The sequence below is a fragment of the Streptomyces sp. NBC_01314 genome, assembly GCF_041435215.1.
Taxonomy (GTDB): domain Bacteria; phylum Actinomycetota; class Actinomycetes; order Streptomycetales; family Streptomycetaceae; genus Streptomyces.
This window is the reverse complement of record NZ_CP108394.1, coordinates 1,954,723-2,069,822: the sequence shown is the minus strand read 5'-3', so window position 1 is coordinate 2,069,822 and position 115,100 is coordinate 1,954,723. Positions and strand designations below refer to the sequence as shown.

Genomic DNA, 115,100 nt, shown 5'->3' with positions numbered 1-115,100 from the left:
CGCACCTGACCGTGCTGGAGAACGTGGCCGCGGCCCCGGTGGCGACCGGAAAGCTCGGCAAGGCGCGGGCCGACGAACTCGCCCGCGAACTCCTGGACCGGGTCGGCCTGGCCGACAAGGCGGCCGCCTACCCGCGGCAGTTGTCCGGCGGCCAGCAGCAGCGCGTGGCGATCGCCCGCGCCCTCGCCCTGCGCCCCGGCGTCATCCTCTTCGACGAGCCGACCTCCGCCCTCGATCCCGAACTCGTCGGTGAAGTCCTGGCCGTCATCAAGGACCTGGCGCGAGGCGGCACCACGCTGGTGATCGTCACCCACGAGATCGGCTTCGCCCGGGAGATCGCCGACCGGGTCGTCTTCATCGACGGCGGCCGGATCGTCGAACAGGGCCCGCCCTCGGAGGTCCTGGACAAGCCGCGGCACGAACGGACCAAGGACTTCCTCAGCAAGGTCCTCTGACCGAACCCTTCGAGCTTCCCCGCACCGCCCTCGACACCTCTCGAACGACAAGGACAGTCATGCCCACGCACACCCGGTTCTCCCGGCGCAGCCTGCTGCGCGGCATCACCGCGGCGACCGCCGCCGCCACCCTCGCCACCGGGCTCGCCGCCTGCGGAGGCGACACCGAGGCCGCCACCAGGACCGAGGCCGCCGGCACGGTCACCGTCGGACGGCTCGCCAACGGCGCCGCCAAGGAGACCGAGATCAAGGTCTCCGAGGTGAAGTCCATCAGCGCCAAGCTGCCCGACACCATCAAGAAGAGCGGCAAGCTGGTGATCGGATCGGGCACGCTGCCGTCCGGCAGTCCGCCACTCGGCTTCATCGGCAGCGACCAGAAGACGCTCACGGGCTCCGAGCCCGACCTCGCCAGACTCGTGGCCGCCGTCCTCGGTCTCGAACCCGAGGTGCGCCAGTCGACCTGGGAGAACCTGTTCATCGGCATCGACAGCGGCAAGGTCGACGTCGGCTTCTCCAACATCACCGACACCGAGGAGCGCAAGCAGAAGTACGAGTTCGCCTCCTACCGCAAGGACGACCTGGCCTTCGAGACGAAGAAGGACAGCGACTGGAACTTCGACGGCGACTACGAGAACCTCGCCGGCAGGACGGTCTCCGTCGGCAACGGCACCAACCAGGAGAAGATCCTCCTGGAGTGGAAGGAGAAGCTGGCGAAGGAGGGCAAGAAGCCCCTCACCGTCAAGTACTTCCAGGAGAGCAACAGCATCTACCTGGCGCTGAGCAGCGGAAAGATCGACGCCTACTTCGGTCCCAGCCCCAACCTCGCCTACCACGCGGCCAAGACCGCCGGGACACCCCAGGCGACCCGTATCGCGGGCCAGTTCTCCGGTGCCGGTGAGACCCTCCAGGGTCTGATCGCCGCGACCGCGAAGAAGGGCAGCGGTCTCGCCGAGCCTCTCGCCGAGGCCATCAACCACCTCATCGACAACGGCCAGTACGGCGAATGGCTGAAGGCCTGGAACCTCCCCAACGAGTCCGTGGAGAAGTCCGAGGTCAACCCCCCGGGTCTGCCGCTCACCAACTCCTGAGTGTCCGTCATGTCGCTTGCACAGCATGCCCGTTGACACAGAAAGGGGCTCCGCCTCCGTGGCCCACCAGACCGACCTCCACGGAGGCGGAGTCCCGTCCGCACCCGCTGCCGCGCTCGACATGCCAGTCCCCGACATGCCCGCACTCGACATACCCGTCCTCGACAACGCCGTCTGGGCCTCCTTGGACGGCCCGCACGCCCGCTTCGCCGAACGGGTCGGCGCCGCCGCCCGCTATCCGGCCGACGTCTACGCCTTCGGCGCCCTTGCCGACCCCGAGGACCCGGCCGCCTGGGCCGACCTGCACGGGCTCGTCGGCGCGGGGGCCGTCGTACGGATCAAGCCGGTCCACAACGTGCCGGACGGCTGGGAGGTGATCGGCGGCGGACAGGGTGTCCAGTTGGTGGACACCGCGCTGCGGGCCGAGCCCGCGCCCGAAGCCGTACGGCTCGGGCTCGACGACGTCCCCGAGATCCTGGACCTGGTCGCCCGCACCAGACCGGGCCCCTTCCTGAAGCGGACCGTCGAACTGGGCACGTATCTCGGCATCCGGGACCGGGGGCGGCTGATCGCCATGGCCGGCGAGCGAAGCGAGATGGGGGTCCCCCCGGCCGGAGGCTGGGGGAGGATTCACCCGCCCGGCTGGACGGAGATCAGCGCGGTCTGCACCGATCCGGACCACCGTGGACAGGGCCTCGCCACCCGGCTCGTCCGCGCGGTCGCCGCGGGCATCCGCGAACGCGGCGAGACACCATTCCTGCACGCCGCCGCCGACAACATCACCGCGATCCGGCTCTACGAGTCCATCGGCTTCACCCTGCGCCGCAGCTCCACGATCCTGGCGGTCCGAAGCCCGGGAACGCCCCGCGAGAGGGCCGTACGAACCTCCTAGGAAGGCACCCCACCCGTGTCCCCAGCTGCATCTTTCCCCTCCTCCTCGCCCTCTGCCTCTCCTCCTTCTGCCTCTCCTCCTTCTGCCTCCTCTCCTTTTCCCTCCCCTTCCTCCTCGTCTGCCTCGTCCGCCCTGCACCTCGCCGTCGCCCTCGACGGCACCGGATGGCACCCCGCCTCCTGGCGTGAGCCGGTCGCCCGCCCTCGCGAGGTGTTCACCGCCGGGTACTGGGCCGACCTCGTCGCCGAGGCCGAGCGCGGACTGCTCGACTTCGTGACCATCGAGGACGGTCTCGGCCCGCAGTCCTCGCACTTCCTGGACCCGGACGAGCGCACCGACCAGGTCCGCGGCCGACTGGACGCCGTCCTCGTCGCGGCCCGGATCGCCCCCCTCACCCGGCACATAGGCATCGTGCCGACCGTCGTGGCCACCCACACCGAGCCCTTCCACATCTCCAAGGCGATCGCCACCCTCGACTACGTGAGCTCCGGCCGCGCCGGCCTCCGGGTGCAGATCACCGCCCGGCCGAACGAGGCCGCCCACTTCGGCCGCCGTACGATCCCGCGCATCGAGGCCTACGACAGCCCGGACACACAGGAGGCCGTGACCGAGCTGTTCGACGAGGCCGCCGACTACGTCGAGGTCGTGCGCCGCCTCTGGGACAGCTGGGAGGACGACGCGGAGATCCGGGACGTGGCCACCGGCCGCTTCATCGACCGCGACAAGCTGCACTACATCGACTTCGAGGGCCGCCACTTCAGCGTCAAGGGCCCCTCCATCACGCCACGTCCTCCGCAGGGCCAGCCCATCGTGACCGTCCTCGCCCACGACACCGTCCCGTACCGGCTGGTGGCCCGCCAGGCCGACATCGGCTACGTCACCCCGCACGACACCGACCAGGCGCGCGCGATCGTCGCCGAGATCCGCGCGGAGCAGCGGGCCGCCGGGCGTGCCGACGAGCCGCTGCACGTCTTCGGCGACCTGGTGGTCTTCCTCGACGACGACCCGGCCGAGGCGGTGGCCCGGCGCGAGCGCCTCGACGCGCTGGCGGGTGAGCCGTACACGAGTGACGCCCCGATCTTCACCGGCACACCGAACCAACTTGCGGATCTGCTGCAGGAGTTGGCGGCGGCCGGTCTGACCGGCTTTCGGCTGCGGCCCGGCGTCGTGGGCCACGACCTTCCGGCGATCACCCGCGGCCTGGTGCCCGAACTGCAGCGCCGCGACGCCTTCCGCCGCGCCTACGAGGCCGAAACCCTGCGTGGCCTGCTGGGGCTGCCCCGCCCCGCCAACCGCTACGCCGCCGTAGCGACCGCGACCGTCTGAGCCGTAGGGAGAACCGACCACCATGAGCAAGCCCCTGAAGCAGATCCATTTGGCCGCCCACTTCCCCGGCGTCAACAACACCACCGTATGGAGCGACCCCGAGGCCGGCAGCCACATCGAGTTCAGCTCCTTCGCGCACTTCGCGCGGACCGCCGAGCGCGCCAAGTTCGACTTCCTGTTCCTCGCGGAGGGCCTCCGACTTCGTGAACAGGGCGGCAGAATCTACGACTTGGACGTCGTCGGCCGCCCCGACACCTTCACCGTCCTCGCCGCGCTCGCCGCCGTCACCGAACATCTCGGGCTGACCGGCACCATCAACTCCACCTTCAACGAGCCGTACGAGGTGGCCCGCCAGTTCGCGAGCCTCGACCACCTCTCCGGCGGTCGCGCCGCGTGGAACGTCGTCACCTCCTGGGACGCTTTCACCGGTGAGAACTTCCGCCGGGGCGGCTTCCTGCCGCAGGAGGAGCGCTACTCCCGCGCCAAGGAGTTCCTGGCCACGGCGAACGAACTCTTCGACTCCTGGGACGGGGGCGAGATCGTCGCCGACCAGGAGACGGGCGTCTTCCTGCGGGACGCGAAGGCCGGAGCCTTCGTCCACACCGGGCAGCACTTCGACATCGAGGGCCGGTTCAACGTCCCGCGCTCACCCCAGGGCCGGCCGGTCGTCTTCCAGGCGGGCGACTCCGACGAGGGCCGCGAGTTCGCCGCCGCCGGCGCCGACGCCATCTTCAGCCGGTACGCGAGCCCGGACGCGGGCCGGGCCTTCTACACCGACGTCAAGAACCGTCTCGCCAAGTACGGCCGCCGCGAGGACCAACTGCTCATCCTGCCCGCGGCCAGCTTCATTCTCGGCGATACCGACGAGGAGGCGGAGGAACTCGCCCACGACGTCCGCCGCCAGCAGGTCAGCGGCGCCACCGCCCTCAAGCACCTGGAGTTCGTCTGGAACCGGGACCTGTCCTCCTACGACCCCGACGGCCCGCTCCCCGACATCGACCCGGACATCAGCGACACCCACATCTCCAAGGGCCGCGCCCAGGTCCGCATGTACCGCGACCCGCTCGCCACCGCCCGTGAATGGCGGGAGCTCGCCGCCGCCCGCAACTGGTCCATCCGCGACCTGGTCATCGAGACCGGCAACCGGCAGAACTTCATCGGCTCGCCGGAGACGGTCGCTCGCACCGTCAACGACTACGTCCAGTCCGACGCCGCCGACGGCTTCATCCTCGTCCCCCACATCACCCCCACCGGCCTCGACCCCTTCGCCGACAAGGTCGTCCCCCTGCTCCAGGAACGGGGTGTCTTCCGCACGGACTACGCGGGCACGACCCTCCGCGACCACCTGGGGCTGGAGGCACTGTCCTAGCCACAGCGGCACCCGGCGAGCGCCGGAGAGCGGAACCCACCCCGCCCCGCCCGAGCGCCGGGTAGCCCTTCGCCAACGAGATACCCGAGGTCCGCTACATGACGGGCGGCGGTCAGGCGATCAAGGTCCCGCTCGTCGTCCGCACCGCCGACGGCGGCGGCTTCGGCTTCGGCGCCGAGCACTCCCGGGCCACCACCGAGAACTGGCGTCGGCCGTCCCCGGCCTGAAGATCGCTGCACCGTCGACGCCCGCCGTCCGCAGCGACGTCCCGGTGGTCTTCTGTCCGCCCCCGCCGCCCTGGTACGGGTTCTCCTCGACGGTCACCAGGCGTGAGGTCCGTGCGAGCGAACCACGGCGAGGAGGCCCTTGTGCTCGAACCCCTCGTGTCGGTCGTCGCCGACGAGGGCCTCGGGCTGCTGCTGGACGCGCCCGTCCGGCGGGTGGCGGGGGAGTGCGTGCCGCTGCCGTTCGCCGACACCCTGGAGGAGTCGGTCCTCCCCACCGTCGGCCGGGTCACGAGGACGGTCCGTGATCTCACCGCATACTGACTGCCCGTCAGCTTTCACGCGGACGCACCTCTGGGAGGAACGGCGATGACCAAACGGATGCTCCTGCGCTCGGGCCATGTCGTCTCGATGGATCCGGACATCGGCGACCTGCCCGAGGGCGACATTCTCATCGAGGACGGCACGATCACGGCGGTCGAACGCGATATCGACGCGGACGTGGACGCCGAGGTGCTCGACATGGCCGGCCGCATCGTCATCCCCGGCTTCGTCGACACCCACCGCCACACCTGGGAGGCGTCGATCCGCGGCTGCGCCCCCGACGCCACCCTCGACGACTACTTCGTCGACGTCCTCGACACCTTCGCGCCCGTCTACACCCCGGAGGACGTGTACGCGGGCAACCTGGCCGGCACCCTGGAGTGCCTCAACGCGGGCATCACCACCCTCGTCGACTGGTCGCACATCAACAACACACCCGAGCACCCGGACGCCGCGATCCAGGCTCTGACGGAGACCGGCATCCGCGCCCAGTACGCGTACGGCAGCGCCAACACCTCCCTCGCCGACTACTGGTTCGACAGCGGGATCGCGGTACCCGGCGACGACGTACGCCGTATCCGTGACCGGCACTTCGCCTCCGACGACGGCCTGCTCACCATGGCGCTGGCCACGCGCGGCCCCGGCTTCTGCACCAACGACGTCGTCACCCAGGAATGGGGCCTCGCCCGCGAACTGGGCATCCCGATCACCGTGCACGTCGCCATGGGCCGCCTGGCCGGACGCTTCGGCATGGTCAGGCAGCTGCGCGAGCTGGACCTGCTCGGCCCCGACACGACCTACGTCCACTGCTGCCACCTCAGTGAGGACGAGTGGCGGATGGTGGCCGACAGCGGCGGCACGGTGTCCATCGCCGCCCAGGTGGAGACCCAGATGGGCCACGGCTGGCCGCCCGTGATGCAGGCGATCGAACACGGGTTGCGGCCGTCCCTGAGCATCGACGTCGTCACCACCGTGCCCGGCGACATGTTCACCCAGATCCGGGCCGCCTTCGCCGCCGAACGGGCCCGGGTCAACGCCGACTGCTGGCAGGCGAACCTACCCGTCCCCGCAACGATGTTGACGGCACGTCAGATGTTGGGGATCGCCACGCTCAACGGTGCCCATGTGGCCGGTGTGGAGGACCGTACCGGCTCCCTCACCCCCGGCAAGAGGGCCGACATCGTCGCACTCGACGCCACCGCCCTCAACATGGCGCCCGTGCACGACGTGGCGGCCGCCGTGACCCTCAGCGCCGACGTGTCCAACGTGGACACGGTCATCGTCGACGGCGTGGTCCGCAAGCGCGACGGCAGGCTGCTCGCGGACACCGGCCGGGCCCGCCGTCTGGTCGAGGAGTCACGCGACCGGCTGCTGGCGGCCGTGGCGGCGAGGAAGCCGGACGCATGACGAACAGCGGTCAGTCCTCGCTGTCAGCCCTCGCGCGGCCAGTTCTCGGCCTCGAACATCCAGCGCTGCTTCTCCAGCTCGTACGTGATGGAGAGCAACAGGTCCTGCGTGACCTTGTCGGCCTCCTCGGTGGCCTCGATACGCTCACGCAGCCGTCCGATCGCCGTCTCCAGCGCCGCCACCAGCAGCCGTACGACCTCGGTGTCCCGCAGCCAGCCGTCCTTCGGCCCCTGCAGGTCGAACCGTGCCGCCACGGTCTCGGGCCGGCCGTCCGGGGCGACCCCCAGCGCCGCCGCGCGTTCGGCGACGTCATCGGCGAACGACCGTGCGGTGGACACCACCTCGTCGAGCTGGAGGTGGATCGAACGGAACCTCGGTCCCACGACGTTCCAGTGGGCCTGCTTCCCGATCAGCGAGAGCCCCAGCAGATCGACCAGGCTCTCCTGCAGCGCGTCGCCCGCGATCCGGCGGGCGGGCTCGGGAAGTGTGCTCCTCACCATCGTCATCACGTAGTACTCCTCATCGCATCATGCCGGCGAACGCTTCGTGCCGGGCGGCGTCGGCGCTGCCGGCCCTGCGGAGCAGTTCGGTGCGCTCCTCCTCGTCCATGCCGCCCCACACACCGGCCGTCTGCCCGTTGCCGAGCACCCAGTTGAGGCACTCGCGGCGCACCGGGCAGCCGGCGCAGACACGTTTGGCGGCGGCGACATCGTCGAGTGCCGGCCCTGTGGTGCCCACGGGGAAGAACAGTTCGGGGTCCTCTCCCACGCAGGCCGCTCTCCGCAACCACTCCATGCGGGTCCGGGTGCCCCGGTCGGACACGTGAAAACGCGGTGTGGAGCAGAGGCTCAGAGTCCCAGCGCGCCCTCCACGAACTCCTTGACGTCCGTGAGCACTTCGACCTTGTTCGTCTCGTTGAACACCTCGTGCCGGGCACCCGGGTAGACGCGTTCGGTCCAGTCGGCGCCGCGGAACTCCTCGATCCCCGTACGGCTGCCGGGCAGCGGCACGATCCGGTCGTCGTCGCCGTGCAGCCACAGCAGCGGGAGCGCACCGATGGACCCGCTCTTCGAGACCGTCTCCAGGGAGCGGTCGATGGCCTCCAGCGTCGGCCGCTTGAACGGGCCGTGCCACACCAGCGGATCGTTCGCGTACGCGGCACCGACCGCCATGTCCCGCGAGAGCATCTTCGGGTCGAGAGGCACGTCGGGCACCTCCGGCGGCGCGAGCAGCACCCTCAGCGGCTCCCAGATGCCGATCAGGGGCCCGGACAGCACGACCGCGCCGACCCCCGCGCCGTACCGCTGGGCGTACCGCGCGGCGATCAGACCGCCCATGGAGTGGCCGATCAGCACGACCGGCAACCCCGGATACGCGGCCCGGGCCAGCACTTCCACGGCGCGCACATCGGTGACCACGTCCTCGAAGTCCTCGATCAGCACCCGCTCGCCCGCCGACCTGCCGTGCCCCATGTGATCGGGACCGAACACCGCCGCGCCGTGCCGCACCAGGGCATCGGCCACATGTTCGTACCGGCCGATGTGCTCCCCGTAGCCGTGCACCAGGAGCACGACGTACCGCGCCCCCTCGCACGGCCATTCCCGTGCGGTGACACCGCCCCGCGTACCGGCGAAGCTGTGCTCGCGCGAGTCGGCCATGACTCCTCCAACTACGTCGGTGAAGGTACCCGGGGGATCTTGCCAGCCCGTCGGACGATGGTCCATGGGCCGTCCGGGGCGAAAGCCGAACCGGGCGGCGGCGGGGGCGAGAAAGATCGAACCGGGCACGGTCGGGGCCACCGGAGTCAGGATCGGACGTGGCAGGGCCAACTGGCGAGACGGTCCTGTCGCGTGCCGATGGGCGCGCATAGCATCGGACCCCGCATGAACACGATGACTCTCTGGGACCTGTCCACGGCCGGGTTCGCGGCCCTCGCCTTCGCCGCCGTACTCGTCGGCTTCTCGAAGACCGCCGTGAGCGGTGCCAACACGGTCAGCCTCGCGATCTTCGCGGCGGTCCTGCCCGCCCGCGCCTCGACCGGCGTCCTGCTCCCGATCCTGATCGTCGGGGACGTCCTCGCCGTCCTGACCTACCGCCGGCACGCCCACTGGCCCACGCTGTGGAAGCTCTTTCCCGCGGTCGGCGCCGGTGTCGTCCTCGGCACGCTGTTCCTGGTCCGGGCCGACGACCAGACCGTTCGCACGTCGATCGGCACGATCCTGCTGCTGATGACGGCCGTCACGATCTGGCGCCGGCGCACGGTCGACAAGGACGACGAACCCGACGCGATCACCACCCGCGCGGGCCGCGTCAAGGCCCGCTCGTACGGCGTCCTCGGCGGCTTCACCACCATGGTCGCCAACGCCGGCGGTCCCGTGATGTCCATGTACCTGCTCTCGGCGGGTTTCCGGAAGCTCGGCTTCCTGGGCACGTCGGCCTTCTTCTTCCTCATCGTCAACGTCTCCAAGGTTCCCTTCAGCGTGGGCCTCGGCCTCATCGACGCGCACTCCCTGCTGCTGGACGCCACGCTCGCCCTGTTCGTGGTGCCGGGCGCCTTTCTCGGCAAGTGGGCGGTCAACCGCATCAACCAGAAGGTGTTCGAACAGCTGGTGATCGCGGCGACGATTGTGGGCGGCCTCCAGCTACTGCTCCGCTGAGGCCCCCGACCCCACGCCACCGGCACACCGACCCTGCATGCGGAGCCGATCCGGGAAGGTGCGATGGTTTAGCGCGATATGGGAGCGTACGTTGCGGAGTGCCGGAAGCGCCCCTACGCGGCTACCGCTGTCCGGAACGAGCTGTCGCGTGTCCACCCTGGTCCCCGCGCAGCCGGGGTGCCCAGGCCTCCGCGTCCACGGCGCTTCCTTCGCGCTCCACGACGTCGGCCAGGTCCCTGGCCCAGGCCCCCACCTCCGCCAGGTCGACACCGTAGGGCCGCTGCCGGCCACTCCCGGCCTCCCACTCCTCGACGGCCCCGGCCCCGCGCCGCAGCAGCAGGGCCCCGCCCTTGACGTTCCCGCGTGCCGAGTGGGTGAGGCCCACCGCGAGCTGGGCCAGCCCCCGCCACAGCGCGCGCTCCTCGTCCGGCCCGGACTTCCACGCGTCCTCGAAGACCTCGTGCGCATGGAACGGCATTCCCGCGTCCAGCAGCGCCTGTGCCTCGACGACCGTCTCCTCGGGGGCCCGCACGACCCCCTCGGGCTGCCGTCGCACACCCCGCGCCCCGTACGGCAGAGGGCGCCCCAGTCCGTCCCGGGGCCGCGAGCTCCGCGCCCGCCCCTCCTCGTCCCGGTCCCGTCCCCGCGTCGCCCGGTCGTCCGCCGTACCACTCATGCCTCGATTGTCCCCCGCCTCTCGTCGGCTGCGGGGAGGGGGCCCGACGTACGGTAAAGTTCTCACTGCGCGATCACACGGTTCACCGTGGGCAGCGCACCGGGACGTGGCGCAGCTTGGTAGCGCACTTGACTGGGGGTCAAGGGGTCGCAGGTTCAAATCCTGTCGTCCCGACTCGAAGGAGTCGCAGCTCAGGGGCTGTTTCGGAGCAATCCGAAGCGGCCCCTTCGCCGTACTCGCACGCGCCCCTTCGCCGTACTCCGACGCGACCCTGCGCCCTACACGGGCTGTGGGGCGAAGGGACGCATTTCGTCCTCTCCGGCCCGGACGACGCCGTAGCTGCTCTCGGGGACCTCGTTCCAGGCGCCGGGCAGATCGCCCAGGGGCTCGGAGACGATGAGGCGGGTCTCGTCGGAGACCTCCCGCAGGAACGCCAGATCGGGGTGGAGTGCGCGCATCGTCTCCACCCGGGTGCTGTAGAACAGCGAGCGTGACGTCTTCTGGCTGGAGTAGCGGAAGGCCCACAGCGCCTCGCCGTCCGTCACGGCGACCGTCATCTGCAGGGGGAACTCCACCCCGTGCGCGTGCCCGGTGCGCTCCACCAGGCCCGCCATCCGCGCGACGGCGCCCGGAGGGTCCTCCTCCAGACCGAGCGTGAGCGCCAGGTAGAACATCAGCTCGGAGTCCGTCTGTCCTTCGATGTCGGCGAAGAGCTCCGGGTCGACGGCCAGGGAGAGGTCCCGCCGGATCAGGTGGAAGTCGGTGATCGCGCCGTTGTGCATCCACATCCAGCGGCCGTGGCGGAACGGGTGGCTGTTGGTCTGCTGCACGGCGGTACCGGTCGAGGCCCGGATGTGGGCGAAGAACAGCGGCGAGCGGACATGGTCGGCGATCTCCCGCAGATTGCGGTTGCTCCATGCCGGGCCGATGTCGCGGAAGACCGCGGGGGTCTCCAGGTCCGGCGAGTACCAGCCGATGCCGAACCCGTCACCGTTGGTGGTCTCGACGCCCAGCCGGGAGTGCAGGCTCTGGTCGATCAGGGAGTGCGCGGGCTTGTAGAGGATCGTGTCGAGCAGGACGGGCGTTCCCGAGTAGGCGAGCCACCGGCACATCGGATACCACCTTCCTGGCAAACGGGGCCGTACGGGTGAACCGGCCTTTCCCATGGTCGTGCGGCCGCCCGTTGATCGCCACACGGCGGCCCCCGCGGCCGCATCCGCGCGGGCGCGTACCGGGTCTCGACGCGTACCGGGTCTCGAACGGGTCAGCCCCGATATCCCCGGAGTTTCCGGTACAGCGTGGCGCGGGCGATGCCCAGGGACGCCGCCGTGCGGGCCTTGTTGCCCCCGTTGCGGCGGAGGGCCTCCAGGATGGCGGAGCGTTCGGCGTGCTCCATGGGGCTGAGGCGCCGGGCCGCGGGACCCTCACGGACGGCGTCCGGCAGTTCGGCGCGTCGTACGGGCCCGGACACTCGTCGGTGCTCGGCCAATGCCCTTACGAGGTGGACGAGTTCGGTGGCGTTGCCGGGCCACGGATGCTGTTCCAGGGCGCGCAGGGCGTCCAGTGTCCAGGTGAGCGGGGGCTGCCCGGGGGCCGGCTTCGGAGCCAGGGCCGTCAACAACTCCCTTATGTCCTCCGGCCGTTCACGCAGCGCGGGGAGGGTGACCGAGCGGGCGGCCAGCGTGTCCAGGAGCCGCTGGAGGCAGGGGCCCGGCGGTGTCCCGGGAGTGTAGGTGACCAGCAGGGGCGCGCCCGGATGCGTTTCGAGGAGTGAGTTGAGCGTCGCCGTGTCGGGTTGCGCGAGCCGCTCGGCATGGCGGATGAGGAGCGCGTGGCCCTCCGCCAACTCGTCGAGCAGGGAGACCGGTTCGCCCTCCGCCGCGTCGACGACCAGCAGCTCGGGGGCCAGCTCGTGGGCGAGCGCGGTCTTTCCGGTGCCGCGTTCGCCCACGATCAGCAGCGGCTCGGGCGACCGGGCCAACTCCGTGGCGCGGCCCACCGCGTGCCGCCACGGCACCGAGTGCCCGGCCAGCGCCACGACACCCCGCCCGACCGACACGGCGGCGCCGGCTCCCAGCGGCTCCAGCACGGCCACCACGCCGATGACCGACCCCCGGTGCGCGACCGGGGTGACCGTCGCGGAACACCGCACACCGTCCGGGAGCCGGATACGGTACGGGTCCGCTGCCGCTGCCGCTGCCGCTGCCGCTGCCGCTGCCGCTCCGGTCACGGACCCTTCGGAGACCGCCTCGCGCGCCCCTTCGGACACCGCCCCGGGCGCCACGCCGGGATCAGGCTCCGCCGCCGTACCCCAGACGGCTTCGGCCACCGCTTCCGGCTGCGTCGTACCCGAGAAGCCCTCACCCCTGGGCCTCCCCCCGCCGTTCGCGTCCCGCAGCAGCCCGGCGAAGCCTCGCTCCAGTGCATCCACCCCTTCCGGTGACAACAGGCGCCCCGCGGCCTCGCTCACCAGACGGTTGCGGCCGTCGAGGGCCACGACCGCCCGCCCCTGCTCCCGCGCGGCCCGCAGATACGCGTCCAGCAGGGCCCGCTCGGCCGGCCGCGACCGCGCGAGGAGCTCCGCCTCGACGGCACCGGCCGCGGCCTCGGCGAGGGAGGCCCACGGATGCGGAGCGCACTCGGCGCGGAGCCCGGTGGTGACCGTCACCGTGCCCACCGTCCGCCCGGTCTCCGGCGCGAGCACGGGCACGCTGACCGCGGACACGTTCTGCCACAGATCGAGGAAGTGCTCCGGGCCGTGCACCTCGGCGCGGCGCCGGGTGCGCACGGCGAGCGCCGCGCTGTTGTTGCCGACCACCTGCTCGGAGAGGTCCTCGCAGCAGGGATCGCCCGGCGCGCACCCGGTCGCCCACAGCACCCGCAGCCGCTCGTCGGTCAGCAGGAGCGCCGTCCACCCGGTGCCCATGGCGGGCGCGAGCCGTTCGAGCACCGGCCGGGCCGCGGCCAACAGGGCGGACTCGTCCGGTCGTACGGCGTTCCGCGGTGGGTCGGTGGCCCTGCCGGGGGCCTCGGTCGCGGAGTCCGGCACGTCGTGCCGCAGACCGAAGAACCGGGCACGCCTCCACGCGGCGACGATCTCCTCCGGTACACCGTCCGGCAGTTGACGCCCTTCGAGGAACAACTCACGGGCCCTGCGCAGCGACGCCAGGGCAGGGTGGACGGGGAGGTGCTCCGCGGTGGTCACGACAGCACTCACCGTACCCGGCGAGGTTGAAGAGACAACCATCACCCCGGGCCTTGGGCCCCGGCACCCGGACCCTTGACCCCGCACCCGGCGGGCGGGCGATGAACCCGAACTCACCGGTCCGCGTGAACGAACGTGGGCCCCGCCCCGTACCCCGTACGACTCCCGTACGGCACCCATCCGGCAAACCGTACGCACTGTCTCTTATTGAGACACCCACGCTCCCGCGCAGCCCTCCATGATCTTGAACGGTCAGTGCCTGTTCTCATTCCCTGGAGCGTCTCCCGTGCACACCGTCGAGCCGGATGTCGTGACCGACGTACTGATCGTGGGCAGTGGCCCCGCGGGCGCCTCCGCCGCGCTCGCCCTGAGCACGTACGGCGTCCCGAACATCGTGGTCACCCGCCACGCGCGTCTCGCCGACACGCCCCGGGCGCACATCACCAACCAGCGCACCATGGAGGTGCTGCGCGACCTCGGCGTCGAGGCCGAGGTCGTCGCGAAGGCCACGCCGCAGCACCTGATGGGCGACACGACCTTCTGCACCAGCCTCGCGGGAGAGGAACTGGGCCGGGTCCGCTCGTGGGGCAACGACCCGCTCGTCCAGGCCGCGCACGAGCTGGCCAGCCCCACCCGGATGTGCGACATGCCGCAGCACCTCATGGAGCCCGTGCTCATCGACGCGGCCGTCGCACGCGGTACCAACCTGCGCTTCGGCACGGTCTACACGTCCTTCGTCCAGGACGACGAGGGCGTCACCGCCACCGTCGAGGACCGGCTGCGGGGCGACGAGTACACCATCCGCGCCAAGTACCTCATCGGCGCGGACGGCGGCCGCTCCCGGGTCGCCGAGGACGCCGGGCTGCCGATGGGCGGCCAGATGGGCGTGGCCGGCAGCATCAACATCGTCTTCGACATGGATCTGTCGAAGTACACCGCGCACCGCCCGTCCACCCTCTACTGGGTGCTCGCCCCCGGCGCCACCGTCGGCGGCATCGGCGCGGGCCTGGTGCGGTGCGTGCGGCCGTGGAACGAGTGGATGATCGTCTGGGGGTACGACGTCGACGCGGGCGCCCCCGACCTGACCACCGAGTACGCCGAGTCGATCGTCCGCAGGCTGGTCGGCGACGACGACATCCCGGTGACCATCAAGTCGTCCTCGGCCTGGACCGTCAACGAGATGTACGCGCAGACCTACTCGAACGGGCGGGTCTTCTGCGCCGGCGACGCCACACACCGCCACCCGCCGTCCAACGGCCTCGGCTCCAACACCTCCATCCAGGATGCCTACAACCTGGCCTGGAAGCTCAAGCTCGTCCTCGACGGCACCGCGTCCCCCGGGTTGCTCGACACGTACACCGCCGAACGCGCCCCGATCGGCAGGCAGATCGTCACCCGCGCCAACAAGTCGATCGGCGAGACCGCCCCCGTCTTCGAGGCGCTCGACGGGCTCTCCCCGCAGACCCCCGAACAGCTGTGGGCCAACATCGCCGCCCGGAAGGACGACACCGAGGCGGCCGAGAAGCAGCGGGCGGAGCTCCGCGAGGCGATCGCGTTCAAGGTGTACGAGTTCAACGCGCACGGCGTCGACCTGAACCAGCGGTATCCCGCCGAAAGCTCTTCGGCGATCGTTCCCGACGGTACGGCGGACCCCGGCTTCGACCGCGACCCCGAGCTGTACCACCAGCCGACCTCCCGTCCCGGCGCCAAGCTCCCGCACGCCTGGATCACCTCCGGCACCCGCACCCTGTCCACGCTCGACACCGTCGGCCGGGGCCGCTTCACCCTGCTCACCGGCATCGGCGGCGCCGACTGGATCAGGGCCGCCGGGGCCCAGCACCTGGAGATCGCCACCGCCGTCATCGGCCCCGGCCAGGAGTACGAGGACCCGTACGGCGACTGGGCACGGCTCAGCGAGGTGGCCGACGGGGGAGCCCTCCTCGTACGGCCGGACGGGTACGTCGCCTTCCGTCACGCGACGGCGGCCGCGTCCCCGGAGGACGCCGAGCGGCTGCTGACCGACGCGGTCCGGCGGATTCTCGGGCGTGCCTGACCCGGAGGTTCCCGGGGCGGGCGTCGCGTGCGGGGAAACAGCTGCCGGCTCAGCCGTGGCGGAGCCGCGTGAACAGTCGTAGGAGTGGGGCATGACCACCGAATTCACCACCCGGATCACCGAGGCGGTCGTCGACAGTCTCGACGGCACGGCCGACCCGCGCCTGCGCGAGCTGCTCGCCGCCCTCACCCGCCACCTCCACGCCTTCGTCCGCGAGGCCGAGCCGACGACGCAGGAGTGGGAACAGGCGATCGCCTTCCTCACGGCGACCGGTCAGAGCTGCACGGCCACCCGGCAGGAGTTCGTCCTCCTGTCGGACGTCCTCGGTGTCTCGATGCTGGTCGAGACAATCAACAGCGAAGGGCGTGGTGAGAGGGACGAGAACGGCGAGAGGGGCGAGGAGGCCGAGAGGGATGAGGAGGGCGAGAGGGGCGAGAGCGACGGGCGCGGCGGCGTGACGGAGTCGACGGTCCTCGGCCCGTTCCACATGACCGAGTCCCCGGCCCGGGAACTCGGCGCGGACATCGACCTGGTCGGCGGCGGCGAGCCGTGCGTGATCAGCGGGCGTGTGCTGTCGAAGGACGGCACCCCGCTGCCCGGCGCGGTCCTCGACGTCTGGCAGGCGAACGCCGAGGGGTACTACGACGTCCAGCAGCCCGACGTCCAGCCGCCGGGCAACGGCCGCGGACTGTTCACGGCGGACGCCGAGGGCCGCTTCTGGTTCCGTACCTGCGTGCCGAGCCCGTACCCCATTCCCACGGACGGGCCCGTCGGTGACCTTCTCCGCGCGACGGCCCGGCATCCCTACCGCCCGGCCCACATCCACTTCATCGCCTCGGCCGAGGGGCACACCCCGGTCACCACCCACATCTTCGTGGCCGGCAGCGACTACCTCGACTCGGACGCGGTCTTCGCCGTCAAGGAGAGCCTCGTCCAGGACTTCACGGAGACCGACGACCCGTCCCGGGCCCAGCGGTTCGGCATCCCGAACCCGTTCCGCCACGCCCGCTTCGACCTCGTACTCAATGCCACGAACACTCCCGGCGCGCGCGACTCGGAGCGTGCGTAGTGGAGTTCATGTACGAGGCTCAGCCCATGCGGGTCGTCATGCGCCCCGGCGCGGCGGTGACGGCGGTGGCGGGGGAGGCCGAACGGCTGGGCCTGCGGCGGCTGTTGGTGGTGTGCGGACCGAGAGGTGTCGAAACGGCCCGGGCTGTCGCGGACTCACTCGGTGACGTGAGTGCCGGACTGTTCGCGGAGGCCCGCCAGCACGTACCGGTGGAGGTGGCCGAAAGAGCGGTGCGGGCGGCACGGGCCGCGGACGCGGACGGATGCGTGGCGGTCGGCGGCGGCTCGGCGATCGGACTGGGCAAGGCGATCGCGCTCCGCACCGAACTGCCGCTGATCGCCGTGCCGTCGACCTACTCCGGCTCCGAGATGACCCCGGTCTGGGGCCTGACCGAACACGGCGCCAAGCGCACCGGCCGCGCCCGATCGGTCCTGCCGCGCAGCGTCGTCTACGACCCCGAACTCACGCTCTCCCTCCCGGTGCCCTTCTCCGTGACCAGCGGCATCAACGCGGTCGCCCACGCCGCCGAGGCCCTGTACGCGCCGGATGCCTCGCCGCTGGTGTCGCTGACGGCGGAGGAGGGCGCCCGAGCCATGGTGGGCGCACTTCCCGCGGTGGCGGCCGACCCCGGGGACCCGGAGGCGCGCGGCCGTGCCCTCTACGGCGCGTGGCTCTGCGGCGCCGCGCTCGGCGCGACCACCATGGGCCTGCACCACAAGCTGTGCCACGTCCTCGGCGGCACCTTCGGCCTCCCGCACGCCGAGACCCACACGGTCGTCCTCCCGTACGTCCTCGCCTACAACGCCCCCGCCGCGCCCGACGCCATGACGGCCCTCGGCCGAGCCCTGACCACCGACAACGCCGCCCAGGCCCTGTGGGACCTGTCGGGCAGCCTCGGCGCACCCGGTTCCCTGGCCGAACTCGGTCTCGACGAAGCCGACTTGGCGTCTGCCGCAGCCGAGGTGACGGGACAGGCCTACCCCAACCCACGAAACCTCACGGCGGCGGACGCCATGGAGATCCTGAGGGCGGCGTACGAGGGCGACCGGCCCCGGGCCTGGTCCTGACCGACGCGAACCGAAACCGCTGAGCGAAGTCGCGCGACAAGATCGCGAAGCGAGGACGCGAAGCAAAGACGAGAACCGAAAGGTGAACACCATGCCCCTCGGACTGCTCCGGCGGCGATTCAAGAGTGTCCCCGGAGGCGCCGCGGGCGCCACGTTCCCGATCCCGGACGGCGCGGGTGTCGTCCTCCGCGAGGTACTGGACCCCGTGAACCAACCCATGGGCGCGGCCGATGTGACGGTGACGGAACTGCGCAACCACCGTGTCGCCGCACGCGGCGCCACGGACCCGTACGGCTTCTTCATGGCCGTGCTGCCACCCGGTACCTACAGCTTGCTGATCCTGGCCGAGGGCCTGGAACCGCACCGCGAGACGGTCGAGATCGTCGCGGACGCCGGTGTCTCCCGGGAGCGGGTGTGGTTGCAGTCCGCAAGGGCACTCGCACTCCCGGCCCCCGGCACCTGGCTCTTCGACCCGCCGCACACGTCGATCCGCTTCATCGCCAAGCACGTCGGGATGGCCCATGTGCACGGCCGCTTCGAACGCTTCGAGGGCGGCCTCGTGATCGACCAGGACATGACCCGGTCCCGCGCCCATGTGCGGATCGCCGCGTCCAGCATCACCACGGGCAACAACACCCGTGACACGCACCTGCGTTCCGCCGACTTCCTCGACGTCGACCGCTACCCGTACATCGACTTCACCAGCACCCGCTTCGGCTACCGCGGCGGCAGCAAGTGGACGCTCCAGGGCAGCCTCACCATGCACGGCGTCAGCCGCTCCGTGGCCCTGGACACCACCTACCTCGGCACCGTCAACGGCGGCTACGGCGAGGAACTCCGCTGCGCCGCCTTCGCCAAGTCCGAACTCCACCGAGAGGACTACACCCTCAACTGGCGCTCCATGCTGGCCCGCGGCATCGCGGTCGTCGGCCCCACCATCCAACTGGAACTGGACGTCCAGGCGATGTACCGCACCCACGACACGCCCACCCCGCCGGAGTAGTAAAGCGGGGCCTCCTCTATCCCGGTTCGGTAGTGGTCGTCCGATCAGGTAAAGGCACTCTCCGAGGCAAGAGGCTTTCGGAGATGTTGCGTTCCGCTTGCCGGGTGGTTATGCCACTCGTCGGCGTTACCTCACCGATAAGTCGGAGGTCGGCTGCCTGAATTCGGCCATGGTGGCAAGGAACCGTGGATGAGGGCTGCGGTGTTCTCGGTGCATGCTCGGGTAAATCGGCGCCAACTGTCTTGTGGACGTGCGAAGAGCACTGACAGAGCATGGACAGGGAATGTATCCGGGCGGGGTGACTTTTCCGCACCCATCGGCTCTCAGGGAGGCAGCAAGGCATGGACGCGCCTCGGAACAGCCACAACAGCACGCGACTGGTCGACATCTCCGAAATGTCGCCCGGTCTGCTGGAGGTGGTGGCAGGCAAGGACACGGTGCTGGGTCATGCCGTGCGACGCCATCTCCAGGAGCGGGACAGCTCGTCGAAGACGACCGACGTCGTCTTCGAAAGCGCGCTGTGATGACGGCGGAGACCGGGGCCGGGGACTTGCCCGCGGTCCCCTTTCGGCAGTTTCTGCTGAAAATACACAGCCTATGCAATTTGTCTTGTGACTACTGTTACGTGTATTTTGCGGCCGACCAGAGTTGGCGCAGACGCCCCGGGGTGATGGCCCTCGACACCGTGCGACAGGCGATGGATCGGATAGCCGAACACGCCCGTGAGCACGGACTCCCCATGGTGCGGATCATTCTGCACGGGGGAGAACCGCTGCTCGTCGGAAAGGCGTATCTCGGAGAACTGCTCGCCGTCATCGCCGAGCGTCTCCCCGCCGTGGTGGAGGTCCGCTGCTCGATGCAGTCGAACGGCACACTCCTCGACGAGGAGTTCCTCGCGCTGCTGCGCCGCCACAGGGTCGGCGTCGCGGTCAGCCTGGACGGTTCCCGCGCCGCGCACGACCGGCACCGGCGGTTCGCGAACGGCCGCCCCAGCCATGCACGAGTCGCCTCGGCACTGCGTCTGCTGAACAGCCCCCGTCACAGGGAGCTGTTCGTCGGGTTGTTGTGCACCGTGGATCTGGCCAACGACCCTGTCGAAACATTTGAGGCACTGCTGGAATTCGACGCACCCCGCGTCGATTTCCTTCTGCCGCACGGCACTTGGGAGCATCCACCGCCAGGTCTCGAACACCGCGACGTGCCACCGGCGTGGCCCCCGGCCATCGTCTCGCCGAACGAGCCGACGCCGTACGCCCGCTGGCTCATCACTGCGTTCGACCGCTGGTTCGACGCGCCCCGCAAGGAGACGCGGGTCCGGATGTTCGAGGAAGTCATGTCAGGTGTGCTCGGTGGTGCCGTGAATACCGAGGCGTTCGGGCTCTCTCCGGTGGACCTCGTGGTCGTGGAGGCCGATGGGGCGATCGAGCAGTCCGATTCACTGAAGATAGTGGGCGAAGGTGTTCCCGAGACCGGCCTCGATGTCTTCCGGCACTCATTCTCGGACGCGTTGGCGACCGAGGCGATTCGGCGCAGACAGACAGGGCTCCGCGGCCTCGGACAGGCCTGCCGTGACTGTGCTCTGGTCCACGTCTGTGGCGGCGGCCTCTACGCCCACCGCCATCACCCCGCGACGGGCTTCGACACCCCGTCCGTCTACTGCTATGACCTGTACACCTTCATCACTCACGTCCGCTCCCGGATCCACGCCGAGATGGCACCACTCTTCGAGACGGTCGAGACGGCCGAGGCATCGGTGGAACTCGGCCCGCGACGGCCGTGAGCCGGAGCGTGACTCGGGGCGCACAGGGAACCGCCTCACAGCGCTTTGTGAACAGGCAGTCCCAACGGGCGTTGGACGCGGAGATCGGGGGAAGCATGCTTTCGGGCCCTACCGAGAGGGGCCCGTCGGGCCGGGCGGCGGTATTGTCGTCTGTCTCGGCACGACTCAACCAAGGCCAAGGCTGAGGGGTACCGGTTGGGGGGTGAGGAGGTGTGGGAGGCGACCGAACCGCGTGCACTTCCGCCGGTGTCGGCCACCTTCCGAGGCGCGAGAATCCATCCACCCCACGATAGGAACCCCGCGAACGCGACACGTCGGGGGCTCCTTGGAACCGTATTTCTTCCTGAGCTATGCGCGCAGGCGCGGACCCAGGGTCCTCGTCAAGCGGTTTTACGACGACCTGTGCGCGGAATTACGCCAAGAACTGCGGCGATTACACAAGGGCAATGCCATGCCCTTCGACCGCCCGTTTCTCGACGTACAGTCCATTCAAGTGGGGCAGGACTGGAACGCGGCCCTCGGCGAAGCTCTGGGCCACTGCCGCACCATGCTGGCCCTGTACACCCCCGACTACTTCAGAAGCGACTTCTGCGGTCGGGAGTGGAAGGCGTTCGAGGACCGGCAGCGCAGCCACAGAGAAGTGACGGGAGTGGACGCGAAGGCGCTCATCCCCGTTCTGTGGGAGCCGGTGCAGAACATCCCGTCGGGCGCGTCCCACATTCAGTACGACAACCTCGATCTCGGCGAGAACTACGCGCAATGGGGCCTGCGCCGCATCCTGGTCTCGGACCCGGGCGGCGAGGAGTACCGCCGCATCGTGAACCTCATCGCGCACCAGATCCTCGTCGCCGCCGAGCACTTCCGCATACGGCCCGCCAACGGCCTGGACATCAGCGGTCCGGAATCCGCCGGCCCCTTCCCGTCCGCCACCGAACGCGCGGAACCGGGCAGCCGGGCCCTGCTGTTCGTGGCCGCCCGAACCTCGGCGAACGCCCACCGGAAGTCGACGGACCCGGGCTGCCACGGGGAGAGCCCCACCGACTGGAACCCCTACCACGCCGAATCCCCGGAACCGCTGGTCGAGAGGGCGAGCCTCCTGCTGGAGGAGCGTGGCTTCACGGTACGGACCGAGATCGTCTCGGACATGCTGGGCGCCAGCCTGGACGAGGCTCGTGGGCAGGGGCAGGTCGCGGTCCTCCTGGTGGAGGCCTCGGCCGCCGCGGACGAGCCGTTCGGACGAGCCCTCCGTGCCTACGACCGGAGCAACCATCCGGGCAGCGCGGCCATAATTCCGTGCGAGCAGGAAGAGGCGGGTGACGGCCCCCGGGGCAAGGCCTACTGGGAGGCGGTCCGGGGTGCCCTTCCGTTCAACTGGGCGAAGGGAACCGGGGATCCCCTGCCGCTGCTGCAGTCGGGCATCGGCTCGGACCGGTTCGACGGGGCGCTCCACGCCGTCGTCGCGAAGGCGCAGAACCATCTGGTCTCCTTTCTCGAGACCCTCAAGGTCAACTCCATGGAGATGCCCCGGATCACGTCCGCCTCGCTCCCCGTCCTGAGCACCGTGGCCACTCCGCGCAGCCGTACCGGGCTCGCGCCGCCGATCGCTGCCCGCGCCTCCTCCACACCGATGCCCTTTGAGAAGGAGCAGGAAGATGACCCATGACGACGCCGGCCGGGGCACCATCATCACCTTCTACTCCTTCAAGGGCGGTACGGGCCGCACGATGGCGCTGGTCAACACCGCCTGGATCCTCGCGAGCAACGGCCTGCGCGTACTCGTCGTGGACTGGGACCTGGAGGCCCCCGGACTGCACACCTATCTGCAGCCCCTGCTGGCCGACCCCGAACTCACCGAGAGCGCCGGCGTCATAGAGATGGTCAGCGACTTCGCCCGGCACGCGGTGACGCCACGGGTGGGCTCCGGTGTGGACGGCTCGGGCACGGCCGGCCCGGCCCGGCCGAACGGGGGTGGCCTGCCCGAGGAGCCCGGCCACCGGGAACGGGCACGCGTCGACCGGTACGCCGTCGGCACGGAACTACGGCTGCCACCGGGCGGAAAACTGGACCTGCTGCCCGCCGGCGTGCAGGACCCCGACACCTACGCGGTCACCGTCAGCACCTTCGACTGGGGCACGTTCTACCGCATGGGCGGCTCCGACTTCCTCACCGCGCTCCGCGACGACATGGCCGCGCGGTACGACTACGTACTGATCGACAGCCGGACCGGCCTCAGTGACACCGCGAGCATCTGCACGGTCGTCATGCCGGACATCGTCGTGGACTGCTTCACCCTCAGCCGGCAGGGCGTCAACGGCGCCGCGCACGTCGCCCGTTCGATCCGCCGTATTTCCCACACCCAGCGCGACATCCGTATAGTCCCCGTCCCCATGCGGGTCGAGGATGCCGGCCGCGACCGCCTGGAGGCCGGCCGTTACCAGGCGCGCAGTCTGTTCGCGCCGTTCCTGGACTGGGTTCCGCCCGAGGAGCAGGACCAGTACTGGAGCAGCGTCGAGATCCCGTACAAACCCAGCTACGCCTACGAGGAGATCCCCGCGACCGTCGGCGAACGCCGGCAGGACGGCACCCTGCTCGCCGCGTTCGAACGGCTGACCGCTCGGCTCACCGACAACCGGGTGACACAGCTGAGCAACATGCCGGAGCCGTACCGCCAGACACTGCGTGCGGAGTACGAGCGGACCTCCCCGATCATGCGCAAGGACTACTACGTCAGCTACGCGGCGACCGACCGGCTGTGGGCCGACTGGACCGTCACCGTGCTGCGGGCGGCCGGCTACGAGGCGACGCTCGCCCCGATCGAGGTGGACGAGGTGACGGACGCACCCGTCGCACCCACGGGTCTCGAACGCACGCTGGCCGGCGAAGGACGCATGGTCGTGCTGCTCTCGCCGCAGTACACCGCGCTGCCGCAGGCGCGGGAGATCCGCCGGCGGACCAGCCGCAGGGACCCGTCCGGGCAGATCGGCATGGTCGTCCCCCTCCGGGTCGACGACGCACCGCCCCCCGCGGAGTTCGCGCCCCTTTCGGCGGTCAGCCTTGCGGGTGTCACCGCGGAAGAGGCCGTGGCCCGCCTCCTGACCACCGTCGACCGTGCCGGCTCGGTCGAGCCGGGGTCCCGTCCCGCCGCCGTCGGTCTGGCCGCGGCGGCCCGGCTTCCCGGTACTCCACCGCAGGTCATCGGGGGACGGCCGCAGCGCAATGTCGTCTTCACGGGTCGCCGGGCGCTCATCGAACGACTGCGTGACAGCCTGCTCTCCGGCACGACCGCCGTACTGCCGCAGGCGCTCTACGGACTGGGTGGCGTGGGCAAGACGCAGCTCGCGCTCGAGTACGCGTACCGCTTCGAGTCGGACTACGATCTCGTCTGGTGGATCAACGCCGCGGAGCCGACGCAGATCCGCCAGGACCTGAACACGCTGGCCGGGCATCTCGGTGTGCCCCTTGGTGGCAAGGACTTGACGGCCGTATGCAACGAGGTTCTGGACAAGCTGCGTCGCGGCACCCCCCACGCGCGTTGGCTGCTCGTGTACGACAACGCCGAGAAGCCGGCCGACCTGGACGGTCTGGTTCCGGTCAGTGGGCCCGGTCACCACATCCTCATCACCTCGCGGAATCCCGCCTGGGCCGAACGTGCCGCGCGCATCGAGGTGGACCTCTTCACCCGTGAGGAGAGCGTCGCGCTGCTGCGCCGCTACAACGTGACACTCGAGCCGGTGGAAGCGGCTCGGGTGGCAGAGGAACTCGGGGACTTCCCGCTGGCCGTGAGCCTCGCCGCCGCCTCGCTCCAGGAGTCGGCGATGCCCGTGGACACCTATGTGGAGATGCTCCGTACCCAGATGACCGACATCCTGCGCAGCCAGTCCGCCCCTGACTACCCGACGTCGGCGGCGGCCAGCTGGTCACTCGATCGGCTGAAATCCCGTACGCCCGCCGCGGCCGCGCTGCTCCAACTGTGCGCGTTCTTCGGGCCGGATCCGATCCCGCGGGACATGCTCAGCAGTCGGCCCGCGCTCGCACTGCTCGAACGCCACGACCCGAGCCTCTCCGACCCGCTGCTGATGAGCAGGCTCTACGGAGAGATCGTCCGCAACGGACTCGCCCAGGTCGACCAGCGGACCGACACGCTGACCCTGCACCGCCTGATCCAGCGTGTGCTGCGGGACCAGCTCTCCTCCGACGAGCAGACCGCCATGCGGGAACGGGCCCAGGCCGTACTGGGCCAGGCCAACCCCAAGGACCCCGACGAGTCCGAGAACTGGCGGCGTTACGCCACACTGCTCCCGCACCTCTGGCCCACCCGGGCCCAGGAGAGCGACAACCTCCCGGTACGGCAGTGGATCTGCGACACCGTCCGCCACCTGTGGCGAAGCGGCGACGCCGACACCGCCAACACCACCGCCGAACGGGTCCTCACCAGCTGGCTGCCCCGCTTCGGCGAGGACGACGCGCTCGTCCTGCGGCTGCGCACCGAACTGGGTAACGCGCTGCGCGAGCAGGGCCGTCTGCCCGAGGCGTACGACGTGACACGTGACGTCTACGAGCGGGGCAGCAGGGTCCTGGGAGAGGACCACCCCTACACCCTGGGCGCGGCCATGAGTCTCGGCTCGGACCTTCGCAGTGTCGGCCGGTACGCCGACGCCATGGAGAGCGACAGAGAGACTCTGCGACGGACCAGGCGCCTCCTCGGCGACGGTCACGCGCGTACCCTCGCTGCGGCCGGAAACCTCGCCGTGTCCGAGTTCCTGTCCGGCGACCGGCAGGCCGCCCGTGAGACCAACCGGGAAATCTTGAAACAGCGGCGGGAGATCTTCGGACCCGACCAGCGCGCCACACTCAACTCCGCCACGAACTACGCCCGCGACCTACGCGCCGCCGGGGCACTCCACGAGGCGTTGAAGCTTCTGCAGGACACCCTGAAGCGCAGTCGGCGCGCGCTGGGCCCCGACCACCTGATCACCTTCCGCGCTTCCCTCGGGGTCGCGGTCCTGCACCGTCGGCTCGGCGAGTACGAGGAGGCGTACACGCTGACCAACGACACTTTCGAGCAGGCAAAGAAACAACTGGGCCAGGACCATCACGACACCCTCGCCGTCGCGACGAATCTGAGCGCGGACCTTTACGACCGAGGGGAGTCGGTTCGAGGCCGTGAACTGGCGAAAGAGACCTTCGACCGTTACGGGCGTCGCTTCGGCCCGGACCACGTGTTCACCCTCACCAGCGCCAACAACCTCGCGGTGCTGCTCCGCCTGACCGGACAGCCGGAGGCCGCGCTCGAACTGTCCACCCGCACCGCCGACCGATTCCGCCGACTGCTCGGGCCCCGACACCCCTACACCCTCACGTGCATGCTCAACCACGCGACCGATCTGTCCGAGAGCGGTGACCACGGACGGGCCCTGGCGGTGGGCCGTGAGGCGTACGAGGGTCTCCGGGACGTGCTCGGCCCTGACCACCACCTCGCCATCGCCGGTGCCTCGAACCTGGCGGGCGAACTGCGCCGGGACGAATCGGATGAGCCCGAAGGGTCGCACGAGGAGGCGGGCCGGCTCCACGAGGAGGCGGAGCGGCGTGCGAGGGAGAGCAAGGAGCTCGGTGGTGACCACCCTCTGACCCGGGCAGTCACCCGCTGGCAGCCCATCGACGCGGACATCGAGCCGCCGGTCACATGACGGCCGACCCGGATCCTGCGAGGCCGCGGCAGCATGAGGGGAGCCACGGGCCCTCGTGAGAGCGGCCACGGGGCCTTGCGGGCGATCGGTCCGCAGGGCCCTGCGGCCGTGACACCGGCGGAGGCCGAACGCCTGGCTCAGCGGTGGCGGGGAAGCGCCCCCGTGCCGCGTTGGTGTGGCGCGACACGGGGGCGACCGCATTGCCCGTCCTTCTCTCTGTGTCACGCCCGCCGGACAACCGGGCGGCTTATGCCGGTCGGCTCTGCGATGACCTGTTGCAAAGGCTCGATCCACCAGGCGCGGTAGCGGCCCGGCAGCCTCTTCTTCCGTGACGTCGAGAACCTCATACTGGGGGAAGACTGGCTGCGGGAGCTGATCCGCGTGGTCGGTTCGCGCAGAGTTGTGGTCGCGTGGAGTTCTGATCGCGCCCTACTCGTCGGCGTACTTGGCTTCCCACCCAAGACCTCTCGACAGTCCGGGTCTGCTTCCCCGTCAATGAGGCGGCGAACTCGCCGATCGGGTCCGGGTATTCGTCGCGGCGTGCACCGGGACTGCGCGGGCCGCACGATGGCCCTGGCGAATGTGCATGGACCGTGACCGAGCGCCACGTCCATGCCCGGCCGACCGGCACCTGCCTGCTGCGCACGCTGCCACCTGCTACGCACCCGCCTGCTACGCACCCATGCGACGAAGCCGTTCACGCGTATGGGGAACCGGGCCACAGGAACTGGTCGACTGGCTGGTTCCGTTGAGAGGTGGCCGGGTGAACAGCCCCGCTGTTACCGAGCTGTTGGAGTCGTTCACCTTCTGAACCGGTGTCGTTGAAATAGGATGCGCCTCACTCGGTGGGCGAAGGTTTTCCTTACGGCCCTTCGCGTGCTTTCTTGCCGCTTCCCTTTCGGACCGCCGCTATCCTCCGCTCACGGATATGGACATCTCCCGCTGACGGACGCCCGGTATCAGCTTTTCCCTAAGGAGATCAATGTCACCCTTCCTGCTCTCGCCGAATACACCCGCGGGTTGCGCCCTTTCCGGCGCGGGCCCGGTCGGGTTTGCCGAGCACGGCCCTCGTGTCGTGTCGGAGAACAGCGCTCTCGGACACGTAGTGCGCCGTCTCGTACGGGAGGCCGCGAATCCGAATGTCACGCACCTGGCAGAGTTCGAATCAGCGCTCGACTACGAAGCGCCCAAGTGACTTCGCCCCCGGTCCGGCCAACTCCCGTGTCCCTGCGGCAGTTCGTCCTCAAGGTGCACAGTCGCTGCAACCTGGACTGCGACTACTGCTACGTCTATCACTCCGCCGACACCAGTTGGCGTGACAAGCCGCGCCGCATGGAAGCGGCTGTGGCCGAGCAGACGGCCCTGCGTATCGCCGAGCACGCCGTGGCTCATCGGCTGCCCGACGTCCGGATCGTGCTGCACGGCGGGGAGCCGTTGCTTCTCGGGGCTGGGCGGCTCGACGAACTGCTCGATGTTCTCGGGCGGGGACTGGCGAAGGCGGCGGTGCCCGTCCGTTTCTCGATGCAGACCAATGGTGTGCTGCTCACTCCCGACATCCTGGACGTGCTCCGCCGGCATCGGGTGGGCGTCAGCGTCAGCCTCGACGGCACGCAGGCGGGACACGACCGGCACCGGCGCTTTCCGAAGGGCGAGGGGAGCCACCGGCGGGTGATGGAGGGGCTCGGCCGGCTGGGAGAGTCCGAGTACCGCGCCCTGTACGCGGGCCTTCTGTGCACGATCGACCTGGCCGACGACCCCGTCGACACCTACGAGGCCCTGCTGGCCTCACGCCCGCCCCGCGTCGATCTCCTGCTGCCGCACGGCACTTGGGACACACCGCCACCCGGACTCGCGGATCGGGCGAACCGGGTACCCGCCGCCCCGCCGGTGACCGCCCAGGGAGTGATGGGCGACTCGGGGGAGACCCCGTACGCCGACTGGCTGCGGCGGGTGTTCGACCGTTGGTACGACGCTCCCGTACGGGAAACGGGTGTCCGGCTCTTCGAGGAGCTGATGGCGGGCGTCCTCGGGGGCTCGATGCGTACCGAGTGCGTCGGGCTGGCCCCGGCGACGCTCGCCGTCATCGAGACCGACGGTTCCATCGAGCAGTCCGATTCCCTCAAGGTCGCCTACGAAGGCGCGCCGGAGACGGGCCTCGACGTCTTCCGCGACAGCCTCGACGACGTCCTCGACCAGCCTCGGATCCGTCAACAGCAGTCGGGCGCCGACGGGTTGGGGCCCACCTGTGGGCGCTGTCCACTGCTCGCCGTGTGTGGGGGAGGGCTCTTCGCCCACCGGTACGCCTCCGGGAGCGGTTTCCGCAACCCCTCCGTCTACTGCGCCGACCTGGCCGCGCTGACCCTGCACATCCGGGCCCGGGTGCGGGCCGATCTCGCCGCGCCGCCGCAGGGCCTGCCCGAGCTGGATGTGACAGGTGCGTAGGATAGGGTTCACTTGCGCGTTCACATGAAACTTCGTGGACAGCGCGACGGGACGTGGCGCAGCTTGGTAGCGCACTTGACTGGGGGTCAAGGGGTCGCAGGTTCAAATCCTGTCGTCCCGACTTTACGAAGTCGCAGGTCAGGGGCCGTTTCAGGGGAGACCTGGAACGGCCCCTTGATCATTCTTGGGGACCGGATGCTCGCGCGTGTCGGGGGATCCGTGTCCGTTCCCGGGGTGTTCGAGCCCTATGACGAATCAGGAGGCGGCCTTCAGCCGACTCGCCGAGGCGGACTATCCGCGCTGGTTCACGAACTCCGTCGTCGTCGCGCTCTTCGTCACCGCCGGCCGTGTGTTCTTCGACTCCCTCGCCGGGTACGCGCTGGCCCGGCTCCGCTTCCGCGGCCGGGGCGCCCTGTTCGCCGCCGTCATCGCGGTCATGGCCGTGCCCGGCGTCGTCCTGCTGATCCCGAAATTCCTAGTCCTGAACCAGCTCGGGATATACGACTCCTACGCGGGGATGATCGTCCCGCTTCTCACGGACGCCGCGGGGATCTTCATCATGAAGCAGTTCTTCGAGTCGATCCCCGTCAGCGTCGAGGAAGCGGCCCGCATCGACGGCGCGAGCACCTTCCGGATCTTCTGGTCCGTCGTGCTGCCGATGGCCAAGCCGGCCCTCATCACCCTGACCATCCTGTCGTTCCAGGGATCGTGGAACGAACTGCCGCACTTCATCGTGTCCCGGCAGAGCCCGGAACTGAACACCCTGACCAGCGGAGTCGCCTCACTCGTGTCCGGTCAGCTCGGCGAAGGCAACCAGTATCCGATCAAGCTCGCGGCGGCCCTGCTCATGACCATCCCCGTGGCCCTGGTCTTCTTCGCCTTCCAGCGGCATTTCGTACGAGGCGGCACGGCAGGCGCGACCAAGGGATAGCCAGGCGGGAAACCCGATCCCGGGCGCGCAGATCAAGCGTGCCGGCGCCCTACCCGGGAGACACGCCTCTCCGCATTCCCTCCGACAGGACCGTCCCACCATGAGCAACCCGACCCCCACGAACGACGCGGCGAACGACTCCTGGTGGCGCTCCGCGGTCATCTATCAGGTCTACATACGCAGCTTCGCCGACGGCGACGGCGACGGAACCGGCGACATCGCCGGTCTCCGCTCCCGTCTGCAGTACCTGGCCTACCTCGGCATCGACGCGATCTGGATCAACCCCTGGTACCCGTCCCCGCTGGCCGACGGCGGCTACGACGTCTCCGACTACCGTGACATCCACCCCACCTACGGCACCCTCGACGAGGCCCGGAAACTGATCACCGAGGCCCACGAACTGGGCCTGCGGGTGATCCTGGACATCGTCCCCAACCACACCTCCGACCAACACGCATGGTTCCAGAAGGCACTGGCGGCAGCGCCCGGCTCCCCGGCACGAGACCGGTTCATCTTCCGTGAGGGGAGAGGCGAGGACGGCAGCGAGCCGCCGAACGACTGGCACGCGGCCTTCGGCGGCCCCACCTGGACCCGCACGCCGGACGGCCAGTGGTACCTGCACCTCTTCGCCCCCGAACAGCCCGACCTCAACTGGGACAACGGCGAGGTCCGGGCCGAGTTCGAGTCGATCCTGCGCTTCTGGTTCGACCTGGGCGTCGACGGCTTCCGCATCGACGTCGCACACGGCATGGTCAAGGACCCGGCCCTCCCGGACCTCGGCCTGACGGAGTTCTCCGTCATCGCTCAAGAAGACAACCACTCGCACTGGGACCGCGACGGCGTCCACGACATCTTCCGCGGCTGGCGCGCCATCGCCGACAGCTACCCCGACCCCCGCGTCTTCGTCGCCGAGGCCCACGTCCGCCCCGGCCGCATGCCCGACTACCTCCGCCCCGACGAACTCCACACCGCCTTCAACTTCGACTTCCTCAAATGCCCCATGGAGGCAGACAAACTGCGGGAGGTGATCAGCCGCACGATCACCGATCTGGCGAACGTCGGTGCCCCCGCCACCTGGGTCCTCTCCAACCATGACGAGCCCCGCCACGTCACCCGCTGAGGACTTCCACTGGCTCGACAGTCCCGCCGGCACTCTCCTCCTCGAACGAGGCAACGGCCTGCTGTGCGCGGTCAACCTCACCGACCAGCCGGTCCCGCTCCCCGCCGCCACCAGCCCCCTCATCGCGTCAGCACCGCTGGGCAAGGACGGGCTACTGCCCCCGGACACCACGGTCCTGCTGCACAGAACCTGACCAACGGCGACGGAATCACCCCGTCCGCTCATGTCCGCCTCCCTGCGCCCAGTCGCGCCCACATACGCCAGGGCCTGTCCGGTGTTCCTCCCCGCCGATCGGACAGGCCCTGGCCCACGGTGAGTTCCAGCTGACCCAGCTTGTAGTCCGGGGGTGGGGCAGAAGCCCGCGGACAAGGACTGTGACCGCACACGTGGCGCCTTCCTCCCCCACTGCTACTGCGCTGCGACGACCCCGGCCGTGCCGAGGCACCACCCCGGCTCGCCGGCCACAACTACCGGACGTGCGGCTGACGGCACCCGCCCGCGACCGTCGGCGCGTCGACCGGCGGCCGATCCGCGCATGATCCTCTCCATGGACCGGCATGCGCGATGGTCGTTCGCGCGGGGCTCAGCCGCCGCCGTCGAGGTCAGCGCGTCGGCGCAGTACGCGCAGCTCGTGGCCGTCGAGTCGCATCTCGTAGAGCTTGCCGCGCGCGTTCTCGAAGGGGCGGTGGAGGATCATCATCAGCCGGCCGTCGAAGGTGTGGAACAGCATGCCGTGGCCGCTGTCCTCGCGGACCAGGGGGCGCCGCTGGTCCCACGGCCCCGTGAGGTCGCCGGACCTGGAGACGGCGTAGGTCTGCACATAGCCGCCGCTGACGGTGCCGTCGTCGCCGGCCACGTTCTTCTCGTACGTCGACCACAGCATGAGCAGGGAGTTGTCGGGCGTCCGGTACAGCTGGGGGCCGTCGGTGATGTACGGCGCGAGCTGGTGCGGCACTCCGCCCGGGATCTGCTCGGTGAGCCAGGACGCGTCGGAGGCCTTGAACAGGAAGACCGGGTCCCCGATCGTCCCGGTCAGGTCCGGGGCCAGCCGGATCGCCTCCATGGTTCCGTCGACGGTCTGCAGCCATTCGTGCGCGTACACCATCCAGGGCTGCCCGGCCGGGTCGACGTAGAGGGTGCCGTCGAGGGTCATGAGGTTCTCGGGCGGAGTGGGCCGTGCGGGGTCGACGACGGTGAAGGGGCCCAGCAGCGAGTCGGAAACGGCGGTGATCGTGCCGCGCATGTGGTTCGGGAGCTGGAAGGGAGTGCCCCACCGGTTGGCCGGCGGCACCTTGAGCGGCTTGTCCTGGTCGTGCAGCGTGGTGAACAGGTAGTACTTGCCGTCCCACGCGTGCACCTCCGGCGCCCACCCCCCTTCGGTCGCCCAGATCCCCTGCTGTTCGGCCGTCCGGAAGACCACGACGGGGCGCGTCCAGTCCCGCAGGTCGGTGCTGCGGTAGACCATCGTGCCGGTGCCGTCCACGCCCGAAACGGTCGGATCGTTGGACGTGTAGAGGTGGTACGTACGGGTCTCGTCGTCGGCGACTACGAACGGGTCGTGCAGGGGCATGTCGGGAAGTCGCAGGTCGGGCAGGAGCATCGGTTCGGTCTCGGTCACGTTCGAAGAATAGTGAGCGAGGGGCATTGACTTCGCGTGCGCTCCAAGTTGAAGACTCGCGTTCAGGCCCGACAGCCGGGCGGAACGGGAGGCAACGGTATGAAGTACCGCACGATAGGCAGTGACCCGGGGACCCGTCGCGAGGTGAGCGTGCTCGCGCTCGGCGCCATGCTGTTCGGCTCGCGGACGGACGAGAAGACCTCCTTCGCGGTGCTCGACCGCTACGTCGAAGCGGGTGGGAACTTCATCGACACGTCCGACAACTACGCCTTCTGGATCGACGGAGGGCAGGGCGGGCAGAGCGAGGAACTGCTGGGACGGTGGCGCCGCAGCCGGGACATCGGCGACGAGATCGTCATCGCCACCAAGCTCGGCGCCCGCCCCCTCGCGCCGGGCACCAGCTATGTCGACAACGCGGAAGGGCTGTCGGCGAAGGTGATCCGGGAGTCGGCGGAGCGCAGCCGGGAGCGGCTCGGGGTGGAGCGGCTGGACCTGCTCTACGCGCACATCGAGGACCGCACGGTGTCCGCGCGGGAGACCGTCGAGGGGTTCGCGGAGCTCGTCGCGGAGGGCACGGTCGGGCTGCTCGGCGTCAGCAACCACGCCGTGTGGCGGGTGGAGCGGGCCCGCGCCCTCGCCGCCGCGGCCGGGCTGCCCGGCTACGAGGTGCTCCAGTACCACCACAGCCATCTGCGCCCGCGCACCGACATCCCCAACGACCTCTGGGCGGACGGCAACCTCGGCGCGGCCACCGCCGAACTGCTGAGCTATCTGGAGGCCGAGCCGGACCTCACCCTGGTCGCCTATTCACCGCTGCTCAAGGGCGGCTACGTACGGCCGGACGAGCTGCCGCCGGACTACGACCACCCGGGCACCCCGGTCCGGACGAAGGTGCTGGGCGAGGTGGCGCGCGAGACCGGGGCGACCGTCAACCAGGTCGTGCTCGCCTGGCAGTTGGGCGGACGGTTCCCGATCGTCCCGCTGGCCGGGGTGTCGTCGCTCGCGCAGTTGGAGGAGAACCTGGGCGCGGTGGAGCTGGAACTGACCGAGGAGCAGCGGATCAGGCTGGACGCCGCGCACTGAACCTCGCGCGTCGGGCCCGCCCGCCCCCGGTCACGTCAGCCTTCCGCTCCGGCACGCCCGCCCTCGGTCACGTCCGACCGACGTTCGCGGTGAGCAGCCGCAGCAACCGCTTGGCCATGGTGTGCTGTTCGGGGGTCAGTCCCATGGCTTCGCCGATGTCCACGGGGACGGTCCGGGCCCGCTCCTGGAGCTGGGCGCCGGACCGGGTGAGGCGGATGGCGACCGAGCGTTCGTCGTCCGTACGGCGCTCGCGGCGGAGCAGCCCGCCGGCCTCCAGCCGCTTCAGGAGCGGGGAGAGCGTGCTGGACTCCAGTTGGAGCGCGGCGCCCAGGTCCCGTACGGAGATCGAGTCCTGCTCCCAGAGCACCAGCATGACCAGGTACTGCGGATAGGTCAGCCCCAGCTCGTCGAGCAGCGGCCGGTAGCGGGCGGTGACCGCGCGCGAGGCGGCGTACAGGGCGAAACAGAGCTGGTCGTCCAGGAGCAGACTGCGCCCCGGTCCCGGTCCCGGCCCCGATCCCAGCGCCGAAGCCGGGGCCTCGGCCGTTCCGCTCGCGCTCACGATGTCGCCGACTGTGCTCACGGTGTCGCTCCTCCGTCCTGGGCTCTGCATGACGATCACCCACCCTACCTTCAAGTCTCCCCGATTATATCGAGCGCTACTTAGTTGTGCACGACCTAGTCGCGCGATATGGTTGTTGTGTGCCGCCGGCCGGCGAAACCGCGCCGGTCGAGCCCACCCGTGGCACCGCACCAGAGGAGATCGCCATGTCCGAGAACACCCCCGGCATCGCCGACGCCACCGGCCCCCGTCCCGTCCTGGAGCCCGCCGCCGCGGGCTTCGCGGAGGCGACCGCGAACCCGCCGTACCTCTTCGACCTCAGTCCGCTGGAGGGCCGCAAGACGGTCGACGAGGTGCAGTCGGGCGACATCGAGAAGCCGCCCGTCGACGAGGAATGGGTCACCGTGCCGGGCGGGCCCACCGGCGAGGTCCGGGCTCGTATCGTCCGTCCGGCGGGCGCCGAGGGCACGCTTCCGGTGATCCTCTACATCCATGGCGCCGGCTGGGTCTTCGGCAACGCCCACACCCACGACCGGCTGGTGCGCGAGCTGGCCGTGGGCGCGAACGCCGCCGTGGTCTTCCCCGAGTACGACCTCTCACCCGAGGCCCGCTACCCGGTCGCCATCGAGCAGAACTACGCGGTGGCCCGCTGGATCGTCACCGAGGGCGCCGGCCGCCTTCTCGACGCCACCCGCATCGCCGTGGCCGGTGACTCGGTCGGCGGCAACATGACCGCCGCGCTGACCCTGATGGCCAAGGAGCGCGGTGACGTCCCGCTGGTCCAGCAGGTGCTGTTCTACCCCGTGACCGACGCCGCCTTCGACACCGGCTCCTACCACCAGTTCGCCACCGGCTACTTCCTGCGCCGCGACGGCATGCAGTGGTTCTGGGACCAGTACACGACCGACGAGGCCGAACGCGCCCGGATCACGGCCTCACCGCTGCGCGCCACCCCCGAGCAGCTCAAGGACCTGCCCCCGGCCCTCGTCATCACCGCCGAGGCCGACGTCCTGCGCGACGAGGGCGAGGCGTACGCCAACAAGCTGCGCGAGGCGGGCGTACCGGTCACCGCCGTGCGCTACCAGGGCATCATCCACGACTTCGTCATGCTCGACGCCCTGCGCGGAACGCACGCCGCCGAGGCCGCCATCGGACAGGCGATCGCCACCCTGCGCACGGCCCTGGGCACCGGCTGACGGTCGGCACTCCGCCCCGGTTCCCGGGGCCGCGAGCACAGGGTTGCGGGGTGCGGGCGTCAGGGCGTGCGTGGACGGCGCTACGGACGGACCAGCGGGGCCGGGCGTATGGCGGCCCAGCGCGAGGCCGCCGGGAGAGAAATCTGTTCCACCTTGACGTCCAGGAGTGAGTGGCGGTAGCGGCAGGCCGGGGGAGTGTCGACCAGGAGGAGACAGGTGACGGTCGTGCCGCAGCCGATGAGGCCCGGCCCGATCCTCAGCTCGGAGCCGTGGAGGGTGACGGGCGGGAGCTCGGCCGCGCTGGGCTCCGACTCGGTGGCCACCAGCTCCACATAGGGCACCCCGAGCTCCACCCGGATCGGCTGGCCGCGGTCGAAGGCGCCGCTCGGGATGTCCCGTCGGCCCGGATTGGTGAGGACGATCCGCACCAGGTGGGGGTCGGCCAGCAGCGTGCCGTTGCACCGGATCTCCAGCGCGCCGCCGACCGGCTCGTGGACCAGCGGGGCGTGGGTCGTCGAGTACGTGAGCCGACGTCTGGGATGCGCCGCGCGCAGGGCGGCCCAGACCGCGCCGCAGCCCATGAGCACGGCCACCGCGACACCGGCGGCCGTCCAGAACGTCTGCGACGCGTAGAAGGCGCCGGAGGCGAGGAGCCCGGAGACGGAATCGGACGCGAGATCTGCGCCCTCAGATGTCCCGTACACGGGCGGCTTCCCGTGGACAGGGGCCACCCGGCCACCCCGAACGCACCCCGCCGACGAACCTCCGCCATTCCGCGGGCCGGAACACCGGGCCTGGCCTGTCGGTGTCCTTGGAGTCCCGGACGGCTGTCAGGCTCTCGACGAAGGCCACCTCCACACAGGCGCCGTTGCCCGAGCTGTGGCTGCTCCTGTGCCAGAGCGCGTCCCTCAGGGCGGTCGGCTCGACCTGCGGGACCCGTCGCCCGTTGTCCGTGCTCATCATCCGCTCCGCATCTCCCTAGCGATGTTCTCCAGCGTGGCGGGCGTCTCCTGCGGATCCGGGGCCGCGGCCCGCACCAGGTCGAAGGTCTGGACGAAGGCGCGCACGTCGCGCTCCTTCTCCAGGTACACGTTGCCGGCGATGGAGTTGACGTAGACCACGGTCGGTGCGTGGCCCTCGAACTCCAGCAGCGAGAACATCCCTGCCAGCGCCGCGTGCGCGCCCTTGGCCGTCGGCATGATCTGGATGGTGACGTGGGGCATGGTCGTCGCCTCGGCCAGGTGGGCGAGCTGGGCCGCCATCACCTCCGGGCCGCCGACCGGGCGCCGCAGCGCGCTCTCCTCGACGACGACCCACAGCTCCAGCGGGTCCGGGTCACGGGTCAGCAGCGTCTGGCGCTCCTTGCGGAACCGCACCAGCTGGTCCACCTCGTACGGCTCGTTCGGGCGGGCGGCGGAGATCACGGAACGGGCGTATTCCTCGGTCTGGAGCAGCCCGTGCACAAATGTGGGCTCGTACGAGCGCAGCGCGCGGGCATCGGACTCCAGCCCGGCGTACGTGGCCATGCCGGAGGGCAACACCTCGCCGTAGTGGGCCCACCAGCCCTGCTGTTGCGCGTCCTTGTGGATCTGCAGGACGGTCTCGATCTGCGCCGGGTCGGTGACGCCGTACCACCCCAGCAGGTCCCGTACGTCCCGAGCCTTGATGGGGGCCTGACCCGTCTCCACCCGGCTGATCTTGGACATGGAACATTCGAGGTGGGCCGCCACCTCCTCGATCTTCCGGCCGGCGTGTTCACGCAGTCGCCGCAGCTCCGCCCCCAGCTGCCGTCGCCGTACCGTTGGTCCCCCCGCCATGGCCATCGCTTCTCCCCACGCTGATGCCTTGCCTGACGCACGTGTGCCGACACCTCAACTTGCTTGTCCCCGGCCCGAGTTCAGAATACACATGTGACTGACGCAATTGCGTGGAGGAAGTCTCTTTGGGGGCGGGAGGGGTCGAAAGTGGGCAGAAAGCACACCACCCCGGCCGGAAACGATCCCGGCCGGGGCGGTGCTGTGCGGACCCGAAGGTTCTCGGATCCTCAGTTCCCAGATCCACACAGGGTGGCGTGTGAGGTCAGGCGAAGTTCGCCAGCGCCTCGTTCCAGGTGGTCGACGGGCGCATGACCGCGGTGGCCTTGGCCGGGTCGGGCTGGTAGTAGCCGCCGATGTCGGCCGGCTTGCCCTGGACGGCGATCAGCTCGTCGACGATGGTCTGCTCGTTCGCCGTGAGGGTCTCGGCGAGCGGGGCGAAGGCCTTGGCCAGGTCGGCGTCGTCGGTCTGGGCGGCCAGCTCCTGGGCCCAGTACAGGGACAGGAAGAAGTGGCTGCCGCGGTTGTCGATGCCGCCGACGCGACGCGACGGGGACTTGTCCTCGTTCAGGAAGGTCGCCGTGGCGCGGTCGAGGGTGTCGGCGAGGACCTTGGCGCGGGTGTTGCCGGTGGCCTCGGCGTACTGCTCCAGGGACGGCACCAGGGCGAAGAACTCGCCCAGGGAGTCCCAGCGGAGGTAGTCCTCCTTGACCAGCTGCTGGACGTGCTTCGGGGCGGAGCCGCCGGCGCCCGTCTCGAAGAGGCCGCCGCCCGCCATCAGCGGGACGACCGACAGCATCTTGGCGCTGGTGCCCAGCTCCAGGATCGGGAACAGGTCGGTGAGGTAGTCACGCAGCACGTTGCCGGTCACCGAGATCGTGTTCTCGCCGCGGCGGATGCGCTCCACCGACAGCTTCGTGGCCTCGACCGGGGCGAGGACACGGATGTCCAGGCCCTCGGTGTCGTGCTCCGGCAGGTAGGCGTTGACCTTGGCGATCAGGTTGGCGTCGTGGGCGCGGGTCTCGTCCAGCCAGAACACCGCCGGGTCGCCGCTGGCGCGGGCACGCGTGACGGCCAGCTTCACCCAGTCGCGGATCGGCGCGTCCTTCGTCTGGCAGGCGCGGAAGATGTCACCGGCCGAGACCGCCTGCTCGATCACCACGTTGCCGGCCTGGTCGACGAGGCGGACCGTGCCGGTGGTCGCGATCTCGAAGGTCTTGTCGTGGGAGCCGTACTCCTCGGCCTTCTGCGCCATGAGGCCGACGTTCGGGACCGAGCCCATGGTCGACGGGTCGTAGGCGCCGTTGGCGCGGCAGTCGTCGATCGCGACCTGGTAGACGCCGGCGTAGGAGGAGTCCGGCAGGACCGCGAGGGTGTCGGCCTCCTGGCCGTCCGCGCCCCACATGTGGCCGGAGGTACGGATCATGGCCGGCATCGAGGCGTCGACGATGACGTCGGACGGCACATGCAGGTTGGTGATGCCCTTGTCGGAGTCGACCATCGCCAGCGCCGGGCCCTCGGCCAGCTCGGCGTCGAAGGAGGCCTTGATCTCGGCGCCCTCCGGGAGGGCCTGCAGGCCCTTGTAGATGCCGCCCAGACCGTCGTTCGGGGACAGGCCGGCCGCGGCCAGCGTCTCGCCGTGCTTCGCGAAGGTCTTCGGGAAGAAGGCGCGCACCACGTGACCGAAGACGATCGGGTCGGAGACCTTCATCATCGTGGCCTTGAGGTGCACGGAGAACAGCACGCCCTCGGCCTTGGCCCGGGCGATCTGCGCGGTCAGGAACTCGCGCAGCGCGGCGACGCGCAGCACGGAGGCGTCGACGACCTCGCCCGCCAGGACGGGTACGGACTCGCGGAGCACGGTGGTGGAGCCGTCGTCGCCGACCAGCTCGATCTTCAGCGCACCGGCCTCGGAGATCACCGCGGACTTCTCGGTGGAGCGGAAGTCGTTCTCGCCCATGGTCGCGACGTTCGTCTTCGAGTCGGCGGACCAGGCGCCCATGCGGTGCGGGTGGTTCTTGGCGTAGTTCTTGACCGAGGCGGGGGCGCGGCGGTCGGAGTTGCCCTCACGCAGGACCGGGTTCACGGCGGAACCCTTGATCTTGTCGTAGCGGGCGCGGATCTCGCGCTCCTCGTCGGACTTCGGGTCGTCCGGGTAGTCCGGCAGCGCGTAGCCCTGGCTCTGCAGCTCGGCGACGGCGGCCTTGAGCTGCGGGATCGACGCCGAGACGTTCGGCAGTTTGATGATGTTCGCCGCGGGGGTCTTGGCCAGCTCGCCCAGCTCCGAGAGGGCGTCCGGGATGCGCTGCCCCTCCTCCAGGTACTCCGGGAAGACGGCGATGATGCGGCCGGCCAGCGAGATGTCACGGGTCTCGACGGAGACACCGGCCTGCGAGGCGTACGCCTTGATCACGGGCAGGAACGAGTAGGTCGCCAGGGCGGGCGCCTCGTCAGTGTGCGTGTAGATGATGGTCGAGTCAGTCACCGGGTGCTCCGCTCCACGTCTGCAACATTGCTCGACATCAAGATATCTCGTGCCCGGGCCGGACTCGACAGCGGGCGGGGCGTGGGGTGGGTTGTTCGGCCGTGGGTGGTTCGTGGTCGCTCGCGCAGTTCCCGCGCCCCTTCAAGGGCGCGGGAACTGCGCGAACGGGGTCTGGGGCGCAGCCCCAGGGATGGGACGGGTGGGGGCTGCGGGGTCGAAGACCCTACGGGGCCACCTGGACGGCAGCCTCCCGCTGATGCGGAATCTCCACGCTGCCACCGCCGGTCTGGAGCGTGATCGCCCGCCGGGGCACCGGCACACTGATCCCCTCGGCCCGGTACCGCTTGTGCAGCCGCTTGATGAACTCGTGCTTGATCCGGTACTGGTCGCTGAACTCCCCGACCCCGAGGATCACGGTCATCCCGATGCGGGAGTCGCCGAAGGTGTGGAAGCGGACGGCGGGCTCGTGGTCGGGGACCGCGCCCTCGACCTCCTTCATGGTCTCGGCGATGATCTCGTTGGTGACCCGCTCGACATGCTCCAGGTCGCTGTCGTAGCCGACGCCCACCTGCACGAGCACGGTCATGTCCTGCTCGGGCTGGTTGAAGTTGGTCATGTTCGTGCCGGCGAGCTGGCCGTTGGGGATGATCACCAGGTTGTTGGAGAGCGACTTGATCGTCGTCTGCCGCCAGTTGATGTCGACGACATAGCCCTCCTCGCCGCTGCTCAGCTTGATGTAGTCGCCCGGCTGGACCGTCTTCGAGGCGAGGATGTGGATGCCCGCGAAGAGGTTGGCGAGGGTGTCCTGAAGGGCCAGCGCCACCGCGAGACCGCCGACGCCCAGTGCGGTGACCAGCGGGGCGACCGGGATGCCCAGGGTCTGCAGGATCACCAGGCAGCCGATGGCGAGGACCGTGACCCGGGTGATGTTCACGAAGATCGTGACCGAACCCGCGACCCCGGCCCGGGACTGGGCGAGCGAGCGCACCAGACCGGCGATCACCCTGGCCGACGTGATCGTGGCGACCAGGATGAACAGCACCGTCAGGGACTGGTTCACGTTGTGCTGCACGGTCCTCGTCAGCGGCAGCACCGCCGCCGCTGCGGCCGCGCCGCCGACGAACGCGCTCCAGGGGACCAGGGAGCGCAGTGTGTCGACGATGACATCGTCACCGCCCCAGCGGGTCTTCGTGGCGTGGCCGCCGAGCCAGCGCAGCAGCAGCCGCAGCAGGAACGCGGCCAACAGGCCGGCGGCCAGAGTGATGCCGGCCACGAGGTAGTCGTCGAGGGTGAGGACCCGGGTCATCGGTCGCCTCCCGAGGGACGCGGGGAGCGGCTGAGGGGCCGTATGTCAGGTCCCGTGGGCCGTATGTGATGTGTCGTCACCTTGCCACCTGCTCGAATTCGAGATGCACGATCAGCGCCTGCCCGGACGTGTGTACGGCGTCGGGCGCGACCGCTCATCCTGCCGTATCCGCACGGCTGATCGGCACCGGACCTGCGCGGATCGGCCGACGACCGGCCCCGCGGTCAGGGGAATGTCCGGATGTGCACCGCGGTACGGCCGCCTCCGCCCGCCGGATCGGGCCGCCCGCTCCTCCCGGATCCGCCGGGGCCCTCCTTCCGGCTCCGGCCGACACCTCACCCGGCGTCAGATCACCTTCAGCCGGACCGGCGCGCCGAGCGTCAACGCGCCCGGCAGCAGCGGCAGCCAGACCGTGATGACGCGAAACGCCGGCACCGCCGCGGTCGCCACGGTCACCGGACCGCCGACCGCCACCAGGGCGACCGCGAGCGCGGCCTCCACCGACCCGAGACCGCCCGGAGCCCACGAGGGCGACCGCGACCGTGGCCGCGAGACGGGCGAGCTCATGTGCGGCACAGGGATGTCGAGTCCCAACGCCAGCCCCACGGTGACCAGCACGGCGGCCTGGAGCGCCGGGAACGCGAGCGAGCCGCCCGAAGCGCCGGCACACGCGCCGGCCGCGTGTGCACCGAGCGGGCAACGCGCGGCGGTGCCGAGGCGGCGCGCCCGGCGGCCGCCGTCAGCGCTCTACGCACGAGGTCGAACACCGCTGTACACGGCCGTCGTACGAGGAGGACCACGGCCACGGCGGCCGATGCGATGGCGACGGCCGCCCGCCGTACCGGAACACGCCTGGTGGGTCGTCGGGGGAGTGGTATCGCCGTCACACCGGGAGAGGTTCTCCGTGCCCGGCCGACAGGGGGTTGCGGGCGCGGGGACGGCGGCTGACCGGCGGCGGACTTTCACCGCGCCCCGGCGTACGCTGCCCCGCCCCTTGACCTCAAGCTTGGTCGAGGTCCTAGCGTTCTCCGTATGAGTATGGAGACCACCGCCTGGACCCAGCTGCAGGGCATGATGACCGCCCAGCAGCAGAGCCGTCCCTTCGCCCGCGCGACGCTACGGCGTATCGGCGCCTTCGCCCGTCCACATCGTCGCCGTATCGCATGGTTCGTCGCCCTCAGTGTCGTGACCGCGCTGCTCGCCGTGGCGACGCCGGTGCTCGCGGGGAACGTCGTGGACGTGATCGTGTCGGGCGGGGAGGAGACACGCGTCGTCCGCCTTGCCGTGCTCATCGCCGTCATCGCCCTCGCCGAAGCGGCGCTCGGTCTGCTGGGCCGACGCCTGTCTGCGACGCTCGGCGAGGGACTCATCCTCGATCTGCGAACCGCCGTCTTCGATCATGTGCAGCGCATGCCGGTCGCGTTCTTCACACGTACTCGTACGGGAGCGCTCGTCAGTCGTCTCAACAACGACGTCATCGGCGCCCAACGGGCGTTCAGCAACACCCTGTCCGGAGTGGTGAGCAACCTGGTCACCCTGCTGCTCACCCTCGCCGTCATGCTCACCCTCTCCTGGCAGATCACCCTCCTCTCGCTCGTCATGCTGCCCGTCTTCGTGATCCCCGCCCGACGCATGGGCAGCCGGATGGCCCGGCTCCAGCGGGAGGCCGCCGACCTCAACGCGGCCATGGGCACCCGGATGACCGAGCGCTTCTCGGCGCCCGGCGCCACCCTGGTCAAACTCTTCGGACGGCCCGGCGACGAGTCCGCCGAGTTCGCCGAACGAGCCGCCCGGGTACGGGACATCGGCATCCGTACGGCGATGGCGCAGTCGGCGTTCATCACCGCCCTCACCCTCGTCTCGGCCCTCGCGCTCGCCCTGGTGTACGGCCTCGGCGGCTGGTTCGCGCTGCGCGGCACCCTGGAGGCGGGCGCGATCGTGTCCCTGGCGCTGCTGCTCACCCGGCTGTACGCGCCGCTGACCGCGCTGGCCGGGGCGCGCGTGGAGATCATGAGCGCCCTGGTGAGCTTCGAGCGCGTCTTCGAGGTGCTGGACCTCAAGCCGCTCATCGAGGAGAAGCCGGACGCCCGCGAGGTGCCCGAGGGACCCGTGGCCGTGGAGTTCGACGACGTCCGCTTCGGCTACCCGTCCGCCGACAAGGTCTCCCTCGCCTCCCTGGAGGAAGTGGCCTCCCTCGACACCCGAGGCGGCACCGAGGTCCTCCACGGCGTCTCCTTCCGCGCCGAGCCCGGCCAGACCGTCGCCCTCGTCGGCTCCTCCGGCGCCGGCAAGTCGACCGTCGCCCAACTGCTGCCCCGGCTGTACGACACCGACGCGGGCACCGTCCGCATCGGCGGCGTCGACGTGCGCGACCTCAGCGCCGCGTCGCTGCGCGCCACCCTCGGCATGGTCACCCAGGACGGCCACCTCTTCCACGAGACGGTTCGCGCGAACCTGCTCCTCGCCCGCCCCGACGCCACGGACGACGACCTGTGGGACGTCCTGCGCCGGGCCCGCCTCGACGACCTCGTACGGGCGCTGCCCGACGCCCTCGACACCGTCGTCGGCGAACGCGGCTACCGGCTCTCCGGCGGCGAACGCCAGCGCATGACCATCGCCCGGCTGCTCCTGGCCCGCCAGCGCGTCGTCATCCTCGACGAGGCCACCGCCCACCTCGACAACACCTCGGAGGCCGCCGTCCAGGAGGCCCTCGCGGAGGCGCTGGAGGGCAGGACCGCCGTGGTCATCGCCCACCGCCTGTCGACCGTACGCACCGCCGACCAGATCCTCGTCGTCGAGGCCGGCCGGATCGTGGAACGCGGCCGGCACGAGGAGCTGCTGGCGGCGGGCGGACGGTACGCGGAGCTGTACCGGACGCAGTTCGAGAAGACGGAGTCCGAGTCGGCGCGGCCGGCGAAGCCCGAGGCCGAGACCGACGGCCCGCCGGCGGAAGCACCGGCGGAAGCGCCGGTGGCGGCGGCATAGGAGCCGTGCGGTTCTCCGGGGTCCAGCCCTCGACGCCGGTCGACGCGTGGGCGGACGATTCGACGCCGATGCTGTCCGGGTGCCTGGACTCCGGTGAACCGCGCCGCACCAGCCGGGGCCACGGGCGTGGTGCAGGCGCTACGAACCGTCTGCCCCCGCACCGTGCGCCCGGTCCACCGGCAGGTGGTACACCGCGAAGGCGCGCCGGATGACCGGCTGGGCGACATTGCGCACCCGTACGCCACCGCTGGTGATGCCGTGCTCGGTGCCCAGGTGGGCGTGGCCGTGCACGGCGAGGTCGGCGCCCGCCTCGTCCATCGCCTCGGCCAGCAGATAGCTGCCGAGGAACGGGTAGATCTCCAGCGGCTCACCGACGAGCGTGTCCGGTACGGGCGAGAAGTGGGTGAGCGCGATACGGACCGTGCAGCCGTCCTCCGCCAACTCGTCGAGAGCGCGGCGCAGTCCGTCCGCGAGCCCCCGGGTGTGTCGGACGAAGGCTTTCATCTCGGGTTCGCCGAACTCGCTGCCGCTGCGCCCGGCGAAGCCACCGCCGAACCCCTTCGTCCCGGCGACCCCGACCCGTACCCCGTCGACATGGAGGACGGTTCCCTCGCCCTCCAGTACGGTCACGCCCGCGTCCCGCAGCACGGCCGTCACGTCCTCGGGGCGCTCGGCGTGGTGGTCGTGGTTCCCGAGGACGGCGACCACCGGCACCGGCAGCCCCGCCACCTCGTCGGCGACGACCCGGGCCTCCTCCGGTGTGCCGTGGCGGGTGAGGTCCCCGGCGAGCAGCAGCAGGTCGGCGTGGTCGGGCAGGGTGTCGAAGGCCGGGCGGAGAAGGCCTCGGCCGTCCGGCCCCAGATGGATGTCCCCGACGGCCGCGACCCGGATCACGACAGATCCTCGGGACGGTGGTCGGGCGCGGTGACGTCGGCCAGTGCGATGTCCGCCCGCACGGGTACTCCCGGCAGTTCCTCCGCCGCGATGCGCAGGATCGCCTCGCGATCGGCCGCGGTGGAGGCCGTGCCGGTGATGTGCACGGCGTCGCCGCGTGCCTCGATCCGCGTCCCGAGCTCGGCCAGCTCGCTCCGGGCGAGCCGCTCCTCCAGGTGGGCTATGCGGTACTCGGTGTGTGCCGCCGGGTGCGCGGCACGGTTCCCCGGCCCGTTCACGGGTGGGTGTTCATGTCCTGTCACCATCGCCGGTCTCCTCCGGCTCGATCACGTTGAGGCGTTCCAGTAGATAGAGGAAGGCCGCCGGCATCGGCTCGGCACCGCACTCCTGCCGTACCCGGCTCCAGTCGATCTTCTCGCGCAGGGTGCGGGCGATCGGCAGTACGGCACCGAAGTCGCAGTAGTGCTCGGAGAACGCCAGGAGCCGCCCGACGAGCAGATCCGTCGCCGCGAGGACGGGCATCCACACGGACTGGACCGACAGCATCTCCGCCCGGTCCAGCAGTTCCCGGGTGACCGGCGCCCGGGACGGCCGGAAGATCAGGTCGACCTCCTGGCCCTGGCTACGGGTCTTCAGCAGCCAGTCCTCGGGCGGCTCGACCACGGTCAGCCCCGCGCCCTCCAGCGTGCCGGTGACCGCGTCGATGTCCTGCGGCAGTACACAGAAGTCGACGTCGTGCTGGAGCGTCCCCGGGCCGCCGTGGGCGTACACCGCGACCCCGCCCGCCAGCGCGAAGGAGTGCCCACCGGCCTTGAGCAGCGAAGCGACCTCCTTGGCCGCTTCGAGAATGGCCTGGGTCCGATCGGGAGGAAGCCCGTCGTCGTCCGGGTCGGCGAGATCGCCCATGCCTTCCACGATAGTGCGGCTCCCGTCGATGGCCAGACGTGCGACGCGGCTCACAGTGACCGGCGAGGCGGTCCCCCAGTGGAGTGACAAACAGCCATTGACCTGCAAGAAAGCGGGCTGGGAGCCTAGTTTCCGGGAGTGCCTGACGCCGCGCACGATGTTCTCGCGCGTCGGCTGCTTCGGCCCCCTGCGCGGCTGCACGCCGCCGCCCGACACGGACCGCGACGGCATGCCGGACGCCTGGGGGCGGGGAGGGTCTGAACCCCGGCGACCCGTCCGATGCCGGCCTTACCGACGGCGGCGACGCGGCGGGTACACCAGCGGCGAGAGGTACCTCAACGAGCTCGCGGGAGGGTGACGCCGTATCTCTTCACGACCCTCACTATGGGCCGGATCGGGCCGAGAGAGCGCAGGCGGTCGTGGTTGGTCGCGGACGCCGTACCGATCACGGTGGCACCGCAGGGGCTGGACGGAGCCGTCTGACGCGTTCACCGCGCCGTCCCCGGGAACAGGCGTCTGGCGTCGGCCGTCGTCGGGGAACGTGTACAACAGCACAGGAATGAAGAGCAACCACACCACTTCGAGCGGGAGTCGGGTCTGGCGGACGGCCGGGACAAGGCCGAGAGCGCGCCCACGACGAGCAGCATGACGGGCGGCGCGACGTGGAAGCGCCGGCCCAGGACGTTGCCCGGAAGTACGGTCACGCCCAGGGCGACGACGCGTTCGAGACCGAGCATGGCGCTTACTCCTGAGTGGGCCTGACTGTTCGGCGACTGCGAGGGACAGACGCCGCTGCCGCTCGGCGGTGCCGGCGGTGGTGGGCGCCGCCGGCAGTGCCCACCACCGGGGTCTCTGGTTACGGACGGAGCAGCGTCTTGATGGCGCGGCGTTCGTCCATGGCCTTGTAGCCTTCTGCGGCCTCGTCCAGGGGCAGGGTGAGGTCGAAGACCTTGCCCGGGTTGATGCGGCCGCTGAAGACACGCTCGATGAGGTCGGGAAGGTAGGCCCGGACCGGAGCGGGGCCACCGCGCAGCCCGACGTGGGAGAAGAAGAGCTGCTGGCCGTCGATCTGCACGTCGTGCGGCATACCGACGAAGCCGACGTTGCCGCCCGGGCGCGTGGACTGCAGGGCCTGGTGCATCGACTCCTGGGTGCCGACGCACTCGAGGACCGAGTCCGCGCCGATGCCGTTCGTCAGTTCCTTGACGCGGGCGATGCCTTCCTCGCCGCGTTCGGTGACGATGTCGGTGGCGCCGAACTCCAGGGCCAGCTTCTGCCGGGAGGCGTGCCGGCTCATGGCGATGACGCGTTCGGCGCCCAGTTCCTTCGCGGCGATGACGCCGGACAGGCCCACCGCGCCGTCCCCGACGACCACGGCCGTCGAACCCGGTTTGACCTCGGCCGCCTTGGCGGCGTACCAGCCGGTGCCCATGACGTCGGACAGGGCCAGCAGGTCCGGGATCAGCTCCTCGGCCGGCTGCTCCGGCACGGTGACCAGGGTGCCGTCGGCGAGGGGGATGCGGATGTACTCGGCCTGGCAGCCGTTGGGGAAGTCCCGGTGCAGGCAGTTGGTCTGGTAGCCGGCCCGGCAGTTCGGGCAGGTGTTGTCGGAGGCGATGAAGGAGCCGATGACGAACTGGCCGGGCCTGACGGTCGATACGTCGCTGCCGACCTCCTCGACGATGCCGACGTACTCGTGGCCGATCGGCTGCGCCTCGGTGACCGGGTTGATGCCTCGGTAGCTCCATAGGTCCGAGCCGCACACGCAGGTGGCGACGGTACGGATGACGGCGTCCGTGGGCGCCACGATCTTCGGCTCGGGGGCGTTCTCCACCCGGATGTCCCGGGGGCCGTGAATGATGGTTGCTCGCATGATGGTTTCCCAGGTCCTGTCAGGTGAGTGGTGGCGTCAGGTGCGGGTGCGGGTGCGGGTGCCGACGCGCGGGCCGTGGTACTCGTCGTCCGAAACGTGCTCCAGCCAGGTGACGTCGTCGGTCCCCCAGAGAGCGAGATGGATCATGAACTGGTCGGGCGCGGCCCCGTGCCAGTGCTCCTCACCCGCGGGCGTGTCGATGATGTCGCCGGGATGAGCCTCGATGATGTCTCCGCCACGCGACTGCACCAAGGCGATGCCCTCGACGATGCAGAGGGTCTGTCCCAGGGCGTGGGAGTGCCAGGCGGTGCGGGCGCCGGGAGTGAACCGGACCATGTTGGCCCGCATCCCGGAGGGGGCCTCGCCGCGGCGGATCACGTTGGCGTAGGCGTCGCCGGTGAACCACTCGGCGGGAAGCTTCCTGGGCGGGGGCTGCTTCAGCAGTTCCATGTGTGTTTCCCTTGGTGGTGCTGCCGCCGGACGGTACAGCGGCGGTATGTGGGGGGTGAGCTCGCTTTATTGGGTGCGGGCTGTCCGGAGAGGCCTCGGCCGGACTGGTCGGCCCTGTCCACGACCTCCTTGAGCTGGGTCATCGCGTTCATGGCGTTGGGCCATCCGGCGCAGAAGGCCAGATGCGTGATGGCCTCGACCAGTTCGTCCTTGGTCACGCCGTTCTCCAGTGCCTTGCCGAGGTGGAAGCCGAGCCGGTCGGTTCGGGAAGGTGGCGACAGCGGTGACGGTGACCAGGCTGCGATCGCGCGGGGACAGTCCCGGCCGCTCCCAGATGTCGCTTCCCCAGCCCCAGCCCCGCGGGTGGACGACCACGATCGCGGGCGGCGGGCGATCGGACGGGAGCCGGGACTGCGGAGACGACCGGCAGGTGTCAGACCGTTGCTGAGTAACCTGACATTCGTCCGCACTCTTTCTCGCCTCTTCCGCCTGCCGTATCGAAATACAGAATATCGGTGACGTTCGGAAAACAATGACGACCCGGGCCGGCGACTCGGTCTCTCAGGTGAATGCTCTCCGTGGGTCGGTTCTGTCACCGGCCGCACCATCAACCCTGCCACCCTCATGTGAACCCGCAAAGGGAAGAATTCCATCCTGGGAATGACATATCCAGGGGAGGAATCCTTACCCCCCTCGCGCGGACCGAGCGGTGCGAGACCCGTCATGACCGGCGACGCTTTCGACGGGCACCCTCACCTGCGGCACGGATCCCGATCACGAACTTGTCGTCCGGACTGCGGAGCCCGGACGTCGTCGTACGACCGACCGCGCACTCTCGCCTTGTGGGCCGCCCGTCACCTCGTCGAGTCCGCAGCCGACCGGGCGGTGACCTGATCTGACCGCAATAATCACCAGGAATTCTTGGCCTCGCTCACTCAGGAAAAGCAAACGCGACGGCCCAAAATTGGGAGAAACTTCCCCCCTCGCTTTCCTGTCGAGCGCTGAGAGGCTAGCTGCTGTGTACAGCAAAGCGCATTTGGCCGAAATGGGAGAATTCCTCAGGACGCGCCGGGATGTGGTCGCCAGCTCGTGGGGGTCAGCGCCGACCGCTACGCGCGATGGGAGCAGGGGGTGTCCCCCCGTGCCGGCATCGGTGCTCGCCCCCCTTGTTCGTGTCCTGCATCTCGACGACGGCCAGCGTGACCACCTGTTCGAAGCGGGTGGCAGGCAACCCGTGCGGCATAGGAGGGCACCGGCGGCCAGACCACCGATGCCACCCCCGACGATGGCGATGCGCGGACCCGGCATGGTGGCAGGCACTGATGGACTCCTCTGGCTCGTCGAGGGCCGATGAACCGGCCACGCCAGATCCTGTCCGGTGTCCTGCGCAGCCGTATCCACGCCGATTTCGGACCGTTGGGTTCGATCGGGGTGGCGTTCCGGTGACCGTGAACAATCCGCCGCCCGGCGCATCGCGGCCCGCACCGGGCCAGTGGCCCCTGCCGGCGAACGTGTTCAAAGCGGCGCTGGCCCGAGGCGAGCAGCTGATCGGCGTGTGGTGCTCGCTGGCCGACCCGTATCCGGCAGAGATCGTCGCCGGCGCAGGCTTCGACTGGCTGCTTCTCGACACCGAACACTCGCACGCCGACATCGCGATAGGGCAAGGTTCTTGGCTGGGATACGGGCATGAGGGTGAAGGAACCTTTCCCCTCATACCCATGGGGCGAGATGCGATGCCGCAGGATCATCCAGAGGGCGGAACGGCCAGCGGGCCCCGGCGACCCAGTGCCCACACGACGAGGGCGAAGCCGCTGAGGACCATGCCCGCGATCGTCACTGCCGTCCAGCCGCCCGTCGTCCACAGCACCGAGGCTGCGGCCGAGCCGATGGCGCCGCCGAGGAAGTTGCTCGTGACGAAGGCCGTGTTGAGCCTGCTGCGTGCCTCGTTCGAGACGGCGAACATCCGCGACTGGTTGAGGAGGTTGACGCTTTGGACGGCTATGTCGAGCAGGACGATCACGACCACGACAAGCACCACGGAGCGCCCGGCGAACGCCGCCAGGACGAACGACACCAGAAGCAGGGTCCACGCGATTCCGGTCGCGGGCACCGACAGCCCGCGGTCGTGCAGGCGGCCGGCCCGTTGGGCGGCGAGGGCACCCGCCACGCCGAGGAGCCCGAAGAGTCCGATCCCGGTCACGGAATAGCTGAAGGGCGGGGCGCTGAGCAGGAACGTCAGCGACGTCCAGAACATCGTGAACGCGGCGAACGCCGTCGACCCCAGAACCAGCGTCCAGCGCACGGTGGGCTCACGTCGTACGACCGTCCAGACGGAGGCGATGAGTGCCGGGTAGGGCATGCGGTTCTTCGGCGGGAGTGAAGGGATCGCGCGGTACATCAGCGCCGCGAACAATACGGCGACGGCCGCCGCCACGACGTAGATGGTGCGCCACCCGGCAGCACCGGCGATCAGACCACTGACCGTCCGGGACACCAGGATGCCGATGAGGATGCCCGACACCACGGTCCCGACCACACGGCCGCGGTTGGCGTCGTCGGCCAGGTCGCCGGCGAGCGGAGCGAGCAGTTGCCCGGAGACGGTCGTCACCCCCAGCAGGGTGATGGCGACCAGCAGCATGCCGAACGAGGGTGCCAGCGCGCACAGGAGCAACGCGATCGCTGAGCACAACAGCATCGTGGGGATGAGCCTTCGCCGGTCCCGTACGTCACCGAGCGGCACGAGGAGAAGGATGCCGGCGGCGTAGCCGATCTGAGTGGCCGTGACGAGCCACCCCGCAGCGGCGGTCGAGGCGTTCAGGTCCTCGGCGATGAAGTCGAGCAACGGCTGCGCCCAGTACAGGTTCCCCACGGCGGCGCCGCCCGCCACCGCGAAGAGGAAGGTCAGTCCGCGTGTCATGAACTTCCGTTGCGCGGTGGGTGGCGTGAGGGCTACGGATTCGGTCACAGCCGGCGATCGCGTCGGCTTGTCCGGCGTGGCCATGATGGTCCTTCTCCTCCTTGGAGAAGCGCCTGGCTGCCGAAACCGGGCACTCAGGGCAGTCGATTTCTGAACGGTGATCCGGGGGAGTTCTACGCGACGGTGTCGGACGAGGTCCGTTTGTGGTCTGCGGCCCAGGAGGCCAGGAGGCGTAGTCCGTCGTGGGAGGGGGATCCGGGTTCGGCGTTCCATACGATGATGTGCTGGTCGGGGTCTGTGCCGCAGGTGAGGGTGTTCCAGTCGAGTGTGAGGTCGCCGATCACGGGGTGACGGAGTTTCTTGACGCCTTTGCCGCGCATGGCGACGTCGTGTGCGGTCCACCACTGCCGGAACTGTGCGTCGCGGGTGGAGAGTTCCTCGACCAGGGTGGTGAGGCGCTCGTCGCCGGGGTAGCGTGCGCTTTCCATGCGCAGCTGGGCGATGGCCAGCCGGGTGACTTCTTCCCAGTCGGTGTACAGCTCGCGCATCCAGGGTTCGGTGAACAGCAGCCGGACGAATACGCGTTCCTGTTGCGGGTAGCGTCCGAAATCGGTCCACAGGGCGGCGGCGAGCCGGTTCCAGCCCAGGATGTCGGTGCGCCGGCCGATGACGAAGGCGGGGGAGGCGGTGAGGTCGTCCAGCATGCGCTGCAGCTGTGTGTCCACCTGCTGACGGTCGCCCGAGGTGGGTGGGCGCGGCGTCCCTTTCGCCGCGAGGTCGAAGAGGTAGGTGCGCTGGTCGTCGTTGAGGCGGAGTGCCTGGGCGATCTCGTTCAAAAGGGGTGCCGATGCCTGGAGGCGGCCCTGTTCGATCCGTGTGTAGTACTCGGTGCTGATCGCGGCGAGCAGGGCTACTTCCTCGCGGCGCAGACCGCTCACCCGCCGCCGTTGCCCCTCGCGGAGTCCGACCTGGGAAGGGCTGACCTCGGCGCGGCGGGCCTTGAGGAACTCACCCAGCTCGTTCAGATGAGGATTGCGGTTCATGACTTGCAGCCTCGCACAGAAGCCCGGGGTTGTGAGGGGGGAGGGATTCCACCCATGGTGGCCTGGCTCAGGTACGCATTTTCATCGTGGTGGACTCGGCGGCCCGGGGTGCGTGCCGGGCCGCCGAGGGATCACACGGCTGTGGTGTCAGCCCGCCAGTGCCCTGACGAGCTCGTGGGCCAGCGGGACCGCGGAGCCCGGGTTCTGGCCGGTGTACAGGGTGCGGTCGGTCTCGACGTGCGGGGCGAACGGCTCGCTCTCACGGTAGTCGGCGCCGAGTTCGTCGACGAGGCGGTCCTGCAGCAGCCACTTCGCGCGGTCCGCGAGACCGTTGAGTTTCTCCTCGGCGTTGGACAGGCCGGTCATCCGGTAGCCGGCGAACGGCGACGTGCCGTCCGCACCGATGGTGGCCAGCAGCGCCGCGGGGCCGTGGCACACCAGGGACACCGGCTTGCCCGAGGCGAGCCACTGGGTGAGCAGCCGGCCGGAGGCGGCGTCGTCGGGCAGGTCCTCCATCGGGCCCCAGCCGCCGGGGTAGAACACCGCCGCGTAGTCGTCGATGTTCACGTCCTCGATGCGCATCGGGTGCGCGAGCTCGCTCGCCTCGCGCAGGGCGGTGCGCATGCGCTGCGCGCCTTCCTCGCCGCCGTTGAACTCCGCGGTGAGGCTGAGCGCGTCCGCCGTGGGCGGCACGCCGCCGGGTGTCGCCGCCGCGATCTGGTATCCGGCTTCCCTGAAGACCTGGTAGGGGCCGATTGCTTCCTCGGCCCAGAAGCCGGCCGGCTGCCGGGTTGCGTCGGCCAGCGTCCAGTGGTCGGACGCGGTGATCACGAAGAGGATCTTCGCCATGGTCTGCTCCTGATGAAATGGGTGGGGGGCTTCAGCCCTTGAGGGCTTCCTGCAGGACGTGGCTGTCGGCGGCCTGGCGCATGCTGACGGCCCTGCCGTCGCGGACGGTCCACAGGTGGATGAAGCGGACGTCGGCCTTGTTCCCGGTCTTCGTCTGGGCGTGGTAGTGCCCCAACACGAAGACATGGCCTTCGTCGTCGGCGTAGAACTCCTCCGCCACCGCCCCGAAGGACTCGTAGTTCGGCATCGTCCTGCCGAAGAAGTCCTTCGCCGCGCTGTCCCAGCCGTGGTAGACGCCGCTGTTGGGGAAGCCGGGGGTGATGTCCCACACGAGGTCCGGCGCCATGACCTCGGCGGTGACTTCCGGGGCCATTCCGGATTCGTAGAGCCGGCGGATGAGGGCGAGGTTCGGGGAGTCGGACATGGGTGGCTCCTTGCGGAAGGTGGGGGGTGGATCGGAATCGGATACGGGGAGGAAAGGCCTGGTGATCAGGCGGCGAGAGCGGCCCGTCCCGCGCGGAAGACCGCGGCCCGGCACGCGACCCGAGCACCCAGGAAGAAGCCCAGCCGGCTGATGTCGCCCTCACTGCCCGTGGTGGAGTCCCGGCCGGAATCGGACATGGTGAGGGGCTCCTCGAAATGTCTTGGTCGGTGTGCGACCAAGCTTTGCATCGGAAGAGCGCGCTGTGAGGGGTAAGAAAATCTCCCCTCCCTGGCATTCTCCGGGTAGGCGATTCCTCCCCCCTTTGGGCCGGCGGGAAGGTGCGATTGCGCAATTCGACCTTCGTGCCGGCGGCAGGGACGGGCACGGCGGCGGGAGCACGGCGACATGAATGAACCCGCCCCACTGCCCGCCACGGTCGGCGGAGACGAAATCGGCACGCAGGACGCCTGCCCGGTGCGCGCCTCCCACGAGATCGTCGAAGGCGGCACACAGATGACCGGCCGGCCACGGTGCTGGAGACGTACACGATCCGGCCGTGTCCCCGAGCGCCCATGACGACCGGGTGTCCGACCTGACTCTCGCATCGGTCCGTGGCGTCGTCCCTCGGCGGAACGCAGGTGCCCAGCCTGTCGGTCCGGCCGTAGGCGTTTCGGCAACGCCGTTTCGGCAAGCACGACCTGCTGCGCGACCTTGGGAGCGGTCCCGATCGCGTACGGGCCGGGTCTGGCAGACCGGGTACACGCGGCATCGCCGGAGGGCGTCCGCGCGGCGGCCGACCTGGTGGGCGCCGACGAGGCGGTGGACGTCTCGGTGGAACTCGTGGCGGACCGTTCCCGTATCGCCACCATCGCGGGCTTCGCGCGCGGCGCCCAGGCCGGTATCAAGCTCCTCGGCGGCGGGCCCGGCCCGGATCCGGGCACGGACGTCCGTGCCGCCGCCCGCCTGCGGCTCACCGAGGCCGCGGAGGCCGCGCGACTGCGCGTCCTGATCGCCGGCAGCTACCCGCTCGGCGAAGCCGCCGCCGCCCATCGCCAGGTCATGAGCGGTCACACCGGCGGAAAAATCGTCCTGGCACCATCTCGCAGGCTTCCGGGATGCCCGGCACCGTCGTGCCGCCGTCGCCATGGGCCAGGAACGGTTCCACCGAGTCGGCCAACAGAGGCCGGCTCGCCACTCCCACAGAACGAGCCATCTGTCTCTCGCCAAGACCCCTTCCTCGCCGTCAGGCCGGTTCCGCTCGCTGTCTACACTCAGTTGTGACGAGCCGAACACATCAGAGGAGCCCGGGATGCCGCGGAACCGCCAACAGATTCCCCGTGAAGAACGGGCGGGTGATCTGCTGGCCGCGGCCACCGAGCTTTTCCTGGCCAAGGGCTACGCCAAGACCACGATGGCCGACATCAGTGCCGCCGCCGGTGTGGCCAGGGGCAATGTCTACTGGTACTTCGCCTCGAAGGACGACATCTTCGCCGCGGTGATGGACCGGATGCTCAGCCGGGAGATCCGCACCCTCAGCGCGGAGCAGGCGGGCGCCGACCCGCTGAGCCGGCTGGTGCGCGGGCTGTCCGACATGCGCTATTCCCGGCCGCTGCACCAGGCCATGCACGACCGACTTCCGCATTCGGAGGCGGTTCGGGCCGCCCACAACACCTTCCTGGGCTGGATCGTCGGACTGGTCGACGAGGTCATGGCCGAGCGCGGCCTCGACGGCGACCCGGACATCGATGCCGCGCTCCTCCGCGATACCGTGGTCGCCGTGTTCGAAGGCGCGAACGTGCCCAACGACCGGAACAGACCGGCACACGAGATGATCCGCCTCCTGATGGAGTCCGTCCTGGCGGGGCGTTCACCGGTCAAGAGGGCGTGACGGCTGGACCGCGGCGGGTCGGAGTCGGCGAGTACCGACTTCCGCCGCGGCCGCCCGTGTCACCGTGAGTGAACCCGCGGCCGGATTTCCGACCTCTGCCCGCGCAGCCGGTCGAACACCGCGACGGAGTCGGCGGGGGCCCGCTCGCCCCGCCACCCGACGTGCCCGTCGGGGCGGACCAGGACCAGCGGCCGCTCGTAGAGCCTCGCCGCGGCCGGATCGGCCAGGCGCAGCAAGGTCAACGGCACGCCACGCTGCGCCGCGGCCTTCACCAGCGCGGACGGGTCCGCCGACCCCGAGATCACCAGCACGAAGCCGCGGCCGAAGTGGTCGAGCACCGAGCTGCCGTCGGGCATCCACAGGTGCGGTGCGCGGCAACCGGGCCACGTCGACGGGACGTAGTCGTCCGGCTCGTCGGGCGGCTCCGGGGTGCCGTCCGGCACGCAGATCGGGGAGCCGCTGTAGCGGTACCCGAGCTGGACGCCCGTGCAGCGGAACTCCTTGCCCCTCGACCGGCGGATCAGCTCGCCCATCTCATCGCGGGCCCGTTCGCCCTCCGCGTCCGCGCGGTAGAGCACGGCATCGGGTGTGAGCCGGGAGTCGGACGTCCAGTTGCTCGACGCTTCCGTGACGTTGCGGACGGCGATCGGCCGCCGCTCCGGTTCGTAGCTGTCGAGCAGCCCGGGGCCGCCCCAGCCCTGGAGGACCGCGGCGAGTTTCCAGCCGAGGTCCACGGCGTCGCCGATCCCGGTGTTGGCGCCGAAGCCCCCCTTGGGCCACAGCAGATGCGCCGCGTCGCCTGCGAGGAACACCCGGCCCGCACGGTAGCTGCGGGCCACGACGCAGTGCCCGCTCCAGGGCTGCGCGGTGAGGATCTCCACGTCGATGGGCGCCCCGACGGCTTCGTGCACCCAGGCGACCGCGTCCCCGGGCTCGGGCTCCTCGTCCAGGTAGACGGAGAGCCGCCACTCGTCCACGCCGTTGACCACCGTGATGTACGGCCTGCGCGGCGACGACAGCGTGTGGATCTGCACCGCCGGGCCGCCCGACCGCTCCTTGAGCAGGTCCAGCAGTTGCGGCGCACGGAAATGCACCGCGAAGTTCTGGCCCTGCGCGAACATGCCCTCGAACTCGATGCCCAGCGTTCGCCGGACGGCGCTACGGCCACCGTCACAGGCCACGAGGTACGCGCCGGCCAGGGTCTCGGAGGCGCCGCTCTCCAGGTCACGCACCACGGCGAGGACACCGTCGGAGTCCTGCTCGAACGTCTCCAGGCGCGTCCCGAACCTGATCTCGACGCCGGGCAGGCTTCGCGCCGTCCGTTCGAGCAGCGGCAGGAACGAGAACTTGGACAGGAACGCGGGCCCCTCCGGCGTCAGCGGGCCGTAGACGCCGGGGGATCGGTTCGTGACCCCGTGATCGAATTCGGCGAGTACGTGTCCCGTCACTGATGTGGCGAACACCGTACGGTGCGGGTAGTCCGTGGGCGGTGCCGACTCCGCGCGCGCTTCCTCCGCACGGCCCCAGCGCCGAAGGTGTTCCATGGTGCGGGAGAAGATCGCCTCGCCCGCCGGGAAGGGCACGCGGCCGTCGCCTTGATCGATCACTGTCACCGGTACACCGCGCCCCCCCAGCTCGATCGCGAGCGAGAGACCCACAGGCCCCGCCCCCACGACTAGGACACGCCGAGATCCGGCTGTTTCGCTCCGGTCAGACACAGGGGTCCCTTCCTCCAGTACGGGCTTGGGTCAGCAGGACCCAATCTCTTGAACTCAAGTCAGAGTCGCATGCGCGAGTCGTTCTGTGGAAGTCCTGGCGAAACACGCGCCTATCGTTGAAAGGGGTGCGGCGCTACGCTTGACCCCTGTTCAAGAGATGGGAGATCGTCGTGATGTCTCCGACCGATCGAAGCGATGCTGTGGGCACCTGCCGAGCCCTGTCGTCAGCTATCACCGGGACATCGACAGCGGTCGCGCCACCTCCGGGATCGGTGCCTTCGCCGATGACGCCGAGTTCGAGGCACACGGGCCGGGTCTTCCGGGGGCGTGACGAGATACTCGGCTTCCTGAAGGCGCGGGAGGCCGACACCGGACGCCAGACCGTCCATGTGCTCGCCAACGAGGTCGTCACCGGTCAGGACGACGGAAGCGACGCCAAGGGCATCGAGTTGCGGGCCATGGTTCTGCTGCACGTCCGGCAGCCCGACGGCGCCTACATCCTGGACCGCGTCCTCAACACCGTTCACCGGCTCCGCTACGCCGGCGGGGAATGGCGGATCACTCACCGTGCGTCGAGGCCGTTGCACCCCACCGTCTGACGGGCAAGGAGACCCCCACAATGACGACAACCCCCCGGAGCACGGCCGCCCCCGCGGCCACCAGGACACAAGCAGTCGCGCTGCAGCTGTCGGAGTTGGTCCTCAAGACCGGGCGCTACGACGACATGTGCGCCTACTACACCCACGTACTGGGACACGGCCCGGTCTACCAGCGGACCCCGGACCCCGGACCCCGAGGCCCCGCCGCGGCCCGCGGGCATGCCCGAGCGAGCGGTCGACGTCCGACTGGGCTTCTTCCGTGTGCACGAGGCCTCGCACAGCCAGGTCCTCGCACTGTTCGGCATCGACAGCCTGATCGGGACCGACGCCTCCGGGCCGGGCCTGCATCGCTTCCAGTTCGGTGTCGGCTCGCTGGGCGAACTGGTCGCCCAGTTCGAGCACATGTCGTCCATGGGCGTGCGCCCGCACCGCGCCGCCAACCACGGCCAGGCCACCAGCTTCTACTACCGGGACCCGGACGGGAACATCGTCGAGTTCTCCTGCGCCAACTTCGCCACCACCGAGGAGGAGGTCGCCTTCATGTCCGGCCCCGTCTTCGCGGCGAACCCCTCCGGCCTGGAGCTCGACCCCGACCGCTTCGTCGCCCGCTACCGTGCCGGTGACTCCAAGGACGAGCTGCTGCGCCTGGACAACCAGGCGGTGGCCCTGTGACCAGGCTCGTCAGTACGGCCAAGGGCATCGGCAGACTCGATGACGACGGCCAGACCGTCGCCCTCCTCGACCTCGACGCGACGGACCTCGGTGCCGCTCTGCAGGCCGGCCTCGACATCGCCTCCATCGCCACGGCCGCGGTCCGTGACCGCGTACCCATGGCCCAGGCCCAGCTCATCGCCCCCGTGCCGAAACCCTCCAAGATCTGGGCGGTGGGTTACGCCTACGCCGGTCACCGCACCGAGGTGGGCTACACCGGCACGGCAAAGCACCCGGTCATCTTTCTGAAGGCTCCGTCCTCGGTGATCGGCACGGGGGAGCGGATCCGCTTCCCGAAGGCGGCCCCGGACGAGGTCGACTACGAAGGCGAACTCGCCGTCGTCATCGGCAGGCGCGCCACCGACGTGCAGGAGGCGGACGCGTACTCGTTCGTCGCCGGCTTCACGATCTGCAACGACGTCAGCGCGCGCGATGTCCAGAAGGGGCGGGTTCCCGGCCGGGCCGCCAACGTCACCGCGGCCAAGAGCTTCGACACCTTCACCCCCATGGGCCCCACCCTGGCCACGCTCGACGAGTTCGCCGATCCCGATGACCTGCACCTGCGTACCTGGGTCAGCGGCGAGCTCCGCCAGGACGCGCGTACCTCCCAGCTCATCCACCCGGTTTCCGCGCTGGTTTCCTACCTGTCGCGGCAGACGACCCTCGAACCCGGCGACGTGATCGCCACCGGCACACCGGCCGGCGTCGGGCACAAACAAGGCCTGTTCCTCCGAAGCGGTGACGAGGTCCGGATCGAGATCGAAGGCATCGGCACCCTCGTGAACACCTGCGCCTGACGCGCGGAGGTCATCCCGAGGACGCCGGAGCCGTGGCGTCCGCGAAGTCAGGAACGTCAATTCTGCGGCCATCGCACGTGTGACGGCCCATTCGTCGGAGGCATTCAGGTGAGCAGCGACCCCAGGAGCAGTTTCGGCGGCGGAAACCCGTGGGACCACACCCAGCCGTGGGACGCGGAGATTTTCGGCAAGGAAGTCTACGACAGCACCGTGCAGCACAAGTGGGGGACCGCCGTGTCGATCGCCGGCGGGCTGCCCTACATCTGGAGGGAGCTTGCCCGGCCGATCTCCGAAATCATCTATGGTCTCCTCGAACTCCGCGCCGGGGACAAGGTCCTGCTCATCGGCGAGGGCATCGGTCCCGCGGGGTGGGTGGAGGACATACGGAAGATCGTGGGCCCGGACGGCGCCGTGGACGAGGTGGAGATCATCCACGAGGGTCGGAAGGCGGTCATGGGCCGGCTCCCCGGACGCAACGGCCAGACCGGCTGCTGGCGCTGGGACTACGCCGACTCGAAGGCCGACGAGCAGTACGACTGCGTCGCAGTGCTCCAGGCGACCCAGCACTGCGACGACTGGGAGGAGACGGCCAGGGACCTGCTGCGCGTGATGAAGCCGGGCCGCCGCATCGTGCTGGCCGAGTCGGTCCTGAAAGGGCCGGCGTTCACCGCACGCATCAACTCCGACGTCCATCTCCGGCAATGGTTCGACAAGCTGTTTCAGCAGGTCCCCGTGGAAGACATCCCCTACTGGTCCGGCGAGGAGGTCCGCGAAGCCTTCGGGGACACGGTCTACAGCCCCCAGCTTCTGGAATGGCGCGGAATCGAGATGTTCTGGGGCCGGGAGTTGCCGACGACCTGTCCCGGGGCCCCGACATGCGTGCCATGTGGCAGGACTACGACCGGCACGGCCTGCACGGCAACAGCAATGTCCTGCGGATGCTGCTCGGCCGCGAACCCGCGTCCTTCGAGGAAGCGGCCGCCGCGTTCGCCGCCCGGAGTTAGCCCCGTTCACATGCGGCCGGCGGGCCGTGGTTCCGCACAGCGGCTCCGCGACCGAACCGCTGGGAGGCAGGCGCTTTCCTCCCGGCGGAGCCGCTCCGTCGGGACCTGCCACCAACGGCTGTCGGACGAGCCGACTCGGACTTCGTGCTGTGCACATGACTCAAGGCGCATGGTGATCCTCTGCGGCGGCCCATCCCGGTCAAGCACTCGGGGAGCCTCCGGGCCGTAGGCCGTGGAGGACGGTGTCGACGATCTGTTCGGCCAGTCCGTCGGGGAGGTCGGGGCCGGGGTGTACGAACGAGCGGATGAGCAGGGGGCCGACGAACATGTCGATGGCCAGGTGCGGGTCGACGTCCGCACGAAGTTCCCCGTTCAGCCGGCCTCGCCGGAGGATCTCCAGTCCGAGGTTCCGCCGGGGAGTGATCACACCGGAGTGGTAAGCGGCCCATATTTTCGGGCTGCTCCTCATCTGGGCGTGCGCGTTGCGCAGGATCGCCGACGAGCGGCTGACCAGAGTGCGTTGGCGCAGTGACTCCATCAGAACGATCAGGTCGTCCCGCATCGAAGTGCCGGGGAGTCCGGGCTCGGCGGGCTCGGCGGGCTCGGCGGCGCGTATGACGTCGACGAACAGATCCTCCTTGTCGCTCCAGCGGCGGTAGATGGCTGCCTTGCCGACGCCGGCGGTGCGTGCGATGCGCTCGACGGAGAGATCGGCCAGCGGGACGCCGTCCTCGAGGAGCCTCATCACCCCCTCCAGGATGGCCTGTTCGACGGCCTCACTGCGGGGACGGCCACGAGTCGATTCGTACGTCTGCGGACGGGTCCCGGCACGGCTCATGACGTTTCGACCTTTCCCTCGCGATGCGCCGATGGACATCGCTCGGCCCCAGGGCCATGTCGTCCTCAAGGCGGCAAGGGGCGTCGGGGATGACAAGAGCGGAAGGAACCTCCGCCGTACAGTCAAGGCCGGTTCAGGGGCGGCTGTCGAGGGCAAGGGCATCGGGATTCAGTTCCTCGACCAGACGGTAGAGCAGCCGGTGAATGGCGTCCTTGTCATCCGGAGAGAGCGGCGAGGTCGTCTCCTGTTCGATCCGCCGGGCGATCGACGCGGCACGAGCGGCCGTCGCCTGCCCCTCATCGGTCGTGTACAGGCGCATGCTGCGGCGGCTGGTCGGATGCGGCTCACGTCGCAGCAGTCCTCGCTCGACGAGCCGGCTCACCGCGGCCCCCATGGACTGGGCCGTGATGCCGGAGCGGCGCGCGATCTCCGCGGCGGACACCCCCGGCGTCCAGAGGACCTGCTGCAGAGCGTTGTGCTGAGCCAACGTGAGGTCCTCCGCGCGCAGCGCCCGCTCCAGCCGTCCGGCGATGATCTGGGAGAACTGCCAGGTGAGATATCCGGTGGTGGGGAACGCCGCGTCGGTCACGGCCGCAGTCTACGAGAGCGAGGTGTGCTGATCGCGAGGGTGGTACCGGCCGGGGAGCCGGGCCTTCGTGAGACGGACCGAGGGCCGATGCCGCCTGCCGTCCTACAGGCAGCCCGGGGAACGGCGATCGGCACGGAGCAGGGTCAGTTGACGGCTGCGCGGCTTGCCCCGCGGGTATCACGCCAGTAGAGCACCGCGGCGGCAACCAGGATCCACGCCACCAGGACGACGACGCCGGCAGTGAGACCGTCGTTGTTGAAGTGGGACAAGCCCTGGACGGCGCGCACTCCGACTCCCACCGGGAGGATCTCCGAGAACGGGTGGAGCCAGTCCGGCAGGTAGGCGGTGGGCAGGGTGCCGCCACTCGTGCTGTTGCCGAAGGTGAACAGGACCACGGCGGCCAGCGACATCCCGGCCCGGCCGAAGACACGGATGAACGCCATGCTCGCGCTGCCGACGGCCGCGGCGATCAGCGCGATGACCCCCGCGATGCCCAGGAAGGGGCCGGGCAGTGCCGCGAAGCCCAGGCTCCCGGCTATCACCGCCACCACAGCGCCGGCGAGGACGCTGAAGGAGGCCAGGCTGGCCATCCTCCACCGGTACTCCAGTCGGGGGGCCATCTGGTAGGTCATCGTGCCGAACAGGAACCCGGCCAGAACGACGCCGAACCCGGCGTAGAACACCGACATGCCGCGGGTGTCGCCCGCCGAAGCCGGCACGACGTCCTGCACGGTCATCCGCTCGCCGTCCGCCTTGGCGACACCGGAGAAGGCGCCGGTGACAGTCGAGGTCACAGAAGGGCCGTTGGCTCCGGCATACAGCAAATCGGCGGACTTACCGGGGCCGGTGACATAGGCGGCGTACACCTTGCGGTCCTGCAGCGCGTGGCGGGCCGCGTTCTCGTCGGTGTAGCGCTTCACCTCGAATCCACCGGGCTGCCCGAGCTCCAGCCCTCCGGTGATCTGTTCGAGTCGCTGGGTCGTTCCGACGACGGCGACCGGAAGATCGTGGGGCTGCGGGGCGTGAAAGGCGGCCAGGAACACGCTGACGAAGATCGAGCCGATGACCAGCACGATCGCGACGGGCAGCAGAACGCCCCTGATCCCGGTGGCGCCCTGCGGCGCCGGAGCGCGGTCCACCGCGTGGTGATGGTGCGTGCGGCGCGGCTCGACGGAAGTAGTGGGTGATGTGGTCATGGGAGAGGTGTCTCCATCTCTAGCTGTAAGGTGCCTTATAGTTCTATCATGGAAATATCAGCTGCCTTACTATCGGGGGCCCACTCATGAGCCGCACTCACACGGATCCGTCCACGCGCACGGGCTACCTGGCGTGGCAGATGGTGCATGTGATGGGAGTGCGTCTCGAAAGGGCGCTGCGTTCGCTCGACCTCACGACCGCGCAGCACAATGCGCTGCAGCACGCCGTCTGGACGTCGGGAATCTCCGCGGCGGAGATCGCGCGTCGGACCGGTATCACCCCCCAGTCGATGGGTGCCGCTGTCAATGGACTGGTGGACCGCGGGCTGCTGGCTCGCCACGATCACCCTTCGAACCGCAGAACCGTCCAGCTGACCGTCACCGACAGCGGGGCGAGGCTCGCCGATCGGGCGCGGGTGGTGGTGGAACGACTCGACACGGAAGCGCTCGCGGTCCTCGCCCCCGCTGAGCGGGCAGCCGTTCATTCCCTGCTGCTCCGTGTGCTCGCCGAACTCAATCGTGATGCCCTGCCGATCTGGGATCGGCGTGATGGGGGCTCCGGAGCGGCGTGATCACGGACCTGATGAGGGCGGAGCCGACGGGGCGCAGGCGCGTGGAGCCGGACGTGCCGGTGCCGGAACTCGTGGGCGCCGACGAGGAGTTGCGGCGCCTCGGACCTCCATTACCCATCGGGCTGGGCGTGCACGCCGTGTGCATGCCGTCCGGGATCGCGTCGGTGGCATCGAGCCGCGACTCGGCCGGCCCCGTCCCGGCCGTCGATGGCATCCACCTGGCCTTCGGCAGGTGTGTCGGAGGGGCGTCGCGAGTGACATGAGTGTAAAGATGCTTGATGCAACAACACTTGCTTGATAATCAACAAGGGTGAATGCTTGCTGGTGATCGCACCGGGGGAGGCCGATGTTCCTCCCGGGTCCGAAGGGCCAAGTGCGACGTGCTCGACGTATCCCTGGGAGCCGAATCCGTCACGTCCTCTGGCGCAGCCACCCTTTTTGCCTTGGCGGCGCTGTGAGCAGCTGCCTGCCGTGGCAACGGGCGCGGCGCACCCAGGCAGAGCGGCAGGGCCGTCGGTACGCCTCTGACAACCACCCGCGCCACCCATGAGGAGTGGACATGTCCATCGAAGGTCCCTTCCCAGTTGTGACTGTCCCCGGCGAGTCCCCGACGCCGCCCACCAGGCGTACCTTCATCGCCACGACGACCGCTCTAGGAGGAGCCGCCATGGTCGGCGGCCCGGTCGCGGGGCCGCCCGCGCTCGCCGCCGAGGAAGGGGTCGCTGCCGAGGAGGCGGGGGCTGCCGAGGCGCCGCCCGGCAGTCGCGTTTCCCTGACGGTCAACGGTGTCCGGCGCACTGTCACGGTCGACAACCGCACCTCGCTGCTGGACCTGCTCCGTGAGCATCTCGACCTGACCGGTTCGAAGAAGGGCTGCAACGCCGGTGCCTGCGGCGCCTGTACGGTCCTGGTCGACGGACGGCGGGTCAACTCCTGTCTGACGCTGGCCGTGCGGTTGGAGGGGGCCGAGGTCACCACGATCGAGGGCCTGGCCGACGGCGACCGGCTCCACCCGCTGCAGCAGGCGTTCGTCGACCAGGACGCCTTCCAGTGCGGGTTCTGCACGCCGGGGCAGATCATGTCCGGCGTCGGCTGTATCAAGGAGGGCCACACCGGCTCGCACGAGGAGATCCGGGAGTGGATGAGCGGCAACCTCTGCCGCTGCGGCTGCTACGTGAAGATCGAGCGGGCGGTCGAGCAGGCCGCCGGCCGGAAGTGAGGGCGGAACCCCATGCACCCCTTCGCCTACACCAAGGCCATGAACACGCCTGAGGCCCTCGACGCCGGTCGGCGCGGCGGGCGCTACATCGCCGGCGGCACCACGCTCGTCGACCTGATGCGGGAGACCGTCGAACGCCCCGGGACGCTGGTCGACATCAGCGCGCTGCCGCTGCGCGGGATCACCGTCACCAGGAGCGGGGGCCTGCGCATCGGCGCTCTGGTCAGCATGGCCGAGGCCGCCGCCCACACCGCGGTGCGCGCCGCCTACCCGGTCGTCTCACAGGCACTGGAGCTGAGTGCGTCGGCCCAACTGCGCAACATGGCCACCATCGGCGGCAACATCATGCAGCGCACCCGGTGCACGTACTTCCGTGACGTGAGTGCCGCCTGCAACAAGCGTGAGCCGGGCTCGGGTTGCGCGGCGCGGGACGGATTCAACCGCAGCCACGCGGTCCTCGGCACCTCCGACCAGTGCGTGGCCACGCACCCCTCCGATCTCGCGGTCGCCCTCGCCGCTCTGGAGGCCACCGTCCAGCTGCTGGGCCCGGACGGCGAGCGCACCGTGTCCTTCGCCGACTTCCTCCTCCAGCCGGGCAGCACCCCGAACCGCGAACAGGCCCTCGAACGCGGGGAGTTGATCACCGCCGTGGTGATCCCGGCCCACCCGCGCCCACTGAAGTCCGGCTACCTGAAAGTGCGCGACCGGCAGTCCTACGAGTTCGCGCTCACCTCGGCCGCGGTCGCGCTGCACATCCGTGGCGGCGTCATCCGCGAGGCTGGGGTCGCCGCCGGCGGAGTGGGCACCGTGCCCTGGAAACTCCCCGCCGTCGAGCAGGCCCTCATCGGCGAACGCCCCTCCGACCGGCTGTGGTCCGAGGCCGCCGGGCACGCGGCCGACGGGGCACGCCCCCTCACCCACAACGGCTTCAAGGCCGAGCTGCTCAAACGCACGGTCGAACGCCAGCTGCGTACCGTAGGAGGCACCGAATGAGCCAGCCACAGGCAGCGGTCGGTGCGGCCGCGCCCCGGGTCGACGCACGGCTGAGGGTGACCGGGAAAGCGAAGTACGCCGCCGACAACAGCCCCGACGGGGTCGTGCACGCGGTTCTCGTCGAGAGCAGTGCCGGCCGGGGCCGTGTCACCGGCATCGATGCCCGCGCCGCCGAAGCCGAATCCGGCGTCCTGAAGGTGATCAGTCACCTCAACGCGCCCAAGCTGCCGCCCGTCCAGGGGGGATTCCCGCCGGGCCGGCGGCTGCGTCCCTTCCAGGACGACAGCATCCGGTTCTTCGGTCAGCCCGTCGCGGTCGTGGTGGCGACCACGCTGGAGGTCGCACAGCACGCCGCGAGCCTGGTGGAGGTCTCCTACGACGCCGAGTCCGTCTCGACCGACATCAGTGCCGCCGAACCCGCCGACGACCCGGAGACCTATGCGCGCGGCGACGCCGACAGTGCCTTGGAATCCGCCCCTGTCCGGCTGGACCTGACGTACCGGATGGCCCGCAACCACCACAACCCGATGGAGCCGCACGCCACCGTCGCACGCTGGGAGGGTGACCGGCTGACCGTCTGGGAGAAGTCCCAGAGTGTGGCAGGTGCCGTGCGCACCCTGTCCGGTGAGTTCGGCATCGCGCCGGGCAACGTCCGCGTCATCTCGCCGTTCGTCGGCGGGGCCTTCGGCAACGCCGCCCGTACCTACGTGCAGTCCGTCATCGCGGCCATGGCCGCGCGCGAAGTGAAACGCCCCGTGAAACTCGTTCTCACGCGCAGGCAGTCGTACTTCGGTGTGGGATTCCGGCCCGCATACGAGTACGAACTGAGCCTCGGCGGCAACCGGCGGGGCCGCCTGACCGCGTCGGCGCACGACATCCGCACCGAGAGCTCCCGCTACGAACGGCACAGCGAACACGTCATGGAACCCGGCCGGATGCTCTACAGCACGCCCAACGTCCGTCAGGCCTACCGTCACGTCCCGCTGGACGTGGGCACCCCGTGGTTCATGCGCGGCCCCGGGTACGCCAGCGGCGTCTTCCCCGTCGAGTCGGCGATGGACGAGCTCGCCCACGAACTGGGCCTGGACCCGATCGAGCTGCGGCTGCGCAACGAACCCGCCGCCGACGAGTCCACCAGTCTGCCGTTCTCCAGCCGCCGCCTGCGCGAGTGCTACCGCGCCGGCGCCCGCGAGTTCGGCTGGCACCGGCGCAACCCCAAGCCCCGCTCGACGCGTGACGGCGACTGGCTCATCGGCATGGGCATGGCCGCCGGTGTCTACGACACCCAGCGCAGCGCGGCCCAGGCCTCGGTCCGGCTCGACGCCGACGGCACCGCCCTGGTGCAGTCCGCGACCAGCGACATGGGCCCCGGCACGGCCACCTCCATGAGCCAGGTCGCCGCCGACGCCCTCGGCCTGACCATGCGCCAGGTGACCTTCCGCCTCGGTGACTCCCTCATGCCCCCGGCCCCCGTCCACGCCGGCTCGCAGACCATGGCCAGTGTCGGCTCCGCCGTCCAGGACGGCTGCGACAAACTGCGCGAGCAGGCGATCACGCTCGCGGTCAAGGACGAGGAATCACCGCTGTACGGCGCCGACGCCGCGGACATCGTCGTACGGGGCGGCCGGCTGTACGTGAAGGACAAGCCCACACGCGGGGAGACCTACCAGCGCCTCCTGGCCCGCAACAACCGCACCCACCTCGAAGCGATGGGCTCGTACGCCGGGGCGCCGGAAACGGAGAAGTTCTCCCTTTACGCCTACGCCGCGATCTTCGCCGAAGTGGCCGTCGACGCCCGCCTCGGCATGGTCCGGGTCCGGCGCATGGTCGGCGTGTACGACGCCGCCCGGATCATCAACCCGAGACTCGCCGACAGCCAGGCCATCGGAGCCATGACCGGCGGCATCGGCCAGGCCCTCCTCGAACAGACCGTCACCGACCACCGCGACGGCCGGATCGTCAACGCCAACCTCGCCGACTACCTCGTGCCGACCCACGCCGACATGCCCGACCTGAAGGCGATCTTCATCGAGGGCGAGGACTACGAAGCCGACCCCATCGGCGTCAAGGGACTCGGCGAGGTCGTCATCGTCGGAGTGGCACCCGCCATCGCCAACGCGGTCTTCAACGCCACCGGCCGCCGCATCCGCGAACTGCCCATCACCGCCGAAGCCCTGCTCTGAGCACCGGGTGGCCGGTGTGCCCACCCGGCCACCCGGCCACCTGGATCGTCCGGCGGAATGACGCCACGCCGCCGGGCATCAGGGCCGTCGCCGCGGTTACCTCCCCTAGAGCCCGGCGACGGCCCGCCAATCCCCCACCTCACAGAAAAGCCCCCATGCTGAACATCGCGGACACGCTGTACGAGTGGTGCCGTGAGGCCCGGCCCTTCGCCCTCGCCACCGTCATCGACGTCAGAGGCAGCGCCCCCCTGCCACCGGGCACCTCACTGGCCGTGGACGCCGACGGCAACGCGGTCGGCGGTGTCTCCGGCGGATGCGTCGAGGCAGCGGTGTACGAACTGGGCCGCCAGATACTGGCCGAACGCGCTGCACCCGCACGAGTTACCTTCGGCTACTCCGACTCGGACGCCTTCACTGCCGGCCTGACCTGCGGCGGAGAGATCGACATCCTGGTACAGCGCGTGGAGCCCGCCACCGTGCCCGCCCTCACCGCCGCCCTCGACGCCGTGACCGCGGGACGCCCGTCGGCCGTCGCCCACGTCGTCGACGGTCCCGGTGAACTCATGGGCCGTATGCTCCACGTCCCCGACGAAGGCGCCCACGACGGCACTCTCGGCGACGAGAGCGAGGACCGGGCGGTCGTGGCACAGGCGCGGGCGTTCCTGCGGGCGGGCCGCACCGCCTTGACCGAGGTCGGCGGCGGTGGGGGAGAAGCAGAGAGCTCCGAGGACGGCACCTGTACGCGCAAGCTCACCGTCCTCGTCCACGCCCACGCGCCCCGCCCCCGCATGCTGATCTTCGGCGCCGTCGACTTCGCCGCCGCCCTCAGCCAGGCCGGGAGCTTCCTCGGCTACCGGGTCACCGTCTGCGACGCCCGCCCGGTCTTCGCGACCACCGCCCGCTTCCCGCACGCCGACGAAGTCGTCACCGACTGGCCCCACCGCTACCTCGAAGCCACCCAGGTCGACCCCCGCACCGCCATCTGCGTCCTCACCCACGACACCAAGTTCGACATCCCGCTGCTGCGCCTGGCGCTAACCCTCCCCGTCGGTTACGTCGGCGCCATGGGCTCCCGACGCACACATGAGCGCCGTATCGACCTGCTGCGGGAGGCCGGCGTCCCCCCGTACCAATTGGCCCGCCTGCACTCACCGATCGGCCTGGACATCGGCGCCCGTACTCCCGAGGAGACAGCGATCTCCATCACGTCGGAGATCATCGCCCAATCCAACCGAGGCGCGGGCAGGCCCCTGTCGCACGGTGCCGGCCCCATCCATGGTCCCGCGCAGCCTCTGCCCGGTCTGGCGACGGCGCCGTAACCCCCGCACAGACGCCGTCCGGCAGCCGAAGGGCACCCGGCGCACCGCGTGGTGCGCGGTCGGTCATGCGCCGGGGTGGGCGTGACCGGTCCGGTAGGCGATCACGACGAGTTGGGCGCGGTCGCGGGCGCCGAGCTTGGTCATGATGCGGTTCAGGTGGGTCTTGGCGGTCCAGGGCGAGACGTGAAGCTGCTCGGCGATGGCGTTGTTGGAGAGGCCGGCGGCCACGAGGACGAGCACCTGCCGCTCGCGTTCGGTCAGGCTCTTCAGTTCCGGGGCCGGAGCGCTCGTCCTGTCGGGTGTGGCCAGGTAGCGGGCGATGAGTGCCTTGGTCGCCATGGGTGACAGCAGCGCCTCTCCGTGAGCGACCAGCCGGATGGCGTCGAGGAGGTAGGAGAGCTCCACGCCCTTTCCGAGGAACCCGCTGGCCCCGGCACGCAACGCCTGGAAGACATACTCGTCGGCTTCGAAGGTCGTCAGGATCAGCACCCGTACACCCGCGAGGTCTTCGTCCGCCGAGATGGCGCGCGTGGCGGCGACGCCGTCCATGTCGGGCATTCGGATGTCCATCAGCACGACATCGGCACGGGTGCTGCGGGCCAGTTCGACCGCTTCTGCGCCCGTCGCGGCCTCTCCGACGACCTCCAGGTCCGGCTCCGACTCGATGAGCAGGCGGAAGCTGGTGCGGACGAGGGCCTGGTCGTCGGCGAGCAGAACGCGGACGGTCATCCCTGCCTCCCCTCGGCGGCGGTCACGCGCGGGGCCGTGCCGGACCGGTCCGACGGCCGTGTGTCGGTCGGTGGTCCGGCTGTGGGCAGCGGTAGACGCACAGTGAGGCGAAAACCACCGTGGGCGTCTGCTCCGACATGGAGGCTGCCGCCGACCGCGTGGGCGCGCTCACGCATGCCCGTCAGCCCGTGTCCGGTGCCCGTCGCGGCCGCCGCCGGGTACGGGCCGGAGTGCAGGGGGTTGGTGATCCGGATGCACAGTTCGTCGGGCCCGTAGTCGACGAGCAGGTCCACCTCGGCGGTCGCGCCGTGCTTGTGTGCGTTGGTCAGCCCCTCCTGGATGATGCGGTAGGCAGTCAGGTCGATGGCGGTCGGCAGGGGGCGCGGGTGGCCGGCCTGGCGGTGGCGGATGCCCAGCCCGGCGGCAGTGAGCGATTCGAGGAGCCCTCCGAGGCGGGACAGGCCGGGCATGGGTTCGGTCGGATGCGTCGCGCCCGTCTCGTCGCCGGACTGGCGTAGTACGTGCAGCAGCGGGCCCAGTTCGTCCAGGACCGTGCGGCCGGCGTCACGGATGTGACCGAGCGCCACCTCGGCCTGATCCGGTCGGCCCCGAAGGAAGCGACCGGCGACCCCTGCCTGAATGGTGATCAGGGCGATGTGGTGGGCGATCACGTCGTGGAGTTCCCTCGCGATGCGCAGCCGCTCCTCGGCCACCCGGCGGCGGGCCTCTTCTTCCTTGCTCTCCTCCGCCCGAAGCGCTCGCTCCTCCATCGCGGCGACGTAGTCGTGCCAGGTGCGCACGGTGCCCCCGACGGCGGCGAACATCCCGGTCCAGGCGAACACGGCGCCGGCCTCCGGGCCGGAGGCCGAATCCGTCGCCCAGGTGATGACGGCGTACAGGACGAGGGCCGTGCCCGAGACGGCGAGCAAGGCGATCCGCCGACGGACCGTTCGGGCCACGGTGTAGACCGCCAGCAACGCGGCGATCTTCAGCACCCGCGACGGATATGACGCGAGGAGGGTGAAGGCCACCTCCCCGAGAACCGCCAGCGCCAGGACGGGCAGCGGTGCACGGCGGCGGGCCAGCAGAAGCAGGAACGCGGCCGCCGCAGCGACAGCGTCGGCGCCCGAGGGCCGTACACCGTCGGGCCACCGTCCGAGCAGCAGAGGCAGCAGGCCGATACAGCCCACGAGGGTGGCGAGGGCGGCATCCAGCAGGCGCGGGTGAGCGCCGGTCACCCGTCGCAGCGACGCGGGTCCGATCACGGCTTCACCGTTCCTTGTTCCTTGGTACGGGTCGCTGGTTCGGGCGGATGTGGCCGCCCGTCCTGGCGATCGAAGGCGTACGAGAGGGTGGGCGGTGTGCCCGCCGCAGCCGCTGTCACGCGTCGCGTCGCCGGAGCAGGACGGCCGCACCGACCAGGAGCACGACGACGCATCAGGCGAACAGTGTGACCCCGCGGTGACGCCGATCGATGGCCGGCGGGCCCACCGGCTCATGCATCCCGGACCACCTCGGCCACCTCGTCGAGCAGGGTCCTCAGCTGTGCGGTTTTCCTGGGGCCCAGCTTCTCGGCGATCTGCTGTTCGATGCCCACGATCACGGCCTCGGCATCGCGCAGGGAGTCACGGCCCGCATCGGTGAGGTGCAGCTCCTGCACATGGCGGTGGCGCGGGTGCGGTCGGCGTTCCAGTTGGCCCCGCTCCTCCAGGCGGGCGACCTGGGAGGCCACTGCTTGCGGGGTGACGTTCAGACGGCGGGCCAGTTCCGCACCGGTCAGGCCGGGATCGCTGTGGACGGAGATCAGCAGGGTGTACTGCGCGGCCGCGATACCCACTGGTCGTAGCCGCTGATCCTTCCGGGCCTGAACTGCCCAGTCCGCCCGCCGCAGAGCCCAGGTCACTCGGTCCTGTGCGTTGGCGGCGATCGGCCGCCCGTCGTCGTGTGTCACGCCGCGAGAATACGACACCTGGGCCTGTATAAAATAGCTGATATCAATCAAGCAGCTGAATAGGTGGGCACTTTCTGCTCGGCCACCGTCAGTCGACGGGACCGCGGGGTCCGTCCTCGCGTATCGTCGCGGCCACCCGGTTGAGCAGCGCCCGCAACTGCGTGGTCTCCTTCGGACCGAGATCATCGGTGATCTGCAGCTCGATGTCGGCGATCACCTTGTCGGCCGCGCTCAGCGACTCCCGCCCGGCGTCGGTGAGGTGCAGCTCCTGCACGTGCCGGTGGCGCGGGTGCTCGCGTCTCTCCAGATGTCCCCGGCTCTCCAGCCGCGCCACCAGTGAGGCGACGGCCTGGGGGGTGACGTTGAGGCGGCGGGCCAGCTCGGCGCCGGTCAGTCCCGGCTCGACATGGACCGACATCAGGAGCGTGTAGTGCGCCGGCGCCAGGCCCAGCGGGCGCAGCCGCTGTTCCTTGAGTGTCAGCACTGCCAGCTCCGCGCGGCGTAGCGCCCACGTCACCCGGTCGAGCGCGCCGAGCCCGACGGGCTCCTCGTTGTTTCGTATCACGGGAGAAGGATACGACACTTCATCACTATCAAGCGTTTGACAGTGGCCCAGCGCTTGAAGAACACTGTCTCCCATGACTCGTACCAATGCTCTGATCACTGGCGCCTCCTCCGGCATCGGCGCCGCCTACGCCCGTCTCCTGGCGGACGACCACGACCTCGTCCTGGTCGCGCGACGTGCCGACCGCCTCGCCGACCTCGCCGAGGAACTCCGCGCCCGTGGAGCGGCCGTCGAGGTGCTGCCCGCCGACCTCGCCACCCACGAAGGCATCGCCGCCGTCACCACCCGCCTGGCCGTCGGCGACGTGCGCATGCTGATCAGCAACGCCGGTGCCGGCGGCTACGCCCCGCTCACCGACGTCGACCCGGCCGACATCGAAAGCCTGCTCACCCTCAACGCCGTCGCGCCCATCCTGCTGGTCCGCGCCGCGCTTCCCGGAATGCTCGCGGCGGGGGAGGGCAGCATCGTCACTGTCGCCTCGCTTCTCGCCTTCAGCGCGGGCCGTACCCTCGCCGTCGGTGGGGACGGCGCGCGCCCGCAAGCACCCCGGCGCACCCTCTACGTCGCCGCGAAGACCGCCACCGTCGGATTCACGCGCACACTCGCGGGTGAACTCGCCGACACCCCGGTCCGTGTCCAGGTGGTGTGCCCCAGCATCGTGGCAACGGAGTGGAACGGCGGTGTCGCGCGCGGCAACCCCCGGGCCATGCTGCCTGAGGACGTCGCCTCGGCGAGCCTGGCCGGTCTGCGTCTCGGTGAGACCGTCTGTGTCCCCGGTCTGGAGGAGCAGGACTCAGCGCTGGACGCGCTGCTCGCCGCGGAGGCCGGTGTGATGGCGGGGGGCTTCCGGCCCACCCCCGCGATTCGCTACACGGATCAGCGAGCCTAGGCAGCAGCCATGACCGGCGGGCGGATGGCGGGTTTCCTGCTGTTCGGCCACCTCTCTGGCTCTCTTGGCGTTGAGTCAAGATGAGCCGCAGTTCATTCCTCTTTTATGTCCCTGGTGTTGACTGGTTGACATTCCATAACTAACTTGGCTCTCATTCAAGAGTGAGGAAGTGGGCGGGGCCACAGCGCTCAGGGCGCAGCGGGCCGGCAACAGCTCCTGAGCCTCCTGTGCTGTTGGTCGGCTCGCAAAGCAGTCATCGGCCCGGCGGCTCACCTGTCTGCTGAACCTGAATGGTCGCGCGGGCATGTGAGCGGCGCTGGATCGACGGGGCGCTGTTGGCTCGACGGGCGAGCTCCTGCCCTCGATGACTCCGCAATCGTCGGTGATCCGAGCGGTCGGGCGACTGCAGGGGCCGTCCCGCCGGAGTCGGTTTCGGCGAGCCGGAGCCGACCTCGTTACTCGCGTCGGGGCGGGAGCCGGCTCGGGTGGGAAGCCCGCATCTCCTCCTCTGCAGCCGACCGCGAGAGTTGGTCAGTCATGAGTGGCCCAGCAACCACACCGCCCGACACCCAGGACCACTTCGGCGCTCCGCGTGAGGTGGAAGACAGGGTGCTCCGGCTGTCCTCGGCGATCATCCATCAGAGCTGTCCGAGCCGGTCCGAGGATCCGGACCCCGTCGACTACTCGACCGGGTCCGTCGGCATAGAGGCGCTCCCGCCCCGATCCGGGGGCGCTCTCGCGGCGCTACGTCAACGCCACCGTCGGCGACGTGGGTTCCGGGCGGCAGTTCTCGTTGGTCGGCGATGCCGAGCTGGACGAGGGCGCGGTGGGGGGCGCTGGACCGGGTCGTACCCGACATCGCCGCCGGGCCCGGATCGCTTGAGGACGTCTACCGCCATCACGGGCTCGATGCGGACAGCGTCGTGCGTGCCGCCCTCGACCTAGCTGACCTGGCTACAAGCTTCTTGTTAGCTATCAAACGCTTGACACTAGCCTAGCGCTTGATAATCTAGTACTTGCGTCGGCCCTTGGGCCGTCGCCGAAGTTCATTCACGTCGGCGCGCACCCGCTGTCGCACAGCGCCTCTTCACCGCGCCGAACACCGCGTCCGCCGCCCGTCGGCACCTTCGGGGTGCTGTTCGGATGCCGGCGGTCGTAAGAAATTGGGAGAAACCCGTGAGTAACAACCCTTCAGCGATCACGCGTGACGGAGTCATCGGACAGGACGGCAGTGAGGTGGTCACCGTCGATCAGGCCACCGGAGCCGAGTTCGCGCGGTACCCCGTGGCGGGGAAGGAGGAGGCGGCCGCGGCCGTCGCTGCCGCCCGCTCGGTCGCCGCGGCCTGGTGGGACCTCGGATTCGAGGGCCGTGCGGAGCGGCTGCGCGCGTGGCGGCGGGAGATGGCCGTGAGTGGTGAGGAGGGCACCGCACTCATTCACGCCGAGAACGGCAAGCCTCTCGACGAGGCCCGCTTGGAGGTGCTCGGGATTCTGGAGCACGTGCAGTACGCCATCGAGAACGCCGAGCGCGTGCTGGGACGCCGTGAGGTCCCCGGCAGCCACACCGTGCCCAACCAGCGGGCGTGGGTCGAATACCAGCCCTACGGCGTCGTAGGTGTCATCGGCCCGTGGAACTTCCCCCTGCTGACGCCTGGGGCCATCCTGATCGAGGCGATCGCGGCAGGCAACGCCGCCATCCTCAAGCCCAGCCAGATCACGCCCGGCATCGGACAGTGGCTCGTCCAGACCTGGCAGCGGGCCGTTCCGGACCTTCCGTCCGTCCTGCAGAACCTGAACGGGTTCGGGGCCACGGGCGGGGCGCTCATCGAGGCCGGCCTGAACAAGCTGGCCTTCACCGGCAGTGTCAACACGGGCAAGACCGTGGCCGCCCAGTGCGCGCAGTCCCTGACCCCCGTTCTGCTGGAACTGGGAGGAAAGGACGGCGTCGTCGTGGCCGAGGACGCCGACCTGGACGAAGCCGCCCGCCATGTCGTCTGGGGCTCCATGCAGAACACCGGACACGGCTGCATCAGTCTCGAAGTGGCGTACGTCGTCGAGTCGGTTCACGACGAGTTCGTCGAGAAGATCAGCGAGCTTGCCAAGCAAATCCGCGTCGGCAGCGGCGAGGACGCGGAGATCGGGCCGGTTCCCCTGCCCACCCAGATCCCTATCATCCGGGAGCACATCGAGGACGCGCTCGAGCGCGGCGCGACAGCCACCGTCGGCGGCCTCGACGCAGTGGGTGACCGCTATGTCTCCCCCACCGTCCTCGTCGGCGTGGCCCCGGACTCTCTCGCGGTGACGGAAGAGACGTTCGGTCCGACCCTGGCCGTCGTCAAGGTGGCCGACACCGAGGAGGCCATCGCTCACATCAACGCCAGCCGCTACGGACTGGGTAGTGCCGTCTTCAGCCGCGACCGCGGCGAAGCCATCGCCCGTCAACTCCGCGTCGGAATGACCAGCATCAACGACGCCCTGGTGTTCTCCATCAACCCCGCGGTGCCCTTCGGCGGTCGCGGCGACAGCGGTTACGGGCGCAAGCAGGGCGAGGAAGGACTCCGGGAGTTCGCCTACCCGCACTCCTTCACCGCCAAGACCGGCCCTGCCCAGTTCTCGGCCACCACCTTCGGCAGGCCCGCGGGCGCGATGGCGGGAGCCCTCGCCGGCGTACGCGACAGGATCCTGGCCGAGGGCGACAGGAAGACCGCCTGACCAACCGGCGGTCAGAAGCGCACGGTCCGGTCCGGCATCCATCCCCGTCACCAGACCGGTCGCCGACTGACGGCACCGGGTCCGAGAGGGCGGCGCCCACCTCGGACCCGGTCGCCGGACACAGCTCACCCACTCTGCGAGCCGACCACGACAACCGATGCCCCGACCGCCCGGCACGCGCCGACGGCCGCGGCTCGGCAGGGATTTGACGGCTGGGGAACAACGCGCACTTCGCGGAGTGCGACAGCCACTGGCAGGACCCGGCGATCACCCGCGCCACCACCGAGGAAGAGTGAACATGTCCAACGACCGTCCCTTCCAAGCCGTGGCTCCACCCGCCTAGTCCCCGACCCGGGCCACCCGGCGCAGCTTCATCGCCGCGACCGCCGCCGCCGGAGGAGCCGCCGTGGTCGGCGGTCTGGTCGCCGGGTCGCCCGCACCGGCCGCCGAGGCCGTGCCCGGCCGCGGTGTCTCCACGAAGGACCGCGGCGCTCGTGGAACCGGTCACAAGCAGCCGACGCCAGGTCCGCCGACACCACACGCAGACAGCAACTCGAAGACCCGTCGCGACACTTCGGAGAAAAAGATGCGCATCGTAGCCGTGGAAGAAGCGTTCTCCGTTCCTGGAACCATCCGGCAGGAGGATGCGATCCGTCAGCGCATGCCCGTGCCGGAGGCGATGAAGCAGGACTGGTTCCGTCGCCTGGACGATCTGGCCGAGCTGCGGCTGGCGGACATGGACGCCAACGGCGTCGATGTCCAGGTCCTCTCGTATTCCACGCCGGGCGTGGAAGTGATAGAGGATCCCGCGGAGGCCGTGGCGGCCGCAAAGCGGATCAACGACTATCTGGCCAAGGCGATCGCCGTACATCCGACCCGCTTCGCGGGCTTTGCCACCCTTCCGTTACAGGACCCCAAGGCCGCGGTCATGGAGCTGCGTCGGGCGGTCACGGAGCTCGGGTTCAAGGGCGTGCTGTACAACGACCATGTGCGGGGGCACTACCTGGACGAGCCGCGGTTCAGGCCGGTATGGGCCGAACTGGAGCGCCTCGGCGTGACGCTGTACCTGCATCCGGCCATTGTTCCGGCCGACAACTGGCATGTCTTCGACGGATATCCCGCGCTGGTCGGGCCGTCCTGGGGCTGGACCGCGACGGTGGGCGCCCATGCGCTCCGCCTGATCTACGGCGGCGTGTTCGACGAGTTCCCGGGTGCGTCCGTGACGTTGGGGCACATGGGTGAGCTGCTGCCGTTCCAGACCGCCCGGCTCGACAGCCGCTGCTCCCAAGTGCCTGTTGAGCAGAGGATGCAGCACCTGCCTTCGTACTACCTGCGGAACAACGTGTACGTCACCACCAGCGGAGTCATGTCGCATGCCGCGCTGCTGGGAGCTGTCCATGCCGTAGGCGTCGACCGGGTGCTGTTCTCCATCGATTACCCGTTCGAGTCCAGCGCCGAGGCGGTGAGGTTCCTGCGTTCCGCCCCGTACGCGCCGGCCGACCTCGCGCGCATCGCGCATGGCAATGCCGAGCGGATTCTGGGGCTGTGATCGCCCAACAGCCTGTGCGGTCCCGCTTTTCTCTCGGGATGACGGTGCCGCCCGCCACCGCCGTTCACAGACCCTGACCGATGTCCTGCACGGCTGCCAGCAAGGGTCGGGACAAGGCTGTCAGGCTCGCACGGGTGCACCGGACCGACGGAGCCGCGACCGCCACGGCGGCCACGGCGGTTCCCGTGCGATCGCGCACACACGCACCGACGGCGTGCACTCCGCGCTCGCTCTCCTGGAGGTTGATCGCGTAGCCGTCCCTTCGCACCGCCACCAGCTCGTTGAACAGGCGCTCCACGTCGTCAGAAGCGTCGGCCCGCTCCCCGGGGAGCCCGTTGGGATAGAGGGCTCGGAGCCGGTCCGCCGGCAGCGCGGCGAGCATGGCCTTGCCGCCCGAGGTCACGTGGGCGGGCAGGAGTGTGCCGGTGCGGTAGCTGACCCGCAGCGCCTGGGGGCCCTCCACGCCGTCCAGGAAGCGGGCTCCGTTGCCATCGAGCACCATCAGATGGGTCGTCTCACGGACGGCGTCCGTCAGCCGTTGCAGGTGAGGGTGGGCGATGGTGATCAGGTCCGGGGGAAGGGCCGTCCGGCTTCCCCTGATCGCCTGCAGAGCGGGCCCCGGCCGGTACACCTTGTGGCGGTCCTGCACCGCGAATCCCTCGAAGACGAGCATCGCCAGGATCCGGTGCGCGGTCGACCGTGCGACGCCCAGCCGGTCCGCGACGTCCATCACCCGCAGCTCGTCGAGCTCGTGCAGCAGCCTGACCACGCGCAGGGCGTTGCCCGCAGCGCTCACCGGATACGAAGGGCTGGGCGATGGGCTGGGCGATGGGCTGGGCGAGGTACTGGGCGAGGGGCCCACTGAATTCTCCATAGAAGAATTCTAAGCCTCATTGATTCCGCTGAGGGGAAATGGCGGCGTAGCGTCAGGATCAGCGCGGAACGACGCGCGCTTCTTCCGGCGGTCGCCGAACACACGACGTGGAGGTTTCCGTGACCGATACCAACAGCGAACAGTCCGAGCACAAGCTGCTCGACGAGCTGTACGCCGACTTCGAGGACGCGGGTCTGATCCCGCTGTGGACGCAGGTGGACGGCCTCATGCCGATGTCGCCGCAGCCCGCCGCGGTCCCGCACCTGTGGCGATGGGCGGAGCTGCTGCCCATCGCGCAGCGCTCCGGAGAGCTCGTGCCGGTGGGGCGTGGCGGCGAGCGCCGCGCCATGGCCCTGTCCAACCCCGGCCTTCCGGGCCTTCCTTTCGCCACTCCGACCCTGTGGACCGCGATCCAGTACCTGGGGCCGCGTGAGGTCGCCCCTTCGCACCGGCACAGCCAGGGCGCCTTCCGGTTCGTCGTCGAAGGTGAGGGCGTGTGGACCAACGTCGACGGGGACGCGGTGGCGATGCGGCGGGGTGACCTGCTGCTGACGCCCAGCTGGGCCTTCCACGAGCACCAGAACGTCACCGACAAGCCGATGGCCTGGCTCGACGGCCTCGACATCCCGCTCGTCTCCAAACTCGACGCGGGTTTCTTCGAGTTCGGCCCCGACGAACTCTCCACCCGCGAAACCCCCGAGCACTCGCGCGGCGAGCGACTGTGGGGCCGGCCCGGGCTGCGCCCGATCAGTCAGCCCGACCAGCCCAACTCCCCGCTGGGCGCCTACCGCTGGGAACACACGGACGCCGCCCTGACTGCCCAGCTGGAGCTGGAGGACGAAGGCGTACCCGGCGTGCTCGAACCCGGACACGCCGGAGTGCGCTTCTCCAACCCCACCACCGGCAGGGACGCCCTGGTCACGATGCGCACCGAGATGCGCCGACTGCGGGCCGGTACCCAGACCGCCCCGGTGCGCACGGTCGGCTCCGCGGTCTGGCAGGTGTTCGAGGGCGAGGCGGTCGCCCATGTCGGCGACAAGGTCTTCGAGATCGCCACGGGCGACCTGTTCGTCGTCCCGTCCTGGTGCGAGGTCTCGCTGTCCGCCCGCACCCAGGTCGACCTTTTCCGTTTCAGCGACGAGCCCGTCTACGAGGCCCTGGGACTCGCCCGTACCTCCCGAGGAGAACACAAGTGAAGCTCGCCACCATCCGGGTCAACGGCACCACCCGCGCCGTCCGTGTCGACGAGGACAAGGCGGTGGACCTCGGAGAGACCGACCTGGTGGCCTTCCTGCGCCACGGCGACTGGGCGGCGCGCGCCGCGAACGCCGACGGCGAGACGTACGAGGGTGCCCTGGACTACGCGCCGGTGGTCGTCGCGCCGGAGAAGGTCGTGTGCGTCGGCCTCAACTACCGCACCCACATCCTGGAGATGGGCCGCGAACTCCCCTCACATCCCACGCTGTTCAACAAGTACGCGCGGGCGCTGGTCGGTGCGTACGACGACGTGATCCTGCCCGCCGCGTCCGCGCAGATGGACTGGGAGGCCGAACTCGGCGTGGTCATCGGGGCCGAGGTCCGGCACGCCGACCCGGAGCGGGCACGGGCGGCGATCGCCGGGTACACCGTGCTGAACGACGTCACCGCCCGGGACTGGCAGTACCGCACCACTCAGTGGGACCAGGGCAAGACCTTCGAGGCCACCACCCCCATCGGGCCGTGGCTGGTGACCGCCGACGACCCCGCGGTGGCTGCCCCGGGCCTGAGCCTGACCTGTGAAGTCGATGGCGACACCGTCCAGAAGGCCGACACCGGTGACCTTGTCTTCGATCCGGCCACGCTGGTCGCGTACCTGTCCGAGATCATCACGCTCGTGCCCGGCGACGTGATCGCCACCGGAACTCCGGGCGGAGTAGGCCACGCGCGCAAGCCCTCCCGCTATCTCCAGGACGGTTCGGCCCTCGTCACCCGGATCGAGGGGATCGGCGAGTGCCGCAACACCTGCCACCGCGAGACACGGTGAGCGCACGCCCGGCCGCGATGCCGGAGTGGGCAGCCAAGGGCACGGCCGCCTTCGAGACCTCCGTGTACTGACTGACCGACCCGGGATTCACCAGGTCCTCGTACCTGCCGGGTTGGAGCCGGGCCCGCGTCGTCGCCCGCGTGGCCCGCGACGCCGACGCGCTCGTCGACCTGCTGACCTGGGCGCGTACAGATGTCGCGACGCCCATGTACGCGAGTGGCGAACCAGCGTGCGCACGAGATCGGGGAGGGTGCCCGGCGGTCGGCCGAAGAGCTGCGGTCGGCCGAAGAGCTGCGTGCGGAGCTTCTCGCGGCCGACAGCCGTCTCGCCGCGGAAGTCGCCGCACTGGCGGACGGGCGCACTGCCGGACGGGCGCGCCGCCGCAGAGGGTGCGCCGACGACGTCGCGGTGATGCTCCCGCTGTCCCTGAACGCGTTATGGCTGCCCTGTCGGCCCTCGGGCGGCGGTACCTGGGGAACAGCTCCAGGTACCGCCGTCTCCGTCGACCGGTCCCGACCGTCGGACCAGCAACGGACGGTCATCATTCCCCTTCGCAGACGCCCTCGACAGCGACCTTCTGGTACAGGTGCGGGTAGGCGACGGTGCCGGCAGGGTAGCGCTCCAGGTGCGAGGCGAACTCCGGCGTGCCGAGCGCTGCGCGGAGGTGCTCGGTGGATTTCCAGACCGCGACGTTGGTGAACAGCCGACTGCCGCCGATGCCCCGGTACAGCTGCACCGAGAGAAGGCTCCCCGACTTCTTCATGTACTCCGCGTCGTCCGTCCAGGCGGCCACCACCTCGTCCTCCTTGCCTTCCGGAGCGACAAACGTGTTGATGATGGTGACCGGGTCGGCCTTCTCCTTCTGCTGGTCGCGGAAGGAGGTGGTCTCGTCGAGACTGCCGAAGTTGAGCATGATTTCTCCATGAACTCGAGAGGGGAAGTGGGTCTACGAACCCACAGAGATTCCAGTGATCGGGGACCGGGAGGCGGCCGATTCCACCACTGGGGCTGGTAAGTGGATCGTGATCAATGGTCGGTCCGGGTGTGGGGCTACGCCGCTGTTCGCTGCGTGGCCTCACCCGTGGTGCGCCCTCAGGCGTTGTGCTTGCCGAGGAAGTCGTTGATGAGCTGCAGCCACTCCTCGGTCCGCTCCAGCATCGGCAGGTGGCCGGTGGCGATTTCCGCGAGCTGGGCGCCGGGGATGGTCTCGGCGAGCTGGCGGTGCAGGCCCGTGGAGGTGAGCCGGTCGTCGGTGGTCGAAACGACCAGGGTGGGGACCTTGATGCCGGCGAGGTCGTCCCGGACGTCGACCTGGCCGACGAGGTCGGTCTGCTCGGAGCTGCCGTCGGCCGCGCCGGCGGCGACGTAACCGAGGGTCTGCCGCAGCTGCTCGGCGGGCATGGACTCCAGCGCCTGGGTGCCGAGGGCCATCATGAGCTGGAATTCGGCGAGCAGTTCGCGGTCGCCGGACGCGGCGATCTTGCTCCAGACCGAGGAGGCGAGAGCGAGCCGGTTGTCGCGGTGCGGGAAAGAGGCGGTCAGGACGAGCGCGGTGACGCGCTCGGGGTGGCGGGTGGCGGCGCGGATGGCGACCGGGCCGCCGAGGGAGTAGCCGGACACGGCGAAGCGGTCCAGGCCCTCCGCGTCGGCGGCGGCGATGAGCTGGTCGGCGAGGTCGTCGACGGACAGCGGGGTCGTGGAGCGGGGGGTGTCGCCGCTGCCGGGGTAGTCGATGCCGACGACGGTGTTGCGGGCGGCGAGTCCTTCCAGGACGGGGCCGTAGGTGCCGGCCAGGCTGCTGCCGGCGCCGTGGGCGAGGAGCAGACCGGGGCCGGACCCGAGGCGAGTACGGGCGAACGCGGGCTCGAGCAGGGTGCGAGACGACATGGCCATCTACCTTTCACAGACACCGACACGCAAGGAATCATCCAGTGCGTGTGATTGCTCTTCAGTTGTATCACACGCGCCGTATGATTCAGACTGTGACGTCAATCACCCTCGCCGTATGATTTGCCGGTAGGGTGGCGGGATGAACCAGCCCCTGCACCGCCGTCAGCCGACCCCGGGCAATCCGCGCGTGCAGCGCACCCGCAACCGCGTGCTGGCCGTCGCGCGAGAACTGCTGCCCCGGGTCGGACCGGCCGGGCTGACCTATGCCCTGCTGGCCGAACGGGCGGAGGTCACTCGCCAGACCCTCTACCGGCACTGGCCCACCCGAGCCGCGCTGCTCTTCGACCTCGTCCTCGAAGGCCCCGACCTCGGGACCTACCCCGAACCGGGCAGCGACGTGGGCGCCGTGGCCACCGCCTGGCTGAAGAGCCTGCGTGCCGGCGTCAGCGTGCCGTCCGTGCGCACCGCGGCACTGGCCGTCACCGCTCAGGCCGACCACGACCCCGACAGTGCCAGGGCACTCGTCCGCATCGGCGAAGACCGCCACACCGGCTTCAACAGGCTGCTGGAGCCTGCGGGCATCCAGATCAGCGACGACGAGTTCACCCTGCTGTACGGGCCCGTCCTCGCCCGGCTCTTCCTCGACCGCGGCCAGGTCACCGACGCCTTCATCGACGCCGTCGTGGCCCAGTGGCTCACCATGCTGCAGCCTGTCGGCGCACCGCAGGACTCGCAGGAGTAGTCACCGAGGGCTCTTGACAGAGGTCAACCGGAACAGCAGCGTTCAGGCAGCGAAACCGGTACGTGCCCTCAAGGGCTCTCGAAGGCACGGGCGTTGAGGCGGCGTCGAACCTCGCGAACAGGCAGGACAACATCCGCGATGTCGGATCGCCGCTCCACCTGCCCCCGGACACGGCGGACGCACCCAAGAGCTGACCACGCACTCCTGACGGACCCGTCTGAAGAAGTCTCGCGTTCGTCGTACCGGCCGGGTGGCAGCGCCTCACCTTCCGCATCGGCTTCCTCGGCACGGCGGCCGGGGGAGTCCCCCTGAATCCGGAAGAAGCGGGAGACCACGGCAGGAAGTGGGCGCCAGCCCGGCGATTCGCTTCACGGAAGCTTCATGCGCCCAGTGGTACGTGCCTTATGAGGCGCCTGTTGTCTGAGGGTCATGCACGCACTGCTCATCCCGCCGATGGACACCGTTGATCACCCTGTTGTGCGGCACCTGACTACGGCGGTTCACACCGCGCCGTCCGGTTCCGTCGTGCTCGGCGCGTTCCCTCGTCCGGTGTCGGCCAGGCACGTGGACCCCGTCGGGCAGGCGGCCGGCGACTACGCGCCGCATGAAGGAACCGGCGGCCTGTTCACGACCTGCGTGGCGGAAGCGGCAACGGCGGGGTCGGCAGTGGCAGTGACAGCGGGGGTGGCGGCGAAGCCGGCGGCGTTGCTCGTGGGTCCGCTTCACAACCGACTACCGGTCGGCGCGGCGGCATCGGCGCCATAGGGCTCCCACGCATGAGCGCCGAATCGACCTGTTGGCGGAGACCGCCCAGCCGAGGAGCGACTTACCCGCTTGCGCTCCCCGATCTGCCCGGACCGCGCGCACGCACGGCCGGGGAGACAGCGGTCTCCATCGAGGCGGGGACCATCGCCGCCCAGCCCGACCGGGACACCGGCCGGCCTCTTCGACACGGCACCGGCCCCACCCGCTGCCCTGCGCAGGCCGCCCGGCCTGGCGACGGTGTCACGACCCACACACATACGACCTGATTCGCACACAGAATCAAGAGGGGAACTGGAAATGAACCTGCGACGGAACATCTCGCGTCGAAGGATGATCGAAGGGGCATCGGCCGCGGCGCTTGTCACGGCGGCGGCGGCCACGGTGCCTGCTGCCATGGCCAGTCCGGAGACGGCATCGTCCGGCTCGGGGCTGCCGAAGGGCAACTGGCGTATCGACACCCACGCCCACTACTCGCCCGACGTGTACAACGACTACCTGAAGCGCTACGGCCTCCTCGGCGCCATTACCGGGGCGTACGGTCCGTGGTCGGTCGAGCGGCACGTCGCCTTCATGGACCAGTACCGGATCCAGGCCAGCGTCCTGTCGTTCGGCGACCTCCAGGTCACCGTCGGCCCGGTCGACGACCGGCGCGCCACCGCCCGCGCGGTCAACGACTACGCCCACAACCTCGTGCGGACCCGGGGTGACCGGTTCGGGATCTTCGCGGTCACTCCGATGCCCGACATCGACGGCGCGGTCGCCGAGGTGGACCGTGCGCTCGGCGAACTGGATCTCGACGGCATCTGCCTGCTCACCAACTACAAGGGCACCTACCTCGGGGATCCTTCGTTCGCACCTCTGTACGAGATCCTCAATGACCGCCATGCCTACGTCTATGTCCACCCGACGGGTCCGGAGGCGAACCCGGCTCCGAAGCTCTGCTTCGGCCCGGACATCCCGGCCGGGAACAACGTCTTCGAGTACACGTTCGATGCGACCCGCGCGATGACCAGCCTTATCTACAACGGTGTCCTGCGGGACTACCCGAACATCCGCTGGCACTTCACGCACTCCGGCGGGGCACTGCCCTTCCTGGCCTACCGGCTCGCGACACGGCACTCGGCCTTCCCGCCCTTCAACGAGGTGCTGCCCGAAGGCCCCCTCAAGTACATGAAGCGGCTGTTCTTCGACAACGCACAGGCGTTTACCGCGGCGCAGTTGCAGCCGCTGTCGTCCCTCGTGCCCGCCGACCACATCATGTTCGGCAGCGACTGGCCGGCGACCCGCCACCTCTATGCGGCCGACAACGTCGAGACGATGCCCTTCCTCAAGGGCAGCCTGCCGATTCTCAAGACGGGCGACCCCGAACCGACCGTCGACGAGATCTACAGCCGGCGCGAGCGGATCGCCCTCGAGCGGGACAACGCCCTCGGCCAGTTCCCGAAACTGAAGGCGCGTATACGCCGCGCCGGCTCGCGCTGAGCCGCGACCGCACGCCAAGGCCGCCGCCCGCGTCCCGCCGAGGGGCACGGGCGGCGCTCTGTGCACCGGGACCGGATCACCTTCCACGGCCTCGCCACCGACCAAGAGGTTCTGACGCCTACGTCCGCTGCGACACCTTCCTGGTGCCCGAACACCGCGGAGCTGCAGAGCCTGGTCACCTTGGAGGCCATGGCCGCGGGCAAGCCCGTCGTCGCGGCCGACGCGACGGCGCTGCCACACATGGTCCACCCCGGCCGCGACAGCTACCTCTTCCGGCCCGGTGTCGTGGGCGCCCTCGCTGACCGCCTCATGGGCCGCTCGGCGACCCGGCGGCCCGGCGCCGGATGGGCGAGGCCGGCCCAACAGATCGTCGCCGACCCCGACATGCACCGTACGCTGGCCGCATTCGAGGCCCTCTGCCTCCACGCAGCCGTGTCACCCCGCGGCCATGGCGACCCTCCCCGTCCCTCTTCCCTTCCCTCCTCCCACCCGGCGATGGAAAGCGAGCACGATGAGTACGCAGCGCGTTCTGGTCGTCGATGACGAGCCCAAGATCCGCATGACCGTGCGCGGCTACCTGGAGGCGGACGGGTTCCACGTCGTCGAAGCCGCGGACGGACCGTCCGCCCTGCAGGCGGTCACCCGTGACCTGCCGGACCTCGTGGTGCTCGATGTGATGCTCCCGGGGCTGGACGGATTCCAGGTCCTGCGCCGCATCCGGGAGGCGAGCCAGATCCCGGTGATCATGCTCACCGCCCGCGACGAGGAGGTCGACCGGTTGATCGGCTTCACCACCGGCAGCGACGACTACGTCACCAAGCCGTTCAGCCCCCGCGAACTGGCCCTACGGGTGCGCGCCATCCTGCGGCGCACGGACAGCCGGTCCGAGGCGGCCGACGAGGACGGTGTCCTGCGCTTCGACGGGCTGACTGTCGACAGCGTGACGCGGACCGTGCTGGTCGATGCCGACCGGGCGGTGGAGCTGTCCGCTCTCGACTTCGATCTGCTGTTCGCGATGGCCCGGGCCCCCGGACGGGTCTTCACCCGGCGCGGCCTGCTGGCCCAGGTGTGGGGCGAGGACTTCTTCGGTGACGAGCGCGTCGTGGACGTGCACATCCGCACATTGCGGCGCGCGCTGGGCGACGACGCGGGCGCACCCCGGTTCGTGGGCACTGTCCGCACCATCGGCTACCGCTTCATCGGGCGCCCCGCCTAGCGGCCAGGAAGGACACCCACCCATGTCGCCCGCCCGCTTCCCGGCTTACCACAGGTGTCGTGCGCGGCTGCGCCGAATCCAGGAGCGTCTGTCGCTCCGCAACCGGCTGGTGCTCTCGCACGTCATGGTGCTCCTCCTGGCACTGCTGGCCATGGCGGCGATCAGCGCGCTGATCGAGGTCTGGCTCGGTTTTGCCGACATCGAAGGTGACGTGGTCCTGCAGGTCGGCCTTTTGTTCGGATTGGCCGCGGCCTTCCCGGCGTCCGTCGCCCTGTCCCGGTTTCTGCTGCGTCCGCTCGACAGGGTGCGCGCCACCACGCGCCGGCTCGCCGAGGGACACTACGACGACGTCCTCGAACTCCCCAGCGAACCGGGCCTGGCAGCGCTGGTCGAAGACGTCAACACGCTGGCGGCAGCCCTCGCCGACACCGAACGCCGCCGCGCCCGGCTGATCTCCGAGGTCGCCCACGAGATGCGAACCCCCATCACCCTGCTACGCGCCCAGATCGAGGGCGTGGCCGACGGAATCTTCGTCCCCGACGAGGCGATGTTCGCTTCCCTCGCCGACGACCTGGACCGGCTGCAGCGCTTAACGGGCGACCTCTCCAGTCTGTCCCGGTCGGAGGAGGGCGCCTTCGTTCTTCACAGCAAACTCACCGACGTGGCCATGGTGGCTCGGACCACAGCCGAGCGACTGCGCCCCCAGTACGACGACCAGACGGTGACCCTCGTCGTGGACGCAGGCACATCCGTCGGCGCTTTCTGCGACCCGGACCGGATCACCCAGGTCCTGGTGAACCTGCTCGGCAACGCACTGGCCGCATCCGACCGGTACGGGCATGTGGCGCTGTCCGTGCACGCTGAACCGTCTCCCGTGCACCATGTGATCGTCCGCATCGTGGACGACGGCATCGGCATCGCCGAACACAACCTGGAGCGCATCTTCCACCGCTTCGAACGCCTTGAGCGTCCCGGCCGACCCGCTGCCGCCGGCGGCAGCGGCATCGGCCTGGCCATCGCCCGGGGCATCGCCCGAGCCCACGGCGGAGACATCACCGCGGAATCCGCCGGCCTGGGCAAGGGAGCGACGTTCACCTTGCACCTACCGCAGGAACCCGCCCCCCGAAGCGGCATGCCACCGGTCTCCCGCTGACTCCGTCTCTCCCGCTGGACGCCGAGCAGTGCTCTCAGTGCGCGTGTTCGGCCCAGCGTCCGTTGCGGCTGGCTGCAGCTTTCACACTCGCTGTCTTCCCCGTCACCCCGGGCTAGGAAGCGGCCGGCCCCGTCGACGAGAAGTGGGCGCAGGCGTGGAGAACCCGCCTTCATGGAAGCTTCATACGCCGAGTGGTACGTGTTTTATGAGGCGGCTGTTGCCTGGCGGTCATGCAGGCTTCCCTCGTCCCGCCATCGGCCGCGGTTGATCACCATGGTGTGCGGCACCTGACTACAGCGGTTCACACCGCACTGTCCGGTTCCGTCGGCCTGTTCACGGCCTGTTCAAGGCCTGTGCGGCGGCAGGGGCAGCGGCGGCGGCGAGGTTGCTCGCCGGTCTGCTCCGCATCCGACTGCAGGCCGCCGGCGTGGCCGCCCCGGCTGCGTCGAGCGTCGGGTGCGCCGGACTCGTGCTCAGTCGGGACCTGCTCGCGAACCCGACGCCGTCCTCCGACCCGGACACGGCCGAGCGGATCTCCGAGCTGACGCTCACCCGCCCCGAGACCGAGCGGCCGATCGTCGGACTGTTCGGCTTCCTGGGTCACCCCTGGTGAGCCGCCAGGTCGAGGTCCGCTCGCACACGTTCTCGCCGGGGCGGGTGAGGTGCAGGCGGCTGTATGGAGCCTCCGATGAACCGCGTAACGATCTGAAGGAACGTGAAAGTGGAACAGACCATGATGGCGGTCCGCCTGTTCGAACATGGCGGGCCCGAGGTGCTCAAGTACATCGAAGCGCCGATTCCCGAGGTCGGCCCCGACGACGTCTTGATGCGCGTGCACGCCACGGCCGTCAACAGCTGGGATCTCCGGTACCGCTCGGGCAACCTGCCGCAGCCTCTCCCGGGACGGCCCGCGTGGCCTCTGCCGTTCCAGCTCGGCCGGGACGCGGCCGGTGAAGTCGTCGCCACCGGCGAGAACGTCACCAGGTGGCAGCCCGGCGACAGGGCGGTGCAGCTTCCGCACCCGCCGTGCCGTAACTGCGCCCTGTGCGTACGCGGGCTCGAAAACCTGTGCATCGCCACCGCCTACCCCGGGCACCAGGTCTTCGGCGGATACGCCCAGTACGTCGTGCGTCGCCAGGACGCGATCCTGCCCATCCCCGACGGCGTCGACTTCGAGACGGCCGCAGCCACCATGTGGACCTACACCACCCCGCTCAACTGTGCGCGGCAAGCACCCGTCGGTCCCGGCGACACGGTGGTCATCACCGGCGCCAGCGGCGGGATGGCGATCGCCTGCGCACAACTGGCGAAGCTGAGCGGAGCCACCGTCATCGGCACCACCACCAAGCCGGACCGCGACGAAGCGCTCAGGAAGCTCGGCTACGACCACATCCTGCACTCCACCGATCCCCGACTGCCGGGACAGGTCAGGGAGCTGACGCACGGTCTGGGCGCCGACGCCGTCTGGGACTGTGTCGGCGGCAACGACTTCTTCCAGCTCTCCCTTTCCTGCATACGGCTCGGCGGCACGGTCATCGTCCTGGGCACACCGACCGACCAGGGATCCCGCCTCGAACTGGACGCGCTCGCGCTCATCGGCGGACAGGTGAGGATCGCCAGCGTGCGCGGCGCGACCCTGCGCGACCAGCAAATGTGCCTCGAACTGCTGGCAGACGGAAAGATCAACCCGATCATCGACCGGGCCTACCCCCTGGCAGAGGCGGCCGAGGCCCACACCTACCTGGAAAGCCATCGACAGACCGGCAAAGTGATCCTCCTGCCCTGACACCCCCGTGGCTCCGGCTCGCTGTCCGGCCGCGTATGCGAACGCCCCCGAGCGGACGCGAACCAGTACGAGGCGGCGCGGATCGAACGAACCACACGCCTACAGGAGATCAGGCACGCTCGCGGGGAGATCGACCAGCTGCCCGACGGGCCCGAGCAGCGAGATCGCGACGCCGCGCGTGATGGAGCGGTGAGAGTCACCTCGGACAGACCGTCCAGGCATCGGCTGTGGCCGAGACGGGCTTTGACTTGCTCCTCGGGCTGAAGCCCGAGGATTCTGGCCTTCCCGTCCGTTGCTGTGCCGCTACGCGGCACAGTTGAGACGAGGATTCATGGGCGGGCGCTCCTGGTGATCGGGCATCGGGCATCGGGCTGTCGGTCGTCAGTGGACGGTGGACCAGGGCCGCGGGGCGGACGTGGCACTCCCGCCCGCTGCTCGAACCGAACCTCCATCTCGGGTGCGAGACCGAGCTGCGGGCCGGTGAGCGGTTCGGGCACCGAGATGAGGATGTTGTAGTGGTTCGGGAAGTGACAGGCGTCGAATCCCAGAACCGTCCCCACCCGGTCGCCGTTCGTCCAGACCGCATCGCCTCGGTCGATCACCCCGGCGCATCCGATCTCCACGAAACCCAGAAAGCCGACCCGGTCGATCCGGGCGCCGGCAGTGGTCTCCGTCTGGTCGGTGGTCACCAGCTCATGCACCTCACCACGGCGGACACACCGGCTCGCGAACTCCTCCAGCGCCATGCCCCGGTCATCACGCCGGTGGGTGAGCACCTTCACCAACTGCCCGTGTACGGCGCGTTTGGCCCCGTCCTCTCCTGGTGTCATGTCCGGGGGGCCTCCTGTCGGGGACGACGGGGTCGGTCGGCGCGTTCACGCGCGTACGTGGCGGTCACCAGCTCCAGGGCGGCCAGGCCGCCGGGATCGTTCGGGCGGCGGCCGGCCAGGATGTCGGTGAAGTCCCGCAGCACGCCCACGTACTCGTGCCAGAGGGACCCTTTGAACTCCGGATGGCCCGCGAGCATGTCGGCACGGTCCACGGTCCCGTCGGCGAGTCGCACCTCAACCGTTTTGCGCTCACCGGGACAGGACCAGTCGAGCACGACCCCTGCCGCCGCGCCGGACGGGGCATCCAGCAGCACCTGCGCCTGCCGGTCGACGCCGTGCGCATCGCGGTGCACGGCGGCGTCGGCCACCTGGACGTCGCCGAGGAACAGGCGGACCAGATCGAACGCGTTGGGCCCGTTGTCGGCGACACAGCCGCCTCCACAGCGTTCCGGGTCGAGATACCAGCGGTCCTGTCCGGCGTGTTCCTCGATCGTCTCCTCGTAGCGCACTGTCAGCGAAGTGATCGGCGCGGCGGAGGCGATGCGGTCGCGGAGGGCGTTCACCTCCCTGTTGTAGCGGCGGTGAAAAGAGGTGAACAGCATGGTGCCGCTGTGCTGGGCGAGTCGCAGGAGGTGGTGGGCATCGGACGGCTTCGTGGCGAGCGGCTTCTCCACGCACACCGCGCGTCCGGCCTCCAGCGCATCCCTGCACACCGGGTAGTGCAGGTCGTTGGGCACGTTGACCACCACAGCGTCCAGGTTCGCCGCCCGCAGCAGCTCGCGGTGGTCGCGGTAGCGCGACACCTGCGGTGGTGCGGTGGCGAGCCGGTCCTCGTCGGGGTCGCATACGGCCACCAGCCGCGCGCACGCCTCGCGTTCGAACGCGGCCAGGTAGAAGCGGGAGATGACGCCGAGGCCGATGAGGCCGACGCGGGGGACGGTCATGCCGGGCTTCCCTCCTCGGTGGGTTCCGCCGGTGCCGGGAAGCGGAGGCTGCTGTTCCGGGCCAGGTCGAGCATCTCCTGGTGCAGGGCCGCCGCGAGCGGCACGCCGTGGGCGCGTCGGTCGCGACAGCGGGCGTCCTCGGGCCAGCCGGGGTAACACACCGGCTCGTCCGCCCGGATCGGCGGGCAGCCGAGGAGGGCGCCGAACAGGCCGGCCGCATCGGTGAGGAACTCCGCCTCGGGCCGGAGCCGCCCAGGGGCGATGGCCAGCATGAGGCAGCCGATGTCGTCGTCGGGGCCGACGGGCTCAGCCGTCTTCTCGTGCGGGCCGAGTCCGGCTCCGGGGACGAGTGCGGACAGCACCTCCACCAGCAGGCCCAGGCCATAGCCCTTGTAGACACCGGCGTCGGGGTCACCGCCGAGCCAGCTCAGGTGCGCCTGGCCGCGGTCGAAGGCCGCCGGGTCGGTGACCGGCGTGCCGTCGTCGTCCCGCAGCCAGCCCGCGGGCACGCTCTGCCCTGCGCGTGCCGCGGCCCGGACTCTGCCGGTGGGGGCCACGGTGGTGGCCATGTCCAGGACGAAGGGCGGCCGATCACCGGCCGGGGCGGCCAGCGCGAGGGGGTTGGTGCCGAGCATGGGGGCCCGTCCGCCGACGGGGCGGACGATCTGCTGTCGGCCGCAGTTGGCGGTGACCAGGCCCACCATGTGGTGCTGGACCGCGCGCAGGGCGTGGTGACCCGCGCAGCCGAAGTGTGTGGCGCCACGCACCGAGACCATACCGACCCCGTACCGGCGGGCGCGCTCGACCGCGAGGTCCATCGCCTCGGCGGCCGCCCACAGCCCGAGCGCCCGGCGAGCGTCGAGAAGAACCGAGGCCCCGTGGTCGGCGACGATCCGCGGCTCGGCCCGCGGGTCGCACCGGCCCGTGTCGAGCAGCGGCAGGTAGAGGCGGGTGAGATTGGTGATGCCGTGACTGGTGAAACCCGTCAGGTCGCCGTGGCACAGCGCCTCGGCAGCCGCTCCTGCGCGCTCCTCCGGGATGCCCCTGGCACCGAAGACATCGGCCACGAAGGCGACGAGTTCCCGGTACGGCACCCGCACCCCGGAGTTGCCGGGGGGCCGGGGTGGTACGAGGCATGGGTCGGAAAGGATCGGCACAGCCCTCGTGGCAGTGGTAGTTGCAGTTGCAGTTGTCGGGGAAGTCGGCGAGGTCATCGGGGAGAGATCCTGTCCGTGGCCGCGCCGGGCGCGACCGCTGAGTGAGCGTGAGGTGCTTCGGCGGCGCCGTCGTCGTGGGTGGCTTCGCCGTCGTGCGGCGGGTGGCGGACGCGTGCGACGAGTACGCGGGCGATGTCGTCGGCGTACCGGTCCAAGTCGTCCAGGTCGGCGTATTCGCCGTCGGCGTGCGCGTGGTTGGTGTGCAGGTCGCCGGGGCCGAAGACCGCGGTGTAGCTGTCGGGGACGCCGTCCATCCAGATGGCGTCGCAGGTGAAGGCCGGCTCTTCGTCGGGCCAGCGCACCAGGCCCGCGCGTCGTTCCAGCAGTTCCTCGGCCCACGGCGCGCGACCCCGGCCGTCCAGTGCGGGCAGGCCCCGCTTGTACCAGTGCAAAGACGTGATCCGTGTCGCGTCAGCGGCCGTCCTGGCCAGGTCACGGGTGCCGGCGGCCCCGGCGGAGAAGTCGGCGAGCGCCTTACGCAACGCCTGCCCCAGCACGCGTTCGGCGGCTCGGCCGGTCTGCCGGGAGCCGTAGGAGACGTTGAGCAGCAGTCGGCCGGTGCCGTAGACCCGGTTGTGCCGTTCGCCGGTGTGCAGGCCTGCCACGCACACTTTGCCGTCGCCGATTCGCGGTGGCAGGGCGCGGGCCAGGTAGTGGCCGATGTGCCCCAGCAGCACGGTCGCGTTGTGCCCGGCCTCGGGGCGGTCGTCCACCGCGTCCTCACCCCGAACGCTTACGCAGGCAGTCATGGACGCCGTGGAACGGGGCAGGAACCGGTGCCCGGTGGGCTCACAGAACAGGTTCAGCCCGCCCGTGAACCCCTCCTCCACCAGCGGCCGGGTACCGAACGTACCCATGGCGCCGCCTTCCTCGCCCGCGACCGCCTGGATGAGCACGCCGATCCGGCTGCCCAGGGCCGGTTCGGCCGCGCGGGCTGCCCGAATGCCGGCGAGCAATGCGACGGCGGGGCCCTTGGCGTCGATCGCCCCGCGCCCGGTGAAGCGCCGTCCGTCGAAACGGGCCGGCCACCACCCGGCCACCGTGTCCAGGTGGACGTTGAACATCACCGTGTCCTGCCGCGGGAGTTCCGGCCCGAGGCGCAGCACCAGGTTGGGCTGCCGGGCCAGGAACGTCTCGTCCTTCGCCGCCTCCCGAACCATCAGGGGTACGTCGTCCCGGCGCAGCACCTCTGGTTTCGCCGGGGCGTGACGCAGCACCCTCAGACCGACCGCCGCGGCAGCCGTGGCATAGGTCCGTCCGGCCTCCCACAGGCGAGCGGTGGGGCCGTCACCGTCCGACTCCAGCGGACCGGCTGTGGGGGTGTCGAGGAGGTCGAGCAGCAGGTCGTGGTCGGCTGGCGTCAGCCGTGCGGGACGCAGCAGGGGAGCGGCAGCGGAGTCGGGTGGGGGAGGCAGCCGGGTCGGGAGGTCAGGCATGCGGCACCCCACCGGCGGCGGAGGTGCGGGCAGCCACGATTTCCTGCCGCACGAGGCGCTCCAGGGACCGGCCGTAACTGACGAACGCCGCCACACTGTCGGTACCCGTGGTGTCGTGATCCTGGTGCGGCCGCAGGTGGGTGTGCGGTTCGATCGACAGGGCCCCGGTGTAGCCGTGGTCGAGGAGGGCCCGCAGGCAGGCGGACACCTCGGACTGCCCCTCCCCGGGCAGCGTGTAGGTGACATGGCCGTCCGGTCCGGTGCGGGCGTCCTTGACGTGTACGTGAGCGACATGGTCGATGACGGTGCCCAGCAGCGCGCGGGTGTCGTAGCCGTGGGGGACGCCGTTGCCGATGTCGAACAGCAGCCGCAGCGCGGGGCTGTCGGCGCGGTCGAGGAGGTCCAACATCCGGTCGGCCCGGGTTCCGGCCCAGCCGCTGCAGTTCTCGTGCAGCAGCACCAGCCCGTACTGCTCGGCCTGGCGGACCAGGAGAGCCATCCGGTCCAGCACCTGCCTGCCCCACTTCTCCTCGTCCAGGCCGGCGTTGGGGTAGGACATCACCCGGACATACCGAGTGCCCAGGGTGGCGCAACGCGAGGCCAGCACCCGTAGCTCCGCCACGTCGTCCTCGAAGCGGCCGGTGATCGGGCGGCTCCAGTTGGCGATCCGGGAATCGACGCAGACGACATCGAGGCACGCTGCCGCGATCCGCTCGGTCAGGGCGGCGAAGGCCCGGTCGTCCAGGTCGGCGACCGCGACGCCGTCGACGTTACGCAACTCGATTGTTTTCCAGCGGAGTTGATGCAGGGCATCCAGTTGCCCGGCGAGATCCACCGCGGCCTCGTCCCCGATTCCCGCGAAACGGACGCCGGGAGCCGCCCGCCCGACGGGGTCGTCCTCGGGCACGCCGTACGGGGGGTGCAGAGGGTCTGATCCGAAGGGGGAGTCAACTCCCATGGATGGTCGCCTCCTTGCGAGCCGTCCGGCCGTCGTGCGGCGGCACGACCTCGTGCCCGTCTGCCGCCAGCCGCTTCGCTTCGTCGAGCAACTGGACCGTCCGTACGTGCAGGTCGAGGTCGTCGGTGTCGGCGTCATCGACGAAGCGGCGGTAGGCACGGGTCAGACAGGAGGTGAGGGAGTCGTCACGAAGGACCTCACGCACGGTGCTGCCATCGCGGGTGATCTCCAGCTGAGCGAAGTCGTCGTTCTGGCCGACCGCGTAGTGTCCGACGACACTGCCGCCCGCCATGTCGAGCACGATTCGCCGCTGACGTACCGGCGAGGACAGGTCGGACACCACCTCGCTCCGGGCCCCGCCGTCGTGCAGCAGTTCCAGGCGCATACCGCCCATGCGGGGCACTGTCACCTCCGCCACCTGCAGGTCGGCGCAGGCGGCGCCGCATACCTGGGCGTCCCCCAGGAGGCGCAGGAGGACGCCCACCGCATGCGGTGCCTCCACGTCGAAGGCGGAGGTGTGGCTGCTGCTGCCGAGAGAGCGCCGGAACCGGGGCTTGTGCTGGGTGACGGACACGGAGCGGACCGCGCCGAGGCTCCCGTCGGCCACGATCTGGACGAGACACTGCGTCAGCGCGCTGTGCAGCCAGGGTGCCACCACTGACAGTCGCAGCTCGTGCGCCCGCGCGAGATGCAGGACGGTCTGGAGCGCGCCCCGGTCACCGGCCAGCGGTTTCTCCAGGAGGATCCGCCGGAAGCCGAGCTCGGCGACCTCGCGGAGCACCTCGGCGCGTACGGCGGGCGGGGTGCACAGGTGGACGACCGTATGCGCCGGGTCGAGGAGTTCGCGTGCTCGACGCAGGGAATCGACGATCAGGAGGTCTTCCCGCTGCCGGTCAAGCGAGGAATGTTCGGGGTCCACCCCCACGATCGGGTGATCGGCGAACGTGTCCACGGCTGTGGCACGCGTACGCCTCAGCACCGGCACATGCAGTCCCAGGCCCGCGCGGCCCAGGCCGACGATCAACGTACGCAGCACTCCTCGACCCACCTCTTCGACTGGTTCGTAGCGTCGGCTCGAGTTTTTCCGGGAGCAGGTCGGCGAATTAGTATGAAAATGTTCGGCATGCCCATCTCTTCTTCCCCTGAAACGCGCACGACGCACTTCGCGGAATTTTTTCGAGCGAGGCGTCGGTTGCATGAGCGCGGGTTCGTCGCACCGTATCTATTGGCGACCTTCCACGTATTTATTCACCGCACTCGCCGACTGGTGAGGAGATGGCTCGAAAATCACGTCCACGGTGACTGTGCGGTCCGTCCGGCTCGGTGGGCAGACTCTCATGAGCCCCACCCGTCCACTCGGTCGAACCTGCGGGCGAAGACAATCGGCCATCAAGAGTTGGTCGAGAATCCGAGGAAATGTTTCTGCGGCCTGCCGGTTACGTACCCCCGTTGACAGGCGGCGAAGATTGCTAGTACTCATGTATCTTGCACAGGGCATGCGGTTTTGCCCTGCATGGTGCGGTCGATTACTTGGTCATCCCCTCGGGATTTTTGATTCCTCTGGAATTCTGGAAAGGAGATCCTTCGATCTCCAAGGTTTCGGCGCGAGGCGGCCGGTTTTCTCCGCAGCCCTTTCGAGAACGAGGAGTGAGATGTCCAACAAGACAGCGCAGGTCGAGCGTCTCCGGCAGCGTTTCGAGCTCTACGACACCGACGAGGACGGACGTATCGGGCGCCATGACCTGGAGGAGGAGGCCCGGCGTATCGTCCGCGCTTTCGGCGAGTCGGAGGACTCTCCCAAGGCCCGGGCGTTGCTGCACGAGTACCCGCACATGTGGGACCACATGACGCGAGAGGCCGGCATCGCCGCCGATCAGACCCTGTCGTTGGAACAGTTCATCGAGATCGCCGACACCCAGATGCTGAGCGCCGGCGCGGCCGGCTTCGGCACCATGCTCCGCCCGAGCATCCGCGCGATGGTCGACCTGTGCGACGTCGACGGCGACGGGCAGGTCAATCCGCAAGAGTTCCGGACGTGGCTCGGTGCCATCGGTGACAACCGGATCGACGCGGACGAGGCGTTCCGCAAGGTGGACGCGGACGGTAACGGGCAACTGTCCGTCGAGGAACTCGTGGCCGCGGTGGGTCAGTACCACGCGGGCGAACTCGACGCCCCTCTTCTGGGTGTCTGAGCCGCACGCCGGCGGCAGGGGCCGCTCCGAGCGCAAGACGCTCGGAGCGGCCCCTCACCCGCGGATCCAGCAGAGCCTTACGGGTCCGGACAAGGGATCCACGCCCGCCAAGTCCTGTGAAATCGGTCAACGAACCGATGTGGTCGGCATGGTAGGGCCGGTGCCGGTGACCGGACTGCTCCCGGTACGTGCCGCACTGGTGCTGCTGTCCCTGGGGCAGGGACTGCCAGGAGTGTGGGCTCTCTTCGCGCCACGATCCTTCCACGACGGGTTCCCTCTCCCGGGTAATGGGTGGCTGGCGAAATTCCCGCCGTACAACGAACACCTGGTGCGCGACCTCGGCGCCCTGTCGCTCGCCCTGACAGCGGTGTTGGCGTTGGCTGCTGTCTCCTTGGAGCGGCACCTGGTGCACGCCGCGACCTTCGGCTGCCTCGCCTTCACGGTTCCCCACCTGGTATTCCATGTTGCACATCTGGGTCGCTTCGACACCGCGGATGTGGTCGCGCAACTCATTTCTCAGGTGGCCCCGATCGCTCTGTCGGTAATGGTCCTCCTGCTGAGTCGGCGCATCGGAGTATTTGAAAAGAAAGAATGAAATTCACGGCCGTCTTGCACGGTTGAAATGGATCTTCGCCGGTTGTTTCAGTAGCGCGATTCAGTAGTGCGCTTCTGTGTGCCCAAAAACATTTCTGACGCGATGGTTTATCACTCTTGAGAGTGAGTTAGTGGCACCCTTTCTTGTGGGTATCTTTCCGAAGACGCACCAGGCCGCGAGTCTGGCTGCGAACAGAAATCCCGAGGAATTCCTGCGAAAGGGAAAGTGTGACTACTTCCGTACAGGAACAGCGACTGCGTCGCCGCTTCGAAATGTGGGACCAGAATGGCGACGGCACCATCGACCGTAGTGACTGGGCAGGCGAGGCCAAGCGCATTCTGGACTCGTTCGGGGAATCCGAGAGTTCCACGAAGGGGCAGGCTCTCACCAAGGCGTACCTGGGGATGTGGGAATACCTGGCAGGCCAGGCCGGAGTCGGGAACGACGGCGCGCTGAGCCTCGAACTGTTCCAGGGCGTGGCGGAGAAGCAGGTGCTCGACCGCGGGCAAGTCGGCTTCGACCAAGTGCTGCGCCCGACGATCAAGGCGATCGCCGACCTGTGCGACACCGACGGCGACGGTCAGGTCAGCCCGCAGGAGTTCCGGCACTGGATCCGTGCCATCGGCGGCGACAACTCCACGGCGGACGCGGCATTCCAGCAGATCGACGCGGACAGTGACGGTCAGCTGTCGGTCGAGGAGCTGATCCAGGCGGTGCACCGCTACCACTCCGGTGAGCTGGAGTTCTCGCTGCTCTGACCCGCGGTCCCGCGTCCGGCGCTCCCCGGCACACCGTGGGAGCGCCGGACGTTGCCCTCCTTTCGACCGCTCGGCCCCGGTCCCCGAAGCCGCCCTGCGCTCAGGCCGCCTGCCCCGGCGGGGCCTGCACCACATCGCCCTGCTTCGCCCCACCGTCACGAGAGGAAACATGCGCGACGCATCGTTCGTCCAGAGGAACGGCAGGCTCGGCACAGCGAGCGGCACAGCGGGCGGCGCCTCGAGGAAGGTGCCCTTCTTCACTCAGGCCCTCACGTTCGAAGCTCTCTGGCCGGACATCCGGTCCCGGCTGACCGAAGTCCTCGACGACGGCAAGTTCTCGCACGGCCGGCAGGTCGCCCGGTTCGAGGAGGCCCTGGCCCGGTGGACCGGCGCCCGCTACGCGGTGGGGGTCAACAGCGGCACCGACGCGCTGCTGCTGCTGCTGCGCGCCTGCGGCCTGGGGCCTGGCGACGAAGTCATCGTCCCGGCCTTCACCTTCGTGGCCTCGGCCTCCTCCGTCGTGCTGGCCGGCGGCCGACCGGTCTTCGCCGACATCGACCCTGTCAGTTATGCGATGGATCCCAAATCCGCGGCCGACGCGGTCACCCCGCGCACCCGCATGATCATGCCGGTCCACCTGTTCTGCCAGATGGCCGACATGGACGGGCTGCTCGGCGTCGCGCACCACCACGGGCTCACCGTGGTGGAGGACAGCGCCGAGGCCATCGGCATGCGGTGGGGCGGGGTGCACGCCGGGCTGCTGGGGGCCGGCGGGGTGCTCTCGTTCTTCCCCACCAAGACGCTCGGGGCCATCGGCGATGCCGGGGCGATCCTCACCGACGACCGGAAACTCGCGCAAACCGCGGCGGCGTTGCGTCATCACGGGCGCTACGGCAGGACGCTGGCCCACTTCCCCGGCATCAACAACGAGACCACCGTCAACGGCGTCAACAGCAAGATGGACGACATCCAGGCGGCTGTCCTCCTCGCCAAGCTGGCCCGGTTGCACGAGGACATCGCCCGTCGGGCCCGACTCGCAGCCGCCTACACCGAACGACTGGCCGACGCGCCCGGCGTACTGCGGCTGCCCACCGTGGTGCCACACACCGCGCGGACCCAGCCGGTCTTCTACGTCTACCTGATCGAGGTCGAGCGGCGCGACGAACTCGCCGGGTACCTGGCCGAACACGGTGTGGGCACCGAGACGTACTACCCGACCCCGCTGCACCTGCAGGAGTGCTTCGCCGACCTGGGATACCGCCGCGGAGACTTCCCGCATGCCGAGACGGCCTGCGAACGCACGATCGCCCTCCCGCTGTACCCCGACCTGAGCATCGACGACGTCGACACGGTGTGCGACCTCGTCCGCCGTTTCCCGACCAGGATGTCCAGGAGGCCGGCGTGACGATTCCCTTCTTCCCCCCGGACCTCTTCGAGGACGACCGGCAGACGCTGCTGGACCTCGTCCACGAGATCGGCACCGCCCCGGAACAGAGGTTCCTCCTCGGCGAGCACACCGCCCGCTTCGAAGAGGCCCTGCGCATCTCGCTGGGCGCCGCCGACGTCGTGGCCAGCTCCAGCGGCACCTCCGCACTGACCCTCATCCTGCACGCCATGGGTATCGGACCCGGCGACGAGGTGGTCGTACCGGCCTACGGCTGCGCCCCGCTGGCCAACACCGTGGTGGGACTGAAGGCGACGCCGGTGTTCGCGGACATCGACCCGTGGACGATGGTGGCCGACCCGGACCGTATGGAACAAGCGATCACCGGCCGGACCAGGGCGATCATGCCCGCGCACATGTTCTCCGTGATGGCGGACATGCCTCGCATGCGGGAGATCGCCCAGCGCCACGGCGTGCGCCTGATCGAGGACTCGGCGGTCGCCCAGGGCGGCACCCTCGACGGCCGCCCCGCCGGCACCTGGGGGGAGGCCGGAGTGTTCTCCTTCGTCCAGGTCAAGACCTTCGGAACCGCCGGCGAGGGCGGCGCCGTCGTCACCATGGACCCCGAACTCGGGCGTGACGTCAGGTTGTTGCGCAACCACGGGCAGACTGAGCGGTTCGTCTACCGGCGCACCGGCTACAACAGCCGGTTCGACGAAGTGCTCGCGGCCTTCCAACTCCACCGGCTCCCCGGTTTCCCCGGTCTGCTGGAGCGCCGGGCCCGCATCGCCGACTACTACACCAAACGCTTCACGCCACTGCGCGAGCGCGGAGTGCTGCCCCCTCCACCGGGCCGCGACGGCCGCTGCTTCTACGTGTACTCCCTCCTCGCCGAGGAGCGGGACGAGCTGAAGGAATACCTGGCCGCCCGTGGCGTCGAGAGCCATGTGTACTACCCCCTGCCGCTGCCGCACCAGCCCGCGTTCACCCGGTTCGCCCCCGCGGACCGCAGCTGGCCGCACGCGGAGAGCGCCGCCCGGCGCCAACTGGCCATCCCCGTCCACCCGCGCCTCACCGACGCCCAGGTGGAACACATCGCGGACACCGTCTGCGGCTACGCCGACCTGAGCAAAGCCCGATGACCGGTGACGCGGCGGCACCAGCCGTAGCAAGCCTCTCACCAGCTGTGGCAGGCCCCTCACCGGACGCCCCATAGGGCGCCCCGGTCGATCCGAAGAAACCGAAGAAACCGAAGAAAGTCGAAGGAGCGGAGCAGATGACGAGCCGCACCGAGGCCGGACCGTTCACGGCCGGCCACGTACGCCCGGAGAGCAAGGTCCGCAGCTACGCGCGGCTGGGCAAACTCGATGTCTACGACTACTACCCGAGCATCGCCGTGGCACTGTCCGCGGTGCTGCTGCCCGTCGCCGGCCTGCCGCCCACGACCCTCGTGACCCTCGCCCTGTTCCTCTTCGGCGCGGTCTTCGTGATCGTCGCCATGGTCGCCCTCGACGACGTGACCGGATACCGCGACGGCAGTGACGCCGCGAACTACGGCCCGGACAACCCGCTGCGCAACAAACTCCGCAAGCCACTGGTCGCGGGGACCCTGACGCTGCGCGAAGCGCTCGGCTTCGGCTGGACCACCGCCGTCATCGGTGCCGTGCTGTGGGCCGCCGCCATGGCGACCGCTCCGCACCTGCCCACCTGGACGGTGGTGCTGGTCGTGGCCCTGTTCACGGTCTCGATCCAGTACTCCTACGGGCTGAAGATCAGCTATCACGGTTTCCAGGAGATCTTTCTCGCGGGGCTGGGCGCGGGGCTGGTGATGGGGGCGTACGGGCTGGCGGCCGGCCACTTCTCCGGATTTCTGTTCGTCCAGGGGGTGCTGTTCGGTTTCGGGCCGCTGCTGTTCGGCGTGTACTCCAACACCAACGACATCCCCGGGGACCGCGCCGTCGGGCGTCTGACCGTGGCGTGCCTGGTCTCGCCGAAGGGCAACGCCGTCTTCATCGGTTCGCTGTCCGTGGCGGAATTCCTGATCGGCGCGGTCTCCTCCGCCGTCGGGATCGCCCCGTGGTGGTTCGTGCTCCTGATGTTGCCCGTCACCGCGCTGCGCGCGAGGCAGTACCTCACCGGCTTCCGGCAGGGGGACATCATGCGCGCCCGCAGGCTCGGGTTCCCGGCGCACCGGGTCAGCACGGTGCTGCTGATCACCGCGAATCTGATCGTCGGCGCGGGGGCCTCGGTATGAGCCCTGATCTCGACGTCGCAGTGGTCGGCGCCGGCATGGCCGGGCTGACCGCCGCACACGAACTGCGGCGCGCCGGTCTCGAGGTGCGGGTGTTCGAGGAGCAGGAGCACGTCGGCGGCCGGATGCACAGCTTCAGGCACGACGGCTACACCATTGACGAGGGCGCCGAACAGGTCTCGGACCAGGGGTACCGCGCGACATGGGAACTGCTCTCGCGGTTGGGCGTGCCGCAGCACGACGTACCGCGCATCGGCAAGTCGATCGGGGTGTGGCGCGGCGGGCGGGCCCACCCCGGCGTGGCGGACACCTTCGCGGTGCTCACCGGTGCGGGGCTCCCGCCCCGCGCCCGGTTCGACCTGGCCCGGTTCCTGGCCTGGACGGGTGCGCACCGCCGGGAGTTCGACGACGACCACCCCGAAAGGACCCCGGTGGGGGCTTCGACGGTCAGCGAGTTCGCGCGGCGATACCACAGGGACGTTCACGACTATCTGTTCCAGCCGGTCGCCGGCAGCTTCTTCGGCTGGGACACGACGCGCTCCGCAGCGGCACCGATGGTCAGCCTGCTGCTGTCGGTGGGACCGTCCGCCCGCTGGCGGACGTACCGCGACGGCATGGATCTGCTCGCACGTCGGCTGGCCGAAGGACTCGACGTGGCCACCGGCAGCGCGGTGCACGAGGTCGTCACCGAGCAAGGCTGCGTGCGGCTGCGCGTGGGCGGTGACGTCGTCACGGCGCGCTCGGTGGTTCTCTGCGCGCCCGCTCCGGTCGCGGCGCGGCTGCACGCCAACGCCCCGGCCGACGAGCTGCCGTTCCTGACGGCGTGTACGTTCACGCCGACGCTCAAGGTCAGCTGCCTGCTGGACCGGCCGCTCGCGCCCGCGTCCCGCAAGCCCCTGTACGTCCTGCTGACGCCGGACGCGGAGGACGACGTGCTCTCCGCGATCATCGTGGACCACGCCAAGCACCCGGACAGGGTGCCCCCGGGCAAGGGACTGCTGACCCTCATGGCCGATGCCCGCCGCATCCCCGAACTGATGAAGGAGCCGGAGCAGCAGACCGCCGACCGGCTCGTACGGGCCGCCACGCGCTACGTCCCCGGTCTGGAGGGGGCAGGTGGTCGCCGCTTCGTGCACGCCTTCACCCACGGTCTGCCCGAGGCCACCCCCCGGGCGCTGCGCCACCGCGCGCGGTTCATGGCGCGGGAGGCACGGCCGGTGGAGTACGCCGGTGACTGGGTGATGCTGCGGCCGGCCAGCGAAGGCGCCGTGCGTTCGGGCGCGCTCGCCGCGTCACGTGTCCTGAGCCGGCTGCGGCCGCCCCGGTCGGTCGGACGGCCCCACCTCGCCCCGCTCTCCGCAGAGGAGAACGTCTCTTGAATCCTCCCCCAGCTGAAGCAGGGGGATTCCTGGCTCACGCTGCCTGCGGGTCAGCGACCCGACAGGTCTTCCACGGTCAACACCAGCCGGGTTGAAACCAGCCCGGTTCGATACGGCAAAGCTTGGAGGTGCATGTGCTGTCCTGGTTCTCGCTCAGCACGGCGTACGCGCTTGGTTCTCGCAATGCACGGCGGTCAGCTCACCCGACCGCTTGGGCGGTCTTTCGCCCAGGCATCCTCGGAGGCCTCAGGTGAAACCGCATGACATGGGCGTCCTGTTCGACGAGTGTGCCGAACACCGGATCGGCACCCGGGTGTACCTGGACCGGCCCTTCGACATCGACGGGGGCGCCCGGACCCACTACACGATCCCCCAACTCGCCGCGCTCGTACAGGAGGCAGCGGGCTGGCTGGCCGCCGCCGGGGCGGCGCCGGGCGACCGGGTGGCGATCGTCAAGGACAATCACTGGGACTACGACCTGCTGGCCTGCGCGGCCGTGCGCGTCGGCGCCGTTCCCGCGCAGCTGTCCGCGCACCTGTCGGGCGAGGCGCTGGGAACACTGCTGGCCCGGCTCGGTCCCGCTCTGCTCGTCACGACGGCCGATGTGCTGGAGCGCGGCAGGAAGGAGGGCACCGACCTTGCCGCGGCCGCACGCGTGACCCTGGTTCTGGACGGCGCCGCGCCCGGGACGTTGGGCATGGACGAGGTACGCGGGCACACCGCCCCCGGGCCGCACCGCAGGCACGACGACGAGCCCCTGGTGATCAACCACACCTCGGGCACCACCGGCGTTCCCAAGCTGGTGACGCACTCGACGCGCACGATCATCGGCAAGTTGGCGCGGTTCGAGAGCGTGCGGTTGCCGCGCATCGGCCTGCGACGCAGCGACACCCTGGTCAACGCCAGCGCGTTCTCCCACGGCAGGACGTTCTGCTGGACCGCGAGCACCCTGTGCATGGCCCCCGCCGAGATCTCGATCATCACCACACAGGACCCGTACCTCGCGGACCCGGTGCTGCGCGCCCATCCGCCGACCGTCCTCGAGGCACTGCCCGCCTCGTTCGTCCGCTTCCTGCCGCTGACCGAAGGGCTGGACAACCCCTTCCGTCGCGTCCGCACGGTCATCAGTACGTACGACGCCATGCATCCCCCCACGGTCCGCGCCTACCTCACGGCGAGCAGGCACCCCCGTCCGGTGTGGGTGGAGGGGTGGGGGCAGACCGAGACGGGCCCGCTGACCTTCCGTTTCCACACCCGCCAGTCGGCACACAAGGCGTCGGGTGGGGCCGGCAGCCGCAATCTGGGACGTCCGGTGCCGCTGAAGACGCGGCTGCGGGTGGTCGATCCCGACACCTTCCGGCCCCTGCCCCGGGGGGAGGCGGGTCTGGTACTGGCCAGGACCGCCGCCTGCGCCCTGGGCTACATCGGCGAGGAAGACCGCTGGTCGGCCAAGCGGCACGGCATGTGGTGGAACACAGGCGACATCGGCGCCCGCAACCGCGACGGAAGTATCGAACTGCTCGACCGCGAGGTCGACCGCACGCCGCAGCTCAGCTGTCTGCGTACCGAGGACGTCCTGGAAGCCCGGTTGCCGCAGGCCCTGGAGTGTGTCGTCCTCGCCGATCCGGACCAGGATCCGCTGCCGGTCGTGGTCACCGCCGACGGCCTTCTGGACCAGGCCGGTTGGAAGGAAGCAGTGCGTGGTCTGCCGCCCCTGCGTGAACCGGTCGCCCTCACCTGGGACGAAGTGCCACGCACCGGCACCGGAAAGGTCCGGCGCAGGGAACTGCTGCACCGCCTCACCGGACGTACGGACACCTACGGCTCCGGCCGATGGACCTGAGACGGGAAAAAGGGGGAGAGAACATGCGTCAGTTCCTGGCCGAGGACCCCGGTTACGTCTTCGACAACGACAACGTGCACAGCTACGAACTGCACCGCTGCCTCACCGAGGCCTACGACGCCATGACCTTCGCACGGCTCGCCGAGACCGGTGTCACCAGCGGATGGCGGTGCCTGGAGATCGGTTCCGGAAGCGGGAGTGTGGCCCAGTGGCTCGCCGAACGCGTCGCTCCCACCGGCGAGGTCATGGCCACCGACGTCAAACCGCACCACATCCCGCGACGGCCGTGCCTGACCGCGGTCGAGCACGACGTGGTGACCGATCCCCTCCCGGAGGCGTCCTTCGACCTCGTCGTCGCCCGTCTCGTACTCCAGCACCTGCCCGAACGCCTCGCCGTTCTCGACAAGTTGGTGTGCGCCCTCAAGCCCGGCGGGTGGCTCCACATCGAGGAGTTCGACACCTCCTACGAACCGCCCCTGCTCACCCCCGACGAGGTGTCCGCGCGGCTCTACGCGGCCTTCCTCGACACCAAGTGCGCCGTCATGCGGGCCGGTGGCGGAGACCCCCAGTGGGGCCGGCGCGCGCCGACCGCCATGCGTGCCGCGGGGCTCGTCGACATCGACCCACGGCCCCGCATCGAACTGCGTACCGCAGGATCGCCCGGCCTGCGGTTGCAGCTCAACCACACTTACCACCTGCAGGACAAGCTCATCGCCGCGGGCATGACCGAGGCGCAGCTGAGGAACGTACGCGCGCTGATGCGGGATCCGTCGTTCTGCGCCACGTCCAGCGTCATCTACTCGGTACACGGTCGCCGACCGCGGGCCGAAGAAGGGAAAGGCGCTTGGCGGCCGCGCGCGGAGGAGACCCGGTGACGCGCCACATGCCGCGCGCCGGCGGCCCGGCCTCGGCGGCCGCCCAGGTCGCGGCACACGTGCTCGCCCTGGTGGACGATCCGGCCACCGCCACCGTCGGGTGGGACATCGACTGGCAGGGCCCGCTTCCTGTCTCCCTGCCCGACGAGCGCGCCGTCCAGGCGGCCTGCGGGATCATGCACGTTCACGGCCGGGCGGCCGGGCGGCCGACCCCGCTCGCCGCCGACTACGCCTCCACAGTGGCGGGGGTCCTCACCGCCCAGGGAGTCTGCGCGGCACTCGTCGCGCGGGCCGCGGGCGCCGATGTCACGCGTGTACGGACCTCGGTGAGCCAAGCCGCGCTGCTCGCCCTCGCCCAGTACCTCGCGGCCGCGACCGCCGACGGCGACGACGCGGAGGACGGCCATGAGCGGGGCACGGCAAGCAGCGACCCCCGGGTCGAAGGGGAGGCGTACCTCGCGCCCGGCGGGTGCCCGTTCGTCTCCGCCGACGGCGTGCGCTTCGAACTCGAAACCCTCGACGCCCATCGATGGCTGGACTTCTGGCAGCGGCTCGGCGTGGACCGCCGTGAGACCGGACGTGGGTGGCGGCCGTTCCAGCAGCGGTTCGCCACCGCCACCTGCTCCCTGCCCGAGGCGCTGCCGGAGACCGTGCAGCGTGCCTCGTACGCCGTCGTCCGGGCGGCGGCGGACCGAGCGGGAGTCGCCGTGCTGCCGGTACGGGAGGACCCTCTCCCGCCGACGGTGACGCGGCCGTGGACCCTCACGCCGTGCCCCGGACCCGCCGGCGCCGCGATCGGCCGGCCCCGTACGGGCGGCGCCTCCCGCAGAGCGGGCCCGACGGCGGGGGCACCCCTTGCGGGCCTGCGGGTCGTCGAGTCGACACGACGTGTCCAGGGGCCCCTGGCCGGGCATGTCCTGCGGCTCCTGGGCGCCGACGTCGTACGCGTCGAGCCGCCGGGCGGTGACCCGATGCGCGGTATACCGCCCCTCGCAGGCACCTGCTCGGCCCGCTTCAGCGCCCTCAACGCCGGAAAAGCCGTCACGGAGATCGACTTCACCTCCGCGAAGGGACGGCAGGAGGTGCGTGAGCTGGTGTCCGAGGCCGATGTCTTCCTGCACAACTGGGCGCCGGGCAAGGCAGCCGAGCTGGGGCTGGACCACGAGGACCTGAGCTCCGTTCGCCCCGGGTTGGTGTACGCGTGGGCGTCCGGGTGGGGCGATGCCCTGGGGCCGGCACCGCCGGTGGGGACCGACTACCTGGTCCAGGCACACAGCGGGCTCGCCGCCGCGGTGCGCCCCGCGCACGAGCCCCCCGCTCCCTCCCTGTTGACGCTCACCGATGTCCTCGGCGGACTGGTCAGCGCGCAAGGCGTACTGGCCGGGCTGCTGGCGCGGCGGCGCACCGGAGACGGCCAACGCGTGGACTCCTCCTTGTTCTCCGCCGCCGCGCTCGTTCCCCGTCGGCGCCGGTGGGCCGGATGGACGGACCGTCCGCTGCGTACGCGGGACGGGTACCTCTCGCTCGGACCGGAGGCCCGCGAGCGGCCGGACCGCCTCGCGCGCGCGCTCGAACTGGGCGCCTCGGCGGGCATGGCCGAGATCGTCTCCCGGGCCCGGACGCGGGCCACCGCGGCCTGGCTGCCCCGACTGGCGGCGGCGGGCCTGGCCGTCACGCCGGTGTGCACCAGTCTCGCGGACCTGGCGCGTGACCCGCGGTTCGCCCCGGCGCTGGCCGTCGGGGAGTATGCGGCCCCCCTCGCGCCCTGGGAGTTCTCATGACAACCGGAGGGACATCGAACTTCGGTACCGGATGGACATCGAACGCCGGTGTCGCAATCCGTGACCTGGTACCGGCCCCATTGCGTCGCGCCTGGGTCGAACAGGGCCACTGCCCCGACCGTGATCTGTACACGCTCTTCTCCGGACACGTGAAACGTCACCCCGGCCGGACGGCCGTCATCGACTCCGCGGGTGCGGTGGACTACGCGGGGCTCGACGCACGGGTACGGCACATCGCCGCACGGCTCGCCGAACGCGGCCTGGGCGAACGGGACATCGTCGCCGTACGGCTGCCGAACGGGCGCGAGGCGGTGGCCGCGGAACTCGCGGTCGCGGCCATCGGCGCCGTCGCGCTGCCCTATCCGCCGGGGCACGGCAGCAGGGGCCCGGTGAGCCTGCTGGGCCGGTCCCGAGCCCGCGCGGCCATCGTCACGGATCCCTCCGACGCGGTGGCACGCACACACCTTCCCCACCTTGAGGCGGTCTTCACCGTCGGGGAAAGCCATTCCACCGCGCAGTCACTCACTGCGCCCGCGCGGCAGCCCTTCGTGCCCCGTGCGGTCGACCCCGAGGCACCTGCCCGGATCCTGGTCACCTCCGGCTCGGAGGCGGAGCCCAAGATGGTCGCCTACTCCCACAACGCGATGGCCGGCGGCCGGGCCACCTACGTACGCGCCCTGCACGACGGTGACCGCGTGATGCGCAACCTCGTGCTCGTCCCGCTGGCCTCCTCCTTCGGCTCCTGCGGAACCTCCGTCACGCTCGCCGCCCTCGGCGGCGTCCTGCTGGTGCAGGAGACCTTCGACCCGGCCGCGGCGCTCCGCGTGATGGTCGAACACCGTCCCACGCACGTCTTCGGCGTGCCCACGATGCTGCGCCGTATCGCCGACCAACCACCCACAGCCCGGGAGGATTTCACCGGCTTGCAGGCCCTGGTGTCCAGCGGCGCGGCCCTGCCGGACGCCACCGCCGACGCGTGCCGCGACCGGTTCGGGCGCCGCGTCATCACCGTCTACGGATCATCCGACGGCGTGAACTGCCACACGGCCGGCGCAGGAGCCTTCCCCGACACGGGCACCGGGCTCCCCGACCCTGCCGTGGCACGCATCCGCGTCACCGACGACGTCGGTGTCCCCGTGCCGGCCGGACACCCCGGCGAGATCCGTGCCAGAGGCCCGATGACACCGCTGTGCTACGTGGCGGCCCCCGACCTGGACGCCCGGTACCGCACTCCCACCGGCTGGGTCCGTACCGGCGACCGCGGGTTTCTGGACGAACACGGCCGGCTCCATGTACTGGGCCGTCTCCAGCAGATCGTCGTACGAGGTGGCTACAACATCAGCCCGGCCGAGGTGGAACGCGAACTCAGCGCCCATTCCGCCGTGGCCGAGGTGGCCTGCGTCGGTGTGCCCGACCCGGAACTGGGGGAGCGCCTGTGCGCATGCATCCGCGAGACGCCGGGCGCGCGCCCACCGGACCTGCCGGAGCTCACGGTGTTCCTGGAGTCCCAGCGCGGCCTCGAACGACGGAAACTCCCCGAACTGCTGTTGCGGGTCGACGACATGCCGCTCGGCCCCACCGGAAAGATCTGCCGCAGCACCCTCGCCCGGCTCGCTGCCCGCGAGACATCCGGCGTCCGTTGATGGTCCACCACACGAGGGGCCCCCGAGATGACAAGTGCGACCGGTGAACGCGTCGCTGTCCTTCGCAGTGACTACGAGCGCCTTTCGCAGGGCTACGGGGACACCAGGACGCCGGATGACAGCCATCTGCTTCTGGGCGCGAGGTGACGTGGTGCCGTGGGTGACGCGTCATACGGATGAGGCCGTCGGCCCATGCGAACGGCGCTACCACTCGGGGCTGCGCACGGGTGTCGAGGCCCGGTTCCTGGACGGGCTGCCGGGAGAAAGGCCTCGATGGTCGGACCATCGCCTCCGAACGCGTGCGGCAAGGAAAGAACGGCGGCGGTCCTCGGACCGCCGTCCTACCCAGCCGGATTCGACGAGCCACACCCCGCCCAAAGCCCCGGTCCGCAGGCGTCCGAAGCGCTGCCCCTGCGCGGAGAGCCCCACCCCCTCCTCACCAACACCCTGCATCCAGGAGACGATATGTACAGCGTCGCTGTCATCGGACTTGGCTACACCGGTCTCCCGCTGGCACGGGAGGCGTGCCGCGCCGGCATGCGCGTCATGGGGATCGACGACAACCCTTCCGTGACCGCATCTCTGAACTCGGGCCACTCGCACGTCCCCGATGTCACCGATGCCGACCTGGCGGCCATGCTGGACGCCGGTTTCCGAGCGTCAGCCGACGAGAACCTGCTGGCCGAGGCCTCAGTGGCGGTGATCTGCGTCCCCACACCACTGGACGACACGGGCAGCCCCGACCTCTCCCACGTGCGATGCGCCGCCGGCGGCCTGGGGGATCGCCTGAAGCCCGGCACCCTCGTCGTCCTGGAATCCACGTCCTTTCCCGGGACCACGGACGACGTCGTGCGAAGCATTGTGGAGCGGGCCTCCGGACTCAGCGCCGGAAGAGATTTCGCCCTGGCCTTCTCCCCGGAGCGCATCGACCCGGGGAACGACACCTTCAGTGTCCGGAACACACCGCGCGTCGTGGGTGGTTACACCCCACGGTGCACGGCGGCCGCGGCCGAATTCTTCCGGCACCTGTGTGACCAGGTCGTGGAAGCGGGCTCCGCACGCGAGGCCGAACTGGCGAAGCTCCTGGAAAACACGTACCGAAGTGTGAACATCGCCCTGGTCAATGAACTCGCCGTCGTCGCCGGCACGCTGGGGGTCGATGTGTGGAACGCTCTCGACTGCGCACGCACCAAACCCTTCGGCTTCCAGGCGTTCCGCCCCGGTCCGGGTATCGGTGGGCACTGCATTCCGGTCGACCCCGTCTATCTCACGCACTGGGCGCGCGCTTCCGGAGCCCCGCTGAGGCTGGTCGAACTCTCGCAAGAGGTCAACGCCGCGATGCCGGCGCATGTCGTGCGGCGCGCCGAGCAGCTGCTGCGACAGCGAGGAAAAACCCTGGGGAACGCCCGGGTGCTGATTGTCGGAGTGACGTACAAGCGCAACAGTACGGACCTGCGGGCCACCCCGGCCGCCACGCTCGTCCGACTGCTGCGGCAGGCCGGCACTGACGTCACCTATCACGATCCTCTCGTCGACGACTGGGCGCCGGACGGCGAACCGGTGGAGCGGACTGCCGACGCATTGGATGCCGCCGCGGACGCCGACCTTACGATTCTGGTGCAGGATCACGACGCCGTTCCATTTGACCGGCTGCCCGAGTACTCCCCGCTGTTACTGGACACCCGGGGTCGGCTGCGGGGCCCCCACGTCCATCAGCTCTGAGAAGGGAGCCGGCGAGCCGTGGGCCAGGGGCGGCGACGGGCGGTCGGCGGTTGCGGATTGTGTGCTAGTGAAAGCGGGTTGTGTGCCAGTGAAAGGGGAGCACGATCTGGCGGGGACTCGAAATAGCTGGCATCTGGGTATGTGTGCAGGCCAGGGCATGATCAGGTCGATCGGACCGGCAAACGGTCAGCAAGGGCTCGGAGGGTTCGTTTCGTGGGTCGACAGCTCGCCAGACGGCTGTCCGAACAGGCGCCCGGTCGGCGGCGTCACAACAGCCTGCTTCGCGCGCAATCACAGGCAGGGATCCTTCTCGCCGGCCTGAACCGACGTTCCTCACTTCTTCGAGTGCAACGCGTGCCGTTGTACAGTGACGAACGCCCTTGACCTGCAGAAAGCAGGCAGGGAGCCGTCTTCCAGGAGTTCACGATGCTGCGCACCATGTTCAAGTCCAAGATCTAGCGGTTGGGTGTTTCCGCAGGTCAGAGCCTTGATTGCCGACTCCAGGTCAGCAAAAGGTCAGCATCGGGTCGGGCGGTGTCCGGCATGCTGATCTGCGCCTATGGCAGGGGCCTCCTGCGCCGCTCATCGCCCTGCTCGGAAGGCTTGATGCGTGGCTCGACAGCTTGCTCGTGGGATGGGGTCGTTCTTCAAGGAGTGCGGTTGTTCCAGGCCGACCCGTTGCCCGCACCCGTACACGATTCGGTTCCGGGACGCTCTCGGCAAGCAACGTGAAGAAGCCGGCTACGACACGCAGGACGATGCGATCGAGCGCCTCACGCAGATCTACACGGAGAAGAAGACAACGGCACCATCCGTCGCCGAGGTGCGCCGAGAACTCGGTCAGCAGACGATCGCGGAATACGCGAAGCAGTGGCGGCCTCGTCAGCGCAAGATGACGGAGTACTCGACGGGATGGCACGTGGACAGCTCCATCAACGTGCACATCGTTCCTCGTCTCGGGTCGCGGAAACTGAACTCGGTTACGCCCATGGTGGTCGAGCGCTTCTTGGACGAATTGGAGACGGACGGGGTCGGGCGCGGAAACCAGGTGAACATCTTCCGCGTCCTCAAGGCGATCCTCCGAGACGCATATGGAAAGGGTGCCATGGTGGACGACCCTGTGAAGGGCGTCCAGGAACCGGAATACGTCCGCGAAAAGGTGGTCATCCCCTCCCTCGCCTACGTGAAGAAGGCGCTGACAGCCGCTGACGAGTTCCTTGCGCTTGAGATCGTCATGATGGTGGGCTGCGGCTTGCGCAACGGGGAAGCCCGGGCGGTGAACATCAACAATGTCGTGGCGGGCGATGTCTACCGGGTGCACGAGCAGATCCACTCCAACACGCACCGGCCGGCGAAGCTGAAGCATCGCAAGGCGGGGGATTTCCGGGAGGTTCCCCTGCCACGCTCGGTGCGCGAAGCGATGGAGCGATACGAGGAGAAGCACGGCACCACGAAGGAGGGCTATCTGCTGCGCGGCCCGAGCGGCTACTATACGGAACCGATGGAACGCCGCCGTGTGCAGAGGCTCTTCAAGGCCCTGCCCGCAGAGGACGGTGTCGGCATGTACGGCTTCCGGCACTACTTCGCCTCGAACGCCCTCGGGAACGGGATACCGATCACCGACGTGGCGGAATGGATGGGCCACAAGTCGATCGAGGAGACGTATCGCACCTACCGGCACCTGATGCCGGGGAGCATCGCCAAGGCGGCGCGGGTTTTGGGTGCCGGCCTGTGGGACGCGGCCTGAGGTCGCAGCGAAGCCTGTCGGGGCTGCCCTCCGGTTTGGGCTGCAACGGCACCACATGGCACAGGTTGTAAATGCCGTCCATGGGCGTCCGAACCAGTCCGACACGGGCGCGTAAGGCCAGGTCAGAGGCTTCTGGTCCGGGGGAGTCGGTGGAGTCGGTGATAGGTGTGTGAGACCGGCGTTCGCTGAGGAAGCCCCGCATGCGGCCCGGCGGGGCTCCTGGGCTGGTGGGGTTGCAGCGTCCAGCGTGGGCACTGTCGCCGTCGGTTGTCCTATCTCGAAGCACCCGGAGCAAGGACGCGGCGACGACACGCGCCTTACGCCCGATGCGCAGCATGCGACTCAGGAACTCTTCGCGACCAACCAGGTCTAGTGTTTGTTTGTGCAAATTCAAGTCCCGCGCAGGTAGAACCACGAGCCGTGAGGGCGCGAAGTTCGGCTCCGTGCGGGCACGTGACAGGTGGCGTCGGCGTGAGTAACGCGGCGGCCCGGCATCGCTGACCGTGCCGGCGCGTCTGCCTGGCGGATCGGTTCGTCGTAGGTGGCGGGGCCGGTTCCGCACCATGGCTCACGATGGCCCAGAGCTCGATCGGTGCCTCCGGCCGCGTCTGCTGTCGGTGGGCCGTTTCCCGGCACAGCGCTTCGGGCACTGCCCAGGCTCGTCCGCGTGCCGCTCGCCGAACCTTGCAGGTTTGTTGACGGAAGCGCGGGACTGGGATGCCGACCTGGGGCAATGAGCGAGGGGTGACTCGTATGACAATCGTCGCCTGACTCTGACCGCCGGCATGGTGGCGGCCGTTGCAGCGGTAGGCCTCTCGCCCTGGTGGTGCTTGGCCGCCGTGCCGCTCATCCTGCTGGGTCTGCTGGGTGCGGCGGACCTACTGCAGCGCCGGCATTCGATGTTGCGCAACTATCCTGTTCTGGGGCACGCCCGTTTTCTTCTGGAGCGGATCCGCCGGGAGTTGCAGCAGTACTTCATCGAGCGGAACTTCGACGGTCGGCCCTTCGACCGGGATGTCCGCAGCATTGTCTACGAGCGGGCGAAAGGCACGGACACCGAGCAGCCGTACGGCACCGAACGGGACGTGTACCAGCCGGGCTACGAGTTCCTGGTGCCATCGATGGCCCCGTGCCCGGTACCGAAGACGCCTCCGCGGGTGCGGGTCGGTGGCCCCGACTGCAGCCGTCCTTACGACATGGCGCTGCTCAACGTGTCGGCGATGAGCTTCGGCTCTCTGTCGGCCAACGCGATCCTCGCGCTCAACGGGGGAGCGGCGGCCGGGGGCTTCGCCCACGACACCGGTGAAGGCGGCCTGTCGGAGTACCACCTGAGGCCCAGAGGGGACCTGATCTGGGAAGTAGGCACCGGATACTTCGGCTGCCGTACCCGGGACGGCGACTTCGACGCCGCTGAGTTCGCCGACAAGGCCGCGCACGATCACGTCAAGTGCGTGTCCCTGAAGCTCTCGCAGGGCGCCAAGTCGGGCATCGGCGGTGTCCTGCCGGGTGCGAAGGTCAACGCCGAGATAGCGAAAGTACGAGATGTGCCCGAGGGGCAGACGGTCATCTCGCCGCTGTACCACAAGGTGTTCTCCACCCGGCGCGAACTCGTCCGCTTCATCGCCCGGATGCGAGAGCTGTCCGGTGGCAAGCCGACCGGATTCAAGCTGTGCGTGGGGTCGCGCCGACAGTTCCTCGCCGTGTGCAAGGCCATGCTGGCGGAGGGCACGGCCCCGGACTTCATCGTGGTGGACGGAGGCGAAGGCGGCATCGGAGCCGCGCCGCTGGAATTCGCCGACCACGTGGGAACACCGCTGACCGAGGGCCTGCTCACCGTGCACAACGCCCTCGTCGGCGCGGGCCTGCGCGATCGCATCAGGATCGGGGCGAGCGGCAAGATCGCCACAGGTACCGATCTCGTCAAACGCCTGCTGCAGGGTGCCGACTACGGCAACGCGGCGCGGGCGATGATGTTCGCCGTCGGCTGCATCCAGGTACAGCGGTGCCACACGAACACCTGCCTCACCGGCGTGACCACACAGGACCCCCGACGCGCCCGTGCCCTCGACGTCCGTGACAAGACGCCACGCGTCCAGCGCTTCCAGGAAGCGACCGTGGCCAGCGCCCTGCAGATCATGGCGTCCATGGGCGTCACCGACCCCGCCGAGCTGCGCCCGCACATGCTCCGCCGGCGCATCGCCCCGCACACCGAGTGCTCCTACGAGGAGCTGTACGACTGGCTTGAACCCAGCCAGTTGCTCGCCGAGCCGCCTGCCGCCTGGGCAGCCGACTGGCAGGCCGCCGACCCCGACCGCTTCACCGTCTGACCTGGAGGACTCAAGTGGCCCGTACCGTCGCCCGCGTCATCGTGGACGCACTGAGCGAACTCGGCGTGCGCCAGGTGCTCGGCGTT

The 115,100-nt window shown here is 69.8% G+C and carries 100 protein-coding genes, 2 tRNA genes and 4 pseudogenes (2 of these 106 only partly in view); 64 read left to right on the top strand and 42 right to left on the bottom strand.

Annotation, left to right across the window (positions count from 1 at the left end):
- From OG622_RS09185 to OG622_RS09150, 8 genes are all read left to right on the top strand, one after another.
- Nucleotides 1-455: the 3' portion of an amino acid ABC transporter ATP-binding protein gene (locus tag OG622_RS09185; RefSeq protein ID WP_371574712.1), read on the top strand. The gene continues 331 nt to the left of window position 1, outside the view; only the last 455 of its 786 coding nucleotides appear in the window; its start codon lies beyond the left edge, outside the window; the stop codon is at nucleotides 453-455.
- A 59-nt stretch (nucleotides 456-514) separates the two neighbouring features.
- Complete coding sequence (locus OG622_RS09180) at nucleotides 515-1,543, top strand: ABC transporter substrate-binding protein (protein WP_371574710.1); 1,029 nt, start codon at nucleotides 515-517, stop codon at nucleotides 1,541-1,543.
- Nucleotides 1,544-1,601: 58 nt separating this feature from the next.
- A complete protein-coding gene (locus tag OG622_RS09175) occupies nucleotides 1,602-2,435 on the top strand; it encodes a GNAT family N-acetyltransferase (RefSeq protein WP_371574708.1) in 834 nt (277 codons plus the stop codon).
- A 132-nt stretch (nucleotides 2,436-2,567) separates the two neighbouring features.
- A complete protein-coding gene (locus OG622_RS09170; protein ID WP_371584039.1) occupies nucleotides 2,568-3,761 on the top strand; it encodes an LLM class flavin-dependent oxidoreductase in 1,194 nt (397 codons plus the stop codon).
- A 22-nt stretch (nucleotides 3,762-3,783) separates the two neighbouring features.
- Nucleotides 3,784-5,130, top strand: coding sequence for an NtaA/DmoA family FMN-dependent monooxygenase (locus tag OG622_RS09165; protein ID WP_371574706.1), 1,347 nt, complete (start codon nucleotides 3,784-3,786; stop codon nucleotides 5,128-5,130).
- 98 nt (nucleotides 5,131-5,228) lie between these two features.
- Entirely contained in the window at nucleotides 5,229-5,357 is a 129-nt protein-coding gene (locus OG622_RS09160) for a hypothetical protein (RefSeq protein WP_371574704.1), read from the top strand.
- Between the two features lie 141 nt (nucleotides 5,358-5,498).
- Entirely contained in the window at nucleotides 5,499-5,678 is a 180-nt protein-coding gene (locus tag OG622_RS09155; protein ID WP_371574702.1) for a hypothetical protein, read from the top strand.
- 45 nt (nucleotides 5,679-5,723) lie between these two features.
- Complete coding sequence (locus OG622_RS09150) at nucleotides 5,724-7,085, top strand: amidohydrolase family protein (RefSeq protein WP_371574701.1); 1,362 nt, start codon at nucleotides 5,724-5,726, stop codon at nucleotides 7,083-7,085.
- Nucleotides 7,086-7,108: 23 nt separating this feature from the next.
- Here the strand turns inward: OG622_RS09150 and OG622_RS09145 are convergent, their stop codons facing one another.
- From OG622_RS09145 to OG622_RS09135, 3 genes are read right to left on the bottom strand one after another with little or no spacing between them, the layout of a single operon-like run.
- Nucleotides 7,109-7,591 carry a Dps family protein gene (locus OG622_RS09145; protein ID WP_371574700.1) on the bottom strand — a complete coding sequence of 161 codons (483 nt, stop codon included), beginning with the start codon at nucleotides 7,589-7,591 and terminating at the stop codon, nucleotides 7,109-7,111.
- A gap of 13 nt (nucleotides 7,592-7,604) precedes the next feature.
- Entirely contained in the window at nucleotides 7,605-7,880 is a 276-nt protein-coding gene (locus OG622_RS09140; protein WP_371574698.1) for a WhiB family transcriptional regulator, read from the bottom strand.
- A 53-nt stretch (nucleotides 7,881-7,933) separates the two neighbouring features.
- Nucleotides 7,934-8,743: a lysophospholipase gene (locus OG622_RS09135; RefSeq protein ID WP_371574696.1), complete on the bottom strand. Its 810-nt coding sequence runs from the start codon at nucleotides 8,741-8,743 to the stop codon at nucleotides 7,934-7,936.
- 225 nt (nucleotides 8,744-8,968) lie between these two features.
- On the opposite strand from OG622_RS09135, the gene OG622_RS09130 reads away from it, so the two are divergent.
- Complete coding sequence (locus OG622_RS09130; protein WP_371574694.1) at nucleotides 8,969-9,742, top strand: sulfite exporter TauE/SafE family protein; 774 nt, start codon at nucleotides 8,969-8,971, stop codon at nucleotides 9,740-9,742.
- Nucleotides 9,743-9,863: 121 nt separating this feature from the next.
- Here the strand turns inward: OG622_RS09130 and OG622_RS09125 are convergent, their stop codons facing one another.
- A complete protein-coding gene (locus OG622_RS09125; RefSeq protein ID WP_371574692.1) occupies nucleotides 9,864-10,418 on the bottom strand; it encodes a DUF309 domain-containing protein in 555 nt (184 codons plus the stop codon).
- Between the two features lie 100 nt (nucleotides 10,419-10,518).
- Between OG622_RS09125 and OG622_RS09120 the strand changes: the two genes are divergently transcribed.
- Nucleotides 10,519-10,592, top strand: a tRNA-Pro gene (locus tag OG622_RS09120).
- 104 nt (nucleotides 10,593-10,696) lie between these two features.
- Here the strand turns inward: OG622_RS09120 and OG622_RS09115 are convergent.
- Together OG622_RS09115 and OG622_RS09110 are read right to left on the bottom strand one after the other, a co-directional pair.
- The gene (locus OG622_RS09115) at nucleotides 10,697-11,530 is read right to left on the bottom strand and encodes a class II glutamine amidotransferase (RefSeq protein ID WP_371574691.1); all 834 of its coding nucleotides are present in this window, start codon (nucleotides 11,528-11,530) and stop codon (nucleotides 10,697-10,699) included.
- Between the two features lie 152 nt (nucleotides 11,531-11,682).
- Nucleotides 11,683-13,623, bottom strand: coding sequence for a helix-turn-helix domain-containing protein (locus OG622_RS09110; protein WP_371574689.1), 1,941 nt, complete (start codon nucleotides 13,621-13,623; stop codon nucleotides 11,683-11,685).
- A 286-nt stretch (nucleotides 13,624-13,909) separates the two neighbouring features.
- Between OG622_RS09110 and OG622_RS09105 the strand changes: the two genes are divergently transcribed.
- From OG622_RS09105 to OG622_RS09045, 13 genes and pseudogenes are all read left to right on the top strand, one after another.
- The gene (locus OG622_RS09105) at nucleotides 13,910-15,676 is read left to right on the top strand and encodes an FAD-dependent oxidoreductase (protein WP_371574688.1); all 1,767 of its coding nucleotides are present in this window, start codon (nucleotides 13,910-13,912) and stop codon (nucleotides 15,674-15,676) included.
- A gap of 91 nt (nucleotides 15,677-15,767) precedes the next feature.
- Nucleotides 15,768-16,745 carry a dioxygenase gene (locus OG622_RS09100; RefSeq protein WP_371574686.1) on the top strand — a complete coding sequence of 326 codons (978 nt, stop codon included), beginning with the start codon at nucleotides 15,768-15,770 and terminating at the stop codon, nucleotides 16,743-16,745.
- 8 nt (nucleotides 16,746-16,753) lie between these two features.
- Nucleotides 16,754-17,812, top strand: coding sequence for a maleylacetate reductase (locus OG622_RS09095; protein ID WP_371574684.1), 1,059 nt, complete (start codon nucleotides 16,754-16,756; stop codon nucleotides 17,810-17,812).
- A 91-nt stretch (nucleotides 17,813-17,903) separates the two neighbouring features.
- The gene (locus OG622_RS09090) at nucleotides 17,904-18,815 is read left to right on the top strand and encodes a YceI family protein (protein ID WP_371574683.1); all 912 of its coding nucleotides are present in this window, start codon (nucleotides 17,904-17,906) and stop codon (nucleotides 18,813-18,815) included.
- Nucleotides 18,816-19,156: 341 nt separating this feature from the next.
- Nucleotides 19,157-19,339, top strand: a complete 183-nt coding sequence (fxsA, locus tag OG622_RS09085; RefSeq protein ID WP_371574682.1) for an FxSxx-COOH cyclophane-containing RiPP peptide — start codon at nucleotides 19,157-19,159, stop codon at nucleotides 19,337-19,339.
- Nucleotides 19,339-20,595 (top strand): FxsB family cyclophane-forming radical SAM/SPASM peptide maturase, encoded by a 1,257-nt coding sequence (locus OG622_RS09080; protein ID WP_371574681.1) that lies wholly within the window; start codon nucleotides 19,339-19,341, stop codon nucleotides 20,593-20,595. Before fxsA ends, OG622_RS09080 begins: the two co-directional genes overlap by 1 nt.
- A 325-nt stretch (nucleotides 20,596-20,920) precedes the next feature.
- Entirely contained in the window at nucleotides 20,921-22,258 is a 1,338-nt protein-coding gene (locus tag OG622_RS09075) for a TIR-like protein FxsC (protein WP_371574680.1), read from the top strand.
- On the top strand, nucleotides 22,248-26,282 hold the full coding sequence (gene fxsT / locus OG622_RS09070; RefSeq protein WP_371574677.1) for an FxSxx-COOH system tetratricopeptide repeat protein: 4,035 nt from the start codon (nucleotides 22,248-22,250) through the stop codon (nucleotides 26,280-26,282). Before OG622_RS09075 ends, fxsT begins: the two co-directional genes overlap by 11 nt.
- A 1,191-nt stretch (nucleotides 26,283-27,473) precedes the next feature.
- Nucleotides 27,474-28,724: an FxsB family cyclophane-forming radical SAM/SPASM peptide maturase gene (locus OG622_RS09065; RefSeq protein WP_371574675.1), complete on the top strand. Its 1,251-nt coding sequence runs from the start codon at nucleotides 27,474-27,476 to the stop codon at nucleotides 28,722-28,724.
- 47 nt (nucleotides 28,725-28,771) lie between these two features.
- Nucleotides 28,772-28,845, top strand: a tRNA-Pro gene (locus tag OG622_RS09060).
- Nucleotides 28,846-28,971: 126 nt separating this feature from the next.
- The gene (locus OG622_RS09055; RefSeq protein WP_371574673.1) at nucleotides 28,972-29,655 is read left to right on the top strand and encodes a carbohydrate ABC transporter permease; all 684 of its coding nucleotides are present in this window, start codon (nucleotides 28,972-28,974) and stop codon (nucleotides 29,653-29,655) included.
- 100 nt (nucleotides 29,656-29,755) lie between these two features.
- Nucleotides 29,756-30,772 (top strand): annotated as a pseudogene (locus OG622_RS09050) (alpha-amylase family glycosyl hydrolase); the annotation flags it as partial.
- Nucleotides 30,747-30,968 carry a hypothetical protein gene (locus tag OG622_RS09045; protein WP_371574671.1) on the top strand — a complete coding sequence of 74 codons (222 nt, stop codon included), beginning with the start codon at nucleotides 30,747-30,749 and terminating at the stop codon, nucleotides 30,966-30,968. The pseudogene OG622_RS09050 and the gene OG622_RS09045, both read left to right, overlap by 26 nt.
- Before the next feature lie 390 nt (nucleotides 30,969-31,358).
- On the opposite strand, the gene OG622_RS09040 is transcribed toward OG622_RS09045, so the two are convergent.
- Nucleotides 31,359-32,375 (bottom strand): glycoside hydrolase family 43 protein, encoded by a 1,017-nt coding sequence (locus OG622_RS09040; RefSeq protein WP_371584038.1) that lies wholly within the window; start codon nucleotides 32,373-32,375, stop codon nucleotides 31,359-31,361.
- Nucleotides 32,376-32,492: 117 nt separating this feature from the next.
- On the opposite strand from OG622_RS09040, the gene OG622_RS09035 reads away from it, so the two are divergent.
- The gene (locus OG622_RS09035; RefSeq protein WP_371574670.1) at nucleotides 32,493-33,476 is read left to right on the top strand and encodes an aldo/keto reductase; all 984 of its coding nucleotides are present in this window, start codon (nucleotides 32,493-32,495) and stop codon (nucleotides 33,474-33,476) included.
- Nucleotides 33,477-33,543: 67 nt separating this feature from the next.
- Here the strand turns inward: OG622_RS09035 and OG622_RS09030 are convergent, their stop codons facing one another.
- Nucleotides 33,544-33,963, bottom strand: coding sequence for a MarR family winged helix-turn-helix transcriptional regulator (locus OG622_RS09030; protein WP_371584037.1), 420 nt, complete (start codon nucleotides 33,961-33,963; stop codon nucleotides 33,544-33,546).
- 281 nt (nucleotides 33,964-34,244) lie between these two features.
- On the opposite strand from OG622_RS09030, the gene OG622_RS09025 reads away from it, so the two are divergent.
- On the top strand, nucleotides 34,245-35,234 hold the full coding sequence (locus OG622_RS09025; protein WP_371574669.1) for an alpha/beta hydrolase: 990 nt from the start codon (nucleotides 34,245-34,247) through the stop codon (nucleotides 35,232-35,234).
- An 80-nt stretch (nucleotides 35,235-35,314) separates the two neighbouring features.
- Here OG622_RS09025 and OG622_RS09020 read toward each other — a convergent pair whose 3' ends face one another.
- The 6 genes and pseudogenes from OG622_RS09020 to OG622_RS08995 form a co-directional block, all read right to left on the bottom strand.
- Nucleotides 35,315-35,938 (bottom strand): hypothetical protein, encoded by a 624-nt coding sequence (locus OG622_RS09020; RefSeq protein ID WP_371574668.1) that lies wholly within the window; start codon nucleotides 35,936-35,938, stop codon nucleotides 35,315-35,317.
- On the bottom strand, nucleotides 35,922-36,194 hold the full coding sequence (locus tag OG622_RS09015; protein WP_371574666.1) for a DUF397 domain-containing protein: 273 nt from the start codon (nucleotides 36,192-36,194) through the stop codon (nucleotides 35,922-35,924). Before OG622_RS09015 ends, OG622_RS09020 begins: the two co-directional genes overlap by 17 nt.
- Complete coding sequence (locus OG622_RS09010; protein WP_371574665.1) at nucleotides 36,194-37,051, bottom strand: helix-turn-helix domain-containing protein; 858 nt, start codon at nucleotides 37,049-37,051, stop codon at nucleotides 36,194-36,196. Before OG622_RS09010 ends, OG622_RS09015 begins: the two co-directional genes overlap by 1 nt.
- A gap of 262 nt (nucleotides 37,052-37,313) precedes the next feature.
- Nucleotides 37,314-39,533, bottom strand: coding sequence for an NADP-dependent isocitrate dehydrogenase (locus tag OG622_RS09005; RefSeq protein ID WP_371574664.1), 2,220 nt, complete (start codon nucleotides 39,531-39,533; stop codon nucleotides 37,314-37,316).
- A 223-nt stretch (nucleotides 39,534-39,756) separates the two neighbouring features.
- Nucleotides 39,757-40,839, bottom strand: coding sequence for a mechanosensitive ion channel family protein (locus tag OG622_RS09000; RefSeq protein WP_371574662.1), 1,083 nt, complete (start codon nucleotides 40,837-40,839; stop codon nucleotides 39,757-39,759).
- Between the two features lie 345 nt (nucleotides 40,840-41,184).
- Nucleotides 41,185-41,684: pseudogene (locus OG622_RS08995) on the bottom strand (lysylphosphatidylglycerol synthase domain-containing protein); the annotation flags it as partial.
- Between the two features lie 193 nt (nucleotides 41,685-41,877).
- On the opposite strand from OG622_RS08995, the gene OG622_RS08990 reads away from it, so the two are divergent.
- Entirely contained in the window at nucleotides 41,878-43,824 is a 1,947-nt protein-coding gene (locus OG622_RS08990) for an ABC transporter ATP-binding protein (RefSeq protein ID WP_371584036.1), read from the top strand.
- Nucleotides 43,825-43,962: 138 nt separating this feature from the next.
- Here the strand turns inward: OG622_RS08990 and OG622_RS08985 are convergent, their stop codons facing one another.
- The 11 genes and pseudogenes from OG622_RS08985 to OG622_RS08935 form a co-directional block, all read right to left on the bottom strand.
- Nucleotides 43,963-44,718 (bottom strand): metallophosphoesterase, encoded by a 756-nt coding sequence (locus OG622_RS08985; RefSeq protein ID WP_371574660.1) that lies wholly within the window; start codon nucleotides 44,716-44,718, stop codon nucleotides 43,963-43,965.
- Nucleotides 44,715-45,023, bottom strand: coding sequence for a hypothetical protein (locus OG622_RS08980; RefSeq protein WP_371574659.1), 309 nt, complete (start codon nucleotides 45,021-45,023; stop codon nucleotides 44,715-44,717). The genes OG622_RS08985 and OG622_RS08980 overlap by 4 nt, the downstream gene beginning before the upstream one ends.
- Nucleotides 45,007-45,624 carry a hypothetical protein gene (locus OG622_RS08975; protein ID WP_371574657.1) on the bottom strand — a complete coding sequence of 206 codons (618 nt, stop codon included), beginning with the start codon at nucleotides 45,622-45,624 and terminating at the stop codon, nucleotides 45,007-45,009. Before OG622_RS08975 ends, OG622_RS08980 begins: the two co-directional genes overlap by 17 nt.
- A gap of 856 nt (nucleotides 45,625-46,480) precedes the next feature.
- A complete protein-coding gene (locus tag OG622_RS08970) occupies nucleotides 46,481-47,497 on the bottom strand; it encodes a zinc-dependent alcohol dehydrogenase family protein (RefSeq protein ID WP_371574656.1) in 1,017 nt (338 codons plus the stop codon).
- A gap of 36 nt (nucleotides 47,498-47,533) precedes the next feature.
- On the bottom strand, nucleotides 47,534-47,947 hold the full coding sequence (locus tag OG622_RS08965) for a cupin domain-containing protein (protein WP_371574654.1): 414 nt from the start codon (nucleotides 47,945-47,947) through the stop codon (nucleotides 47,534-47,536).
- Between the two features lie 116 nt (nucleotides 47,948-48,063).
- A pseudogene (locus OG622_RS08960) lies at nucleotides 48,064-48,286 on the bottom strand (carboxymuconolactone decarboxylase family protein); the annotation flags it as partial.
- A gap of 1,405 nt (nucleotides 48,287-49,691) precedes the next feature.
- Entirely contained in the window at nucleotides 49,692-50,864 is a 1,173-nt protein-coding gene (locus OG622_RS08955) for an MFS transporter (protein WP_371574652.1), read from the bottom strand.
- 173 nt (nucleotides 50,865-51,037) lie between these two features.
- A complete protein-coding gene (locus OG622_RS08950) occupies nucleotides 51,038-51,907 on the bottom strand; it encodes a helix-turn-helix domain-containing protein (RefSeq protein WP_371574650.1) in 870 nt (289 codons plus the stop codon).
- Nucleotides 51,908-52,054: 147 nt separating this feature from the next.
- Nucleotides 52,055-52,756, bottom strand: a complete 702-nt coding sequence (locus tag OG622_RS08945) for a type 1 glutamine amidotransferase domain-containing protein (protein ID WP_371574648.1) — start codon at nucleotides 52,754-52,756, stop codon at nucleotides 52,055-52,057.
- Between the two features lie 31 nt (nucleotides 52,757-52,787).
- Nucleotides 52,788-53,180 (bottom strand): nuclear transport factor 2 family protein, encoded by a 393-nt coding sequence (locus OG622_RS08940; RefSeq protein ID WP_371574646.1) that lies wholly within the window; start codon nucleotides 53,178-53,180, stop codon nucleotides 52,788-52,790.
- Between the two features lie 65 nt (nucleotides 53,181-53,245).
- Complete coding sequence (locus OG622_RS08935) at nucleotides 53,246-53,377, bottom strand: hypothetical protein (protein ID WP_371574644.1); 132 nt, start codon at nucleotides 53,375-53,377, stop codon at nucleotides 53,246-53,248.
- Between the two features lie 514 nt (nucleotides 53,378-53,891).
- Here OG622_RS08935 and OG622_RS08930 point away from each other — a divergent pair.
- Nucleotides 53,892-54,461, top strand: coding sequence for a zinc-binding dehydrogenase (locus OG622_RS08930; protein WP_371574642.1), 570 nt, complete (start codon nucleotides 53,892-53,894; stop codon nucleotides 54,459-54,461).
- Between the two features lie 28 nt (nucleotides 54,462-54,489).
- The gene (locus OG622_RS08925; RefSeq protein ID WP_371574639.1) at nucleotides 54,490-55,068 is read left to right on the top strand and encodes a TetR/AcrR family transcriptional regulator; all 579 of its coding nucleotides are present in this window, start codon (nucleotides 54,490-54,492) and stop codon (nucleotides 55,066-55,068) included.
- A 59-nt stretch (nucleotides 55,069-55,127) separates the two neighbouring features.
- Here OG622_RS08925 and OG622_RS08920 read toward each other — a convergent pair whose 3' ends face one another.
- A complete protein-coding gene (locus OG622_RS08920; RefSeq protein ID WP_371574637.1) occupies nucleotides 55,128-56,786 on the bottom strand; it encodes an FAD-dependent monooxygenase in 1,659 nt (552 codons plus the stop codon).
- A gap of 284 nt (nucleotides 56,787-57,070) precedes the next feature.
- Here OG622_RS08920 and OG622_RS08915 point away from each other — a divergent pair, with 284 nt between their 5' ends.
- The 4 genes from OG622_RS08915 to OG622_RS08900 all read left to right on the top strand — a co-directional run bounded on the left by OG622_RS08915 (nucleotide 57,071) and on the right by OG622_RS08900 (nucleotide 60,126).
- On the top strand, nucleotides 57,071-57,385 hold the full coding sequence (locus OG622_RS08915) for a nuclear transport factor 2 family protein (protein ID WP_371574635.1): 315 nt from the start codon (nucleotides 57,071-57,073) through the stop codon (nucleotides 57,383-57,385).
- Between the two features lie 219 nt (nucleotides 57,386-57,604).
- Entirely contained in the window at nucleotides 57,605-58,057 is a 453-nt protein-coding gene (locus tag OG622_RS08910; protein WP_371574634.1) for a VOC family protein, read from the top strand.
- A complete protein-coding gene (locus OG622_RS08905; protein WP_371574633.1) occupies nucleotides 58,054-58,893 on the top strand; it encodes a fumarylacetoacetate hydrolase family protein in 840 nt (279 codons plus the stop codon). Before OG622_RS08910 ends, OG622_RS08905 begins: the two co-directional genes overlap by 4 nt.
- Nucleotides 58,894-59,001: 108 nt before the next feature.
- Complete coding sequence (locus tag OG622_RS08900) at nucleotides 59,002-60,126, top strand: hypothetical protein (protein WP_371574632.1); 1,125 nt, start codon at nucleotides 59,002-59,004, stop codon at nucleotides 60,124-60,126.
- Here the strand turns inward: OG622_RS08900 and OG622_RS08895 are convergent.
- From OG622_RS08895 to OG622_RS08885, 3 genes are all read right to left on the bottom strand, one after another.
- Nucleotides 60,097-60,735 carry a TetR/AcrR family transcriptional regulator gene (locus OG622_RS08895; RefSeq protein ID WP_371574630.1) on the bottom strand — a complete coding sequence of 213 codons (639 nt, stop codon included), beginning with the start codon at nucleotides 60,733-60,735 and terminating at the stop codon, nucleotides 60,097-60,099. The genes OG622_RS08900 and OG622_RS08895 overlap by 30 nt on opposite strands.
- A gap of 133 nt (nucleotides 60,736-60,868) precedes the next feature.
- Nucleotides 60,869-61,324 carry a MarR family winged helix-turn-helix transcriptional regulator gene (locus tag OG622_RS08890; protein WP_371574629.1) on the bottom strand — a complete coding sequence of 152 codons (456 nt, stop codon included), beginning with the start codon at nucleotides 61,322-61,324 and terminating at the stop codon, nucleotides 60,869-60,871.
- A 143-nt stretch (nucleotides 61,325-61,467) separates the two neighbouring features.
- Entirely contained in the window at nucleotides 61,468-62,520 is a 1,053-nt protein-coding gene (locus tag OG622_RS08885; protein ID WP_371574628.1) for an ABC transporter permease, read from the bottom strand.
- A gap of 86 nt (nucleotides 62,521-62,606) precedes the next feature.
- Between OG622_RS08885 and OG622_RS08880 the strand changes: the two genes are divergently transcribed.
- The 5 genes from OG622_RS08880 (at nucleotide 62,607) to OG622_RS08860 (ending at nucleotide 68,806) form a co-directional block, all read left to right on the top strand.
- Nucleotides 62,607-63,092 carry a MarR family winged helix-turn-helix transcriptional regulator gene (locus OG622_RS08880; RefSeq protein WP_371574627.1) on the top strand — a complete coding sequence of 162 codons (486 nt, stop codon included), beginning with the start codon at nucleotides 62,607-62,609 and terminating at the stop codon, nucleotides 63,090-63,092.
- Between the two features lie 559 nt (nucleotides 63,093-63,651).
- On the top strand, nucleotides 63,652-64,311 hold the full coding sequence (locus OG622_RS08875; protein ID WP_371574625.1) for a (2Fe-2S)-binding protein: 660 nt from the start codon (nucleotides 63,652-63,654) through the stop codon (nucleotides 64,309-64,311).
- A 12-nt stretch (nucleotides 64,312-64,323) separates the two neighbouring features.
- Nucleotides 64,324-65,304, top strand: a complete 981-nt coding sequence (locus OG622_RS08870) for a xanthine dehydrogenase family protein subunit M (RefSeq protein WP_371574624.1) — start codon at nucleotides 64,324-64,326, stop codon at nucleotides 65,302-65,304.
- Nucleotides 65,301-67,487 (top strand): xanthine dehydrogenase family protein molybdopterin-binding subunit, encoded by a 2,187-nt coding sequence (locus OG622_RS08865; RefSeq protein WP_371574622.1) that lies wholly within the window; start codon nucleotides 65,301-65,303, stop codon nucleotides 67,485-67,487. Before OG622_RS08870 ends, OG622_RS08865 begins: the two co-directional genes overlap by 4 nt.
- A gap of 155 nt (nucleotides 67,488-67,642) precedes the next feature.
- On the top strand, nucleotides 67,643-68,806 hold the full coding sequence (locus OG622_RS08860; protein ID WP_371574621.1) for an XdhC family protein: 1,164 nt from the start codon (nucleotides 67,643-67,645) through the stop codon (nucleotides 68,804-68,806).
- Nucleotides 68,807-68,869: 63 nt separating this feature from the next.
- Here OG622_RS08860 and OG622_RS08855 read toward each other — a convergent pair whose 3' ends face one another.
- The 4 genes from OG622_RS08855 to OG622_RS08840 all read right to left on the bottom strand — a co-directional run bounded on the left by OG622_RS08855 (nucleotide 68,870) and on the right by OG622_RS08840 (nucleotide 72,051).
- Nucleotides 68,870-69,535: a response regulator gene (locus tag OG622_RS08855; RefSeq protein WP_371574620.1), complete on the bottom strand. Its 666-nt coding sequence runs from the start codon at nucleotides 69,533-69,535 to the stop codon at nucleotides 68,870-68,872.
- A complete protein-coding gene (locus OG622_RS08850; protein ID WP_371574618.1) occupies nucleotides 69,532-70,800 on the bottom strand; it encodes a sensor histidine kinase in 1,269 nt (422 codons plus the stop codon). The genes OG622_RS08855 and OG622_RS08850 overlap by 4 nt, the downstream gene beginning before the upstream one ends.
- 230 nt (nucleotides 70,801-71,030) lie before the next feature.
- Nucleotides 71,031-71,486, bottom strand: a complete 456-nt coding sequence (locus OG622_RS08845; RefSeq protein ID WP_371574616.1) for a MarR family winged helix-turn-helix transcriptional regulator — start codon at nucleotides 71,484-71,486, stop codon at nucleotides 71,031-71,033.
- An 88-nt stretch (nucleotides 71,487-71,574) separates the two neighbouring features.
- On the bottom strand, nucleotides 71,575-72,051 hold the full coding sequence (locus OG622_RS08840; RefSeq protein ID WP_371574614.1) for a MarR family winged helix-turn-helix transcriptional regulator: 477 nt from the start codon (nucleotides 72,049-72,051) through the stop codon (nucleotides 71,575-71,577).
- Between the two features lie 73 nt (nucleotides 72,052-72,124).
- On the opposite strand from OG622_RS08840, the gene OG622_RS08835 reads away from it, so the two are divergent.
- The 3 genes from OG622_RS08835 (at nucleotide 72,125) to OG622_RS08825 (ending at nucleotide 77,201) form a co-directional block, all read left to right on the top strand.
- The gene (locus OG622_RS08835; protein WP_371574612.1) at nucleotides 72,125-72,940 is read left to right on the top strand and encodes an SDR family NAD(P)-dependent oxidoreductase; all 816 of its coding nucleotides are present in this window, start codon (nucleotides 72,125-72,127) and stop codon (nucleotides 72,938-72,940) included.
- A 1,176-nt stretch (nucleotides 72,941-74,116) separates the two neighbouring features.
- Nucleotides 74,117-75,652, top strand: coding sequence for an aldehyde dehydrogenase family protein (locus OG622_RS08830; RefSeq protein ID WP_371574610.1), 1,536 nt, complete (start codon nucleotides 74,117-74,119; stop codon nucleotides 75,650-75,652).
- Nucleotides 75,653-76,058: 406 nt separating this feature from the next.
- Complete coding sequence (locus OG622_RS08825; protein WP_371574608.1) at nucleotides 76,059-77,201, top strand: amidohydrolase family protein; 1,143 nt, start codon at nucleotides 76,059-76,061, stop codon at nucleotides 77,199-77,201.
- 64 nt (nucleotides 77,202-77,265) lie between these two features.
- Here the strand turns inward: OG622_RS08825 and OG622_RS08820 are convergent, their stop codons facing one another.
- Nucleotides 77,266-77,997, bottom strand: coding sequence for an IclR family transcriptional regulator (locus OG622_RS08820; RefSeq protein ID WP_371574606.1), 732 nt, complete (start codon nucleotides 77,995-77,997; stop codon nucleotides 77,266-77,268).
- Nucleotides 77,998-78,194: 197 nt separating this feature from the next.
- Between OG622_RS08820 and OG622_RS08815 the strand changes: the two genes are divergently transcribed.
- A complete protein-coding gene (locus OG622_RS08815) occupies nucleotides 78,195-79,271 on the top strand; it encodes a cupin domain-containing protein (protein ID WP_371574604.1) in 1,077 nt (358 codons plus the stop codon).
- Nucleotides 79,268-80,098 (top strand): fumarylacetoacetate hydrolase family protein, encoded by an 831-nt coding sequence (locus OG622_RS08810; RefSeq protein ID WP_371574602.1) that lies wholly within the window; start codon nucleotides 79,268-79,270, stop codon nucleotides 80,096-80,098. Before OG622_RS08815 ends, OG622_RS08810 begins: the two co-directional genes overlap by 4 nt.
- Before the next feature lie 541 nt (nucleotides 80,099-80,639).
- Here the strand turns inward: OG622_RS08810 and OG622_RS08805 are convergent.
- Together OG622_RS08805 and OG622_RS08800 are read right to left on the bottom strand one after the other, a co-directional pair.
- Nucleotides 80,640-81,011, bottom strand: a complete 372-nt coding sequence (locus OG622_RS08805) for an antibiotic biosynthesis monooxygenase (protein WP_371574600.1) — start codon at nucleotides 81,009-81,011, stop codon at nucleotides 80,640-80,642.
- Nucleotides 81,012-81,190: 179 nt separating this feature from the next.
- Nucleotides 81,191-81,985, bottom strand: coding sequence for an alpha/beta fold hydrolase (locus OG622_RS08800; RefSeq protein WP_371574598.1), 795 nt, complete (start codon nucleotides 81,983-81,985; stop codon nucleotides 81,191-81,193).
- 142 nt (nucleotides 81,986-82,127) lie between these two features.
- Between OG622_RS08800 and OG622_RS08795 the strand changes: the two genes are divergently transcribed.
- From OG622_RS08795 to OG622_RS08765, 7 genes are all read left to right on the top strand, one after another.
- Complete coding sequence (locus OG622_RS08795) at nucleotides 82,128-82,730, top strand: TetR/AcrR family transcriptional regulator (RefSeq protein WP_371574596.1); 603 nt, start codon at nucleotides 82,128-82,130, stop codon at nucleotides 82,728-82,730.
- A 1,158-nt stretch (nucleotides 82,731-83,888) separates the two neighbouring features.
- Nucleotides 83,889-84,977: an amidohydrolase family protein gene (locus OG622_RS08790; RefSeq protein ID WP_371574594.1), complete on the top strand. Its 1,089-nt coding sequence runs from the start codon at nucleotides 83,889-83,891 to the stop codon at nucleotides 84,975-84,977.
- Between the two features lie 60 nt (nucleotides 84,978-85,037).
- Nucleotides 85,038-85,520, top strand: coding sequence for a glycosyltransferase (locus OG622_RS08785; RefSeq protein ID WP_371574593.1), 483 nt, complete (start codon nucleotides 85,038-85,040; stop codon nucleotides 85,518-85,520).
- The gene (locus OG622_RS08780; protein ID WP_371574591.1) at nucleotides 85,489-86,193 is read left to right on the top strand and encodes a response regulator; all 705 of its coding nucleotides are present in this window, start codon (nucleotides 85,489-85,491) and stop codon (nucleotides 86,191-86,193) included. Before OG622_RS08785 ends, OG622_RS08780 begins: the two co-directional genes overlap by 32 nt.
- Before the next feature lie 22 nt (nucleotides 86,194-86,215).
- Entirely contained in the window at nucleotides 86,216-87,346 is a 1,131-nt protein-coding gene (locus OG622_RS08775; protein ID WP_371574589.1) for a sensor histidine kinase, read from the top strand.
- A 469-nt stretch (nucleotides 87,347-87,815) separates the two neighbouring features.
- Nucleotides 87,816-87,959: a hypothetical protein gene (locus OG622_RS08770; RefSeq protein WP_371574587.1), complete on the top strand. Its 144-nt coding sequence runs from the start codon at nucleotides 87,816-87,818 to the stop codon at nucleotides 87,957-87,959.
- Between the two features lie 108 nt (nucleotides 87,960-88,067).
- Entirely contained in the window at nucleotides 88,068-89,132 is a 1,065-nt protein-coding gene (locus OG622_RS08765; protein WP_371574585.1) for a zinc-binding alcohol dehydrogenase family protein, read from the top strand.
- Nucleotides 89,133-89,461: 329 nt separating this feature from the next.
- On the opposite strand, the gene OG622_RS08760 is transcribed toward OG622_RS08765, so the two are convergent.
- From OG622_RS08760 to OG622_RS08735, 6 genes are read right to left on the bottom strand one after another with little or no spacing between them, the layout of a single operon-like run.
- On the bottom strand, nucleotides 89,462-89,962 hold the full coding sequence (locus OG622_RS08760; RefSeq protein WP_371574583.1) for a hypothetical protein: 501 nt from the start codon (nucleotides 89,960-89,962) through the stop codon (nucleotides 89,462-89,464).
- Nucleotides 89,959-90,906 (bottom strand): Gfo/Idh/MocA family protein, encoded by a 948-nt coding sequence (locus tag OG622_RS08755; protein ID WP_371574581.1) that lies wholly within the window; start codon nucleotides 90,904-90,906, stop codon nucleotides 89,959-89,961. Before OG622_RS08755 ends, OG622_RS08760 begins: the two co-directional genes overlap by 4 nt.
- Entirely contained in the window at nucleotides 90,903-92,120 is a 1,218-nt protein-coding gene (locus OG622_RS08750) for an Ldh family oxidoreductase (RefSeq protein WP_371574580.1), read from the bottom strand. The genes OG622_RS08755 and OG622_RS08750 overlap by 4 nt, the downstream gene beginning before the upstream one ends.
- Complete coding sequence (locus tag OG622_RS08745; RefSeq protein ID WP_371574578.1) at nucleotides 92,117-93,559, bottom strand: M20/M25/M40 family metallo-hydrolase; 1,443 nt, start codon at nucleotides 93,557-93,559, stop codon at nucleotides 92,117-92,119. The genes OG622_RS08750 and OG622_RS08745 overlap by 4 nt, the downstream gene beginning before the upstream one ends.
- Complete coding sequence (locus OG622_RS08740; RefSeq protein WP_371574576.1) at nucleotides 93,552-94,517, bottom strand: sugar phosphate isomerase/epimerase family protein; 966 nt, start codon at nucleotides 94,515-94,517, stop codon at nucleotides 93,552-93,554. Before OG622_RS08740 ends, OG622_RS08745 begins: the two co-directional genes overlap by 8 nt.
- Nucleotides 94,507-95,553, bottom strand: a complete 1,047-nt coding sequence (locus OG622_RS08735) for a Gfo/Idh/MocA family oxidoreductase (RefSeq protein WP_371574574.1) — start codon at nucleotides 95,551-95,553, stop codon at nucleotides 94,507-94,509. Before OG622_RS08735 ends, OG622_RS08740 begins: the two co-directional genes overlap by 11 nt.
- 616 nt (nucleotides 95,554-96,169) lie before the next feature.
- On the opposite strand from OG622_RS08735, the gene OG622_RS08730 reads away from it, so the two are divergent.
- The 15 genes and pseudogenes from OG622_RS08730 to OG622_RS08660 all read left to right on the top strand — a co-directional run.
- Complete coding sequence (locus tag OG622_RS08730; protein ID WP_371574573.1) at nucleotides 96,170-96,709, top strand: EF-hand domain-containing protein; 540 nt, start codon at nucleotides 96,170-96,172, stop codon at nucleotides 96,707-96,709.
- Complete coding sequence (locus OG622_RS08725) at nucleotides 96,702-97,304, top strand: hypothetical protein (RefSeq protein ID WP_371574571.1); 603 nt, start codon at nucleotides 96,702-96,704, stop codon at nucleotides 97,302-97,304. Before OG622_RS08730 ends, OG622_RS08725 begins: the two co-directional genes overlap by 8 nt.
- A 227-nt stretch (nucleotides 97,305-97,531) precedes the next feature.
- Nucleotides 97,532-98,062 carry an EF-hand domain-containing protein gene (locus OG622_RS08720; protein ID WP_371574570.1) on the top strand — a complete coding sequence of 177 codons (531 nt, stop codon included), beginning with the start codon at nucleotides 97,532-97,534 and terminating at the stop codon, nucleotides 98,060-98,062.
- A gap of 169 nt (nucleotides 98,063-98,231) precedes the next feature.
- On the top strand, nucleotides 98,232-99,467 hold the full coding sequence (locus tag OG622_RS08715; protein ID WP_371574567.1) for a DegT/DnrJ/EryC1/StrS family aminotransferase: 1,236 nt from the start codon (nucleotides 98,232-98,234) through the stop codon (nucleotides 99,465-99,467).
- Nucleotides 99,464-100,588 carry a DegT/DnrJ/EryC1/StrS family aminotransferase gene (locus OG622_RS08710; RefSeq protein WP_371574565.1) on the top strand — a complete coding sequence of 375 codons (1,125 nt, stop codon included), beginning with the start codon at nucleotides 99,464-99,466 and terminating at the stop codon, nucleotides 100,586-100,588. The genes OG622_RS08715 and OG622_RS08710 overlap by 4 nt, the downstream gene beginning before the upstream one ends.
- A gap of 134 nt (nucleotides 100,589-100,722) precedes the next feature.
- Nucleotides 100,723-101,700, top strand: coding sequence for a UbiA family prenyltransferase (locus OG622_RS08705; protein WP_371574563.1), 978 nt, complete (start codon nucleotides 100,723-100,725; stop codon nucleotides 101,698-101,700).
- Nucleotides 101,697-103,076 carry an NAD(P)/FAD-dependent oxidoreductase gene (locus OG622_RS08700; RefSeq protein ID WP_371574561.1) on the top strand — a complete coding sequence of 460 codons (1,380 nt, stop codon included), beginning with the start codon at nucleotides 101,697-101,699 and terminating at the stop codon, nucleotides 103,074-103,076. The genes OG622_RS08705 and OG622_RS08700 overlap by 4 nt, the downstream gene beginning before the upstream one ends.
- A gap of 265 nt (nucleotides 103,077-103,341) precedes the next feature.
- Nucleotides 103,342-104,919: an AMP-binding protein gene (locus OG622_RS08695; RefSeq protein WP_371584035.1), complete on the top strand. Its 1,578-nt coding sequence runs from the start codon at nucleotides 103,342-103,344 to the stop codon at nucleotides 104,917-104,919.
- 23 nt (nucleotides 104,920-104,942) lie between these two features.
- On the top strand, nucleotides 104,943-105,794 hold the full coding sequence (locus OG622_RS08690; protein WP_371574559.1) for a methyltransferase: 852 nt from the start codon (nucleotides 104,943-104,945) through the stop codon (nucleotides 105,792-105,794).
- Nucleotides 105,791-107,575 carry a CoA transferase gene (locus tag OG622_RS08685; protein ID WP_371574558.1) on the top strand — a complete coding sequence of 595 codons (1,785 nt, stop codon included), beginning with the start codon at nucleotides 105,791-105,793 and terminating at the stop codon, nucleotides 107,573-107,575. Before OG622_RS08690 ends, OG622_RS08685 begins: the two co-directional genes overlap by 4 nt.
- Nucleotides 107,572-109,218, top strand: a complete 1,647-nt coding sequence (locus OG622_RS08680) for a class I adenylate-forming enzyme family protein (RefSeq protein WP_371574556.1) — start codon at nucleotides 107,572-107,574, stop codon at nucleotides 109,216-109,218. The genes OG622_RS08685 and OG622_RS08680 overlap by 4 nt, the downstream gene beginning before the upstream one ends.
- 465 nt (nucleotides 109,219-109,683) lie before the next feature.
- A complete protein-coding gene (locus tag OG622_RS08675) occupies nucleotides 109,684-110,940 on the top strand; it encodes a nucleotide sugar dehydrogenase (protein WP_371574555.1) in 1,257 nt (418 codons plus the stop codon).
- Between the two features lie 634 nt (nucleotides 110,941-111,574).
- On the top strand, nucleotides 111,575-112,687 hold the full coding sequence (locus OG622_RS08670) for a tyrosine-type recombinase/integrase (RefSeq protein ID WP_371574553.1): 1,113 nt from the start codon (nucleotides 111,575-111,577) through the stop codon (nucleotides 112,685-112,687).
- 785 nt (nucleotides 112,688-113,472) lie between these two features.
- Nucleotides 113,473-115,014 (top strand): FMN-binding glutamate synthase family protein, encoded by a 1,542-nt coding sequence (locus OG622_RS08665; protein ID WP_371574552.1) that lies wholly within the window; start codon nucleotides 113,473-113,475, stop codon nucleotides 115,012-115,014.
- 14 nt (nucleotides 115,015-115,028) lie between these two features.
- A pseudogene (locus OG622_RS08660) lies at nucleotides 115,029-115,100 on the top strand (thiamine pyrophosphate-binding protein); its annotated part runs 280 nt beyond the window's last position; the annotation flags it as partial.

What these genes read in the sequence shown, in the direction of transcription:
- OG622_RS09180 (WP_371574710.1), top strand. Translation starts at nt 515, where the DNA reads ATGCCCACGCACACCCGGTTCTCCCGGCGCAGCCTGCTGCGCGGCATC.
- OG622_RS09165 (WP_371574706.1), top strand. Translation starts at nt 3,784, where the DNA reads ATGAGCAAGCCCCTGAAGCAGATCCATTTGGCCGCCCACTTCCCCGGC.
- OG622_RS09160 (WP_371574704.1), top strand. Translation starts at nt 5,229, where the DNA reads ATGACGGGCGGCGGTCAGGCGATCAAGGTCCCGCTCGTCGTCCGCACC.
- OG622_RS09150 (WP_371574701.1), top strand. Translation starts at nt 5,724, where the DNA reads ATGACCAAACGGATGCTCCTGCGCTCGGGCCATGTCGTCTCGATGGAT.
- OG622_RS09145 (WP_371574700.1), bottom strand. Translation starts at nt 7,591, where the DNA reads ATGACGATGGTGAGGAGCACACTTCCCGAGCCCGCCCGCCGGATCGCG.
- OG622_RS09140 (WP_371574698.1), bottom strand. Translation starts at nt 7,880, where the DNA reads ATGGAGTGGTTGCGGAGAGCGGCCTGCGTGGGAGAGGACCCCGAACTG.
- OG622_RS09135 (WP_371574696.1), bottom strand. Translation starts at nt 8,743, where the DNA reads ATGGCCGACTCGCGCGAGCACAGCTTCGCCGGTACGCGGGGCGGTGTC.
- OG622_RS09130 (WP_371574694.1), top strand. Translation starts at nt 8,969, where the DNA reads ATGAACACGATGACTCTCTGGGACCTGTCCACGGCCGGGTTCGCGGCC.
- OG622_RS09125 (WP_371574692.1), bottom strand. Translation starts at nt 10,418, where the DNA reads ATGAGTGGTACGGCGGACGACCGGGCGACGCGGGGACGGGACCGGGAC.
- OG622_RS09115 (WP_371574691.1), bottom strand. Translation starts at nt 11,530, where the DNA reads ATGTGCCGGTGGCTCGCCTACTCGGGAACGCCCGTCCTGCTCGACACG.
- OG622_RS09100 (WP_371574686.1), top strand. Translation starts at nt 15,768, where the DNA reads ATGACCACCGAATTCACCACCCGGATCACCGAGGCGGTCGTCGACAGT.
- OG622_RS09095 (WP_371574684.1), top strand. Translation starts at nt 16,754, where the DNA reads ATGTACGAGGCTCAGCCCATGCGGGTCGTCATGCGCCCCGGCGCGGCG.
- OG622_RS09090 (WP_371574683.1), top strand. Translation starts at nt 17,904, where the DNA reads ATGCCCCTCGGACTGCTCCGGCGGCGATTCAAGAGTGTCCCCGGAGGC.
- fxsA (WP_371574682.1), top strand. Translation starts at nt 19,157, where the DNA reads ATGGACGCGCCTCGGAACAGCCACAACAGCACGCGACTGGTCGACATC.
- OG622_RS09080 (WP_371574681.1), top strand. Translation starts at nt 19,339, where the DNA reads ATGACGGCGGAGACCGGGGCCGGGGACTTGCCCGCGGTCCCCTTTCGG.
- fxsT (WP_371574677.1), top strand. Translation starts at nt 22,248, where the DNA reads ATGACCCATGACGACGCCGGCCGGGGCACCATCATCACCTTCTACTCC.
- OG622_RS09055 (WP_371574673.1), top strand. Translation starts at nt 28,972, where the DNA reads ATGACGAATCAGGAGGCGGCCTTCAGCCGACTCGCCGAGGCGGACTAT.
- OG622_RS09045 (WP_371574671.1), top strand. Translation starts at nt 30,747, where the DNA reads ATGACGAGCCCCGCCACGTCACCCGCTGAGGACTTCCACTGGCTCGAC.
- OG622_RS09040 (WP_371584038.1), bottom strand. Translation starts at nt 32,375, where the DNA reads ATGCTCCTGCCCGACCTGCGACTTCCCGACATGCCCCTGCACGACCCG.
- OG622_RS09035 (WP_371574670.1), top strand. Translation starts at nt 32,493, where the DNA reads ATGAAGTACCGCACGATAGGCAGTGACCCGGGGACCCGTCGCGAGGTG.
- OG622_RS09025 (WP_371574669.1), top strand. Translation starts at nt 34,245, where the DNA reads ATGTCCGAGAACACCCCCGGCATCGCCGACGCCACCGGCCCCCGTCCC.
- OG622_RS09015 (WP_371574666.1), bottom strand. Translation starts at nt 36,194, where the DNA reads ATGAGCACGGACAACGGGCGACGGGTCCCGCAGGTCGAGCCGACCGCC.
- OG622_RS09010 (WP_371574665.1), bottom strand. Translation starts at nt 37,051, where the DNA reads ATGGCGGGGGGACCAACGGTACGGCGACGGCAGCTGGGGGCGGAGCTG.
- OG622_RS09000 (WP_371574662.1), bottom strand. Translation starts at nt 40,839, where the DNA reads ATGACCCGGGTCCTCACCCTCGACGACTACCTCGTGGCCGGCATCACT.
- OG622_RS08990 (WP_371584036.1), top strand. Translation starts at nt 41,878, where the DNA reads ATGGAGACCACCGCCTGGACCCAGCTGCAGGGCATGATGACCGCCCAG.
- OG622_RS08980 (WP_371574659.1), bottom strand. Translation starts at nt 45,023, where the DNA reads ATGGTGACAGGACATGAACACCCACCCGTGAACGGGCCGGGGAACCGT.
- OG622_RS08975 (WP_371574657.1), bottom strand. Translation starts at nt 45,624, where the DNA reads ATGGGCGATCTCGCCGACCCGGACGACGACGGGCTTCCTCCCGATCGG.
- OG622_RS08970 (WP_371574656.1), bottom strand. Translation starts at nt 47,497, where the DNA reads ATGCGAGCAACCATCATTCACGGCCCCCGGGACATCCGGGTGGAGAAC.
- OG622_RS08965 (WP_371574654.1), bottom strand. Translation starts at nt 47,947, where the DNA reads ATGGAACTGCTGAAGCAGCCCCCGCCCAGGAAGCTTCCCGCCGAGTGG.
- OG622_RS08955 (WP_371574652.1), bottom strand. Translation starts at nt 50,864, where the DNA reads ATGACACGCGGACTGACCTTCCTCTTCGCGGTGGCGGGCGGCGCCGCC.
- OG622_RS08950 (WP_371574650.1), bottom strand. Translation starts at nt 51,907, where the DNA reads ATGAACCGCAATCCTCATCTGAACGAGCTGGGTGAGTTCCTCAAGGCC.
- OG622_RS08945 (WP_371574648.1), bottom strand. Translation starts at nt 52,756, where the DNA reads ATGGCGAAGATCCTCTTCGTGATCACCGCGTCCGACCACTGGACGCTG.
- OG622_RS08940 (WP_371574646.1), bottom strand. Translation starts at nt 53,180, where the DNA reads ATGTCCGACTCCCCGAACCTCGCCCTCATCCGCCGGCTCTACGAATCC.
- OG622_RS08935 (WP_371574644.1), bottom strand. Translation starts at nt 53,377, where the DNA reads ATGTCCGATTCCGGCCGGGACTCCACCACGGGCAGTGAGGGCGACATC.
- OG622_RS08925 (WP_371574639.1), top strand. Translation starts at nt 54,490, where the DNA reads ATGCCGCGGAACCGCCAACAGATTCCCCGTGAAGAACGGGCGGGTGAT.
- OG622_RS08915 (WP_371574635.1), top strand. Translation starts at nt 57,071, where the DNA reads ATGACGCCGAGTTCGAGGCACACGGGCCGGGTCTTCCGGGGGCGTGAC.
- OG622_RS08910 (WP_371574634.1), top strand. Translation starts at nt 57,605, where the DNA reads ATGCCCGAGCGAGCGGTCGACGTCCGACTGGGCTTCTTCCGTGTGCAC.
- OG622_RS08895 (WP_371574630.1), bottom strand. Translation starts at nt 60,735, where the DNA reads ATGAGCCGTGCCGGGACCCGTCCGCAGACGTACGAATCGACTCGTGGC.
- OG622_RS08885 (WP_371574628.1), bottom strand. Translation starts at nt 62,520, where the DNA reads ATGACCACATCACCCACTACTTCCGTCGAGCCGCGCCGCACGCACCAT.
- OG622_RS08880 (WP_371574627.1), top strand. Translation starts at nt 62,607, where the DNA reads ATGAGCCGCACTCACACGGATCCGTCCACGCGCACGGGCTACCTGGCG.
- OG622_RS08875 (WP_371574625.1), top strand. Translation starts at nt 63,652, where the DNA reads ATGTCCATCGAAGGTCCCTTCCCAGTTGTGACTGTCCCCGGCGAGTCC.
- OG622_RS08870 (WP_371574624.1), top strand. Translation starts at nt 64,324, where the DNA reads ATGCACCCCTTCGCCTACACCAAGGCCATGAACACGCCTGAGGCCCTC.
- OG622_RS08865 (WP_371574622.1), top strand. Translation starts at nt 65,301, where the DNA reads ATGAGCCAGCCACAGGCAGCGGTCGGTGCGGCCGCGCCCCGGGTCGAC.
- OG622_RS08860 (WP_371574621.1), top strand. Translation starts at nt 67,643, where the DNA reads ATGCTGAACATCGCGGACACGCTGTACGAGTGGTGCCGTGAGGCCCGG.
- OG622_RS08855 (WP_371574620.1), bottom strand. Translation starts at nt 69,535, where the DNA reads ATGACCGTCCGCGTTCTGCTCGCCGACGACCAGGCCCTCGTCCGCACC.
- OG622_RS08835 (WP_371574612.1), top strand. Translation starts at nt 72,125, where the DNA reads ATGACTCGTACCAATGCTCTGATCACTGGCGCCTCCTCCGGCATCGGC.
- OG622_RS08805 (WP_371574600.1), bottom strand. Translation starts at nt 81,011, where the DNA reads ATGCTCAACTTCGGCAGTCTCGACGAGACCACCTCCTTCCGCGACCAG.
- OG622_RS08800 (WP_371574598.1), bottom strand. Translation starts at nt 81,985, where the DNA reads ATGTCGTCTCGCACCCTGCTCGAGCCCGCGTTCGCCCGTACTCGCCTC.
- OG622_RS08795 (WP_371574596.1), top strand. Translation starts at nt 82,128, where the DNA reads ATGAACCAGCCCCTGCACCGCCGTCAGCCGACCCCGGGCAATCCGCGC.
- OG622_RS08790 (WP_371574594.1), top strand. Translation starts at nt 83,889, where the DNA reads ATGGCCAGTCCGGAGACGGCATCGTCCGGCTCGGGGCTGCCGAAGGGC.
- OG622_RS08780 (WP_371574591.1), top strand. Translation starts at nt 85,489, where the DNA reads ATGAGTACGCAGCGCGTTCTGGTCGTCGATGACGAGCCCAAGATCCGC.
- OG622_RS08775 (WP_371574589.1), top strand. Translation starts at nt 86,216, where the DNA reads ATGTCGCCCGCCCGCTTCCCGGCTTACCACAGGTGTCGTGCGCGGCTG.
- OG622_RS08760 (WP_371574583.1), bottom strand. Translation starts at nt 89,962, where the DNA reads ATGACACCAGGAGAGGACGGGGCCAAACGCGCCGTACACGGGCAGTTG.
- OG622_RS08755 (WP_371574581.1), bottom strand. Translation starts at nt 90,906, where the DNA reads ATGACCGTCCCCCGCGTCGGCCTCATCGGCCTCGGCGTCATCTCCCGC.
- OG622_RS08750 (WP_371574580.1), bottom strand. Translation starts at nt 92,120, where the DNA reads ATGACCTCGCCGACTTCCCCGACAACTGCAACTGCAACTACCACTGCC.
- OG622_RS08745 (WP_371574578.1), bottom strand. Translation starts at nt 93,559, where the DNA reads ATGCCTGACCTCCCGACCCGGCTGCCTCCCCCACCCGACTCCGCTGCC.
- OG622_RS08740 (WP_371574576.1), bottom strand. Translation starts at nt 94,517, where the DNA reads ATGGGAGTTGACTCCCCCTTCGGATCAGACCCTCTGCACCCCCCGTAC.
- OG622_RS08730 (WP_371574573.1), top strand. Translation starts at nt 96,170, where the DNA reads ATGTCCAACAAGACAGCGCAGGTCGAGCGTCTCCGGCAGCGTTTCGAG.
- OG622_RS08715 (WP_371574567.1), top strand. Translation starts at nt 98,232, where the DNA reads ATGCGCGACGCATCGTTCGTCCAGAGGAACGGCAGGCTCGGCACAGCG.
- OG622_RS08705 (WP_371574563.1), top strand. Translation starts at nt 100,723, where the DNA reads ATGACGAGCCGCACCGAGGCCGGACCGTTCACGGCCGGCCACGTACGC.
- OG622_RS08700 (WP_371574561.1), top strand. Translation starts at nt 101,697, where the DNA reads ATGAGCCCTGATCTCGACGTCGCAGTGGTCGGCGCCGGCATGGCCGGG.
- OG622_RS08695 (WP_371584035.1), top strand. Translation starts at nt 103,342, where the DNA reads ATGGGCGTCCTGTTCGACGAGTGTGCCGAACACCGGATCGGCACCCGG.
- OG622_RS08690 (WP_371574559.1), top strand. Translation starts at nt 104,943, where the DNA reads ATGCGTCAGTTCCTGGCCGAGGACCCCGGTTACGTCTTCGACAACGAC.
- OG622_RS08680 (WP_371574556.1), top strand. Translation starts at nt 107,572, where the DNA reads ATGACAACCGGAGGGACATCGAACTTCGGTACCGGATGGACATCGAAC.
- OG622_RS08675 (WP_371574555.1), top strand. Translation starts at nt 109,684, where the DNA reads ATGTACAGCGTCGCTGTCATCGGACTTGGCTACACCGGTCTCCCGCTG.
- OG622_RS08670 (WP_371574553.1), top strand. Translation starts at nt 111,575, where the DNA reads ATGGGGTCGTTCTTCAAGGAGTGCGGTTGTTCCAGGCCGACCCGTTGC.
- OG622_RS08665 (WP_371574552.1), top strand. Translation starts at nt 113,473, where the DNA reads ATGGTGGCGGCCGTTGCAGCGGTAGGCCTCTCGCCCTGGTGGTGCTTG.